Annotated in this window: 110 protein-coding genes, 1 tRNA gene and 1 pseudogene (1 of these 112 running past the window's edge); 49 read left to right on the top strand and 63 right to left on the bottom strand. The window is 48.4% G+C overall.

Going from position 1 to position 115,343, the window contains the following annotated elements; genetic code table 11:
* The 3 genes from ACKPVM_RS12180 to ACKPVM_RS12170 all read right to left on the bottom strand — a co-directional run.
* Positions 1–276 carry the 5' end (the start) of a DUF5682 family protein gene (locus ACKPVM_RS12180; protein WP_409309312.1) on the bottom strand. The gene continues 2,289 nt to the left of window position 1, outside the view, so only the first 276 of its 2,565 coding nucleotides appear in the window; the start codon lies at positions 274–276; its stop codon lies beyond the left edge, outside the window.
* 42 nt (positions 277–318) lie between these two features.
* Complete coding sequence (locus ACKPVM_RS12175) at positions 319–1,428, bottom strand: ATP-binding protein (RefSeq protein ID WP_409309311.1); 1,110 nt, start codon at positions 1,426–1,428, stop codon at positions 319–321.
* A 66-nt stretch (positions 1,429–1,494) separates the two neighbouring features.
* Entirely contained in the window at positions 1,495–5,238 is a 3,744-nt protein-coding gene (locus tag ACKPVM_RS12170; RefSeq protein WP_409309310.1) for a DUF4132 domain-containing protein, read from the bottom strand.
* A gap of 300 nt (positions 5,239–5,538) precedes the next feature.
* On the opposite strand from ACKPVM_RS12170, the gene agp reads away from it, so the two are divergent.
* Positions 5,539–6,807 (top strand): bifunctional glucose-1-phosphatase/inositol phosphatase, encoded by a 1,269-nt coding sequence (gene agp, locus ACKPVM_RS12165; protein WP_409309309.1) that lies wholly within the window; start codon positions 5,539–5,541, stop codon positions 6,805–6,807.
* Between the two features lie 395 nt (positions 6,808–7,202).
* On the opposite strand, the gene ACKPVM_RS12160 is transcribed toward agp, so the two are convergent.
* From ACKPVM_RS12160 to cpxP, 3 genes are all read right to left on the bottom strand, one after another.
* Entirely contained in the window at positions 7,203–7,565 is a 363-nt protein-coding gene (locus ACKPVM_RS12160; protein ID WP_409309308.1) for a type II toxin-antitoxin system HicB family antitoxin, read from the bottom strand.
* Positions 7,562–7,837 carry a type II toxin-antitoxin system HicA family toxin gene (locus ACKPVM_RS12155; RefSeq protein ID WP_409309307.1) on the bottom strand — a complete coding sequence of 92 codons (276 nt, stop codon included), beginning with the start codon at positions 7,835–7,837 and terminating at the stop codon, positions 7,562–7,564. Before ACKPVM_RS12155 ends, ACKPVM_RS12160 begins: the two co-directional genes overlap by 4 nt.
* 285 nt (positions 7,838–8,122) lie before the next feature.
* On the bottom strand, positions 8,123–8,605 hold the full coding sequence (gene cpxP / locus ACKPVM_RS12150; protein ID WP_409309306.1) for a cell-envelope stress modulator CpxP: 483 nt from the start codon (positions 8,603–8,605) through the stop codon (positions 8,123–8,125).
* Between the two features lie 153 nt (positions 8,606–8,758).
* Between cpxP and cpxR the strand changes: the two genes are divergently transcribed.
* The 4 genes from cpxR to ACKPVM_RS12130 are packed head-to-tail and all read left to right on the top strand — an operon-like array spanning position 8,759 to position 13,779.
* Entirely contained in the window at positions 8,759–9,457 is a 699-nt protein-coding gene (gene cpxR / locus ACKPVM_RS12145) for an envelope stress response regulator transcription factor CpxR (protein WP_409309305.1), read from the top strand.
* The gene (cpxA, locus tag ACKPVM_RS12140; RefSeq protein ID WP_409309304.1) at positions 9,454–10,824 is read left to right on the top strand and encodes an envelope stress sensor histidine kinase CpxA; all 1,371 of its coding nucleotides are present in this window, start codon (positions 9,454–9,456) and stop codon (positions 10,822–10,824) included. The genes cpxR and cpxA overlap by 4 nt, the downstream gene beginning before the upstream one ends.
* A 34-nt stretch (positions 10,825–10,858) precedes the next feature.
* Positions 10,859–13,048, top strand: a complete 2,190-nt coding sequence (locus ACKPVM_RS12135; protein ID WP_409309303.1) for a PA5441 family protein — start codon at positions 10,859–10,861, stop codon at positions 13,046–13,048.
* Positions 13,018–13,779: a DUF3142 domain-containing protein gene (locus tag ACKPVM_RS12130; RefSeq protein WP_409309302.1), complete on the top strand. Its 762-nt coding sequence runs from the start codon at positions 13,018–13,020 to the stop codon at positions 13,777–13,779. Before ACKPVM_RS12135 ends, ACKPVM_RS12130 begins: the two co-directional genes overlap by 31 nt.
* 24 nt (positions 13,780–13,803) lie before the next feature.
* Here ACKPVM_RS12130 and ACKPVM_RS12125 read toward each other — a convergent pair whose 3' ends face one another.
* Positions 13,804–14,268: a tRNA (cytidine(34)-2'-O)-methyltransferase gene (locus ACKPVM_RS12125; RefSeq protein WP_409309350.1), complete on the bottom strand. Its 465-nt coding sequence runs from the start codon at positions 14,266–14,268 to the stop codon at positions 13,804–13,806.
* A 390-nt stretch (positions 14,269–14,658) separates the two neighbouring features.
* On the opposite strand from ACKPVM_RS12125, the gene ACKPVM_RS12120 reads away from it, so the two are divergent.
* Positions 14,659–14,958: a hypothetical protein gene (locus ACKPVM_RS12120; protein WP_409309301.1), complete on the top strand. Its 300-nt coding sequence runs from the start codon at positions 14,659–14,661 to the stop codon at positions 14,956–14,958.
* Between the two features lie 13 nt (positions 14,959–14,971).
* Here ACKPVM_RS12120 and ACKPVM_RS12115 read toward each other — a convergent pair whose 3' ends face one another.
* The 6 genes from ACKPVM_RS12115 to ugpB all read right to left on the bottom strand — a co-directional run bounded on the left by ACKPVM_RS12115 (position 14,972) and on the right by ugpB (position 21,049).
* Positions 14,972–15,928: an AEC family transporter gene (locus tag ACKPVM_RS12115; protein WP_409309300.1), complete on the bottom strand. Its 957-nt coding sequence runs from the start codon at positions 15,926–15,928 to the stop codon at positions 14,972–14,974.
* Positions 15,929–16,033: 105 nt separating this feature from the next.
* Complete coding sequence (gene ugpQ, locus ACKPVM_RS12110) at positions 16,034–16,783, bottom strand: glycerophosphodiester phosphodiesterase (RefSeq protein ID WP_409309299.1); 750 nt, start codon at positions 16,781–16,783, stop codon at positions 16,034–16,036.
* Complete coding sequence (locus ACKPVM_RS12105) at positions 16,783–17,856, bottom strand: sn-glycerol-3-phosphate import ATP-binding protein UgpC (protein WP_409309298.1); 1,074 nt, start codon at positions 17,854–17,856, stop codon at positions 16,783–16,785. The genes ugpQ and ACKPVM_RS12105 overlap by 1 nt, the downstream gene beginning before the upstream one ends.
* 25 nt (positions 17,857–17,881) lie before the next feature.
* A complete protein-coding gene (ugpE, locus tag ACKPVM_RS12100) occupies positions 17,882–18,727 on the bottom strand; it encodes a sn-glycerol-3-phosphate ABC transporter permease UgpE (protein WP_409309297.1) in 846 nt (281 codons plus the stop codon).
* Between the two features lie 27 nt (positions 18,728–18,754).
* Positions 18,755–19,642: a sn-glycerol-3-phosphate ABC transporter permease UgpA gene (ugpA, locus tag ACKPVM_RS12095; RefSeq protein WP_039363434.1), complete on the bottom strand. Its 888-nt coding sequence runs from the start codon at positions 19,640–19,642 to the stop codon at positions 18,755–18,757.
* 72 nt (positions 19,643–19,714) lie between these two features.
* Positions 19,715–21,049, bottom strand: a complete 1,335-nt coding sequence (ugpB, locus tag ACKPVM_RS12090) for a sn-glycerol-3-phosphate ABC transporter substrate-binding protein UgpB (RefSeq protein ID WP_409309296.1) — start codon at positions 21,047–21,049, stop codon at positions 19,715–19,717.
* 196 nt (positions 21,050–21,245) lie between these two features.
* Between ugpB and ACKPVM_RS12085 the strand changes: the two genes are divergently transcribed.
* Together ACKPVM_RS12085 and ACKPVM_RS12080 are read left to right on the top strand one after the other, a co-directional pair.
* Positions 21,246–21,488, top strand: a complete 243-nt coding sequence (locus tag ACKPVM_RS12085; RefSeq protein WP_012772867.1) for a type II toxin-antitoxin system ParD family antitoxin — start codon at positions 21,246–21,248, stop codon at positions 21,486–21,488.
* Positions 21,481–21,765 carry a type II toxin-antitoxin system RelE/ParE family toxin gene (locus ACKPVM_RS12080; RefSeq protein ID WP_409309295.1) on the top strand — a complete coding sequence of 95 codons (285 nt, stop codon included), beginning with the start codon at positions 21,481–21,483 and terminating at the stop codon, positions 21,763–21,765. The genes ACKPVM_RS12085 and ACKPVM_RS12080 overlap by 8 nt, the downstream gene beginning before the upstream one ends.
* Positions 21,766–21,846: 81 nt before the next feature.
* Here the strand turns inward: ACKPVM_RS12080 and ACKPVM_RS12075 are convergent, their stop codons facing one another.
* Both ACKPVM_RS12075 and ygbI read right to left on the bottom strand, forming a co-directional pair.
* Positions 21,847–22,125 carry a type II toxin-antitoxin system TacA family antitoxin gene (locus ACKPVM_RS12075; RefSeq protein ID WP_409309294.1) on the bottom strand — a complete coding sequence of 93 codons (279 nt, stop codon included), beginning with the start codon at positions 22,123–22,125 and terminating at the stop codon, positions 21,847–21,849.
* Between the two features lie 162 nt (positions 22,126–22,287).
* Positions 22,288–23,049 carry a DNA-binding transcriptional repressor YgbI gene (ygbI, locus tag ACKPVM_RS12070; RefSeq protein WP_409309293.1) on the bottom strand — a complete coding sequence of 254 codons (762 nt, stop codon included), beginning with the start codon at positions 23,047–23,049 and terminating at the stop codon, positions 22,288–22,290.
* A 354-nt stretch (positions 23,050–23,403) separates the two neighbouring features.
* Between ygbI and ltnD the strand changes: the two genes are divergently transcribed.
* The 5 genes from ltnD (at position 23,404) to ACKPVM_RS12045 (ending at position 28,599) form a co-directional block, all read left to right on the top strand.
* The gene (ltnD, locus tag ACKPVM_RS12065) at positions 23,404–24,318 is read left to right on the top strand and encodes an L-threonate dehydrogenase (protein ID WP_409309292.1); all 915 of its coding nucleotides are present in this window, start codon (positions 23,404–23,406) and stop codon (positions 24,316–24,318) included.
* Entirely contained in the window at positions 24,315–25,580 is a 1,266-nt protein-coding gene (gene otnK, locus ACKPVM_RS12060; RefSeq protein ID WP_409309291.1) for a 3-oxo-tetronate kinase, read from the top strand. Before ltnD ends, otnK begins: the two co-directional genes overlap by 4 nt.
* Positions 25,577–26,233, top strand: coding sequence for a 3-oxo-tetronate 4-phosphate decarboxylase (otnC, locus tag ACKPVM_RS12055; RefSeq protein WP_409309290.1), 657 nt, complete (start codon positions 25,577–25,579; stop codon positions 26,231–26,233). Before otnK ends, otnC begins: the two co-directional genes overlap by 4 nt.
* A 33-nt stretch (positions 26,234–26,266) precedes the next feature.
* A complete protein-coding gene (gene otnI, locus ACKPVM_RS12050; RefSeq protein WP_409309289.1) occupies positions 26,267–27,055 on the top strand; it encodes a 2-oxo-tetronate isomerase in 789 nt (262 codons plus the stop codon).
* A 185-nt stretch (positions 27,056–27,240) separates the two neighbouring features.
* Positions 27,241–28,599, top strand: a complete 1,359-nt coding sequence (locus ACKPVM_RS12045) for a GntP family transporter (protein ID WP_409309288.1) — start codon at positions 27,241–27,243, stop codon at positions 28,597–28,599.
* A 76-nt stretch (positions 28,600–28,675) separates the two neighbouring features.
* Here the strand turns inward: ACKPVM_RS12045 and ACKPVM_RS12040 are convergent, their stop codons facing one another.
* From ACKPVM_RS12040 to ACKPVM_RS12015, 6 genes are all read right to left on the bottom strand, one after another.
* Positions 28,676–29,863, bottom strand: coding sequence for an aminotransferase-like domain-containing protein (locus ACKPVM_RS12040; protein ID WP_409309287.1), 1,188 nt, complete (start codon positions 29,861–29,863; stop codon positions 28,676–28,678).
* Positions 29,864–30,063: 200 nt separating this feature from the next.
* On the bottom strand, positions 30,064–30,765 hold the full coding sequence (gene livF, locus ACKPVM_RS12035) for a high-affinity branched-chain amino acid ABC transporter ATP-binding protein LivF (RefSeq protein WP_409309286.1): 702 nt from the start codon (positions 30,763–30,765) through the stop codon (positions 30,064–30,066).
* Positions 30,766–30,769: 4 nt separating this feature from the next.
* A complete protein-coding gene (gene livG / locus ACKPVM_RS12030) occupies positions 30,770–31,543 on the bottom strand; it encodes a high-affinity branched-chain amino acid ABC transporter ATP-binding protein LivG (protein WP_409309285.1) in 774 nt (257 codons plus the stop codon).
* Positions 31,540–32,811: a high-affinity branched-chain amino acid ABC transporter permease LivM gene (locus ACKPVM_RS12025; protein ID WP_409309284.1), complete on the bottom strand. Its 1,272-nt coding sequence runs from the start codon at positions 32,809–32,811 to the stop codon at positions 31,540–31,542. The genes livG and ACKPVM_RS12025 overlap by 4 nt, the downstream gene beginning before the upstream one ends.
* Positions 32,808–33,734, bottom strand: coding sequence for a high-affinity branched-chain amino acid ABC transporter permease LivH (livH, locus tag ACKPVM_RS12020; protein WP_409309283.1), 927 nt, complete (start codon positions 33,732–33,734; stop codon positions 32,808–32,810). Before livH ends, ACKPVM_RS12025 begins: the two co-directional genes overlap by 4 nt.
* A gap of 133 nt (positions 33,735–33,867) precedes the next feature.
* Positions 33,868–34,980, bottom strand: coding sequence for a branched-chain amino acid ABC transporter substrate-binding protein (locus ACKPVM_RS12015; RefSeq protein ID WP_409309282.1), 1,113 nt, complete (start codon positions 34,978–34,980; stop codon positions 33,868–33,870).
* A gap of 429 nt (positions 34,981–35,409) precedes the next feature.
* Between ACKPVM_RS12015 and panM the strand changes: the two genes are divergently transcribed.
* Positions 35,410–35,817 carry an aspartate 1-decarboxylase autocleavage activator PanM gene (gene panM, locus ACKPVM_RS12010; RefSeq protein WP_409309281.1) on the top strand — a complete coding sequence of 136 codons (408 nt, stop codon included), beginning with the start codon at positions 35,410–35,412 and terminating at the stop codon, positions 35,815–35,817.
* Positions 35,818–35,867: 50 nt separating this feature from the next.
* Here the strand turns inward: panM and rpoH are convergent, their stop codons facing one another.
* From rpoH to ftsY, 4 genes are all read right to left on the bottom strand, one after another.
* Positions 35,868–36,725: an RNA polymerase sigma factor RpoH gene (rpoH, locus tag ACKPVM_RS12005; RefSeq protein ID WP_409309280.1), complete on the bottom strand. Its 858-nt coding sequence runs from the start codon at positions 36,723–36,725 to the stop codon at positions 35,868–35,870.
* Between the two features lie 209 nt (positions 36,726–36,934).
* Positions 36,935–37,903, bottom strand: a complete 969-nt coding sequence (gene ftsX / locus ACKPVM_RS12000) for a permease-like cell division protein FtsX (RefSeq protein WP_409309279.1) — start codon at positions 37,901–37,903, stop codon at positions 36,935–36,937.
* Positions 37,893–38,564 (bottom strand): cell division ATP-binding protein FtsE, encoded by a 672-nt coding sequence (gene ftsE, locus ACKPVM_RS11995; RefSeq protein ID WP_409309278.1) that lies wholly within the window; start codon positions 38,562–38,564, stop codon positions 37,893–37,895. The genes ftsX and ftsE overlap by 11 nt, the downstream gene beginning before the upstream one ends.
* Before the next feature lie 5 nt (positions 38,565–38,569).
* The gene (ftsY, locus tag ACKPVM_RS11990; RefSeq protein ID WP_409309277.1) at positions 38,570–39,937 is read right to left on the bottom strand and encodes a signal recognition particle-docking protein FtsY; all 1,368 of its coding nucleotides are present in this window, start codon (positions 39,935–39,937) and stop codon (positions 38,570–38,572) included.
* A 280-nt stretch (positions 39,938–40,217) separates the two neighbouring features.
* Here ftsY and rsmD point away from each other — a divergent pair, with 280 nt between their 5' ends.
* Together rsmD and ACKPVM_RS11980 are read left to right on the top strand one after the other, a co-directional pair.
* Positions 40,218–40,793 (top strand): 16S rRNA (guanine(966)-N(2))-methyltransferase, encoded by a 576-nt coding sequence (rsmD, locus tag ACKPVM_RS11985; protein WP_409309276.1) that lies wholly within the window; start codon positions 40,218–40,220, stop codon positions 40,791–40,793.
* Between the two features lie 45 nt (positions 40,794–40,838).
* Entirely contained in the window at positions 40,839–41,117 is a 279-nt protein-coding gene (locus tag ACKPVM_RS11980; protein ID WP_409309349.1) for a DUF1145 family protein, read from the top strand.
* A 94-nt stretch (positions 41,118–41,211) separates the two neighbouring features.
* Here ACKPVM_RS11980 and ACKPVM_RS11975 read toward each other — a convergent pair whose 3' ends face one another.
* Positions 41,212–41,532 (bottom strand): DUF1820 family protein, encoded by a 321-nt coding sequence (locus ACKPVM_RS11975; protein WP_409309275.1) that lies wholly within the window; start codon positions 41,530–41,532, stop codon positions 41,212–41,214.
* Positions 41,533–41,715: 183 nt separating this feature from the next.
* Between ACKPVM_RS11975 and ACKPVM_RS11970 the strand changes: the two genes are divergently transcribed.
* Both ACKPVM_RS11970 and ACKPVM_RS11965 read left to right on the top strand, forming a co-directional pair.
* Positions 41,716–42,345, top strand: a complete 630-nt coding sequence (locus ACKPVM_RS11970) for a lysoplasmalogenase (RefSeq protein ID WP_409309274.1) — start codon at positions 41,716–41,718, stop codon at positions 42,343–42,345.
* 90 nt (positions 42,346–42,435) lie between these two features.
* Positions 42,436–44,748 (top strand): zinc/cadmium/mercury/lead-transporting ATPase, encoded by a 2,313-nt coding sequence (locus tag ACKPVM_RS11965; RefSeq protein ID WP_409309273.1) that lies wholly within the window; start codon positions 42,436–42,438, stop codon positions 44,746–44,748.
* A 38-nt stretch (positions 44,749–44,786) separates the two neighbouring features.
* On the opposite strand, the gene tusA is transcribed toward ACKPVM_RS11965, so the two are convergent.
* Positions 44,787–45,032 carry a sulfurtransferase TusA gene (gene tusA, locus ACKPVM_RS11960; RefSeq protein WP_409309272.1) on the bottom strand — a complete coding sequence of 82 codons (246 nt, stop codon included), beginning with the start codon at positions 45,030–45,032 and terminating at the stop codon, positions 44,787–44,789.
* Between the two features lie 217 nt (positions 45,033–45,249).
* Here tusA and ACKPVM_RS11955 point away from each other — a divergent pair, with 217 nt between their 5' ends.
* Entirely contained in the window at positions 45,250–45,927 is a 678-nt protein-coding gene (locus ACKPVM_RS11955; protein ID WP_409309348.1) for a 7-cyano-7-deazaguanine/7-aminomethyl-7-deazaguanine transporter, read from the top strand.
* Between the two features lie 193 nt (positions 45,928–46,120).
* A complete protein-coding gene (locus ACKPVM_RS11950) occupies positions 46,121–46,687 on the top strand; it encodes a DcrB family lipoprotein (protein ID WP_409309271.1) in 567 nt (188 codons plus the stop codon).
* 249 nt (positions 46,688–46,936) lie between these two features.
* Here ACKPVM_RS11950 and ACKPVM_RS11945 read toward each other — a convergent pair whose 3' ends face one another.
* The 5 genes from ACKPVM_RS11945 to ACKPVM_RS11925 all read right to left on the bottom strand — a co-directional run bounded on the left by ACKPVM_RS11945 (position 46,937) and on the right by ACKPVM_RS11925 (position 50,400).
* Positions 46,937–47,191 (bottom strand): tautomerase family protein, encoded by a 255-nt coding sequence (locus ACKPVM_RS11945; protein ID WP_409309270.1) that lies wholly within the window; start codon positions 47,189–47,191, stop codon positions 46,937–46,939.
* A gap of 99 nt (positions 47,192–47,290) precedes the next feature.
* The gene (locus ACKPVM_RS11940) at positions 47,291–48,043 is read right to left on the bottom strand and encodes an amino acid ABC transporter ATP-binding protein (protein ID WP_409309269.1); all 753 of its coding nucleotides are present in this window, start codon (positions 48,041–48,043) and stop codon (positions 47,291–47,293) included.
* Between the two features lie 90 nt (positions 48,044–48,133).
* Positions 48,134–48,850 carry an amino acid ABC transporter permease gene (locus ACKPVM_RS11935; RefSeq protein ID WP_409309268.1) on the bottom strand — a complete coding sequence of 239 codons (717 nt, stop codon included), beginning with the start codon at positions 48,848–48,850 and terminating at the stop codon, positions 48,134–48,136.
* 1 nt (position 48,851) lies between these two features.
* Positions 48,852–49,541, bottom strand: coding sequence for an amino acid ABC transporter permease (locus ACKPVM_RS11930; RefSeq protein ID WP_409309267.1), 690 nt, complete (start codon positions 49,539–49,541; stop codon positions 48,852–48,854).
* A 52-nt stretch (positions 49,542–49,593) separates the two neighbouring features.
* Positions 49,594–50,400, bottom strand: coding sequence for a transporter substrate-binding domain-containing protein (locus ACKPVM_RS11925; protein ID WP_409309266.1), 807 nt, complete (start codon positions 50,398–50,400; stop codon positions 49,594–49,596).
* Between the two features lie 245 nt (positions 50,401–50,645).
* Here ACKPVM_RS11925 and ACKPVM_RS20610 point away from each other — a divergent pair.
* A pseudogene (locus ACKPVM_RS20610) lies at positions 50,646–50,747 on the top strand (DcrB family lipoprotein); the annotation flags it as partial.
* 109 nt (positions 50,748–50,856) lie between these two features.
* Here ACKPVM_RS20610 and ACKPVM_RS11915 read toward each other — a convergent pair.
* The 6 genes from ACKPVM_RS11915 to ACKPVM_RS11890 all read right to left on the bottom strand — a co-directional run bounded on the left by ACKPVM_RS11915 (position 50,857) and on the right by ACKPVM_RS11890 (position 54,813).
* Positions 50,857–52,059, bottom strand: a complete 1,203-nt coding sequence (locus ACKPVM_RS11915) for an MFS transporter (RefSeq protein ID WP_409309264.1) — start codon at positions 52,057–52,059, stop codon at positions 50,857–50,859.
* 387 nt (positions 52,060–52,446) lie between these two features.
* Entirely contained in the window at positions 52,447–52,767 is a 321-nt protein-coding gene (locus ACKPVM_RS11910) for a DUF7716 domain-containing protein (protein ID WP_409309263.1), read from the bottom strand.
* Positions 52,768–52,838: 71 nt separating this feature from the next.
* A complete protein-coding gene (locus ACKPVM_RS11905) occupies positions 52,839–53,288 on the bottom strand; it encodes a DUF4304 domain-containing protein (RefSeq protein WP_409309262.1) in 450 nt (149 codons plus the stop codon).
* 212 nt (positions 53,289–53,500) lie between these two features.
* On the bottom strand, positions 53,501–53,791 hold the full coding sequence (locus ACKPVM_RS11900; protein ID WP_409309261.1) for a hypothetical protein: 291 nt from the start codon (positions 53,789–53,791) through the stop codon (positions 53,501–53,503).
* A gap of 103 nt (positions 53,792–53,894) precedes the next feature.
* A complete protein-coding gene (locus ACKPVM_RS11895; RefSeq protein ID WP_409309260.1) occupies positions 53,895–54,266 on the bottom strand; it encodes a hypothetical protein in 372 nt (123 codons plus the stop codon).
* A 43-nt stretch (positions 54,267–54,309) separates the two neighbouring features.
* Entirely contained in the window at positions 54,310–54,813 is a 504-nt protein-coding gene (locus ACKPVM_RS11890) for an SMI1/KNR4 family protein (protein WP_409309259.1), read from the bottom strand.
* Between the two features lie 360 nt (positions 54,814–55,173).
* On the opposite strand from ACKPVM_RS11890, the gene yhjD reads away from it, so the two are divergent.
* Positions 55,174–56,190, top strand: coding sequence for an inner membrane protein YhjD (gene yhjD, locus ACKPVM_RS11885; protein ID WP_409309258.1), 1,017 nt, complete (start codon positions 55,174–55,176; stop codon positions 56,188–56,190).
* A 232-nt stretch (positions 56,191–56,422) separates the two neighbouring features.
* Complete coding sequence (kdgK, locus tag ACKPVM_RS11880) at positions 56,423–57,355, top strand: 2-dehydro-3-deoxygluconokinase (protein ID WP_409309257.1); 933 nt, start codon at positions 56,423–56,425, stop codon at positions 57,353–57,355.
* Positions 57,356–57,464: 109 nt separating this feature from the next.
* Here the strand turns inward: kdgK and ACKPVM_RS11875 are convergent, their stop codons facing one another.
* The 3 genes from ACKPVM_RS11875 to ACKPVM_RS11865 form a co-directional block, all read right to left on the bottom strand.
* Complete coding sequence (locus ACKPVM_RS11875) at positions 57,465–58,964, bottom strand: M16 family metallopeptidase (RefSeq protein ID WP_409309256.1); 1,500 nt, start codon at positions 58,962–58,964, stop codon at positions 57,465–57,467.
* 395 nt (positions 58,965–59,359) lie between these two features.
* The gene (locus ACKPVM_RS11870; protein ID WP_409309255.1) at positions 59,360–60,652 is read right to left on the bottom strand and encodes a dicarboxylate/amino acid:cation symporter; all 1,293 of its coding nucleotides are present in this window, start codon (positions 60,650–60,652) and stop codon (positions 59,360–59,362) included.
* Positions 60,653–60,978: 326 nt separating this feature from the next.
* Positions 60,979–62,136, bottom strand: coding sequence for an adenylate/guanylate cyclase domain-containing protein (locus ACKPVM_RS11865; RefSeq protein WP_409309254.1), 1,158 nt, complete (start codon positions 62,134–62,136; stop codon positions 60,979–60,981).
* A 518-nt stretch (positions 62,137–62,654) separates the two neighbouring features.
* Here ACKPVM_RS11865 and dsbG point away from each other — a divergent pair.
* Positions 62,655–63,404: a thiol:disulfide interchange protein DsbG gene (gene dsbG / locus ACKPVM_RS11860; protein WP_409309347.1), complete on the top strand. Its 750-nt coding sequence runs from the start codon at positions 62,655–62,657 to the stop codon at positions 63,402–63,404.
* Between the two features lie 42 nt (positions 63,405–63,446).
* Here the strand turns inward: dsbG and ACKPVM_RS11855 are convergent, their stop codons facing one another.
* The 4 genes from ACKPVM_RS11855 to ACKPVM_RS11840 form a co-directional block, all read right to left on the bottom strand.
* Positions 63,447–64,331, bottom strand: a complete 885-nt coding sequence (locus ACKPVM_RS11855) for a siderophore-interacting protein (RefSeq protein WP_409309253.1) — start codon at positions 64,329–64,331, stop codon at positions 63,447–63,449.
* A 336-nt stretch (positions 64,332–64,667) separates the two neighbouring features.
* The gene (gene gorA / locus ACKPVM_RS11850) at positions 64,668–66,020 is read right to left on the bottom strand and encodes a glutathione-disulfide reductase (RefSeq protein WP_409309252.1); all 1,353 of its coding nucleotides are present in this window, start codon (positions 66,018–66,020) and stop codon (positions 64,668–64,670) included.
* 112 nt (positions 66,021–66,132) lie between these two features.
* Positions 66,133–66,975: a 23S rRNA (adenine(2030)-N(6))-methyltransferase RlmJ gene (locus ACKPVM_RS11845; RefSeq protein ID WP_409309251.1), complete on the bottom strand. Its 843-nt coding sequence runs from the start codon at positions 66,973–66,975 to the stop codon at positions 66,133–66,135.
* A 319-nt stretch (positions 66,976–67,294) separates the two neighbouring features.
* Positions 67,295–67,828: a hypothetical protein gene (locus ACKPVM_RS11840; protein ID WP_409309250.1), complete on the bottom strand. Its 534-nt coding sequence runs from the start codon at positions 67,826–67,828 to the stop codon at positions 67,295–67,297.
* A gap of 142 nt (positions 67,829–67,970) precedes the next feature.
* On the opposite strand from ACKPVM_RS11840, the gene ACKPVM_RS11835 reads away from it, so the two are divergent.
* The 8 genes from ACKPVM_RS11835 (at position 67,971) to rsmJ (ending at position 73,285) form a co-directional block, all read left to right on the top strand.
* Positions 67,971–68,270, top strand: a complete 300-nt coding sequence (locus tag ACKPVM_RS11835) for a DUF2623 family protein (protein WP_409309249.1) — start codon at positions 67,971–67,973, stop codon at positions 68,268–68,270.
* Positions 68,271–68,481: 211 nt separating this feature from the next.
* On the top strand, positions 68,482–68,868 hold the full coding sequence (locus tag ACKPVM_RS11830; RefSeq protein ID WP_409309248.1) for a hypothetical protein: 387 nt from the start codon (positions 68,482–68,484) through the stop codon (positions 68,866–68,868).
* Between the two features lie 26 nt (positions 68,869–68,894).
* The gene (locus ACKPVM_RS11825) at positions 68,895–69,260 is read left to right on the top strand and encodes a hypothetical protein (protein ID WP_409309247.1); all 366 of its coding nucleotides are present in this window, start codon (positions 68,895–68,897) and stop codon (positions 69,258–69,260) included.
* Complete coding sequence (locus tag ACKPVM_RS11820; protein ID WP_409309246.1) at positions 69,257–69,580, top strand: hypothetical protein; 324 nt, start codon at positions 69,257–69,259, stop codon at positions 69,578–69,580. Before ACKPVM_RS11825 ends, ACKPVM_RS11820 begins: the two co-directional genes overlap by 4 nt.
* 7 nt (positions 69,581–69,587) lie before the next feature.
* Positions 69,588–69,962 (top strand): hypothetical protein, encoded by a 375-nt coding sequence (locus ACKPVM_RS11815; RefSeq protein WP_409309245.1) that lies wholly within the window; start codon positions 69,588–69,590, stop codon positions 69,960–69,962.
* Positions 69,963–70,014: 52 nt separating this feature from the next.
* The gene (locus tag ACKPVM_RS11810; protein ID WP_409309244.1) at positions 70,015–70,347 is read left to right on the top strand and encodes a barstar family protein; all 333 of its coding nucleotides are present in this window, start codon (positions 70,015–70,017) and stop codon (positions 70,345–70,347) included.
* A gap of 143 nt (positions 70,348–70,490) precedes the next feature.
* On the top strand, positions 70,491–72,533 hold the full coding sequence (prlC, locus tag ACKPVM_RS11805; RefSeq protein WP_409309243.1) for an oligopeptidase A: 2,043 nt from the start codon (positions 70,491–70,493) through the stop codon (positions 72,531–72,533).
* Positions 72,530–73,285 (top strand): 16S rRNA (guanine(1516)-N(2))-methyltransferase RsmJ, encoded by a 756-nt coding sequence (rsmJ, locus tag ACKPVM_RS11800; protein WP_409309242.1) that lies wholly within the window; start codon positions 72,530–72,532, stop codon positions 73,283–73,285. The genes prlC and rsmJ overlap by 4 nt, the downstream gene beginning before the upstream one ends.
* 137 nt (positions 73,286–73,422) lie before the next feature.
* Here rsmJ and gdhA read toward each other — a convergent pair whose 3' ends face one another.
* Together gdhA and uspA are read right to left on the bottom strand one after the other, a co-directional pair.
* Positions 73,423–74,766, bottom strand: a complete 1,344-nt coding sequence (gene gdhA, locus ACKPVM_RS11795) for an NADP-specific glutamate dehydrogenase (protein WP_409309241.1) — start codon at positions 74,764–74,766, stop codon at positions 73,423–73,425.
* Positions 74,767–75,072: 306 nt separating this feature from the next.
* A complete protein-coding gene (uspA, locus tag ACKPVM_RS11790) occupies positions 75,073–75,510 on the bottom strand; it encodes a universal stress protein UspA (RefSeq protein ID WP_409309240.1) in 438 nt (145 codons plus the stop codon).
* A gap of 730 nt (positions 75,511–76,240) precedes the next feature.
* On the opposite strand from uspA, the gene uspB reads away from it, so the two are divergent.
* Complete coding sequence (uspB, locus tag ACKPVM_RS11785) at positions 76,241–76,576, top strand: universal stress protein UspB (RefSeq protein WP_409309239.1); 336 nt, start codon at positions 76,241–76,243, stop codon at positions 76,574–76,576.
* Between the two features lie 126 nt (positions 76,577–76,702).
* On the opposite strand, the gene pitA is transcribed toward uspB, so the two are convergent.
* The gene (gene pitA, locus ACKPVM_RS11780; RefSeq protein ID WP_409309238.1) at positions 76,703–78,208 is read right to left on the bottom strand and encodes an inorganic phosphate transporter PitA; all 1,506 of its coding nucleotides are present in this window, start codon (positions 78,206–78,208) and stop codon (positions 76,703–76,705) included.
* Positions 78,209–78,496: 288 nt separating this feature from the next.
* Between pitA and ACKPVM_RS11775 the strand changes: the two genes are divergently transcribed.
* Both ACKPVM_RS11775 and ACKPVM_RS11770 read left to right on the top strand, forming a co-directional pair.
* Entirely contained in the window at positions 78,497–79,702 is a 1,206-nt protein-coding gene (locus ACKPVM_RS11775; RefSeq protein ID WP_409309237.1) for a BaiN/RdsA family NAD(P)/FAD-dependent oxidoreductase, read from the top strand.
* A gap of 370 nt (positions 79,703–80,072) precedes the next feature.
* On the top strand, positions 80,073–81,668 hold the full coding sequence (locus ACKPVM_RS11770) for an EAL domain-containing protein (protein ID WP_409309236.1): 1,596 nt from the start codon (positions 80,073–80,075) through the stop codon (positions 81,666–81,668).
* A 121-nt stretch (positions 81,669–81,789) separates the two neighbouring features.
* Here ACKPVM_RS11770 and ACKPVM_RS11765 read toward each other — a convergent pair whose 3' ends face one another.
* The 4 genes from ACKPVM_RS11765 to ligB all read right to left on the bottom strand — a co-directional run bounded on the left by ACKPVM_RS11765 (position 81,790) and on the right by ligB (position 86,750).
* Positions 81,790–82,371 (bottom strand): Ail/Lom family outer membrane beta-barrel protein, encoded by a 582-nt coding sequence (locus ACKPVM_RS11765; RefSeq protein WP_409309235.1) that lies wholly within the window; start codon positions 82,369–82,371, stop codon positions 81,790–81,792.
* 505 nt (positions 82,372–82,876) lie between these two features.
* Positions 82,877–82,953: transfer RNA gene (locus tag ACKPVM_RS11760), tRNA-Pro, on the bottom strand.
* Positions 82,954–83,082: 129 nt separating this feature from the next.
* Positions 83,083–84,762, bottom strand: a complete 1,680-nt coding sequence (eptB, locus tag ACKPVM_RS11755) for a kdo(2)-lipid A phosphoethanolamine 7''-transferase (protein WP_409309234.1) — start codon at positions 84,760–84,762, stop codon at positions 83,083–83,085.
* 293 nt (positions 84,763–85,055) lie between these two features.
* Positions 85,056–86,750, bottom strand: coding sequence for an NAD-dependent DNA ligase LigB (gene ligB, locus ACKPVM_RS11750; protein ID WP_409309233.1), 1,695 nt, complete (start codon positions 86,748–86,750; stop codon positions 85,056–85,058).
* A gap of 369 nt (positions 86,751–87,119) precedes the next feature.
* Here ligB and gmk point away from each other — a divergent pair, with 369 nt between their 5' ends.
* The 7 genes from gmk (at position 87,120) to ACKPVM_RS11715 (ending at position 96,382) form a co-directional block, all read left to right on the top strand.
* Positions 87,120–87,743 carry a guanylate kinase gene (gene gmk / locus ACKPVM_RS11745; RefSeq protein ID WP_409309232.1) on the top strand — a complete coding sequence of 208 codons (624 nt, stop codon included), beginning with the start codon at positions 87,120–87,122 and terminating at the stop codon, positions 87,741–87,743.
* A 54-nt stretch (positions 87,744–87,797) separates the two neighbouring features.
* The gene (gene rpoZ / locus ACKPVM_RS11740) at positions 87,798–88,073 is read left to right on the top strand and encodes a DNA-directed RNA polymerase subunit omega (RefSeq protein ID WP_409309231.1); all 276 of its coding nucleotides are present in this window, start codon (positions 87,798–87,800) and stop codon (positions 88,071–88,073) included.
* An 18-nt stretch (positions 88,074–88,091) separates the two neighbouring features.
* Positions 88,092–90,191, top strand: coding sequence for a bifunctional GTP diphosphokinase/guanosine-3',5'-bis pyrophosphate 3'-pyrophosphohydrolase (gene spoT / locus ACKPVM_RS11735; RefSeq protein ID WP_409309230.1), 2,100 nt, complete (start codon positions 88,092–88,094; stop codon positions 90,189–90,191).
* A gap of 21 nt (positions 90,192–90,212) precedes the next feature.
* Positions 90,213–90,905: a tRNA (guanosine(18)-2'-O)-methyltransferase TrmH gene (gene trmH / locus ACKPVM_RS11730; protein WP_409309346.1), complete on the top strand. Its 693-nt coding sequence runs from the start codon at positions 90,213–90,215 to the stop codon at positions 90,903–90,905.
* Positions 90,905–92,986, top strand: coding sequence for an ATP-dependent DNA helicase RecG (gene recG, locus ACKPVM_RS11725; RefSeq protein ID WP_409309229.1), 2,082 nt, complete (start codon positions 90,905–90,907; stop codon positions 92,984–92,986). Before trmH ends, recG begins: the two co-directional genes overlap by 1 nt.
* 158 nt (positions 92,987–93,144) lie before the next feature.
* The gene (locus ACKPVM_RS11720; protein ID WP_409309228.1) at positions 93,145–94,533 is read left to right on the top strand and encodes a nucleobase:cation symporter-2 family protein; all 1,389 of its coding nucleotides are present in this window, start codon (positions 93,145–93,147) and stop codon (positions 94,531–94,533) included.
* 163 nt (positions 94,534–94,696) lie between these two features.
* Positions 94,697–96,382 carry an AsmA family protein gene (locus tag ACKPVM_RS11715; RefSeq protein ID WP_409309227.1) on the top strand — a complete coding sequence of 562 codons (1,686 nt, stop codon included), beginning with the start codon at positions 94,697–94,699 and terminating at the stop codon, positions 96,380–96,382.
* Between the two features lie 56 nt (positions 96,383–96,438).
* Here ACKPVM_RS11715 and fabY read toward each other — a convergent pair whose 3' ends face one another.
* From fabY to typA, 4 genes are all read right to left on the bottom strand, one after another.
* Positions 96,439–97,380 (bottom strand): fatty acid biosynthesis protein FabY, encoded by a 942-nt coding sequence (gene fabY, locus ACKPVM_RS11710; RefSeq protein WP_409309226.1) that lies wholly within the window; start codon positions 97,378–97,380, stop codon positions 96,439–96,441.
* A gap of 69 nt (positions 97,381–97,449) precedes the next feature.
* Complete coding sequence (gene dtd, locus ACKPVM_RS11705) at positions 97,450–97,887, bottom strand: D-aminoacyl-tRNA deacylase (RefSeq protein ID WP_409309225.1); 438 nt, start codon at positions 97,885–97,887, stop codon at positions 97,450–97,452.
* A gap of 78 nt (positions 97,888–97,965) precedes the next feature.
* Entirely contained in the window at positions 97,966–98,577 is a 612-nt protein-coding gene (yihX, locus tag ACKPVM_RS11700) for a glucose-1-phosphatase (RefSeq protein ID WP_409309224.1), read from the bottom strand.
* Positions 98,578–98,812: 235 nt separating this feature from the next.
* Positions 98,813–100,636: a ribosome-dependent GTPase TypA gene (typA, locus tag ACKPVM_RS11695; protein ID WP_409309223.1), complete on the bottom strand. Its 1,824-nt coding sequence runs from the start codon at positions 100,634–100,636 to the stop codon at positions 98,813–98,815.
* A gap of 369 nt (positions 100,637–101,005) precedes the next feature.
* Between typA and glnA the strand changes: the two genes are divergently transcribed.
* The 4 genes from glnA (at position 101,006) to ACKPVM_RS11675 (ending at position 105,374) form a co-directional block, all read left to right on the top strand.
* Positions 101,006–102,415 (top strand): glutamate--ammonia ligase, encoded by a 1,410-nt coding sequence (gene glnA / locus ACKPVM_RS11690; RefSeq protein WP_409309222.1) that lies wholly within the window; start codon positions 101,006–101,008, stop codon positions 102,413–102,415.
* Positions 102,416–102,603: 188 nt separating this feature from the next.
* Positions 102,604–103,653, top strand: coding sequence for a nitrogen regulation protein NR(II) (gene glnL / locus ACKPVM_RS11685; protein ID WP_409309221.1), 1,050 nt, complete (start codon positions 102,604–102,606; stop codon positions 103,651–103,653).
* Positions 103,654–103,661: 8 nt separating this feature from the next.
* Complete coding sequence (gene glnG, locus ACKPVM_RS11680) at positions 103,662–105,074, top strand: nitrogen regulation protein NR(I) (RefSeq protein WP_409309220.1); 1,413 nt, start codon at positions 103,662–103,664, stop codon at positions 105,072–105,074.
* Between the two features lie 177 nt (positions 105,075–105,251).
* Positions 105,252–105,374, top strand: coding sequence for a YshB family small membrane protein (locus ACKPVM_RS11675; RefSeq protein WP_409309219.1), 123 nt, complete (start codon positions 105,252–105,254; stop codon positions 105,372–105,374).
* A gap of 57 nt (positions 105,375–105,431) precedes the next feature.
* Here the strand turns inward: ACKPVM_RS11675 and hemN are convergent, their stop codons facing one another.
* Together hemN and yihI are read right to left on the bottom strand one after the other, a co-directional pair.
* Positions 105,432–106,805 carry an oxygen-independent coproporphyrinogen III oxidase gene (hemN, locus tag ACKPVM_RS11670; protein ID WP_409309218.1) on the bottom strand — a complete coding sequence of 458 codons (1,374 nt, stop codon included), beginning with the start codon at positions 106,803–106,805 and terminating at the stop codon, positions 105,432–105,434.
* 232 nt (positions 106,806–107,037) lie between these two features.
* Positions 107,038–107,571: a Der GTPase-activating protein YihI gene (gene yihI / locus ACKPVM_RS11665; RefSeq protein ID WP_409309217.1), complete on the bottom strand. Its 534-nt coding sequence runs from the start codon at positions 107,569–107,571 to the stop codon at positions 107,038–107,040.
* 265 nt (positions 107,572–107,836) lie between these two features.
* Here yihI and yihA point away from each other — a divergent pair, with 265 nt between their 5' ends.
* On the top strand, positions 107,837–108,472 hold the full coding sequence (yihA, locus tag ACKPVM_RS11660; protein ID WP_409309216.1) for a ribosome biogenesis GTP-binding protein YihA/YsxC: 636 nt from the start codon (positions 107,837–107,839) through the stop codon (positions 108,470–108,472).
* A gap of 206 nt (positions 108,473–108,678) precedes the next feature.
* Here yihA and spfP read toward each other — a convergent pair whose 3' ends face one another.
* The 5 genes from spfP to ACKPVM_RS11640 form a co-directional block, all read right to left on the bottom strand.
* On the bottom strand, positions 108,679–108,726 hold the full coding sequence (spfP, locus tag ACKPVM_RS20605; protein ID WP_071892919.1) for a small protein SpfP: 48 nt from the start codon (positions 108,724–108,726) through the stop codon (positions 108,679–108,681).
* Between the two features lie 163 nt (positions 108,727–108,889).
* Positions 108,890–111,682 carry a DNA polymerase I gene (polA, locus tag ACKPVM_RS11655; RefSeq protein ID WP_409309215.1) on the bottom strand — a complete coding sequence of 931 codons (2,793 nt, stop codon included), beginning with the start codon at positions 111,680–111,682 and terminating at the stop codon, positions 108,890–108,892.
* Positions 111,683–112,059: 377 nt separating this feature from the next.
* Positions 112,060–112,683 (bottom strand): thiol:disulfide interchange protein DsbA, encoded by a 624-nt coding sequence (dsbA, locus tag ACKPVM_RS11650; RefSeq protein WP_409309214.1) that lies wholly within the window; start codon positions 112,681–112,683, stop codon positions 112,060–112,062.
* Positions 112,684–112,707: 24 nt separating this feature from the next.
* Entirely contained in the window at positions 112,708–113,694 is a 987-nt protein-coding gene (locus ACKPVM_RS11645) for a serine/threonine protein kinase (RefSeq protein ID WP_409309213.1), read from the bottom strand.
* 73 nt (positions 113,695–113,767) lie between these two features.
* The gene (locus tag ACKPVM_RS11640; protein WP_409309212.1) at positions 113,768–114,037 is read right to left on the bottom strand and encodes a YihD family protein; all 270 of its coding nucleotides are present in this window, start codon (positions 114,035–114,037) and stop codon (positions 113,768–113,770) included.
* Between the two features lie 123 nt (positions 114,038–114,160).
* Between ACKPVM_RS11640 and mobA the strand changes: the two genes are divergently transcribed.
* Positions 114,161–114,733 carry a molybdenum cofactor guanylyltransferase MobA gene (mobA, locus tag ACKPVM_RS11635; RefSeq protein WP_409309211.1) on the top strand — a complete coding sequence of 191 codons (573 nt, stop codon included), beginning with the start codon at positions 114,161–114,163 and terminating at the stop codon, positions 114,731–114,733.
* Positions 114,726–115,250, top strand: coding sequence for a molybdopterin-guanine dinucleotide biosynthesis protein MobB (gene mobB, locus ACKPVM_RS11630; protein WP_409309210.1), 525 nt, complete (start codon positions 114,726–114,728; stop codon positions 115,248–115,250). Before mobA ends, mobB begins: the two co-directional genes overlap by 8 nt.
* Positions 115,251–115,343 lie beyond the last annotated feature (93 nt).

Below are 115,343 nucleotides of genomic sequence, written 5' to 3'. Positions count from 1 at the left end.
CGACGCGCAACATTGAACATCGGCCTGTCCCATCACGGCAATCGGAGGTCGGGTGTCAGGATGGAGCAAATCAGGCAAGAGATGATTAAAACTGACGGGCGCTTCAATCAGGATATCGTCAGGACGGATATCCTCAATCAACGACAACAGCGCATAAGCACAGGCCGGGCTATGATGGCGAACGGGCGCAAAATAGATCTGCTGCGACTGTAAAAATAGCCGTGTCGCTAGCGCCTGCTCCAGACGAGCAGGCAACGTGATATTTGGGAGACTCATCAATAACCTCCCATATGGAAAGCAGTAAGTTGTGCCACGGCCTCACTTCCAGAATTGGCGTGACGCATCATAAAACGCTTTCCAATCATCGCTGTTTCTCGCACGCTCACGCGCCACATTATCAACGTAGTAACGCATGCGTTTCGCGTCATCAGGATTATCTTTGAGCACGACGCCAATAAGCTGACGCGCAATCGCAGCAGCATTCAGTTTACTGTCGCCCAGATAATGCGCTTCAAGCGCGGAGGCATAGGCAATGTTAACGGCTTCTGCACTCGACATCACCGCATCCGGCGTCTTGATACTGCCGCCATCACGGGTATTACCGGAGCGGAGCTCCTGAAATGTCGTCACAAGGAGTTCAATGACGCTTGGTGGCACCGTGATCAGCGCGGCGAGCTCCCCCAATTCACGCGCAAGCTGCGTCTGAATCAGCTCAATTTCAAACTCAGGATCCTGAATTGGCCTGACAGTCTCAAAATTGAAGCGCCGTTTTAACGCCGCAGACATCTCATGGACGCCGCGATCGCGCAAGTTTGCCGTCCCGATTAAATTAAAGCCGGGTTTCGCATTCACCCGCCCCCGCTCACTCATTTCAGGGATCATCATCTGTTTTTCAGACATCAACGAAACCAGCACATCCTGTATTTCCGGTGGACAACGGGTGATTTCCTCAAAGCGGACGATTTTTCCCTGCATCATTCCCTGATAGAGCGGCGAGCCGACAAGGGCACGCTCCGTGGGGCCTTCGGCAAGCAGCAGCGCATAGTTCCAGGAATATTTGATGTGGTCTTCTGTCGTTCCCGCCGTACCTTGGATCGTGAGGCCTGAATCTCCCGAAATCGCTGCGGCAAACAGTTCTGACAGCATTGATTTCGCCGTTCCTGGCTCACCAACCAACATCAATCCCTGTTTTCCCAATAGCGTCACAATGGCACGATCGACCAGCGCGTTGTCGCCAAAAAACTTCGCTGAAATCGCTAATGCCTCATCGCCTAAAACAAACTGGCGAACGGCACGAGGTGAACGTAACCAGCCTTGGGGTTTAGGATTATTTTCGTCCGCTTTCGTCAGACGCGCTAATTCATCCGCAAATCGAGTTTCCGCCGGCTGACGCAGCACATTGCCTGCCATCGGTTGTTGTTTTTCCATGCTTGGATCTCTTTCGCCACAAAATAATGAGCAAAGCCAGCACTGGCTGCTGGCTTCATAAACGGATTACCAGAGGGTTTTCTTTTCCCAATCAGGATCAAATCCAGAACAGGCCTGAGCGGCTTTTAGATAATCGGCATAGCTTTCTGCCAAAAGAATGGGAGGAATATCGTGTAATACCAGATTGTTATGATCCCAGTAATTTTGCTGATTTTTCTCAAAACTCAAATCAAACAGCACAGCGGGTATATTTTCCTCCGGCACGTAACTGCCGCTGAAACCGATATTAACGAACAAACCCAAACTGCTGAAATGTTTGTAATAATGGAAAAACGTGCCGCCATCTTCCGCTGGCCCGCGCTGGTATCCCATTTTTGTTAACACCCCGCGCAACGTAAACGTATCGGTTAGCCAGCCTTTTTTATCTTCAACCTTAACCAATTTAAGATCGAAATCGGGCAACGTGTGCTCCATCTGTGAGAATAAAAACGCCACTTTATAATCGCTAAAATGCGCTAACCAGGCTTTGCTCGTTGCCGTATCCACGATAGCCGCATGAGCAAGCTGGATCGTCGTGCCATCAGATAATTCAATCTCATCATCATCAAGATTAATGAGGCAGCCATCATCCGTTGGCCGGAACGTGTTGATCACCTGTCCTTCTTTCACCTCTTGCCATACTAAACGCTCGATGAGGGGATGCATGACAGGGTGTGACAGAATATAGGTGCGCCAGTCTTCACTTGGCCATTGCCGCTGGCTGCACATCGCCTCATGCAGACGAGCAGTTTGCAGATCGATCACCTGTTTTAGCTCTTTCTTGCTTGATGAGAATAATTTTTTTGTCTCTTTTATCTGCTCTTCATTATCTGTTTTACGCGCGGCAGGCAGTGCTTTAATCTCTTTGCCTTCCGGGTTCAGGAGCACCAGTCGCTGCTTGCTATCCATACGTGCGGTAAAGGTTCGCTCACCGTATTCCAGCACTAACGTCCCTGTCTCATCCAACCCCGCCGTAGGGATGGTTCGGTCGGCCAATTCGTCAGCACTCCAACCATTACGCTCGGCAATCCCTTCAACTAATTCACGCGCCTTTTCCTGAATAGCAGCAGTGCGATAACGACGTGAAAGTGAAAGTAACAATTGGATAATGAGTGGATCATCGCTAATTGCCATTGCACTGATCATCGCTTCAACCTGTGAACGGCGCTGGTAATGATCACGCGTATAATTACGCAATGCAGAGACAGCCACATGGCCTTCGATATGGCCGATCAGCGCTAGCATGCCCTTCTCGCTGATTGCGGAGCCTACATAGCGCTGCAATACCTCATTCTTTATTTCCTCAATCACCATCTCCAGCGTATAGCTGCCGTACTTCTGGTAATACTCACCATATTTCTCAAAACAATACTGATAGTTTTTTAAACGCGCTGGAGCCTCTTTATTCGCCTCCAACATCGCCTCTTCCAACGGTGGATGTTTTACATCCTGAGCGATAAAGGTGTGTAAAATAAATGAACCAAGTTTATGCTGGCTCTCTTTAGCTAACAGCCCTACATAACGGTGTAATAACGTGTTACCCGCTGGCATTTTTAATTTCACTGCCAGAATAATCCACCATTTAATAATTTCAGCATCAACGATCTTTCCATTTTCCCATTTCAATGGTGGGATCGTATCGTAATCAAACCAACTCATGCTGGCGGGAGGGTTTGCTTTCAACCCTTTCAATGCTTCATCACGCAACACTTTTTCTGACAGATAAGGAGAAATATCCTCACCAAATTGCTCCAAAACCGCTAATAATGCCGCACGCACGGTTTCCCGCTTTTCTTTTTTCAACAAGGCATAAAGCGGTACAATACTGTCTTTATTCCTTATGCGGGCAAGCCATTCAACGGTTGTAATGCGAATTTCTTGTTTCGTAGAATGCAGACTTTCCTGTACGCTGATATGAATATTGGGTAATTTTTCGAGTAGCTGTTGCGCACCCTGACGATAAGTTTTATTTTCACCCAATGCAAATTCCATAACACGCGGAATAAACTGTGCAGGAACAGTAGGGAATTTATCAAGCAACTCAAAAGCATTACCTATTTCAAATATACGATACTTATTCTCACTTTTATTTGGCAACAATCCCAATGCTTCACCGATATAATCAGGATATTGTGAGAAAAATGGCCAAAGTTGTTCCGTTTTAGGAAAGATCCGCAGACCATGATTGTATGACTCTAAACACAATGCGGCTACTATTCTCGCCGGTTCGCGGAGCGCTAATTTCTGTAAAACATCTTCCAGTTGCCGTAGCTCCAACGTCGCCAAAATCTCTACTGGCACCTCATTTTCTATCTGATATGAGTTCAAACCTAAGTTTCTGTCTTCGTCAGAGAATATCACGCGAGCAGCATGATAAAGTGTAAATTCAGGCAAACTGCGAATACGTTTTTTGTATTGAATAATACTGATATCTTCTCTGGATAGACGCCCTTCCACGCCATTCAGTTTATTTAACAGAGAACGGCAGTGTTCAATACTGATTTTCCGTAATTCTTTATAATGCCGTTGCTGCCAGGAATACTGATGCTGACTCGTTTTATTCTGCTCGATTTCTTGTTCAGCACCCACTCTTGCTTTTTCCAGCATCTCATTGAAATTTTCAACCAGAATATCCTTTACGCTTTCCGGTAACGGTGTATCTACCAGTGCCGTTAGCGCAGGTAATTCAGGCAATGCAATATCCTGTGCCGTATCGATAACATCGAAACGCATAATGGCGCTCTCGATACTTTTCATCACAGACTTACTTTTTTCTACCGTTAACGCTTGTTCTAGAATCGCCTTATTTTCACCCTGACGTGCGAATAGATCGGCAGCCTGCGCGCGTTGCTTCGGTGTTCCGTTAAACAACATATCACTCATATGTTGTTTAACATCGTTAGCAGGAAGCGTATTCAGTAAAGGCTCGGCTTCATGACGAACCGTTTTTCGCGGGTCCATCGCCAGAGCGACAATCACATCAGAAAATAAGATACTCAGCGTTTCCTGACCGGAAAAATATTTTAGCAAATGAATTAAACCAGTGACAGAAAGTTTCTCAACCAACGTGGTGCGAACAAACTGCGCATGACATTTGATATATTCTGACAAATCCGGAAGTTCAAAAAATATATTCAAATGTGCATGATAGAATCCATCTAATTCTTTTCTATCAAAAATGGCAAATAAAATATTTTCGCCTTCCTTATATCCTTGTTCATCAGCAACTAAATTAGCAAGCAGTTGAACATTCCAGCCATCACGATACGTCAATTTCGCATCTTCACTCGATGTACTGCGTAACGTGGAGAACAAACCATCACACAATAAATAAATCATCCAGTTCGGCACTTCATTCGTAATCAGTTTTATATTCTTATCCTGACACGCGGCAGCTAATGCCTTTGCAAAACGGGCTATCTGTTCATCCGTTAACCCTTTTCCTACCATAGAATAGAGTTTATAACGCGCATTTATTGCTTGCGTTATGATTCTTTTATACTCAGTGGAATTAAAATGATGGTTCTGAACACGCCACCAATCAACCGTTCCGGGCTTATCGAATAGAACAATCACCTGATCGGCATCGAGTTGACTTAATTTGTAAATAATCTCAGGTGTGGTGCCCTTCATGACATAATCAAATACCGTATTCGGCAACGCTTTATCAAATTCTGCCAGCGGTAATAAAGATTCTTGTAACAGCTTTTCCGTCGCCGTCGCGGCTTTGTCACCAAAAATAGGTAAAAGACTGAATAGCTTCTTTAACATATCTGTCCCTAATGATATATCGATAATAAATCGTGCTTTTTTAACATGGTTTGTATCCCTTCACAATTTTTAAAACCGTGTTTTTTCTGCAAACTTTAAAATCCCGGCCGATCTGATCTCCAGAAACAGACATTGCGTGGTTTGAATCACAGTTTAATGATTCAGTCCTGTTTCAAACTGTCATGAATCCCCTCTTAGGCACAAAATAAATAGATGCTATTAACCAAAATATTCTGGGTTTTATAGCATTTTCTTTTTTTACATTAAGAAATAACTGGTCATCAACGAGGAGAGTGCCCAATGTCTCTAAAAACGAAAGCACTGTTTTGCCTGCCGCTACTGTTACCGTTTTCAACCGAAACGTTTGCCAACAACAACAGTCATGACGAGCTAGCACTGGAGCAGGTCGTTGTATTTAGTCGTCATGGATTGAGAGCACCACTTGCCAGCCCGAGCAGTGCGCTAGGTAAATTGACGCCAGAAGCCTGGCCACAGTGGGATACCCCCAGTAGCTGGCTGACGACCCGCGGCGGCGTGTTGGAAGCCTACTTCGGCCACTATTTTAATGAATGGCTGGTCGATAACCATCTGCTGACTGCCGATACTTGCCCGACGGATAAAGATGTTTATTTCTACGCGAACAGCCTGCAACGCACGATAGCCACCGCACAGTATTTCGCAGTAGGCGCTTTCCCAGGCTGTATCGTGCCTGTCACCCATAAAGAAAAATTGGGTACGATGGATGCCACCTTTAACCCCATCATCCGCGATGGTAGCCCGGAATTTAAGCAACGCGCGATTGAATCCATTAACAAGACCGCTGGCGAGAAAGGTCTTGAAGGATTGAATGAGCGTCTGAAACCCACTTATCAGCAAATGGCGCAAATCATTCGCTACAGCGAGTCCGCCAACTGTAAAGAAGATAAACAGTGCGATCTCACGGCAATCCCCACATCAATCAAGATTGTGGCTAACCAGGAACCCGGCGTTTCAGGCCCATTGAGAACGGGCACCTCCATTTCAGATGCATTTATTCTTCAATATTATGAAGGTGCACCGATTGAAAACGTGGCTTGGGGACGTATCAAAGACGATAAGCAGTTCGAATCGTTAGTCTCAATTAAAGAGTATTACAACAGCGTGGTATTTAGCTCACCGGTCGTCGCTAAAGAGGTCTCCGCTAATCTGGTTAAAGCGCTAAAGGATGCTTTCGGACAAGACAAACCCAAATTCACCTTCCTCGTCGGACATGATTCAAACGTGGCATCGCTGTTTTCGGCTTTGGGTGTGAAGCCCTATACATTACCGAACCAGTTTGAAACCACACCGATTGGCGGAAAAATCGTTTTCGAGCGCTGGAAAAATAAAACCAACGGCAAAACATGGCTGAAGATGGAATATGTTTATCAATCTACCGATCAAATCAAAACACTGGCCCAGCTTAACCGTAACAACCCACCGCAGCGCGTCACGCTGGCATTGAAAGATTGCCCGATTAATGCCGATGGATTCTGTCCATTTGATGCATTTGAGAAAGTGACCTCTGATTTGGTTTCAGGGACGCACTGATAAATGGGGACAACGTGAATACCTGATATACCCGTCATACTTCAAGTTGCATGTGCGTTGGCTGCGTTCAGTCACCCGAATCACTTACTCAAGTAAGCTCATCGGGATGAAATGAGAGACATCCTGTCTCTCACCTGAGGCCAGCCAAAGGCTGGTCAAATTCGTTCCTGACGAATTTGTCCTTCGCTTGCCGCGTTATTCGGCCTTATGGCCTCACCCCTTCGGGGCCAGCGCAAGCGCTGTTCAAAAACGCTTTGCTGTTTTTGTCCTGAAACTTGAATTATTTTGGGTATAGATTGCCAGGAAAACGAGATCGCGCCTACAAAAGTGAAGGGAACGTGAAGACGTTTATTGTCGAGATGAACCAAAAGAAAACCCGCCGTGGCGGGAGATCGTTAAGCAAGTTTCATTCGTTCGCTAAGTGTTTCGACGATAAATGCATTCACTGAAACCTGACGTTCAGCGGCAGCAATGCTCAACCGCTCTCCGAACGATTCAGGGTAGCGGAGAGTGAACGTTTTTACTTTCTCTTCACGTTCATAGGGATCGATTCCGATTTCTTGGCAATCTTCAAGATATTCACGTAGTGAGATTTCTCCCTCACGCTTTAGCCCATCAATGCTATCGGCCACAAAGTCACAATAGCCAGATAAGCCAATAAACTTACCGCGAAACATGCCAATTTCAGGGACATAACTAATAATGGCTGGTTGCCCAGCAACAACCATCGTATTTGGTGTATTGAGTGCTTTCGTCATGGTTTTACCCCTATGCTTTCCAGCCATTCACGCAGGCTGACCAACGCGCCTTTATCTGTATCCGGTGAAGGATGAGGACGATGGAATCGAGCAATACTCCCATTCAGTAAAAACCGCACTCTCGATCCGCTTCCTTCCTTAATTTCACCACCTAACGCTGTAATCAATGACTCAATATTTGACCATTTAACACCAGAAAGTACCGGCATCTTAAAAATCTGATTCAGCGTTTCCCGCTGTTTTTTTCTCAGACTGGCTATTTTTTCCTGCATTGCCGGCCTCATGACGTCACTTTTTAAAGCCATTCTAGAGACTTTCAATATGAAGTCAAATTATGAAGTCAAACGATAACAGATATCGGAAGAAATTTTGCGATTCACCAAACCGTGACACCGGACTACCTTCATAAAAAACCCATAAAAAAAGCCCTCCGTCATGGAGGGCGAATAGACAGGGATGGTGTCTATGGCAAGGAAAAACAGGGTATATCTACTACACGTGACTACTACTCTCACTACACACTACACTCACTACTCGGGATTAACTCTGGGACCAAATCATGGCGCTGGGATCTGATTTAACATTGAGATCTGCCGCTCCATTTGTTGCATTCGTTGCTGATGTTTCTGCTCCAGAACATTTTTCTGCTCTGGTGTCAGCAGGTTGTACATTTGGTTGCGCACTCGCGTCATCTGTACCTGGCGCTCAACCTGTATTTCCATCATTTTAGTGATCTGCTTACGCACTGCATCTTCATCAAACGCGCCAGCCGTCACCAGGTTATGCATCGTTTCAACATCTTCTGCATTAAACGCCGGTACATCCTGGCGCCCCTGATGCATGAGATCGCGCATTTGCTGCCGTTGTTGCTCGGTTAACTTCACACCATCAAACATCGCCTGCTGATCGTGCATGCGTTTCATGGCAGAGTCATCCTGATGCCAGCCATTCACAGACGCACGCCCGACATCTGCCGCAAACGCCGTGAAAGCACTCAGCATTAGCAGTGAAGCAAGAGATAGCGTCGTGGCTTGTTGCATCGGTAACGCTCCATTTTGGTATGCTGTTCTGTGAATCAGTGAACATCAGTCTAATTGTCTTGCTGCAAACATGCGTCAGAGGATGTAAAACTACGTAAAGTCATGGAATACCGCCAATCTATGACGTATTTTGCCCCTGGAGGTAGATAAAACATGAACAAGATCCTGCTGGTTGATGACGATAAAGAGCTGACATCGTTACTGAAAGAACTGCTCGAAATGGAAGGATTTAATGTCGTGGTCGCCTATGATGGCGAGCAAGCGTTAAACGCATTGGATAATACAATCGACCTGCTTTTGCTGGATGTGATGATGCCGAAGAAAAATGGTATCGACACATTAAAAGAGCTACGCCAGCAACACCAGACACCGGTTATTATGTTGACCGCTCGCGGCAGCGAACTGGATCGCGTACTCGGTCTGGAACTGGGCGCGGATGATTATCTGCCAAAACCGTTTAACGATCGTGAATTGGTCGCACGTATTCGAGCGATTCTGCGCCGTTCAAACTGGACAGATCAGCAACAGGCCAGCGAAAACAGTGCACCAACGCTGGAAGTCGATGGTTTGCGGCTTAGCCCCGGGCGTCAGGAAGCCAGTTTTGACGACATCGTGCTGGATTTGACAGGCACAGAATTTACCTTGCTTTATCTGCTGGCTCAACGGCTGGGGCAGGTGGTTTCACGCGAACATCTGAGCCAGGAAGTCTTAGGTAAGCGTCTGACGCCATTTGACCGCGCCATTGATATGCACATTTCTAATCTGCGCCGCAAGTTACCCGAACGTAAGGATGGGCTCCCCTGGTTTAAAACCTTACGCGGACGCGGTTATCTGATGGTGTCTGCTGCATGATTAACAGCCTGACCGCACGAATTTTTGCCATTTTCTGGCTCACGCTGGCACTGGTTCTCATGCTGGTGCTGATGGTGCCCAAACTGGATTCCCGCCAGTTAACGGCATTGCTGGAAAATGAGCAGCGGCAAGGGCTGATGTTGGAACAGCATATTGAAGCCGATCTGGCTAACACCCCGGCCAATGATTTGCGCTGGTGGCTAAGGTTATTCTGGGTTATTGAGAAATGGGCCCCGCCGGGGCAACGCCTCTTACTGGTCACCAGTGAAGGACGAGTCTTGGGCGCACAGAAAAATGAAACACAAATTGTACGTAACTTTATCGGGCTCTCCGATAATGCCGATCATCCACAAAAGAAAAAATATGGCCGAGTTGAATTGCTGGGGCCGTTCTCCATTCGGGATGGTGAAGATAACTACCAGCTTTATCTGATTCGCCCGGCCAGTAGCCTCCAATCGGACTTTATTAGCCTGCTGTTCGATCGGCCATTGCTGCTGCTGATGTTCACAATGCTAATTAGTTCTCCCCTGTTGTTATGGCTTGCCTGGAGCCTCGCCAAACCCGCACGAAAACTGAAAAATGCGGCGGATGAAGTGGCCAGAGGGAGCCTGCGTCAGCACCCTGAACTGGAATCCGGGCCACAGGAATTTCAGGCAACGGGCGTCAGCTTTAACCAAATGGTTAGCGCACTGGAACGCATGGTGACCGCCCAGCAACGCCTGCTGTCCGACATTTCGCATGAGCTGCGCACGCCACTCACTCGCTTACAACTGGCTACCGCGCTTTTACGCAGACGACAGGGAGAGGGGAATGAGCTTAATCGTATTGAAATGGAAACCCAGCGACTCGACAGCATGATTAACGATCTACTGGTGCTGTCGCGCAACCAGCATAACAATGAATTGACGCGTGAATTTCTGCGCGCCAACGAGCTCTGGGGCAATGTGCTGGATGATGCCGCATTTGAAGCAGAGCAAATGGGGAAAACGCTGGAGGTTACGTATCCGCCAGGGCCATGGACACTTTTCGGTAACCCGAATGCCCTAGAAAGTGCGCTGGAGAACATTGTGCGTAACGCGCTACGTTATTCCCACCATCATATTGCTGTTGCGTTTTCCGTCGATAATCAGGGTATCACGATCAAAGTTGACGATGATGGCCCCGGTGTGAGTCCAGAAGATCGCGAACAGATTTTCCGGCCATTTTATCGGACAGATGAAGCCCGCGACCGTGAATCCGGCGGTACCGGTCTGGGACTGGCGATTGTCGAAACCGCGATTACGCAGCATAAAGGTTGGGTGAAGGCCGATGACAGCCCGCTAGGTGGCCTGCGGTTAATCATCTGGTTACCGTTCGATCAGCGATAAGCAATCTAAGCTTAGGTAAACACAAGGAACAAACATGAAAGGAATAACGCTACTGGCAGGTTCGCTCCCCTTATTATTTAGCGGCTATGCACTCAGTTCCAGCGACTATATTTGTGGCTTTTCAGACGCCGAATGCGGCGTGTTTGCCTTTCCTTACCTCGTTCCAGAGAACGACACGCGCACCAACTTAATATTATTGCAGAGTCGCCGTAACCATCTTGCGTTACCGCTGCCGCAACCGTTGCCTGAACAGGCACACACTCGAGTCGATCCTTTTACCGCTTACCGTGTAATGGGCGTCGCGGCGACGGAAGCGCCCGTCCAACCGACCGAACCCGTGGTAACAACCGAGACAACTCCGCCCGTAGCCAATAACATCAGCGCCCTGCAACAGAAAGGCCAGCAGCTTCATCTCCCACCAGCGATACAGGAAAAGCTGAGCTCGCTAACTACCGGTGAGGGAGAAGGCCGCCAAATTTCAAATGACATCACGACGGGTGAAGCGTTTTTTGATGTGTTGCAAACCGACCAGCAACTCACCGATGCCCATCGTACTTTGCTGGCACAGGCTCGCGCCAATATGCTGACGGCCGATTACACAGCATCGACCTTATCGGGTGAACTTGCCAATGTTCCGGAGGAAGGCCATGCCGGAGCACTCAAACACTACCTGATTGGCGCACAGCATTTCTATGACGGTCAATTTGAACAGGCGGAAAACCTTTTTCAGTCGTTAATACAAACGTCTCAGCCGTGGGTGGCTGAAACATCGCGCTACATGCTGATTCGAGTAAAAATCAATCAGGCCATGCAAAACGCATTAGACGAATACGATATGTTTGATGCCAGCAAAGCCGATAAAAATGCCGCATTTGCCACGATACAGAATATTGATGCCTATTTGGCAACGTATCCGCAAGGTCGCTATGCCGATTCAGCTAAAGGACTTTACCGCCGCGCTTACTGGATTATTGGCGACGTAGATAATTTATCAAAAACTTACCAACAGGTGATGGCAAACACCGATAGCCTCACTACCCTGCTGGAACTCAGCGATGAAATTGATAATAAACTGCTGGAAAACCAAAACTTTCTGATAGCACCAGAAAGCCCGATGCTAACATTTGTACAGGATCTCAAGCGCCTACGCCCTCATCGCAGTTGGTCAAGATTACCCGAGCTCTCCGCCGAGGACATCGTTGCCCAGCAACCGCTGTTTGAGCAAGCAGGCATGAACAATGAGTTCCTCTATTTGCAGGCTGCCTGGCAGTTCTATCATCAAAAAGACTATGGCACCGTGGTGAATATCATCCCCGCGGCCGTCGATGCCGATCTGACGGATACCACCCGCTTTAGCCTACAGGTATTACGTGGACAGGCATTACAACACTTATCCCGCTGGGATAATGCTGAAGCCCACTGGCGTCACCTGCTGACTCTGAAAACGGATTATACCCAACAGCAATTCCTACAGTTGGCGCTGAGCGAAACGTTAGTGCAATCCTCTCATCCAGAGCGGATTTTTGCTCCAGACAGTCCGGTTAAAAACCTTCGTTTTCGTTCTGCCGTTCTCAAAACCGTTGCCGATGCCGAGCTACTGCGCCAGCAAACCCGCTCCCAACTGTCACATGAAGAACAGGCTATCGCACTGCATACCCTGCTGACCAAATCACTCACGCATGCTGACTACGCCAGCTATCTGAAAGACAGCGTACTTCTCAAGGAAATCGCGCCGTTAAAGAATAATGAAAACATCAGTTGGAATGAGGAAAATCTGGCTGTTTTCTCCTGGGATGGTAGCGATACCGAAGAAGGATACCAATGCCCGGCGTTAGAGAAGGTGGTGAATACCCTGAATCAACGCCCGAACGATGCCCGAGCCATTAACTGCCTTGGCGAGTTCTTCCTGCGAACAGGCAACGATGTTGGATATGACTGGGGCGAGGACACGATGTTAATGACATTAACCGACGCACCGACACAGTTTAAAGGGACAAAATATAATCGACTCGACGGCTATATTCGGGTGATTGCCGATCCCAAAGCGCCGCCGGAAGATAAGAGCTATGCGCTCTATCGTGCGATGTATTGCTATGCACACAGCGGTAATAACGGCTGTGGTCAACAGGACATCAGCAAGGCAACGCGTAAAGCCTGGTTTACCCAACTGAAAACCGAATTTAAAGGCAGCGTGTGGGCAAAACAGCTCAAATATTACTGGTAGCACAGAGGGTTATATTGGCCTGGGCGCTATCATCCAGCGCTCAGGCTGACACCATTACTGTTAATGCTGCCCACTATCAGGATTTCTGGTTATGGGCCGCCGTTCGGCCACAGCCAGTGTTACATCAGGCACAGACGCTGTATCTGCATCAAGGCGAAATTGCCCGTCGGCGAGGAAAAACCATTTTTTTACGTCAGGGGATCCCTCCAAGCAAACTGCGTATTCCCCAGATCTGGCTTTCTTACCGTATGACTACCCTGACGCTTTCGGATGACCATCTCAATCGAATCCTGAAGCGACAAGAAAGCTGGCGTCGTCAGGGTAATCAGGTAAAAGGAATCCAAATCGATTTCGATGCAAAAAGCTACCAACTCGCAGGATATGTCGATTTTTTGCAGCAATTACGCAAAAGATTACCAGCAGACGATCAAATCAGTATTACTGGCTTACTCGACTGGTCAAAAACGGGCGACGTCGCAGAGCTCAACCGTTTGCAAGGAAGCGTGGATGAATTGGTGGTTCAAACCTATCAAGGCTATGGGACAATAACGAATTATTCAGCCTACCTCCCGGCCCTCATGAAGCTGACCATCCCTTTCCGTATCGGGCTGGTGCAACACGGAGAATGGGACAAACAATGGCAGCAACGCTTGGCGGCCTCGCCCTATTATCGTGGTGAGGTCGTTTTTCTGGTGAATCCACCGCTGAAAAAATCGGTTATCAATCAATAAACAACACGAAAAATCTGTGGATTATCAGATGCAGCCGCCAAAACCATTCTGCCGCCAGGCTTCATAGCTGATGATCGCTACCGCATTCGACAGATTCAGACTACGGTTATTAGACTGCATGGGAATGCGGATACGGAAATCCGGCTCGAAACCATTACGGAGCTCGTCCGGCAAACCTGCGGTTTCCGACCCAAATAACAGCACATCACCTGGTTGATACGTTGGCTGGTCATACGGGCGACTGCCTTTGGTAGTACAGGCAAAAATGCGTTTACCCGGAACCGAAGCCAGAAAATCCTGATAGTTCTTATGACGGCTGACGTTCGCCAGATCGTGGTAATCCAGCCCTGCACGGCGTAGTTTTTTCTCTTCAAAATCAAACCCCAGCGGTTCAATCAAATGAAGCGTACAGCCGTTGTTGGCCGCCAGTCGGATAATATTGCCGGTGTTTGGTGCAATTTGAGGCTCATAGAGCGCGATATGGAACATGAGATAACGTCGACCACGAAGGAAAATTCCGCCGCAGTATAGCGCATTCCCACAGGGCAACCCAAAACCTGTACGCTCCAGATTGCGGATTACTCTGTACGACGTTTTCACCCACAGCGATTACACTTAAGGAAATACGTCAGGATAATGTACTGATGAAAATACAATTCGGGCATGTATACCCTAAATAATTCGAGTTGCGTGACAAAACGTTAGCGTTTTGAACAACGCTCTGCGTTGACCCTTTAGGGCAAGGCCCATTTATGGCCTTGTAACGCGGCAACCGAGCGAATCCCCAGGAGCTTACTCAGGTAAGTGACTGGGGTGAGTAAGGGCGGCCAACGCACAAGCAGCTTGAAGTATGACGGGTATAGCCTGTGTGGAGGTTTAATGCAACACGATAAGGCATTATTATTGGCCACCGTTGCCCTGCTCGGCCTACCGCTTCTGGCGAGCGCCAACACGCCGCAAGCGCCCACGCCTCAGCAGCAGTTTGAGAGCGGTATCAGCAGCCAGAAACAGTTGCAGCAGAATATGCAGCAGAGCCAGAAATTACAGCAACAGCAGTTGAATAATCAGCTCCAGCAGCGCAACCAGCAGTTGCAGCAACAACGCCAGCAGCAGCTACAGCAGGATTTACAGCGGTCACAGAGAACTACGCCACCACCGCCGATCAATCAGAACCCTTGATGCAATAGTGGCCTTATAATCGCACACCCATCAGCGTCAAAATCAACGGCGTGGTTAATGCTGCCATTGCCGTTGATAGCAGCAGGCTCGATGCCACCGGGCCACCTAGCACATCGAACTGGCGCGACATCAGATAGACATTCACGCCTATCGCCATTGAACCTAGTAAGACCACGACACGCGTTTCCATTTCCGGCAAACCGAGTGCAATAGCAAGCCCCCAGATCACCAGCGGCTGAACTAGCAGCTTGATCGTACAAATCATCGTACTGATCTGCCAACCGTCGCGCACACGGTATTCGGCTAACCCCATCCCCAGCGCAATAAGTGAGAGCGGAGCCGCAATCTGCCCTAACATCGCAAGCGGTTGTTCAACAAAAGACGGCAATGGCAGGCCAGTCAGGCTAAACGCCGTACCGGACAAAATACCGATAATCAGAGGATTTTTTAACACCCCTACCGCAGTTTTCCCAAATCCACGCAGCGATAGCGCCCCGTTACGCGCCCATTCCACCGATACCGTCACCAGCGTCCACAAAATAAGCCCGTTAAACACCACCACCAACGCAACCGAAGGAATAGCATCTTCGCCTAGCATCAATGTGGCAATAGGCAATCCCAGCATGACGTTATTGGAAAAAATACCGCTTAACGCAAAAAGTGAGCCGGATACCCCATCAAGATGAAAGATTTTCTTTGCGACAATTCGCCCTAGCACAAAAACGATCAGACAACTGCCGAAAAAGGCGATCAATAAACGCGCATCTACTGCCGGACGCTTAGAAAAATCCGACATCAGACGAAACAGCATCGCGGGCATTGCCACGGAAAAGACAAAACGCGTCATGCCATCTGTAATGGCGGTCGGCCATTTACCATAGCGAATCAAGCTATAGCCGAGCGCAATCAAAACAAACAGGGGGAGCGACAGAAAAATCTGGTGCCAAAGCGAAACAATAAATGCGGGCATGACGCCACTTCCTTATTACCGGCACCGAGTCAAAACAGGGAATCACCGTACGCACGCTATGATAGGTGTATCACGCACCGCTCGCACGAAGACAAAAGGCCAGCGTCAGCCGGTTGCGAAGCTTGCCCCAATTAAATCTATCCGGTCAGTGCAGATACAGTCAACGCCCCAATCCAGCAAAGTTTGCGCGCGGGCGGGTTGATTAACGGTATAAACCAGGATGTGTAATCCCGCCGCCTTCAGCGCCGCGGTGCGTTCTGCCGTCAGCAGCTTGTGATTCAGATGGATGGACACACACCCCAGACGCTGCGTTAACGCCAGCCAGTCCTCTTCCCACTCATCCAAAAGCAGCCCACGCGGCAGTTCCGGTACGGCCTGCTGCGCCGCTTCCAGGGCTTCGATAGAGAACGATGACAGCAGCGGTGCAACCGGATGATCGGCCCATAGCTGGCGTGCCGCTAGCGCAATCACTCGCCCCGTTTCGGTTTCATATCCGGTAGTGGGTTTAATCTCGATATTGGCCGCCATGCCGTACTGTGCACAGCGTTTTGCTACTTCCGATAGTAGCGGCAGGCGTTCACCGACAAATTTACGACCGTACCAGCCGCCGACATCCAGCCCAACCAGCTTGTCCCACGGCAGTTCGCCTGCAATACCCCAGCCGTTGCTGGTGCGCTCCAGCGTATCGTCGTGTAGAAGGAAAATCTGACCGTCCTGCGACAGCTTAGCGTCAAATTCGATCATCTTGTGACCAAAACTGGCACCAACATCAATCGCCGCCAATGTGTTTTCCGGTGCCAGTGAACCACCGCCGCGATGGGCGACAATGCTCGGGTAAGGCCAGATTGTTTCCATTATTCCATCCGTAATCCGCTTTGCGAATCAAACAGGTGCCATGAAGACGTCGGCAAATATAGCCAGAGCGTCGAGCCGATGGCGGGACAGTGCTCATAAGAGAGTCGCGCGATCACATTTTGCCCGCCCCATTTGCCGTGCGCTAAATTGTCCGCGCCCAGCAGTTCAAGGGTGTCGATCTGCAACGGAATACCGTCGGTTTCGCGCGTCGTCAGCTGAATATGCTCTGGTCGCACCCCCAGCGTCAATGCTTTACCACGCCACTGCGGCTTCGGTGCCGGTAGCGCCAGCGCAATGTCTTCACCTATTTGAAAGCGGCAACCATCCTCGCTAATACGGCCTGACCAGAGATTCATCGCTGGTGAGCCAATAAAGCTCGCCACAAACAGCGACGCTGGACGCCGATAGATCTCAGCAGGTGCGCCGATTTGCTCGGCAATGCCTTTGTTCATCACGATGACACGCTGCGCCAACGTCATGGCCTCAACCTGATCGTGCGTGACGTACAGACTGGTCGTTTTCAGGCGCTGATGCAGTTGCTGTAATTCGAGCCGCATTTGTACGCGCAGTTTGGCATCCAAGTTTGACAGCGGTTCGTCAAACAGGAACACCGCCGGCTCACGGACAATCGCTCGTCCCATCGCCACGCGCTGACGCTGGCCGCCCGAGAGTTCACGCGGTTTGCGTTGCAGCAGCGACATCAATTCCAGAATGCGCGCCGCATCTTCTACCCGCTCACGAATCTGCGCCTTACCGAAACCACGAATTTTCAGGCCGTAGGCCATATTGTCGAACACGTTCATATGGGGATAAAGCGCATAGTTCTGGAATACCATCGCAATTCCGCGATCTTTTGGTTCCAGATCGGTGACACGTTCGTTATCGATATAGATATCCCCGCTGGTGGTGCGTTCAAGGCCCGCCACCATACGCAGCAACGTGGATTTACCGCAGCCTGACGGCCCGACCATCACCACGAATTCACCGTCCGCAACGTCCAGATCGATGGGTTGGATGATCTGTGTTTTGCCATCGTAAGACTTGGTGACGGCCTGAAGTTTTAAACATGCCATAAGCGTTTCCGAAATTCGTCTTGGTTTATTTTTCGCTGTCGACCAGGCCGCGAACGAACCAGCGCTGCATCAGTAGAACCACCAGCAGCGGCGGCAGCATGGTCAGCAGCATCGCAGCCATCACCTGATTCCACTGGGTCGCGCCATCGCCGGAGGCAATCATGCTTTTAATCCCGGCGACCGCAGTCCCCAAATTGGCATCGCTGACAATCAGCAGCGGCCACAGGTACTGGTTCCAGCCGTAGATGAACGTGATCACAAACAGCGCCGCCAGATTGGTCTTCGACAGCGGTAACACCATGTCGAAGAAGAAACGCATCGGGCTGGCACCGTCGATACGTGCCGCCTCCATCAGCTCATCCGGCAGCGTCATAAAGAACTGGCGAAACAGGAAGGTCGCTGTCGCCGACGCCATCAGCGGCAGCGTTAAACCGGTGTAGCTGTCCATCATGTCCAGCCGCGCGATCACTTCCACCGTGGGGAAAATACGCACTTCCACCGGCAGCATCAGCGTCAGGAAAATCATCCAGAAGAACAGGTTGCGCAGCGGAAAACGAAAATAGACGATGGCGTAAGCGGACAGGATCGAGACGGTAATTTTGCCCACCGTGATCGCCAGCGCCATGACGAAACTGTTGAGCAACATCAGCCCGAACGGCGTGGTGTTGTTGCCTGCACCATGCAGCCAGATATCACGCAGGTTCTCCCACAGGTGAGAACCGGGGATGAGCGTCATGGGAGCCAGAAAGACGTCCTGGTTATCCAACGTGGCGGCCACAAACCCCACGTACAGCGGAAACAGTACGGCGAGAATGCCGACGATCAGCATGACATGGCTGAAAATAGTTAACCCGCGACGATTCTCAATCATTGGCCGTTGACCTTAGTAGATTCACCTTCATTGATAGTTCACCTTCCGTTCAACAAAACGGAACTGAATAACGGTCAGCCCGATAACCAGTAGCATCAGAATCACTGATTGCGCCGCCGAGCTGGACAGATCCAGCCCTGCAAAGCCCTCGCGGTAAATTTTGTAGATCAGCGTGGTCGTCGACTGCACTGGCCCGCCCGCCGTTGCCGCATCGATAATCGGGAAGGTATCGAAAAAGGCGTAGACCAGATTGACCACCAGCAGGAAGAAGCTCACCGGCGAAATCATCGGCAGCACCAGATTAAAGAAGCGCCGCACGGGCCCTGCGCCATCGATCGCGCCCGCTTCCATCAGTGAGCGGGGAATGGATTGCAGCGCCGCCAGAAAGAACAGGAAGTTATAGCTAATCTGCTTCCAGACCGACGCCAGTACCACCAAAAACATCGCCTGACCGCTGTGCTGCGCGTGGTTCCACGTATAGCCCAACAGCCCGAGAAAGTGGGTAATCAGCCCCAGTCCGGGGTTAAACAGGAACATCCACAAGACCGCAGCAACGGCGGGGGCCACGGCATAGGGCAGGATGATTAACGTCTGATACAAGCGGCTGGCACGGATCACATAGTCCACCAGAGCCGCCAGAAAAAGTGAGATCAACATGCCAAACCCAGCGACCAGAAAGCTGAATATCAGCGTGGTGTAAAACGAATCGAGGTAGTAAGGGTTATTGAACAGCTGTCTGAAGTTTTCCATGCCGACAAATTCACTGGATAAGCCAAACGGATCCAAGTTCTGCACCGAATACCATAGCGCCTGACCGGCTGGCCAGATAAAGAAAATCACAGTAATCAGCAGTTGAGGCAACACCAACACATAGGGCAACCAGCTGCTGCGAAAAACGGGGCGGGATGATGTCATGCGGTAGCTCATTACAAACAGAAAAGAAACAGGCCGATTCCCTTCGGCCCGGTATTGCTCAACAGCAGCGTATTACTTTGTCGACTGTTCGAAGCGACGCAGAAGCGCATTGCCGCGTTCTACTGCGCTATCCAGCGCCTGTTGTGGCGTCTTCTTACCTGTCCATACGCTTTCTAATTCTTCATCCGCCACGGTACGAATCTGCGGCATGTTGCCCAAACGCAGACCTTTGGTGAACGACAACGGGGGCTTGTTCAGCATCTGGCGCGTAGCGATATCCGCACCGGGGTTTTTCTCGTAGAAGCCCTGCTTCTGCGTCAGTTCATATGCCGCAGTCGTGATTGGCAGGTAACCGGTTTTCTGGTGCCATTCGGCGGCATTCTCCGGCTCGGCCAGGAACTTCATAAACTCCGCGACGCCTTTGTAGGTCGCAGCATCTTTACCGCCCATCACCCACAGGCTGGCTCCGCCGATAATGGCGTTCTGCGGTGCGCCTTTCGCATCGGCGTCATACGGCATCATGCCGACACCATAGTTGAACTTGGCGTGTTCGCGGATGTTCGCCAGCGAACCGGAAGAGGCCGTGGTGATAGCGCAGTCACCGTTATAGAATTTCTCGGTCGGCTCATCCTTGCGCCCGAAATAGGTGAAATCGCCCTTCTTGTTCATGTCCTGCAACAGCTGAATGTGCTTAACCTGCGTCGGCTTATTGAATTCCAGCACGGCATCGGTGCCGTCAAAGCCGTTGTTCTTGGTCGCAACCGGCAGACCGTGCCAGGCGCTAAAGTTTTCAATCTGAATCCAGCCCTGCCAGCCGCTGGCATAGCCGCACTTCATCCCGGCCGCACGCAGTTTGGCGGTGTATTCCGCCATTTGCTGCCAGGTCTTCGGCGGCTGTTCGGGATCTAAACCCGCCTTCTTGAAAGCATCTTTGTTGTAGTACAGCACCGGCGTGGAGCTATTAAACGGCTGCGATAGCAGGTGGCCACTCTTCGCATCGGTGTAATAGCCGGAGACGGTCGGCACAAACACCGATTCATCGAAAGTAATGCCTGACTCTTTGAAGACTTCATAGACAGGTTTGATGGCTTTACTTGCCATCATGGTCGCCGTACCGACTTCATAGACCTGCAAAATGGCGGGCGCATTCCCGGCGCGGTAAGCCGCAATCCCGGCAGCCAGATTCTGTTCGTAGTTGCCTTTGTAGACCGGCACAATTTTTACATCGCTGTGCGCTTGGTTAAAACGGTCAGCCAGAGCATTCACTTCTTTCCCGAGTTCGCCTTCCATGGAGTGCCAGAAAGGAATGTCTGTCGCGGCCTGCGCACTGGCGCTCATCAGCGCGAATGCCACACACGCCACTGCGGTGCGAATAGCATGTGTTTTACGAATTGTGTTGTTGAACATGCCTGTCTCCTGCAATCAATTAATGCGCCAGCATCACGGTGTTTTTTTGGGCGAAAACAAACATGACATGGGCGTATGACAGAAAAATAACCGGAAGATGACGGGAAAGTGACAGAGGGAGGAGGTCTTCTTATTGGCTACTAAGTAGGCTGTTCTGTGCTACCATCTGTGTTAATAGATAACACAGGAGGTTTTTATGCCTAGAACGACAAGTATTACGATCGGCGAACAACTGGATGATTTTGTCTCCAAATTAATAGATAGCGGTCGCTATAGTTCTACCAGTGAAGTCATCAGGTCAGCACTTCGTCTTCTTGAACAACAAGAATCCAAAACAGAGGCTCTGAAAAAAGCGATTTATGCAGGGGAGCAAAGTGGAGAAAGTTCGTTGACGCTGCGTGAAATTGCAGCAAAAAAGAAGCGCGAACGGAATGTATAAACTCTCTAATCTTGCAGCAGAAGATTTCGCAGGCATCTTTAAGTACACCTACGGCATCAGTCAGGCTGACAATTATACAGAGTCGCTAGAGAATACGCTGATTCTGCTAGCAGAATCCCCTTATATAGGCCAAGAGTACCCTGAAATTAGCCAGGGTGTGCGCCGATTCGATCATAGGCAACACGCTATTTTCTACCGCATACGAGAAGAAGATCTTCTTATCATCCGAATCCTGCATCAGCAAATGGAACCTATGTGCCACTTTTTTGATATTTGAAAAGTGGCTAAATAAGGATGTATTCAATCAATAGCATGCCACCAAGAACAATTATCAGTAATGGCTCTGGCTCTGGTGCTGTTATTCCCATGGCGATTTGCGGCTCATCAGCTCGTTAATGCGAGCCTGGCGCTCTGCGGTGATAGGTGCATCCAACTCGGCCAAAAATTCATCAAACTGTTCGTTGTCCAGAATAAACAAACGTTGATCCAACAAAATGTCCTGCGCCTCGCGACAGGCGGCTTCAAGTATAAAATCGGTACGTGATTTTGACACAAGGTTTGCAGCCATATCGATCAAGTCCCGCTGGGAGGCTTTGGCCCGAATAGTGATTCGCGCCTCTTTAGTTTCCGGTTTCATCATCATGCCTGTGTAGTGAATCTCTCTACAACCCTACATGAAGTGTACAAAAATGCTACACACCGGAACATCACCATACATTCAAACGCGCTTGCTGATTCATTCAGGGCTATTTTCGAATAACATCAACGATAACGGTTTTAGGATCGTTGATAACTGCCCTCACCCCGCCACCAGCACCTCAACACCCATTTTGCTTAGCGCTTCTTTGGCGGCGGCAGGAAGGCCGTCGTCGGTGATGATGCTGTCGAATACATTGAGCGGCGTGGCGAGATGGGTGGCGATACGGCCGTATTTTGAGGTGTCGCACAGCAGGACACGTTTTCTGCTGGCTTCCACCGCCGCGCGTTTCACCACGACTTTATCTTCATTCGGCGTGGACAGACCACGCAGGCTCCATGAGGAGGCGGAGATAAACGCAATGTCGATAAACAGGTTACGCAGTGACTGAGCCACCGCTTCCCCGATGCAGGAGCGATTTTCCCGACACAACGTGCCTCCAGTGTGGATCATACGACACTGACTGGATTCAATGAGGAAATCGGCAATCGCAAAATCGTTGGTAACAATCAGGAGATCGTCGCGTTCAGCCAGTTCGCGAGCCAGCGATAGCGTGGTGGTGCCAGCATCCAGATAAATGCAACTATTCAGTGGGATATGCTGTGCCGCCAGTTTCCCCATCGCCGCTTTCTGCTGGCTGAACATCACCGATTTATCCTGATGTGATGGCTCAATCGCCAACCGTTCAGGCGAGCGCACACCGCCGGAAACACTCAACAGCAGTCCGTCTTGCTCCAGTTTTTGCACATCGCGCCGTACCGTCATATGCGACACACCCAGCCGCTCGGTGAGTTCATTAATACTTACCGCGCCGCGCTCGGCGATCAGCGCCAGAATCTGTTGATGACGTTCTACTGGAATCACGCTGTCCGTTCCCTGTTTGATAATGCTGGTTTGATAAACATTGAGTTTGCTAAAAACTGAGTCTGATAAATATTGTGAGAAACAGCCCATTTAATGACGATAATTATCATAAATTCACGCAACAAACCACGCCAGACATAACAACCTTCCTCATCGCTTGACGCCAAAATGAAAATAACATACTGATATTTAATAGAAACAAAGGGAATCACATTCCCAGTGGGGTTCAGCCACACTAAACCATCACGATCTCAATGTTAATTTATGTGATAAAAATCACCATAACTTGTTCTGATAGTCCTTATATTTAACACCAGAGAACAAAAAATCACTAATTTTAACAAGGCAACCACGATGAAAAAGACTTCTGATTATGCTGTCGCCGTTATCGGTCTGGGTTCCATGGGTTTTGGCGCAGCGGCGTCCTGTATCAACGCCGGCCTGACGACATACGGTGTCGATATCAATCCACAAGCACTGGAACGGCTACGTCAGGCGGGGGCGGCGCAGGCCGATACGCGTATTGATGCCTTCGCTGACAAGCTGGACGCCGTCGTGCTGTTAGTCGTGAATGCCGCACAGGTCAACGGAATTCTGTTTGGTGAACCGCAGGTCGCGGCGAAGCTCAAGCCCAGCACCGTGGTCATGGTGTCCTCCACAATCTCCGCGCAGGATGCCAAAAATATTGAGCAGCGTCTGGCAGAGCATCAGCTCATCATGCTGGATGCGCCGGTCTCCGGCGGTGCGGCCAAAGCCGCCGCAGGTGACATGACGGTGATGGCATCCGGTTCCGATCTGGCCTTCGAAAAACTGAAACCAGTGCTCGATGCCGTCGCAGGCAAGGTCTATCGCATCGGCGAAGAAATCGGGCTGGGTGCGACCGTTAAAATTATCCACCAGCTGTTGGCAGGCGTGCACATCGCCGCCGGTGCAGAAGCGATGGCGCTGGCCGCTCGCGCTGACATCCCTCTGGATATCATGTACGACGTAGTGACGAATGCCGCGGGGAACTCTTGGATGTTCGAAAATCGGATGCGTCACGTGGTAGACGGCGACTACACACCAAAATCCGCTGTGGATATTTTCGTGAAAGATTTGGGATTGGTCACCGACACCGCCAAATCGCTCCATTTCCCGCTGCCGCTAGCCTCCACCGCGTTCAATATGTTCACCTCAGCCAGTAATGCAGGATTCGGTAAAGAGGACGACAGCGCGGTTATCAAGATTTTTAACGGCATTACACTACCGGAAAAGAAGGAGGCACCATGATCAAGCTAGGTGTGATTGCCGACGACTTTACCGGTGCCACGGATATCGCCAGCTTTCTGGTGAATAACGGGTTGCCGACCGTACAGCTCAACGGCGTGCCTCCGGCTGACTTCAAGGTGGAGACGCAGGCTGTGGTCATTAGCCTGAAATCGCGCTCCTGCCCGGCGGAACAAGCCGTGGCGGATTCGCTCAAGGCGCTGGCGTGGCTGCAACAGCAGGGTTGCCAGCAGTTCTATTTTAAATATTGCTCCACCTTCGACAGCACCGCAAAAGGCAACATCGGTCCGGTGACCGATGCGCTGTTGGAACAGCTTGGCGAAACGCAAACCATTATCTCTCCAGCGCTGCCGGTGAATGGTAGAACCGTCTATCAGGGGCACCTGTTTGTGATGGATCAACTGCTGTCTGAATCTGGGATGCGCCACCATCCGGTCACGCCGATGACGGACAGCAACCTGATGCGCGTCATGGAATTGCAGGCTGCCGGGCGCTGCGGACTGGTGCCGTATGCCGTGATGGATCAAGGGGCGGACGCCGTCAAACAGCGGTTGGCGCAGTTGAAAGAACAAGGCATCCGCTATGTGGTGCTGGATACGCTGAACGAACAGCATCTACTCACGCAGGGCGAAGCGCTACGCGATATGAAGCTGGTTACCGGCGGTTCCGGCCTGGCGATTGGTCTGGCACGCCAGTGGGCAGAACCCGCGACACAAATCGGTTCCGCCACCGAAGCCGGCAAGCCGCAATCCGGCGCAGGCGTTGTGCTGTCCGGCTCTTGTTCGGTGATGACCAACAAGCAGGTCGCCCACTACCTGAAACAGGCGGCGGGTCGCGCGGTCGATGTCGCTCGCTGTCTGCAAGACGATGAATCCTACGTGCAGGAACTGGTTGACTGGGTGAAAGCGCATCGTAACGACGCACTCGCTCCGCTACTGTACGCCACATCCTCACCCGATGAACTGGCGAAGATTCAGCAGCGCTGGGGGGCAGAAGCCAGCAGTCAGGCGGTAGAGAAACTGTTTGCCGCCGTTGCCCGTCAGCTTCAGCAAGATGGCTTCCAGCGCTTCATCATCGCGGGCGGTGAAACCTCCAGCATCGTGGTACAGACGCTGGGCATTCACGCGTTCCATATCGGGCCGTCTATTTCCCCCGGAGTGCCGTGGGTGCGCTCCACCAATCATCCGCTCTCGCTGGCGTTGAAATCCGGCAATTTCGGCGATGAAGACTTCTTTGCCCGTGCCCAAAAGGAGTTTGCCGCATGAGTGAAAAACACCACAGAGCTGAAGCAGACCTGAATCGCGAGCAACACGCACGTGAGGAAATGGTCAAGCTGGGCGCGTCCTTTTTCCAGCGCGGCTACGCTACCGGTTCGGCAGGTAACCTCTCACTGTTATTGGATGACGGCACGCTGCTGGCAACACCGACCGGCTCCTGCCTCGGCGAACTGGATGCCGAGCGGCTGTCCAAAGTCAGCATGAGCGGCGAGTGGATCTCTGGGGATAAACCGTCGAAAGAAGTCAGCTTTCACCTGTCGATTTACCGTAACGATCCTGACTGTAAGGCGATCGTTCACCTGCACAGCACCTATCTGACTGCACTTTCGTGCTTGGAAGGGTTGGATACGCAGGATGCTATCAAACCGTTCACGCCGTATGTGGTGATGCGTGTCGGCAAAGTGCCCGTCGTGCCTTATTACCGTCCCGGCGATGCGCGGCTAGGCGAGGATCTGGCGAAGCTGGCCTCACGCTACAAAGCATTCTTATTGGCTAACCACGGCCCCGTCGTCACAGGTAAGGGTCTGCGTGCGGCGGCAGACAACATGGAAGAGCTGGAAGAAACCGCCAAGCTGATTTTTATTCTCGGTGATCGAAAAATTCGCTACCTCACCGCTGACGAAATTACCGAGCTCTCTTGATGAGTGACTTTTTACTGAGCTATGGAGTTAACCATGCCTAAATTTGCTGCCAATCTTTCTATGCTGTTTACTGACGTGCCGTTTCTCGATCGTTTTAAAGCCGCTGCCGATGCGGGTTTCACCTCTGTCGAGTACCTGTTTCCTTATGAATATCCGGCACCACTGCTGGCGGAAAAGCTGCGGGAAAATGGCCTGAAGCAGGTGCTGTTCAATACCGCGCCCGGCAATATTGCGGCGGGGGAATGGGGTGTCTCTGCCCTGCCCGACCGTATTGAAGATGCCCGCCGGGATATCGATAACGCTCTGGAATATGCGCTGGCGCTGAATTGCCCTTCGGTGCTGGTGATGGGCGGCGTCGTCCCACCCGGTGAAGACCGTGCTGCCTATCAGCAAACCTTCATCGATAACCTGCGCTACGCCGCCGACAAATTTGCGCCACACGGCATCAATATCATGATTGAGGCACTGAGCGCGAAGGTGAAACCGAATTACCTGTTCGCCAGCCAGTATCAGGCGTTGGAATTAGCCAATCTGATCGACAGGCCGAACGTTTATATCCAGCTCGATTTCTTCCACGCGCAAATTGTCGATGGCAACCTGACGCAAATTATTCACGATTTGGATAGTCGCATCGGACATATTCAAATTGCCTCAGTGCCCGCACGTCATGAACCCGATGAGGGGGAAATTAATTATCCGTTCATTTTTGCCGAATTAGATCGCGTGAATTATTCCGGCTGGGTTGGCTGTGAATATAACCCACGAGGTAAAACGGAAGACGGATTAGGATGGGCTAAAACTTGGCTGGAGAAAAAACACTAACTAACTTATTACAGGAAATAATATTAACACCAGAGAAATAGTCGTTAGACGCAAATAAATAAAAAAGAATAGGTCAGACTCCTGTATGTATTACAGGAGTCGAGGCATCCCTTTATTCAAATAAAACAATAACCCAATACCTTTTCAGCCTCTGAATTGAAAAATGGGTCAATGAGGATAAGAACATGGCCACCTCGCTCTTACTCTGCATCGCTATCGCCGGGGTATTACTCCTGCTGCTGATGGTCATTAAATTAAAAATTCAGCCTTTTGTCGCCTTATTAGTGGTTAGCCTATTGGTTGCACTGGCAACAGGTATACCCACAGAAGAAATAATGAAAGTAATGACCAGTGGGATGGGTGGGGTACTCGGTTCGATCACCATGATCATTGGGCTGGGAGCTATGCTGGGGAGGATGATCGAAATTTCCGGCGGCGCTGAATCGCTGGCAAGAAAATTCACGCAAACACTGGGAGAAAAGCGCGTTATTGCTGCACTGACGATGGCGGCATTTATTCTCGGTATTCCAGTATTCTTTGACGTTGGATTTATTATTCTGGCTCCCATTATTTATGGCTTCGCCAAAGTCGCCAAGGTCTCCCCGCTTAAATTCGGTCTGCCTGTTGCTGGCGTAATGCTGACTGTCCACGTCGCTCTACCTCCTCATCCCGGCCCGGTTGCCGCAGCCAGCCTATTAAAAGCGGATGTGGGTTGGTTGACCATATTAGGTCTGGCGATCTCTATTCCTGTCGGTATTATTGGCTTCTGGGTTGCCAAGTATCTCAACCGTCGCCAATACGCCTTATCTGTTGATGTATTAGAGCAATTACAATTAGCGAAGACGGAAGACAAAAGTGAGATAACACCGCATAACAATGCGCCTTCCGCCAGTCTGGTAACCGCGCTGATCGTCATCCCTATCGCGATTATTATGCTCGGCACCGTTGCTGCGACGTTATTCCCAGCGGGCCACCCGCTACGTAATATCACCACATTAATCGGCTCCCCTGCCGTAGCGCTGCTCATCGCACTTGCACTGGCATTCTACTTTATCGCCATGCGCAGGGGTTGGTCGCTTGAAAAGACTGGAAACGTCATGGGTGATGCGATGCCTGCTGCTGCCGTCGTCATTATGGTGACCGGTGCGGGTGGCGTATTTGGCAAAGTGCTGGTGGAATCGGGTGTGGGTAAAGCGCTGGCGGATACGCTGACCAGCATTCACCTGCCGCTGGTACCGGCTGCGTTTATTTTGTCGCTGGCGCTGCGTGCTTCGCAAGGTTCAGCTACCGTCGCCATTCTCACCACCTGCGGCCTGCTGAGCGAAGCCGTCAGCGGCCTGAATCAGATGCAACTGGTGCTGGTGACGCTTTCTGCCTGCTTTGGTGGGTTGGGATTGTCACACGTGAATGACTCCGGTTTCTGGATCGTCACCAAGTATCTGGGGCTGTCCGTTGCTGACGGTCTGCGCACCTGGACAGTGCTGACAACGATCCTCGGGCTGGCTGGATTCCTCTTCACCTGGGCCTTGTGGTTGGTGATGTAACGGTTTGTTGGGGCAAACATGGAAAAACCGCTGAGAATTCAGCGGTTTTTTACATTAACAGCTCAGTGAGCAACCATTACAGTGCCCGACGCAGGCGAGCAACCGCTTCATGCATCTGCTCATCCGTTGCAGTCGCAAAAGAGAGACGCAACGTCGAATAATCAGGGCTGTCGGGGAAGAAAAATTCACCGGGAACAAATACCACGCCCTGATTAAGCGTCTGCTTCAGCCACGCCGTAGTATTGAAATCCTCGCGGAATTTCGCCCACAGGAACATCCCGCCTTTCGGCTGATTAAAGGCGATCACATCACCTAATTCCTGTTCAATCAGTTGCGCCAGCAGTTCACCCTTGTGCTTATAAGCAAAGCGGATCTTCTCGATTTGCGTGCCCAGGCGCCCTAGCCCCAAATAACATTCTGCGACCGCCTGTGACAAAGCGCTGGCATGAAGATCTGCCGCCTGTTTAATGATCGCCACTTTGTGCAACAGCCACTGTGGCAGGATCGCCCAACCTAAGCGTAATCCCGGTGCCAGCACCTTTGAAAACGTAGAGGTATAGAGCACATAATCCGTGCTACCCAGCGTTTCCAGGGCCAACTGGAACAGCGTCGGATGACGTTCTTCCGTGAAACGCAATTCGCCGTACGGATCGTCCTCAATAATGACAAAACCATAACGCTCAGCCAGCGCAACCAGCTTCTCACGGCGCTCGTAACTGAGTGTCACCCCGCTGGGATTGCCAAAATTCGGGACAATATATACCCCTTTAATGCGCTGCTTTTTCAGCAACGTTTCCAGTTCATCCACCACCATGCCGTGTTCATCCGATGATACGGACATGACCTGCGCTTGTGCCAACTGTAACGTTTGCAAGGCCGCAAGATAAGTTGGACGTTCAACCACAAAGACATCGCCTGGATCGACCATCGCACGCATGATAAGGTCCAGCGCCTGCTGCGACCCCGCTGTCACCACGATATCTTCTGCCTGCGTCTTCACACCACGCACCGCACACAGTTCAGCAATACGTTCACGCAGTACACCGCTACCTTCCGTTAAACCATACTGAAATGCCGTTTTCGGCTGTTCAGTAATAGCTAACTGTGTCGCCTGGTTTAACCCTTCGAAATCAAACAGTGCATCGGAGGGAATCCCGCCAGCGAGCGAGATAATGTTGTCCATCTTGCTGTGTTTAAGCAATTCACGAATCGCGGAGCTTTTTAACTGAGCGATGCGGTGCGCCAGTAACCCTTCATTGGACATTTTTCTTCAACCCCTATAACAAAACAGGCCGGAGAACCGGCCCGATACCTATTCTATACACTAAATAATTCGAGTTGCATGAAGGCGGCAAGCGAAGGAACCCCGATGAGCTTACTCAGGTAAGTGATTCGGGTGAGTGAGCGCAGCCAACGCACAAGCAACTTGAAGTATGACGGGTATATACACTTAAACGCTAAATCTTATCCACCCAGATAAGCTGAGCGAACCGCTTCATTCGCCAACAGTGCTGCACCCGTATCCTCAAGTACAACATTGCCATTTTCAAGCACATAGCCACGATCAGCCAGACGCAGAGCCTGATTTGCATTTTGCTCTACCAGGAAGATAGTCATGCCTTCTTCACGCAGTTGCGCAATAGTATCAAAAATCTGCAAAATGATGATGGGAGCCAATCCTAGAGAAGGTTCATCCAGCAACAAGAGACGCGGCTGACTCATCAGTGCTCGTCCAATCGCCAGCATTTGCTGCTCACCACCAGACATGGTGCCCGCACGCTGAACTCGTCGTTCATACAGACGCGGGAATAAATCATAGACCCGTTCAATACGTTGCTGATATTGATGACGCTCGGCAAAAAAACCGCCCATCGCCAAATTTTCTTCAACGGTCATCCGGGAAAAAACACGACGACCTTCAGGCACGATAGCGATGGCTTCTCGCATAATCTGCGCCGTTTGCCAGTGGGTAATCTCTTTGCCGTCGAACATGATGGTGCCTTCCGACGCACGAGGATCGCCACAGAGCGTTCCCAGCAACGTGGTTTTACCCGCACCGTTGGCACCAATTAGCGTTACAATTTCGCCTTGTTCAATGTGCAGGCTAACCTGATGCAACGCCTGAATTTTGCCGTAGTGGGCAGAAACCTGATTAAATGACAGCATAACGTTATCCTTCACCCAGATAAGCACGGATTACATCCGGGTTATTACGAATTTCAGCAGGCGTGCCATGCGCCAGCGGTGTTCCCTGATTGACGACATAGATGCGATCGGAAATCCCCATCACCAGTTTCATATCGTGCTCAATCAATAACACGGTCACATTATGGCTGCCCCGCAATTCCGCAATAAGCTGGTCCAGCTCTTCGGTTTCTTTCGGGTTGAGGCCAGCCGCTGGCTCATCCAGCATCAATAGTTCAGGACGCGTGACCATGCAACGGGCGATTTCCAACCGACGCTGTTGACCATAAGCCAGGTTGCCTGCCTGGCGGTTAGCCAGTTCCAGCAGGCCGATACGCTCTAGCCAAACGGCGGCGCGATCCTGAGCATCCGCTTCAGCACGACGAAACCCGGGCGTCTTCAGCAATCCGGCAAACACGCCGCTTTTCAGATGCTGATGCTGCGCAACCAGCAGGTTTTCTACCACGGTCATTTCACGAAACAGGCGTACATGCTGGAATGTCCGCACAACCCCCATACGCGCAATCGCCTGCCCTGGTAACCCTTCCAGATGACGATCGCGCAACATGATCGTGCCGCCACTCGGGCGATAAAAACCGGTTAGACAGTTGAATACCGTCGTCTTCCCTGCACCATTCGGGCCGATTAACGAAACGATTTCACCCGCATGAATATCCAGTTCCACGTTGTTGACGGCCAGCAGACCGCCAAAACGCATCATCAGACCTCTCACTGATAATAATGGCTGCGTCGTACTCATGCCTGCTCTTCCTTATTCGCGACTTTCAGCTTCATTTGCGGACGCTTCATCGGCAATAAGCCTTGCGGACGCCAAATCATCATCAGTACCATTAACGCACCCAGCAACAACATGCTGTACTCATTTAAGTCGCGCATCAATTCACGGGAAACCACCAGTAGAATCGCGGCAAGAATCACGGCGAACTGTGAACCCATCCCGCCTAATACAACGATCGCGAGCACAAACGCCGACTCGGCAAACGTGAAAGACTCTGGGCTGACAAACCCCTGACGCGCCGCAAACAACGTACCGGCAAACCCGGCAAACGCGGCACTGATCGTAAAGGCGGTTAGTTTGATGCGGGTTGGGCTAAGGCCTAGCGAACGGCAGGCGATTTCGTCATCGCGCAACGCTTCCCACGCACGACCAAGAGGCATACGTAACAGGCGATTAATCACAAACAATGTGAATATCACCAACAGCAACGCCACCAGATAGAGGAATATGATGCGGTCACTGGGATCGTACTTCAGACCAAAGAAATGATGGAACGTATCCCAACCGTCGCGAGCACTACGACTGAACTCCAAACCAAAGAAGGTCGGTTTCGGGATCTGACTGATACCATTCGGCCCACCGGTAATTTCGGTATTGTTCAAGAGTAAAATACGAACAATTTCACCGAACCCTAACGTGACAATCGCCAGATAATCACCGCGCAGACGTAATACCGGAAAACCAAGCAGGAAGCCGGACAGCGCAGCGGTTATACCCGCCAGCGGCAAACTTTCCCAGAACCCTAAGCCATAATAATGATTGAGCAGCGCGTAGGTGTACGCGCCAATGGCGTAAAAACCGCCGTAGCCCAGCACCAGCAAACCCGACAGGCCGACAACTACGTTCAGCCCCAACCCCAGCATGACGTAAATTAGCGTGAGGGTCGCAATATCGACCGTACCGCGAGAAACCAGAAACGGCCAGGCAACCGCCGCAATGATTAACAATGCAGCCAACAGCTTCTGACGCGGCGTACTACCATCAAAACTTGGCAAAACCAACGAGGGACCAGAAAACTTCTTCATACCCGCCAGAAAGAACGGGCGAATAAGCTGGAAGAAGAACACCACGATGCAGCCCGCGCCAATCCAATACCAGCGAACTTCATCCGCCCCCCGAACAACCAACTTGGTGCCGTCCAGACTCAGCTTCATGCCCATTAAGAACGCGGCAAGAACCAATAACATAAATGCGGAGAGAATCGCATTGAACAGGTTGAGTTTCTTCATACTTTTTCAACCTCAGGACGACCAAGAATTCCCGTAGGCATCACCAGCAGAACCACAATCAGTAACGCAAATGACACCGCATCCTTGTACTCCGTACTCAGGTAGGCAGACGTCAGCGCTTCTGCGACGCCCAAAATCAGCCCGCCGATCATCGCGCCAGGAATACTGCCAATGCCACCTAATACCGCAGCAGTAAACGCTTTCATACCGGCCATAAAGCCAATATACGGGTTAATCACGCCGTAGAACTGACCCAGCAGCACACCGGCGACCGCCGCCATTAACGCACCAATCACAAAAGTTAACGAAATGACACGGTCGGTACTGATCCCCAGAAGGCTGGCCATCTTCAGATCTTCCGCACAGGCCCGACACGCCCTCCCCATCCGTGAATAGCGAATGAACAGCGTCAGAGCCAACATAGCGAGGAAAGTCACAATCCAAATGGTTAACTGCATGGTACTGATCGTCGCGGCAAAACCATTAGCTTCACCCAAGACCCACTGTCCTGTAATCATGCTAGGGAGTGCGACGTCGCGAGAACCCTGATTCAAACTGACGTAGTTTTGCAGGAAAATAGACATCCCGATGGCAGAAATCAGTGCGATCAGGCGCTTAGACGTTCTTACCGGTCGATAGGCGACCCGTTCAATACTCCAGCCGTAGGCGCTGGAAATCACCACCGCAGCGACGAAAGCGACGCTGATCAAAATCCAGCTCGCATCAATGCCCATCATCATCAGGGCGGCAATCACAATAAAAGAAACATAGCTACCGATCATGTAAACCTCGCCGTGTGCGAAGTTAATCATGCCGATAATGCCGTAAACCATCGTGTAGCCAATGGCAATCAGCGCATAAGTACTGCCCAACGTCAGACCGTTGAACATCTGCTGAAAAAAGTAAAGGAACTGCTCGGACATACCTTAACCTTAGATTCTGCCCCCGCGCCATACGGCAACAGGGGCATCGGTATTGAGGGATTAATACAGGATCAATTGATAACGATGCTGGCCTCTATGTTAAACACGCTGCCAAAACCGCCTCTCTCGATCGTTACTTCGCTGCGCTGGAGGTACCGTCCGCATGCCACTCGAATACACCAAACTCAAACCCTTTCAGGTCGCCTTTCTCATCCCAGCTCAGTTGCCCCATCACAGTATCGACAGGTTTGGCCTTCAAATCGCTGACTAATGCTTCCGGCTCCATGCTGCCACTACGCTGCATCGCCGTTGTCAGGGATTGTAGTGCGGCGTAGGTGGTCCAGACAAACGGACCAGTTGGGTCCAGTTTTTTCGCTTTCAGCGCATCAACGATCGGTTGGTTGGCGGGTACCTGGTCGTAGCGTTTCGGCAACGTCACCAACATACCTTCAGACGCTTCACCCGCGATATTAGATAAAGAAGAGTTACCTACGCCTTCAGGTCCCATAAATTTCGTCGTCATGTTAGCCTGACGCGCCTGACGCATGAGTTGCCCCATTTCCGGGTAGTAACCACCGAAATAAACGAAATCGACGTTTTCTTTCTTCAAACGAGCAACCAGTGAAGAGAAATCCTTATCACCTGCGGTCACCCCTTCAAACAATACGACATTCGCGTTGGCCTTCTTCAGGTTATCCTGAACAGAGCGTGCCAACCCTTCACCGTACTGCTGTTTGTCATGTATAACGGCAATGCGTTGGGGTTCCACCGTTTCAATAATATACTTCGCGGCTGTTGGCCCCTGATCGGAGTCCAGCCCCGTGGTACGCAACACCATTTTGTAGCCGCGGGTGGTCAAATCAGCGTTAGTCGCGGCGGGCGTAATCATGATCACCCCCTCTTCTTCATACGTGTCAGAGGCTGGTTGAGTGGAAGATGAGCATAAATGGCCGATCACATAACGAATACCATCGCTAATGACTTTGTTGGCGACCGCAACAGCTTGTTTTGGATCGCAAGCGTCATCGTATTCCACACCAACCAATTTATTACCGTTAATACCGCCTTTCGCGTTGATATCAATAATGGCTTGGCGTGCGCCAATAAATTCCATATCACCATATTGCGCAACAGGACCCGACATGGCTCCCACAACGGCAACCTTGATATCCTCCGCACTCGCAGCATGGCTCAACGCCACGGCCATACATCCCATCAGCAATACTTTGCCTTTACTGAATTTCATTAGATCACCCCATCTTCATTATGGTTATTGCTGAGAAAACGACCGCCCCCGTCATAACCTAACTTTTTTCTTATAAGTAAGAACAGGTTATGGTTATTATTGGCAATATTTTCTAATAAGGCTTTATTTTTCATATTATTAAACAGGAATATTATGCTACAAATCAACTCACACTCGCAGAAACAAGCGAGGCAAACAGCATAAAACACTCACCTTAAACGCCAGCTTTTAATCTATATATAGTCAGTTATGCTACTTTGTGCATTAATTTTTGATGTATTACTCGAAAAATAACCGTCAGAAAAAACATTTTTCCCTGCTTGTGACGGCCTATAAAGAATGGACAGTTCGTCACCATAAAAAATCGCATGACGGTGACGTAATAAAACGGCTACATTATTCTTCACTCATTTTATGGAGTGCCAGTCAATGAAACTAACCGTTGAATGTCTCACCCAATTTAGTGATCAGGATAAAATCGATCTGTCTAAAATCTGGCCTCATCAGAATCTCGAACGCCTGGAAGAAAGCCTTAATGTGAACCGTCGATTATTTGTCGCACGCTTCAACGATCGCTTGTTAGCTGCGGTGATGATTGAGGTTGAAGGTGAATATGCTGAATTGAGCGATTTACTGGTGCGTGACGCAACCCGACGGCGCGGTGTCGGGCTCTATCTGATAGAGGAAGTTCGTAAACAACTACCGGACGTCAAGGAGTGGTGGCTGGCGACGGCAGATCATGCGGCGGTCAAAGAAGATGTGCTGGCAAAGTTCATGATTAACTGCGGCTTTTCACCGGTATCCGGTGGCTGGCGCTACATCCGCAATCAGTATTAAAAAAAATGGTCAGGCTTTTTACCTGACCATTTTTTCATTCTGACTATCGTTTAGGCTTCAATCGCCGCACGTAGCTTTTTCATCGCATTCTTTTCTAGCTGCCGTACCCGCTCTGCGGATACGCCGTAAGTGTCTGCCAATTCCTGCAAGGTGGATTTATTATCATCATCCAGCCAGCGAGCGCGGATAATATGCTGGCTACGTTCATCAAGGCTCTGTAACGCATCCGTCAGCTTATCTGCCGCATGGTTCTCCCAGTTGTCCTCTTCAATGCCATCAGCAAAGTCAGAAGATTTATCCTGCAAGTACAACATGGGCGAAACGGCTTTACCATCATGGGTTTCTTCGTCCGGCGTCGGATCAAAGGCCATGTCCTGCGCGGCCATACGTGATTCCATTTCACGAACATCTTTACTGGTCACGCCAAGCTCGCGAGCAACCAACTCAACCTCATCCTGGTTGAACCAGCCAAGACGTGTTTTAGACTTACGCAGGTTAAAGAACAGCTTGCGCTGTGCTTTCGTGGTCGCGACTTTGACAATACGCCAGTTACGCAGCACGTACTCATGAATTTCTGCTTTAATCCAGTGCACGGCGAAAGAAACCAAACGCACGCCCACTTCTGGGTTAAATCGACGCACCGCCTTCATCAGGCCGATGTTACCTTCCTGGATCAAGTCCGCCTGCGGCAAACCATAGCCTGAATAATTACGGGCAACGTGAATAACAAAACGCAGGTGCGACAAAATGAGCTGCTTAGCGGCATCCAGATCGCCCTGATAATGCAGCCGTTCAGCCAGCGCCCGCTCTTCCTCCGCCGTCAGCATTGGATAGGCATTGGCGGCGCGAATATAACCTTCCAGACTGCCCTGGGGAACTAAGGTGAAAGTTTGCATATCTTTAGTCATTCAACCCCTCTCATTACTACCGTTACGTGACACTTTTTCAGTCAATCTGTCAACACGACAGATATAGACAAGGCGCTATTCTAACACCACGCTAGCATCGCGTTTTATGTTAATGCGCTAAAAACGCGCTCTGGATTCAGACTGTGATTTTCTTCACAAGTTCCAAACCTATTGCGCCATTACTTTACACCGTAATATATCAAAAAAAGCTATTGCGGTGTAAAGCGACGTAAATGTTGAACCGTCGCCAACCAGGCCGCCAGCCAACCGATCATTCCGGCAACCAGCAATAGCAACAGAGACTCATCCCAGCTCAGACCTTTCACGGTAAAGGTCGTACCGAATACGGATGCGACCTGCGCGACGACAGAACTGAGTTTCCATACCAGCGCCTGAGACAGGATCAACGATAGTACAGCGCCACCGAACCCCATGACTGCGCCACCATTCAAGAACGGACGCAGGATAAAACCATCGGTTGCACCGATCAGCTTCATCACGTTAATAGTTTCCCGACGACTAAAGATGCTCAGACGCACGCTGTTACCAATCACTAAAAATACGGCGATCACCATCAATATACCAATCGTTGCCGCAATTTGGCCGACGAGGCTAGTCAAAGCGATCAATCTGGCAAACCAGCTATCGTCCATCCGTACTTCATCCACACCTTCCGTCGTCGCTACCCGATCGCGCAATGTCGTTAAGGTGTCAGCGCCCTGAAAACTCATGTTGGGGGTAATAATCGCTACAGCAGGCAGCGGGTTTTCCTCCAGCATATCCAACGCCCCACCAAAACCAGACCAGTTGCGAAACTCGCCCATCGCCTCATCGCGCGACAGGTAATTCACTTTTTCGACACCGTCTTCAGACTGAAGCCGAGCGATCACCGCTTGTGCCGCATTATCATCCAATGATTTATCCAGATACACGGTCAGCTGTGGTGAGGGATACCACTGGGTAGCCGCTTCACTAACGTTCTTCCACACCAGGTAGCAAATACTGGGCAACGCCAGAGAAATGGCGATAACCATCACCGTCAGCAATGTTGCCAATGGTTGGCGCAACATATCATGCAGCGTATTTGCCCAGGCGTAACGCCATTGTTCCTGCCATCCACCACGTAATGCCTTAGCCTTCATACCCGGTTTCTTCGCGTTACGGATGTTATTCGCCATGATGATTTCCCCCAATCATGCGACCATCGGATAGCGTCAGAACCCGATAATGACGACGAGCAATCAACCCGGTATCGTGGGTTGCCATCAACACCGTCACGCCAACCCGGTTAAACTCTTCAAACAAACGCAAAATCCCCTCGGACAGCGCATCATCCAGATTACCCGTTGGTTCGTCCGCCAATAATACCGCGGGCTTATTCACCACCGCACGCGCAATGCCGACCCGTTGCTGCTCTCCGCCTGAAAGCTGGATTGGATAATTTCGGGCTTTATCCAGTAGCCCAACCTTATCCAACGCCGCCGAAACCCGACGACGAATGTCCTCGCTGCTGGCCCCTGAAATGATCAGCGGCATCGCTACGTTGTCATAAACGGTCCTTTCCATCAGTAAATGGTGATCCTGAAAGATCATTCCGATCTGGCGACGTAGAAAGGGAACCTCGCTTTTCCTCAACCGGCTGATATTGTGCCCACCAAAAAGAATTTGGCCTGCGCTAGGTCGTTCAATACCACAAATCAGTTTTAACAGCGTACTTTTCCCGGCACCGGAATGGCCGGTCAGAAACGCCATTTCTGCCGGACGCAAATGGAAATCGACCCCTTGTAGCGCTTGGCGTCCACCGAGATACGCTTTACTGACTTGTTCAAAACGAATCATCCGTTTTAATCCTCTCGGGCAAAAAGTGCCTCAATAAAATCATCAGCCTTAAATGGCCGTAAATCTTCGATGCCTTCCCCAACGCCGATATAACGGATTGGAATACCGAACTGATCGGCAATGGCAAAAATGACTCCGCCTTTGGCGGTGCCATCCAATTTGGTCAACACAATCCCCGTCAGGCCGACAGCTTCATTGAATAGCTTGGTCTGGCTCACGGCGTTCTGTCCAGTACTGGCATCCAATGTCAGCATCACTTCATGCGGTGCATCTTCATCCAGCTTTTTCATCACACGCACAATCTTTTTCAACTCTTCCATCAGATGTGCTTTGTTTTGCAATCGACCAGCGGTATCCGCAATCAACACATCAACACCACGCGCTTTAGCAGCCTGAATGGTATCAAAAATGACAGAGGCGGAGTCTGCGCCCGTATGCTGCGCCACCACCGCAACGTTGTTGCGCTGACCCCAAACCTGAAGCTGTTCCACTGCGGCAGCACGGAACGTATCCCCCGCTGCCAACATGACCGATTTCCCCTGAGCCTGAAACTGACGCGCCATTTTCCCGATCGTGGTAGTTTTACCAACGCCGTTCACCCCTACCATCAGGATGACATAAGGCGTCTTGCCTTCAATATTCAGCGGCTCATCAACCTTAGCAAGAATGGTCGACATTTCTTCTTTTAGCTTAACAAAAAGCGTATCAGCATCTTTCAGCTGTCGACGATTAGCGTGTTCCGTCAGACTGGTAATGATCTTGCGAGTGGTCTCTACCCCAACATCGGCAACCAACAGTTGCTCTTCCAGTTCATCAAACAAATCATCGTCAATTTTCTTACCGCGAAACAATCCGATAAATCCTGAACCCAGATTTTGACGCGTTTTTATCAGACCACGTTTCAGACGGGCAAAAAATCCTTCTTTCGTCGGGCGTTCCTGCTCCTGCAATACCGGCGCTGACGCAACAGGGGCGTCATCCTCTTCAGGCACATCCTCAGGCCGCTCATCTTCATGCGACGAGCTAATCTGTTCAGACTCGGCAATTTGCGCGGGTTCAACCTGTTGTTGTTGCGGCTCAGACGGTTCAGCCTCCACAGCCATCTCGTCTTCTGCCTGTTCGGCATCAGGTATCAATTCCACAGCGTCAGTATGCGGCGTCTCCGAGGAGGTCAGCGCAACCGGAGTCTCACTGTTTGGTTCAGCGATATCATCATGATGACTGCGATCAGGCGATTCATTCGTCGTTGTTTCTGGCAATACGGCAGAGGCATCCTGAACGTCCGTTGGTTCTTGCGGTTGCTCTTTTTGTTCTTCCTCTTGTCGACCTAATCCCAGCCAGGAGAAAAACCCGCGCTTCTTTTCTTTTGTCATGTTGCAATCGCGCTCCACGCCGCTTCGCGCAGCGAATCAATGAAAATCATCGTTAAACCACAAGTTTAACACTTTCCTGCCAACAGCAACACGCAGGCAACAGGGCCAAAAGAAGACAATCTCCGTAACGAAGTATGTCGGCGACCCTACACTTTTGGCTTATGTTACTTAAACAAACCGATCTTAACATTCCCTCTACACCTAACCGTCGTTAGAATAGCGCCAGAATTTTCCTGACTACGCCGATCGGTAACACGGCACACCAACCAATCTACGAGCTATGGCTAAAAAAAACGCATCATCAGCCGCCGGACAAATCCGAATTATCGGAGGTCAATGGCGCGGCAGAAAACTTCCGGTTCCCGAAAGCCCAGGTTTACGACCGACAACCGATCGGGTGCGTGAGACGTTGTTTAACTGGTTAGCCCCAGTGATTCAGGAGGCCCGTTGTCTGGATTGTTTTGCTGGTAGTGGTGCATTGGGACTAGAGGCTCTCTCTCGTTATGCGGCCCATGCCACATTATTGGAAACCGAACGAGCGATAGCGCAACAATTAACGCAGAATCTGGCGCTGCTACGAGCGGAAAATGCGCGAGTCATCAATACCGATACGCTACGCTGGCTGGCTCAGGCGGGTGAGCCTTTCGATGTTGTGTTTCTCGATCCACCATTTCGCAAAGACTTATTGAACAACACGCTTTCATTGTTGGAACAGCAAGGCTGGTTGGCAGCAGAAGCCTGGATCTACGTGGAAACCGAGGCAGAGAACACGCAGTTGGCTATACCGGATAACTGGCAATTACACCGCGAAAAAATCGCCGGTCAAGTTGCCTATCGTTTATACATTCGCCAATGATTTTTTCAGCGACCCATTGTTAAAAAGAGTAAGGGGCACATGATGATATGGATTAATCTGGGGCGACTGTTGATGCTGGGCGTATGGGGATTTCTGATTTTAAATCTGATTCAGCCGTTCCCCAAGCCACTCAATATTTTCATGATAGTGGCGATGTTATTTACGATCCTGATGCATGGCTTCCAATTGCTGTTACTGAAATCCAGTCAGCCGAAGGGGAACACGCCACTTAGCCGAGCCTTACAGGCCCGCATTTTTTTATTTGGCGTATTTGAACTGCTGGCATGGCAAAAGAAACAGCCTAAACATCCCCCGAAACCGTGACTTTCACGATGCTCGGGGAGCAAAACTGACGACCAGCCAACAGCACAATCAAGACAAATGCGCCGAGTAACAGAAACGGGAATTCGTCCATCCGTCAGGGCTTTTTACCCGGCAGATAAGGGAAGTTCGTCACGTTATCGCCCAAATCTGAAATCTGGGCGCTGCCTTTTTCCGTCACGGCATCAATACGAATAATCGCCTGTAAAGGAATAAAACTGCGGCTAACGCCAGAAAACTCCGTTTTGAGCTTTTCTGTAGAAGGATCAACCAATACCGTTGACTGGCTATCGAAAACAAAATCAGCAATTTCAATAAAGCCGAACAAACTGCTCGACACTAACTCGCGCACATAAAGCTGGTAATTTTTACCGTTATTAATAAATTGAATACGATACAGTGCGGATTCATTACTCATTCAACACCACTCTCCTTCAACAGACGTGACGACGCTCATCTGTAGTAAAAACAGGCCGATAAAATAACATGAAGCGTAGGTATTCGCATCCGTCTCACCGGATGTTGTTTATACTGATATTCATCCCCTGCATTGAACCAAGAAAGGGCTAAACCTGACATTATCCTCCAATAAGGACAATCTATGCTTTGGTCATTTATTGCCGTACTGCTCTCTGGTTGGTTATACGTAGATGCCAGCTACCGTGGCCCGGAATGGCAACGCTGGCTATTCAAACCGGTCACATTATTGCTTTTACTCGCATTAGCCTGGCAAAACCCGTTTCTGAACATCGCAGGCTATTTTATCGTCGCCGGGTTGCTGGCGACGCTGGTTGCAGACGCGCTGCTGCTGCTTCCAACGCAACGTTTGTTCTATGCGTTTTCCGCCTACTTTGTGTCCCATCTTCTCTACACCATCAGTTTCTTCGTCAGCCAAATGACGCTGACATTCTTCTGGCCGCTGGTGCTGATACTTGCCGTATTAGCCGCAACGTTGATCGCGACCCTCTGGGGCTCACTTGAACGCCAGCGCTGGCCAGCATGTGCTTTTATTCTGATGACAACACTGATGGTTTGGGTCGCAGGAGAACATTATTTTGCTTTGGGAACCGATGATAACTTCTCTTTACTGGCTGGTTGTTCGCTGCTATTCATCGCGCATGCAGCCTGGCTTATTCACCATTATCGATTCAGTTTTCGCGCCCATCAGGTCATTGTGGCGATCGGTTATTTTGGCGGACATTTCCTTATTGTTCGCTCGCTCTATTTTTAACGGCCACAGCACATGCAAATGCTGGAGTAGCCGCATGCAACGGTGTAAAATCTTTGATGAGAATCACTATCATCAACATAGGAGGAAGGTATGCATTCTCATCAGCACCACGCTCACAGCGGTGAAAAATCAGCCTGCTGTCATGCTCATGCAACATCCGTATCACACGCAGAAAAAAGCTGCTGTGCCGTAAAGCAAGCCCCCAGCTCCGTGGCCAATACCGGTAGGACCACTGATAACGGTGCGTCCGAAAGTGGCGATAATGCCGATTCTGATGATCCTGACGGCGGAGACAGTGACCGATCCCGTTCCCACCAACGTTTCAGTTGGAAAATCAGCGGCATGGATTGTCCAAGCTGCGCACGAAAAGTAGAAAATGCAGTAAAAAACCTTCAGGGTATTGAACACGTCGACGTGTTATTCGCCACTGAAAAACTAATTGTTTCAGCCCAGCAAGATGTCCGCTCCCAAGTCCAACATGCCGTTCAACAAGTCGGTTTCACGTTACAAGATCTCACGCCAGCCAAAACACAGCCTTCTCCTGATTCTCGCCATTTTATTATGGAATATGGCTTCCTGACGCTTTTCGTGTTGCTGGCAGCGGCAAGCTGGGGAGTCTCATTACTGAATAGTGCGTTCGGTGAAATAGCATTTATCGCCACCACGCTTATCGGCCTTGTTCCTATCTTGAAAAAGGCGATGCAGCTGACCCGCTCCGGTACGCCTTTCGCGATCGAGACGCTAATGAGTGTGGCCTCCATCGGTGCGCTCCTGATTGGTGCCACCACCGAAGCGACGATCATTCTGCTGCTCTTTATGTTGGGGGAGCAACTGGAAGCCTATGCGGCTAACCGTGCGCGACAAGGTGTTACCTCACTGATGGCGCTGATCCCCGAAGATGCCATCGTAATTAAAAATGAACGACGCGTTAAGGTGCCCGTTGCCAGCCTCTTACCCGGTGATGTCATTGAAGTTGCGCCTGGGGGACGCCTGCCCGCCGATGCAGAGCTACTTATTACCGAAGCGAGCTTTGATGAAAGTGCGTTAACGGGTGAATCGGTACCCGTTGAACGCCGCGCGGGTGACAAGATCGCTGCTGGCAGTTTGTGCGTCGATAAAATGGTGCAGTTACGCGTCATTTCGCAACCAGGCAATAGCGCGATCGATCGTATTCTACAGTTAATCGAGGAAGCCGAAACGCGACGCGCACCGATAGAACGTTTCCTCGACCGCTTTAGCCGTTACTACACCCCCGCCATCATGCTTCTATCGCTGCTGGTTATTCTGCTACCGCCGCTATTGCTCGGGTTGCCTTGGCAGGACTGGATTTACCGTGGGTTAACGCTGTTATTGATTGGCTGCCCTTGTGCGCTGGTTATCTCTACGCCCGCTGCAATTACATCCGGTTTGGCAGCAGCGACCCGTCAGGGCGCCCTCATCAAAGGCGGTGCCGCGCTGGAAGCACTCGGCAGCATCCGCACGATCGCTTTTGATAAAACGGGGACGCTGACGGAGGGCAAACCGCAGGTTACCGATATCTTACCAACGGCTGGCGTGAGTGAAACCGCGTTATTGACGCGCGCGGCGGCCATCGAATCCGGTTCCCACCACCCACTCGCCCAAGCCATTGTGCAACATGCGCACACCGCCAGCGCCTTCCTGCCAGTTGCAGAAAATCGCCGTGCGCTCGCCGGTGTTGGTGTGGAAGGGACGATCGCCGGTAAGCTCATTCAGGTTAGCGCACCAGCCAGATTAGAGCCGAATATGCTGGATCACCTCTGGCAGCAACAGGTTGAAACATTAGAAAGCGAAGGCAAAACCGTCGTGGTGGTGCAAGAAGATCGTCGCGTACTGGGCTTACTGGCGCTACGAGACACATTGCGTACCGATGCGCGCAATGCATTGGCTGACCTGCAAAGCATGGACATCCGCTGCATTATGCTCACTGGCGACAATCCTCGTGCCGCCGCCGCTATCGCTACTGATTTAGGCATCAATTATCGCGCAAGCCTGCTACCTGCCGACAAGGTCGCAGCGATAAGTGAGCTGAATCAGCAGCACCCGGTCGCGATGGTCGGAGACGGCATCAATGATGCGCCGGCCATGAAGGCCTCAACCATTGGGATTGCGATGGGAAGTGGCACTGACGTTGCGTTAGAAACCGCTGACGCTGCGCTAACACACAGCCGCCTCGGTGGCTTAGCCAGCATGATTCGGCTCTCTCGGGCAACAAACGCGAATATTCGGCAGAATATTAGTATTGCACTGGGGTTAAAAGCGGTGTTTCTGGTCACCAGCATCTTGGGTATCACAGGGCTTTGGCTTGCTGTGCTGGCAGACTCCGGCGCAACAGCATTAGTCACCGCCAATGCGTTACGATTGCTGAAAAAGAAAGGTGAGTAAAAACTGTGTAACGCCCTGAAATTCAGGGCGTTCAATGTTTAGCACCCTTTACGCAGTAAATAGCGATAGGGAAGTTGCTCGGTCACCTGCGCCAGTAACTCATGTTCCATATAGCGGCAGAAACCCGGAATATCTCGGGTTGTTGCCGGATCGTCCGCTATCACCAACAATGTTTGTCCTGACGCCATCTGGCGCACAGTCTTACGCACCATCATTACCGGTTCAGGGCAGCGTAACCCTTGAGCATCAAGGGTTTTATCGGGGTTAGCGAAAGGATCGGTCATCAACGTTCTCTGTATTGGGTTATTAACAGCGGCCTTAGTTTACGCCGGAGATTTTATGACGCAAGCCACAGCAGACCCAGCGTAAAAAACGACCTATTCATTGGCAAAACACATTGCATTACCAACCCAATTGCGTATGATGCCGCCGCATTGCTGAAAAAACAGCATGCCATTATTTCTTGGGTTCCCTAACCCCAATAACCAAAAAGGCCACATTATGTATCGTTTTACTCCCCAGCAGCGGCTTACGGCGCTGATCTGGTTAGCCTTGTTTCATATCCTGATCATTACCTCTAGTAACTATCTGGTACAGTTGCCAATATCCATCTTCGGGTTCCATACCACCTGGGGAGCATTTAGTTTCCCCTTTATCTTTTTAGCTACCGATCTCACCGTACGGATTTTTGGCGCACCGTTGGCACGTCGCATCATATTAACGGTGATGGTGCCTGCGTTGGTGATTTCCTATTTTATTTCTGCACTGTTTTACCAGGGGACATGGCAAGGTTTCGCTTCACTGAACCAAGTTAACATTGTCGTTGCCCGCATAGCGTGTGCCAGTTTTATGGCATATGTACTGGGCCAGATCCTTGACGTACATGTTTTTAACCGATTGCGGCAGCGTAATGCCTGGTGGGTTGCTCCGGCTGTCTCAACGGTATTCGGTAATTTCAGTGACACGGTGGCCTTCTTCTTTATCGCGTTCTATCGCAGCACCGATCCTTTCATGGCTGCCAACTGGGTTGAAATCGCACTCGTTGACTACACATTCAAGCTACTGATTAGTTTGCTTTTCTTCCTGCCAATGTATGGTGTCATGCTGAACATGGTGCTCAAACATCTCAGCGAACAGCAAGGTTCAGGAAAGTTTCAATCCGTTGAAAATCAACGTTAACCATTCCATTCTGCCGCTGGAAACGACGATGCCAGCGGCAAATCATGGCATCATCGTTTATGATTAATCCTCTGAGTTTTGTAAAAATACACCCCGTCGCACCAACGGTTTGCAACAACAAAATGCTTGTTTTTGCAGCCTGAATAAGGTGCCATATCGTCCTTCTGTTGCAGAAATGAGAAAAAGGGAACCCATGTCGAATTTAGTGAAATATCTTGGCGTCAGCCTATTGGTGACCGTGCTTGCGGCTTGTGATAGCAAACCTGATGACGCGGCAACGTCTCCCGCGCAGGATAAACCGGCAGCAGAAGCCACAGCGAACAAGACGATTGAGTTACTGTCTGGCAAGGTGGTTTTCACGCTACCAGCAGACATGCAGGATCAAAGCGGCAAATTAGGCACGCAATCAAACAATATGCACGTGTACGCGAACGAAAGCGGGCAAAAGGCCGTCATCGTCATTTTGGGGGATAACACCACAGAGGAACTCTCGGTATTGACGCAGCGTCTGGAAGATCAGCAGCGCACACGCGATGCCAACCTTCAGGTGGTCACCAACAAAACGATTGACGTCGATGGGCAGAAATTGCAGCAGTTGGATAGCATTATCACCAGCAGTGGGCAGCAGGCATACTCTTCCGTCGTATTAGGCAAAGTGGATAACCAATTACTGACATTGCAGATTACCCTTCCCGCCGACAACCAGCAGCAAGCTCAGACAGAAGCAGAAAATATTATTCACACGCTGAAGCTGAAATAGGTAAGAGTTTGCCGGCGGCGGCGGTCATGGAGTGGCGATAGTGGGAAGATCGTAAAGACGCCGCAAGTTCATCCATGTAGGCACGGACGCTTTACGCTTCTTTCCCATGATCACCGTTCTGGACCCGTTAAAGGGGTAGCCAGCAGCCTGAGATGAGGAACGACCTTCAAAACGTATCGACAACAACACTGACAGTAATAATCGAGGAAATCATATCTCTGGGCCTCCACCCTATTTATCCTTCAGTGTTCATTTTTTATTTGAATTTTTCTCTTTTTCACGCGCATGGTATTCCTCTACCGTTAATCCCGCTTCCGCCAACTCATCAATTTTAAGTTTGCCAGCGCGGCCATAATGGTCAAAGGATATTTCAGACAGCACGACGGTTACGTTTTGCGCCTGACAGCCAAGATGTTTTATTGAACACTCGGTTAAAGCTTCGACATAAGCCCGTTTGGCTTCCAAAGTGCGACCTTCGAGAATATCTACATGAATTACCGGCATTTCTATATCCTTCTTAATACAGTTAAAAAATAACGAAACATTTATACCCTAAATAAGCTATCAGGATTAATGAGAGTATTATTAAATAATAAAATTTATCTAGATATCATAAGTGATCGGCTCAAGGACTCGTTTAAGAAATCGTTGGGTTCGTTCTTCCTTCGGCGATGCAAATATCTCGGCCGGAGGACCAGACTCAATGATATTTCCACCATCCATAACAACAACACGGCTAGCTACCTGCTGTGCAAACTGCATCTCATGCGTAACAACAATCATTGTCATACCTTGTCGAGCCAGCTTTATTATTACAGACAGTACTTCACCAACGAGTTCCGGATCAAGCGCACTTGTTGGTTCATCAAACAGAATAACTTCGGGCTTCATTGCAAGCGCACGGGCAATACCTACGCGTTGCTGTTGCCCACCAGAAAGCTGGGAGGGGTACGAATCGAACTTTTCACCTAGACCAACATCACTCAGAATCTTTCTGGCTTCAATCTCACACTCTTTTTTATTTCTTTTCTGTACGATGACTGGGCCTTCAATAACATTTTCCAATACTGTTTTGTGACTAAATAAATTGTATGACTGAAAAACCATTGCACTTTTTCGCCGTAAATGGAGAATATCTTTCTTATGCGATGTGCCGAAATCGACGTTAACATCTCCAATACGTAACTTGCCAGAATTAGCCTGCTCTAAAAAATTAAGGCAGCGTAAAAAAGTTGTTTTCCCGGACCCGCTTGGGCCAATAATTACCACGACCTCTCCTTTATTTACGGTTAAACTTACACCATGAAGGATCGGGTTACCATCAAATTTTTTTGTAATGTTTATCGCTTGCAACATATGCAAATCACCTTCGATTATAATACATTACCATTAAAGTAGTAGATACCTGGTAAATATGATTTTTTACCAACCAAGATATCAAAAAGTTCAACGTTGGACTAATCCTCTACCGAGAGATCTTCCCACTCGGACCTCCAGACAAGCAATAACTCTTTCCATAACAAAAGCCAGAATCCAGTAAATCGCCGCCACAGCAATAAACGCCTCCATAAATTGGTAGGTATTAGCAGCCACAAGATTTGCTTTCGCGGTGATCTCCAAAACAGAAATCCAGAAGGCCAGAGAGGAACCCTGTAGTATCGCAATACATCTTGAGCCGATATTTGGCACATTAATAGCTAATGCCTGAGGGATAATGACACGACGCATAATCTGCCATGGCGTCATACCCAAATCATAGGCAGCTTCAATCTCTCCCTTATTCACCGACGAAAAACCCGAACGAAGAATTTCCGCAAAAAAAGCGGAGGCGCTAAAAGAGAGGGCAAATATAGCCAACACATCGAGGGGAATTGCTGAAGCTCTGAACTGCCACCCTAGGGATGTAGCGAGTGGATCAATAAATTGAGGCAATCCATAATAAACAAGAAAAAAATGCATCATAATTGGTGTGCCCCGAAAAAATGACACATAAAAATTTGCTATATTTTTTAATATTATTAGGTTGTAAAAACGCACGTATGCCAAAAATATCGCGATAATCATTCCCGACACAATAGTCAGAAAAGAAATCATAAGGGTATTTGGCACTGCCGGCAATATCTGAATAAAAGCGCTACCCATAAAGGCGAAATTAAATTCCATATCAGCCTCTTCCTGGTTTCGTTAAACGCTTTTCCACATATTTAAAACCCGCTTCAAGCAATAATGTCATCACATAGTAAATAAAAGATAGTGCCAGGAAAACTTCAAAACTGCGCATCGTATATGCACTCAACGCTTGCCCTCTTCCGACCATGTCCATGACGCCGACAGAAAAAGCCAGTGAAGTACTCTTCAGTGCTATAAGGAGAAGCGTACCGAAGTCCGGCAGTGCGACAAGCAAAGCTTGAGGCGTGATAACCCGGGTAAGGATTTGTATATTACTCATCCCCAAAGAAAAGGCCGCATCAATTTGCCCTCGTTGGATACTATTGATGGCGCCACGCAATATTTCAGAACAATTAGCTGCCATATAAAAAGCATAAGCTGAAACTACAAACCCAATGGGTGGAAAATCCATACTAAAAAAATTAAAACTAGAAAGAACGGTTGGCAAAATATAATAGGCTAACATAAGCTGTACAAAAATCGGCACACCTCGTGTATAGGAAACCATAAATACAGCCAACCCACTCAATAATGGTACTCTATAAATACGAACTAATACTAATACTACGCCGCCAAGGCTGCCCAACAAAGATGCACTAAAGAAGATTTGAAGCGTGACGGGCAAATATTCCAGTAAAATAGGAATAGATTCCAACATAACGTTTACACTAAACCATGTATCCACAGCGACAACCCTTTATCTTACTTCGTCTGGGAAAATCGAATTTATTAAATCTTTACCCTTCTACATCGAAAGGCACAGTGAAATCACGCCCAAACCATTCCAGACTAAGTTTACTTAATGTGCCATCTTTATGCATCTCAGCTAAAACCACGTCTAATCGATCTCGTAATTTAACATCATCTTTATTTAATAAAAGATGAGCACCGACTTGAGAAGGAGAAAGCCCAATCGGGATAATTCCCTTACCAACGGATTTAACATCTCGATTACGATATTTATTAAAAACAATCCCATGAAATTCAGGTGCCAGCAACCCATCAGCTCTTCCCGAGACAAGGAGGTCGATCAGCTCATTAGTGGATTTCGCGCGAATAACGTTCACGTTGAATTTATTCTTTTCGATATACTGATCCAATGCCGGAGACTGTAACCCAGTACCCAAAACGCCTATTTTTTTACCATTGATATCAGATAGGGATTTGAGATTATTTTCCGTACCCTTCACGATGAGAGTATATGGCGTGGCATAATATTTCTCTTTGGTATAGAGGAATTTATCTTCCCGCTCTTTGCTCCATTGAATATTACCGATAATCACATTTAACTTTCTTGAACCGAGCCCCATAAACAAACTGGCGAAATCCATGGTTTTATATTCAAATCGATATTCCGGCAACCTACGATCGACTTCTCGCAATACTTCAACCTCATACCCCGTCAGATAGCCATCCTTGTCTAAATAGCTCGTCCCAGCATTATCGGGTAAAGCACCGACAAAAACGACTTCTTCTTGTGCGGAAAAAACCATATTACTAAAAAGTGAAGACATAATAATAAACATCAATGCAAATTTTTTCATTTTTCCCCTGAAAAATTCTTTACGTCGGTTAAAACAATATGTATGAATAAAAATTGTATAATTAAAAATGTTGGTAATACTTATGTATATTCAGCGTTTATGTTTTATATGAAAATATATTCTTTTGGAATGATTAAATTTAGATAAAAACATTCATTTTTCGCAAAAAGAAAAAAATATGTCACGACAATCCACCGATATCATTCCAATTAGACATCGATTTTTCATGGCGGTGGTGATGCACACGCGACGCCAATCTTCAGGTGGTGACCAACAAAACCATCAATATTGACGGACAGCAATTGCAACAGGTGGATAGCATTATCACCAGCACCGGACTCAAATCCGTCATTCTTCGCCAACAACTACCGTCAGACGGTTAACGCCGCATTTTTCCGCAATACGACCAAAGACAATACAGTCCGCTATGCCGTAGGATGGCGGACAAGATGCTCTTTACTCGGGTGTGACTGTTCGTCGCCCCAAACGAAGGGTAAGCAATAGACCGACAATCCCAAGCATCGCGGCAGCTAAATAGATAGACGCGATCCCCGCATAGCCCATCAGCAGTCCGGCAACTGGCCCGACGACGCCCAACGACAAATCGAGAAAAATCGTATACGTCGCCAGCGCACTCCCCTGATTTTGCGGCGAGACGCCATTAACGGCCACTACACCAAGCGCCGGGAAGACTAATGAGAAACCCGCGCCGGAGAAAAATGTGCCCAGTTCAGCCATAAGCGGCTGTGTCGCCCCCCAAATCAACAGCAACCCCGTTATTTCGACCACAAAGCAGGCCATCGCTACACGTAACCCTCCGAACCGATTGATACTATTCGGAAACAGTAAGCGAGTACCAACAAAAGCACAGCTAAAAATGGTTAACGTTAGCGCAGCGCCATCCCAGCTTTTATCTGCGTAGAACAGCGTAATGAATGTTCCGATTACACCAAATCCAGACGAGGCAAGGGCGAGAATAATGCCGTACATCCAGACCTTACCCAACACTTCACGAAAGGGAATTTTTTTGCCTGGAGAAACTTTTACCTCAGAACGGGGCAACGCGCAGGCAATAGCGACTGCCGCAACCAGAATAATAAACCCAGACAACAACGTCAGCCCGCCAATATGATTCAGCCAAACGCCCAGTGGGGCACCAATGGCCATCGCGCCATAAGTCGCTACGCCGTTCCACGAAATAACCCGTCCGATGTGTCGCGATCCAACCATGCCAACGCCCCACAGCGTTGCCCCCGTCCCAGCAAAGCTTTGCCCAATGCCTAATACCAGTCGCCCAAGAAACAACAGCAGTAACGCCATCAGCGGAGACGCCTCTCCCCAGGCAGCCAGTAGATAAAACAAGCCGCTCAGCAGTGTCCCCGTCAGCCCCCACACCACTACTTTTTTAGGGCCCTTTTCATCAGCACAGCGCCCGGCATGAGGACGGCTCAACAACGTAGAAAAATATTGCAGACTGATCACCAATCCCGTCCAGAACGTGTTATAGCCCAACGTATCGTGCACGTAACCGGGTAAGACCGCTAATGGCAGCCCAACATTGAGATAATTGGCGAAATTAAACACAACGGCAGAAGCAATACGCAGATTAAGACGCACCGCACCAACGGCAGGTTCTTCTGATGGGGAAGGAACAGACATGGAGGATTTGACTCACTTAACAGTATCACCTTAGGCAGAGCAAAAATGATAGCCGGGTAATCCGGTTGTTGATATCTAAGCCATTAAGTATAAACAAGCACCAGCCAGGTTTCACCGTTAATTATCACGTGCGTCACTAATTCATCCTTGCAAGAAAACCACTCACCATAAAAACATAACGTTCTCATACTGTTGGTCATAACGAGATTGATCTCCCATCACCCAAGCCTGAGCGTAGGACAGGCGTCATGTGTAAACTGGCATAATCGGTCATAAACCGAATCGATCATCTGGTACAGCGCATTCCGGCCACATCATTGATGATGCGTGGCACCCCAGATTATTTAAGTTACAAAGCAAAATTATCGTTTTTAAAACGTGAAATATTTATAATTTGATAAACGCGTCATGTTCAAAATAAAACATAAATGCGTTAAACAAATCCTCCTCTAAAGTCGTCTCTCTTTGCTGCTTTACGTTGTTCACCACACTTTGTACTGATTGGATACTCATAACGTATCTATACCCGGCATTCTTGACTATTTCAGGATCTTCATCTGGATCATCTGAATCAATATCATCAGGGTCTTCTATCATCACTAACGAGTCCAAATCCCAGACTGATATATCTTTAGGAAGATACAACGCTAACTGCCAATCAATATTGGCAACATCTCTCAATGTTTCTCTCAAGTTCTTTTTAACCATGGTATCCTTTTCCTTTCATAGTACAATTATCCTTTTCATCTGATATGTTCGGTTTATTTATGATATGATTATTAATCAGATAAAATTAACGTGGAGACATTGTCTATCATTTTATCCTTAAAGAAGCCGTCATCATACAATGTTTTAAGGTACGAATAATCAAAAAAACGTTCTATAATATTCATTCCATCTCTGCTCAAGAACGTAATCATATAAGAAAAGGGAATTTTATTATCAGAATCTAAATTAAGAGCACCATCTATATCAATCTCACCAAATTCTGGAATTTTATTTAATCTAAATGAAACCCCGCACGTGTAATATTTCAGCGTAGCTATATCTCTTGATGGATCAACACAAATTCCCATTTCAAAGGTAAAACGATTACTATGCTTTGATTTCTGTAAGGCGATGACTATCGTATTATCCTTATCATGTTTCCGCCAGACGAGTCCTTTTTTACTAAATTTATTATCCTTAAAAACTGAAGCAATATTTGAAATCACATATTTTTCATCCATTAGTCACACCATTAAAACATATAAACCAACGATATTTAACGCAATGATTCATTTCAACAAAATATCATCAACGCACTCTAATATTTATTCTTTTGAATTTTTATTGTCATGCTGTTTTCCCCACACCTCTAATTCATTGCAGCTTAAATTAATTTCGACACGTTTGGCGTATAAGAAAATATCACTCATAGTATAGCCGAACGCCACCAAGTTCATGACTTACTCACCTCCAACATTCTTTTCTTATATTTATTAAGAGCTCGATTAAATTTTGAAATTAAAGTAAACCATTCTTGATAAGTAACATCTTTAATATAATAATCCCCTAGCCATTTAGGATGGCAGCGTGATAATAAATTATCTATCGCTTCATTTCTTTCTTCTATATCATTATTTTCATCAATGATTATTTTTATCAGGCTCGCTATTTCCATGGCCTCTTTATCAATAGACGCAGAAAGAAGATGGTCACATATCCTCTTTCCTGCATTATTTATATTCATGGCAGTAACCTCAGCTACAGTAATTTTTCCAACGCCAACAGGAATATCCCATCCCTCGACATTCCATTATCCGTGTTCAATTGGAACCACGTCTTATCATCATTTACGCTAATTTCTCTCGTTTAATTAATTCACCCTTGTCGATAGAAAGCGTATCTTTATTTTTCCCATAAGAAACTTCCACATAGTCATGCACAACAACGGCAACAACAATGCCACAAAGATAGCTCCATGAAGTCCGATTTTTATTATCAAAAAATATCACACCCCATTCACATGGAATGATATATCTTTCAAAGGAAATCGGAATAATATCGTGCATAATACCCCCAAATCGAGATATCTCATCGCGAACACTCTCGGTAAAAAGAATAAATCCGTCATCTTTTTTTCCTTGTGATGCGCCACAATCAGAACACCGAACATCCTCGGGCGCATACCTAGAGTAACAATTCTGACAAATCATATCTTTCATTTATACATATGCCTCCATAAAAACTGTTGCAATCATTTTCCATCTATATTTTCTTTGATCTAAACTCAACTAACTTAATAATCCATTCATTAAATGAGATAAAATCACACTCTTCTATCCACCACTCTGGTGGAGTTTCCGGATAAAACAGGCCATAATTCATGTTAATATCACTACTTAATAAAAAACCGCCGAAATACCCTAATTTTGATATAGATGTAGTTAAAAACAACTCAGGAAATAAATCATCACCATAATTATCAAAAACAGACTTTGAAAACTCACCTACATCATAGGGCGATAATATCTCAATACCAGAACTAACCTCGCCAATAAAAATATCAACAGAACCAACTGAAATTAAGAAGTCCTTATAGTCACGAGGTAGCAATATCTCATTCTCTTTTTCAAAACGAGATAATTCGCTTTCATGTAAAAAAGCATTTCTAGAAAAAGAAAACTGTTCACTTAAGCCGACATCGATAGGTAATCCATTACTCTGTAAGATCCACGTATTTAATTTATCATAAGCCTCTTGGATATCCATCGTTTTCATCTTCCTGACAGCTATTAATATAGCCTATTGAAACCAACCCAAATCCCGTTATTTCCACTTTGATGCCATGTTTTCCCGCGAACATGCTACCGCCATGCTGTGACAACCCTGTCTGCCTGAGCCACATCATAACAGCGGAATCAGACACTGGCTCAACGACTCTGATGGTATGTCGATATTTCCCCTGAAAATCGCCAGTATGACGCTGCTATCAATCATTGATTGGATCCTCCTATTTCACTGTTAATGAGTACGGCAAAACAACAGACCACAAAAACATAACATTCTCATATTGTTGGTTATAATCAGATTGGTTTCCTATCATCCAAATCTGACCGTAGGAGAAGCGTCATGTTTGAACCGGCAGAATCGGATCGCCATTCGTCACCGGGTGACCACCAGGAAGACTCGACCACAAAAAAACAGCGCTCGGTACTGACCCGAACCAAACGCTTGGCACAGCGCATTCAGGCAATTCCCAGCGTGGCGCACATGATCCGTGCAGGCGAACGTTTTAATGACCGCATGGGCAATCAGTTTGGCGCAGCGATTACCTATTTTTCATTTTTATCGTTGATCCCAATTCTCATGGTCTCTTTTGCCGCCGTCGGTTTCGTACTGGCCTCCAATCCAGACCTGCTGACGGAACTGATTAACAAAATCGTCAGCAGTATCAGCGATCCTAACCTTGCCAACACGCTAAAAAATACGGTCAACACGGCTATTCAGCAGCGAACAACCGTCGGATTAACAGGATTATTGATTGCCTTATATTCCGGCGTTAGCTGGATGGGGAACCTACGAGAGGCGATCCGCGCACAATCGCGCGATGTTTGGGAACGTAATCCTCAGGATGAAGAGAGGATTTATTTCCAGTACACCCGTGATTTTTTATCCCTCACCGGCCTGATGGTCGCACTCATTATCACGCTGTTTCTGACCTCCGTGGCAGGCACGGCGCAGAATATGATCGTGCATGCATTGGGGCTGGAAAATATTGAATGGCTGCGTCCTGCCTTAACGCTCATTGCCTTGTCGATTTCAATTTTCGCCAACTATTTACTCTTTCTATGGATCTTCTTCGTACTGCCACGCCATAAGCCCAAACGTAAAGCCCTATTCCGGGGAACACTGCTCGCCGCTATCGGTTTCGAAGCCATTAAGTTTGCCATGACCGTCGCGCTTCCCAAGCTTGCCAGCTCGCCTTCCGGAGCGGCATTTGGCTCCGTAATCGGTTTGATGGCTTTCTTCTATTTTTTTGCCCGGCTAACACTCTTTTGTGCCGCCTGGATTGCCACCGCAAATTATAAAGGTGATACCTCTTCGGATCGGAATGCACAGAAAGAGACGACACAAAAAGACATCTAACGCATGGACGTTCACCTCGAATGGTGAAACTTCACGAAAAGAAGTCACATGTACACAAACGAAGCCCCTGATTTTCCGATCTGTGTCATGAAAAAATAAAACATCGTTTCAAGACTATTGACTCAGTCTCTCGTTATGTTGAGACTGACGCTAATTTTAAACGTAGCCAACACCGCTGTAACTTGCGAGATGAAGGGCATAACGACTTCTTTTTTCAAACAGGTCAACTGTGATGACAACTAATAACATTGCCGTAATTGGCGAATGCATGATCGAACTGTCGCAAAAAGGCACGGACCTTAACCGTGGATTTGGCGGCGATACACTAAATACCGCAGTCTATATTGCACGTCAGGTCAATCCTGACGCGCTTGGCGTTCACTACGTTACCGCGCTCGGAACCGATAGCTTCAGCGCAGAAATGATCCGCGCATGGCAGGAAGAAGGGGTAAAAACCGACCTGATCCAGCGTCTGGATAACAAGCTGCCCGGCTTATATTTTATCGAAACCGATGATACCGGCGAACGTACGTTCTACTACTGGCGTAATGACGCAGCCGCCCGTTATTGGCTGGATAGCCCTGAAGCGGAAAACGTCTGTCAGAATCTGGCCCATTTCGACTACATTTATCTCAGTGGGATTAGTCTGGCCATTCTTAATCCAGACAGCCGCCAACGCCTGTTATCCTTATTGCGCACCTGCCAGGCCAACGGCGGTAAAGTTATCTTTGATAACAACTACCGACCGCGTCTATGGCAAAGCAAAGAGGAAACCCAGCAGGCCTATTCTGACATCCTATCCTGTACGGATATCGCGTTCCTGACATTGGACGATGAAGATATGCTATGGGGCGAACAACCGGTTGAAAGCGTTTTAGCACGCACCCACGGCTTTGGCGTATCAGAAATCGTGATCAAACGCGGCGCAGACTCTTGCCTGATCTCCGAACGTGGACAAGCACTGATTGATGTGCCAGCCGTGAAATTGCCGAAAGAAAAAGTGGTTGATACTACGGCAGCTGGTGATTCTTTCAGCGCAGGCTATTTGGCTGTTCGATTGAACGGTGGAAGCACACAGCAAGCGGCGCAACGCGGTCACCTGACTGCCAGTACGGTTATCCAGTATCGCGGGGCGATCATCCCACAGGATGCGATGCCAGATTAATACAGCTACAGGTAAAAAGAGATTTGTCCATTCCCGCGTAAGCGGGAATCTTTTCTTTAGGTAGTGCGTTGTTGTCATCAAGGCCGCATACGCGGCCTTTTGTTTTGGCTTACTGTGCGGCTGGTTCAGATGTATCACTTTTCAACGGTGGCGTTTCGCTGACCGGCTGTGAAGCCGTATCTGCCTTCGGCATCATGATACGATCGTAGACAGCCTGAAGGTCTTTCATATTTGCTTCCGGCTCTCCCTGTTGTTGCACCAACATCAACGTTGCTTCCTGCGAGAGTTGCTGATGAAGCTCTTGATTCAACATATCAAGCGTCAGCGCCGACAAATATGCCTGCCGTAATGTCTGATACTGTTCGGGGGAAATATCCACGACACCATTTTGCTGCGAGCGGAGACGCTGGGACATGAGGATATCCGTGCCAGTACGAGCATAAGTGGCAAAGAGTTTACTCAGCTCATCCGTCTTACGAGCCACAAGCTCATCGAACGCCTGCTGCGTCAACCCATTGTCTCTCAGTGCTGCCAACTCCTGAGCCAGAGAGATCAGGTTTGGTGCCACACTATCACTATTTGGCACTTCCAGATGGATAGCACACTGTGCACGGCTGTAAAACACATTGCAGTCAAAACGCAGATTGTTATCGCTCTGCGCACGCTTCGCCAACGCCTGTTTTAAATGCCAGAACAGCGCTTCCCGTGCTAAATCACTCTGCCAATAACGTGCTAATGCCTGTGATTCACGAATGGGATGCCAAGGCGTGTCCCACACCAGAGACAGCGTATCCTGCTGCACGTCTTTATTCATTAGGCTAATCGCCTGTGGAGGAAACGGGCTCAACGTCGGCATGGGAGCAGGAACGTCTCGTTTACCTTGCAGGGTAGAAAACGCCTTATTGATCTGGTCAACGATGCCACGGTTATCGACATGACCAACGATATAAAGCGTCATCGCGTCAGGCGTGTACCAGGCTTTATAGAATTGCTGCAACGGTTCGCTGCTTAACGGCAGCTTAACGTCCTGAGCAGGATCGTGCGCTAATAATGCCGACCCTTTAAGACGATAGCGCCATCCCGGATCCTGCGGATTTAGCGGGAATGTCGTCACCGGGTCAGGAATACTCAGCGCGGTTTGGATACTTTTATCATTGATGGTTATCTGGCCTGCGGTTTCCGCCAGCCAACCCAGCGCCTCTTTCAGTAATTCCGGTCGGTTGTTCGGCAAACTCAGATTATAAGAAGTGAAATCATAGGAAGTAACCACTGGCGGCAAAGGACGCGTACCATTATTGTCTTGTATCCACATGGATGGTGACTGCGCCGCCGACAGTGTTTCGCCGGGAGCAAGTGCCAGACGAGGAAGAAAATGTGCAAACCCGATCTGCTGAGCATTTTCGACCAATGATCCGGTATTCACCACGAGGCGAAGTTCCACTCTATCGCCGGGACGCTGTGGCGTAGCCAGTAGTTGCCAGGTAAAACCATTGTCTAATTTACCCTGCTGCCAGGCAGGATCAGGTTGTAGTGCTTCAGCCTGCACGTTGCTGCCGACAACTGCCAACAACATTCCACCAACTAAAAGGCTAATTTTGGTGCCCTGCATGTGAACCCCTACTTAAATAACTATCCAACATAATGTGGTTAATTGTTGATAATAATAGTGGCCTTGCGTTTGCCACCAAGCACTCTCGTGTCCGTATCACGGAAAATCAGAAGGCGAGAAGTGTACCATTCCCTTAGACCGCGCGCTTTTATCTATGTCACCCAAAGAGATGAAATAAACGTTGAAAAAAGGGAAAACATTTAGATTTAACAATCTGTTTACGCAAATTCAGGCAGGGAAACAAAGGTAATTGAGCATCAACGCAAAACGCGGGGGAGCATTTTGCAACGTTGATTGCAGCAGCTCGTAGGGTGACGGGCTGAACAGCGCCATAAAAAAATCCCTGCGGCGCAAACCCGCCACAGGGATCTCGTCAGAACATTACACCATCACGATCAGGACAATGCAGTCGGTGCCGTCGTGTTGTTGTTCTTATTATTACCAGAAAGCTCAGCATCCAGCTGTTTCTCATCCAGCTCACGACAGTATTTTGCAACAACGATCGTCGCCACACCGTTACCAATCAGGTTCGTTAACGCACGGGCTTCTGACATGAAACGGTCAATACCCAAGATTAACGCCAGACCCGCTACCGGCAGATGACCAACCGCTGACAAGGTTGCGGCCAGTACAATAAACCCGCTTCCTGTCACGCCAGCCGCCCCTTTGGAAGAAAGCAGTAGTACCACCAGCAGTGTGATTTGATGCCAAATATCCATATGACTATTGGTGGCCTGTGCGATAAATACGGCCGCCATGGTCAGGTAGATCGAGGTTCCATCAAGGTTAAACGAATAACCGGTGGGAATAACCAGCCCGACGACAGACTTTTTACACCCAACCTTCTCCATTTTTTCCAGCATACGTGGCAATACCGACTCGGAAGACGAGGTCCCCAGCACAATCAACAGTTCTTCTCTGATATAACGAATGAACTTGAAAATACTGAACCCGGTTGCTTTCGCGATACTGCCCAGCACCAGAAAAACAAACAGCAGACAGGTAATGTAGAAACAAATGATCAATTGGCCCAATTGTACCAACGTACCGACGCCATACTTACCGATGGTGAACGCCATGGCACCGAATGCCCCCAGCGGAGCCAGCTTCATGATCATATTGATGATACCGAATATCACTTTGGAGAAGCTTTCGATCACATCAAAAATCATTTTTCCTTTACTGCCCAGGCGATGCAACGCAAAGCCAAACATCACAGCAAATAACAACACTTGCAGAATATTGCCACTGGCAAAAGCGCCGATCACACTTGACGGGATCACATCCATCAGGAACGGAATCAGCCCTTGCTGGGAAGCCTGCTGGGTATAAACCGCAACGGCGGAAGCATCCAGCGAACTGGGGTCAATATTCATGCCCGCACCGGGCTTCACGACGTTAACCACGATCAAGCCGATGATTAAGGCAATCGTACTCACAATCTCAAAGTACAGCAGCGCAACTGCACCAGTGCGCCCAACTGACTTCATGCTTTCCATGCCGGCAATACCGGTTACCACCGTACAGAAGATAACCGGAGCGATAATCATTTTAATTAATTTAACAAACCCATCGCCGAGCGGTTTCATCTGGGCGCCAAGTTCTGGATAGAAATGGCCCAGTAGTATCCCGACCGTAATGGCAACAAGCACCTGAAAATAAAGACTTTTAACAATAGATAATTTCATATATGCGTCCTATGGAGGGGAAACACAAGAAGCATAGGGTACGGTAATGCCACTTGTGATTGCGCCGGAAAGTAACATCGCAATAACAAGCTGGAAATGTTTTATAACTTTAGTTTGTGAACGTTAGGTTAAAAATAAGAAGTGAATCGCTTCAGCCAATGTTAATTAGAAACAGACATGCAATTCATTTGTAACAATAGGCGCAGTTGTATCGAATACCACCTCACCAAAAAAAACGATGAAGCCAGCAATAACAAGGCTTACAGCGCGGAACAAGGTTAATCCCATAATAAAAACAAGGTTATCAGTGAATTAGCACATTCAATTTACATCTCGAAGATATGAACGCCATTTTTCCCTTCATGACGGGCAACTTGCATGGCGTAGCGAGCCTGAACCAGAAAAAGGTCGACCTCTTTTTTAGCGTCCTGCAACGGTGTGATAAGGGGAACAATGCCAATACAAGCCGTTAATGGTGTTCGATCCGTTTGGGAGAATGGCGTATTAAATTGCAGTGCAAGACTATTCGCCCAGCGTTGCAGCGGTTCCACTGGCAGCGATTTCCCCAGGATCGCAAACTCATTGTGATCCAAACATGCTAACCAAGCAGATTCGCCTGACGTTTCAACCGCTGTTTTCAATTGATTGACTAAGGTATGTAACGACGCCACATCCGACTCCCCCTGAACATCCAATGGCGGAGTCAGACCAATCACCATCAGGCCGCATGGGACACCTTCAGACAGGCATTGTTGCAGTTTGAGTAACAGCGTGGTCTCTCCCGGTAAATCGTACTGTACTGCTGCCGGAATAAGAGACTGTTCCAGAAGTTGCTGATTACGATTATAACTGCGAACTAATACGCCAAGTTCATCGTCCTGATGCCACTCGGGTAGTGTGAGTTGATGATGAGGGATCGCATCCGTTGGCAAGCCTTGTAGCTCAGCAATAATGGATCGCAGAGGATGCACCATCAGCCGGTTAATACACCAGGTGATGGCGATCGACAAGATTAGTGCCAATAGCAGGTATGTCGCCAACATGGTTGAAAACGTACTGACAATAAACTGAAACATCCGGTAAGAATCGGCTTGTAACACCAAATGTGCCAACGGCGTCGTATTCTGCGTTTGCGGTGGCGAATAGAGCGGAACAGAGATACGGATAGGGAGCTTGAATACACGAGCAACCCAGCTCGGTACCGGTCTCTCCGTTGGGAAATTGGCGTGCAACGTCTGAAATTCCCCAGGTAACAGCACTTCGGCCCGGCTGAGAAAACCAACGGGTAACAAATTATTGAGAATATCCTCGGTGCGCTGAACTTCCCCTTGTAGAACGGCCTCGGTCAGGGGCTGACGAACAGAGTAAGCAATGCTCTCCAGTTGCCTGGCATAATCTTCACGACGCTGATGTACGAAGTGAAAAAGCTGTATCACGATAAAAAGACTGATAGTAACCAGTGCCACGGCGGACACGGCAGTCATCTGCTTAATCGTTAATGAACGTCTGAGCCGCAAGCGCCTTCTCCGTCAATCCTGTGCTACTGCATTTTGTTTAAAAAACGCAAATTGCTGCGATGTTACTCAACCAGGTGCTGAAAATATCCGATCTCCTCGTATTCAAGGCCCGCATGAGCAGGCATCAAGAGGAGTTTCGCTAGTATAAGACAGCTTATCGATGCCTCAATGCTGTTTTATGTCAGCACGGGCTGGATTTCATCTTAATCTTAAGCGGGTTTACGAGCATGGTTGTAACCTACCCGAAAATCGGCATCAGGATAGGGTATATCCGCATCACAAGCCAGAAAACGGCACCGGATTATGCGGCCTTCATGCTAGGACAGATAGTATTGACCAGAAGAGTGCCCTGGGAAAAATATTGACGTACGGCTTTATTTCGAGGCTGGCTTTTGGCAAGCAAATTAGGCCACCGTTATACTTGGTGATTTGAGCGGATATATCCGACATTGACTCCCCAGAGACCTGACGTCATGACAAAGAAAATGCTCTTTACACTCCTGCTCTTTACCTTATCAGGCGCATCGTTAGCAGAAGACAACCTCCCCGATGCTGTCAAAAATATCGAAAAGCAGGGTATTAAAATCATTAAACCGTTTACCGCACCCGGAGGAATAAAAGGCTGGTTAGGAAGCTATCAAGGTATGGGCGTCACCATTTATTTAATGCCTGATGGCAAGCATGCGATTTCGGGATATATGTATGATGAAAAGGGAAATAATTTAAGCGAAGCCCGTATTCAACAGGACATTTATATACCGGCAGGTAGAGAAATGTGGGAGAAATTACAACAATCTCCCTATATTACCGAAGGTGCACAAGACGCTGCGCGAAAAATTATCGTCTTTGCCGATCCTTTTTGCCCTTATTGCAGACAATTTTGGAACCAGGCACAACCTTGGGTAAAATCCGGCAAAGTGCAATTACAAACCCTGCTGGTTGGCGTGATAAAACCGGAAAGTAGCCGCTATGCGGCGGCGATCCTTGCGGCTAAAAATCCAGCACAAGCATGGTATGACTTTGAATCATCAAATGGCAAAACCGTCCCCCCGTTCTCTGAATCATCATCACGCGACATCTGGCAGAAAATCCAGAATAATCAGGCGCTCATGGATGAACTCGGTGCAAACGTCACGCCTGCTATCTATTATATGAATGATAACAATGAATTACAGCAGGTTGTAGGATTGCCCGATGAAGCTCAGTTTGCAGAAATGATGGGGAACAAGGGGTGAATGATTAAACATCAGGGGGATTTCCCCCTGATATTCAGACTATTAACGATGCGACCAGTAGGCCATGAAATTAATGGTCTCTTTCGCCAGTTGGCGTTCATCAAGCAAATAGCGGCGCAGACGTTTCACCGCTGAAGACTCTCCCGCCACCCAAGCGTAAAAAGGGCTATGTCCCGTTGCTCGCTCCCACAACAATTCACCGTCTGGCGTATCCTTAATCTCTTCACCATCCTTTACACAAGCACTGGCGGGAATATTGACGTCCTGTTTTACGGCGGCCAACAGGCGCTCTCCCCAAACCTGACTACCGGTTTCCTCGCGCGGTAACCAGTGAATTTGCGCAAAAGGAAAAGGACTTTCACTGATACAGTCCCCGACCTTCGGTACTTCAAAAAACGCCTGTACCGACGGCGGTGAAGGTTGCGCCATCAGATTTTCAAGGATCCCCATCGCGGCGGGCAGCGCGGTTTCATCAGCGATCAGCAAAACGTGCTCGACCCCATCATGCGGTGCCCATTCATAGCCACCGTTATCACCTTCAGCATCAATATTCGGTGCCACGATTTGCAATGTATCGCCAGGTTTGGCATGACTAGCCCAGCGGGAAGCCGGACCAGTATCACCGTGCAGTACAAAATCAATGGTTGCCTGCTGCAATTCGCGCGAAACGGCACGCAGGGTATAAGTACGCAATGTCGGACGATGCTCACGTGGCAACGCCAGATAGTCCTGATACCAGGTATCGCTCACCGCCATCGGCGTTAATTCACCCGTTTCGCTGGCAAACAGCAGCTTGACACGCTGATCCGGCGCTTCCTGTTTCATCATGCGCACATCCGGTCCAGTGAATACGCAACGAATCAGTGAAGGCGAGAGCAGCGTTTTACTCTCTAGTTGTAAGTTAAACAACCGATAAACTGAGGGCATTGCGGATCACTCCTGAACATAAAAAAAGAAACGGTTTACGCCTGACAGATGCTCGATATCTGGCCGTTGGCACAACCAACTGGATTGAATGGCATTGAACTGTGAAAGGTATACCGGCATATTTTGTAAGGGGAAAATTTAAAAGTGGGATAAAAATTCATTCATCAATAGGGAATATTGCAAAAAAGGTCAGAATTGTAAATACAATAACTCTCATAACGATAATCATTATCAGTTATTGACATAATGAAAGATCGTCTTCTCTTCAGCACGGTCTAAAAAACAAAAAAGTCAGAATGCCGGAGCACCTGACTTTTTTCTTTAACCACAAACCCTTTATCGCATCGTCACAAACTCTTCCGATGCAGTTGGATGAATCGCCACTGTATTATCAAAGTCTTTTTTGGTCGCGCCCATTTTCACGGCGACCGCAAAACCTTGCAGCATTTCATCCATACCAAACCCGATACCGTGGATACCCACAATTTTTTCATCTTTGCCGACGCAAACCAGCTTCATACGACACGGCTGGCGATGTTGCGTAACCGCCGTGTACATGGCGGTGAAAGAAGATTTATACACTTTTACCCGATCGTCACCATACTGTTCACGCGCCTGCGGTTCAGTCAAACCCACGGTGCCAATCGGTGGGTGACTAAACACCACGGTCGGAATGTTATTGTAATCCAGATGTTCGTCCGGCTTGTTGTTAAACAAACGCTCAGACAGACGACGTCCCGCTGCGACGGCAACCGGCGTTAACTCAACGGCCCCCGTGTTATCACCCACGGCATAAATGCCAGGCACACTGGTGTTCTGGAATTTATCGACGTTGATAAATCCTTTGCCGTTCAACTCCACGCCAGTGACGCTCAGGTTCAGGTTATCCGTCGCCGGTTCACGACCAATCGCCCAAATCAGGCAATCGACGGTTTGTGACTGACCGTTTTCCAGTTCCAACGTCAGGCTACCATCTGCGTTTTTCACAACCGCTTTCGGGATCGATTCGGTATGCAGCGTTGGCCCTTCGGTGTTCATCACCTCCACCAGCGTATCGACAATCAGCGGATCAAAACTGCGCAGCGGCGCGTGTTTACGCACAAACAGGTGAGTTTCAGAACCCAGCCCGTTCAGTACACCCGCAATCTCCACGGCAATATAGCCCGCACCGACAATAGCGGTACGCTTCGGCAATGCATCCAGTTCAAAGAAGCCGTCGGAATCAATACCGTATTCCGCTCCCGGGATAGCGGGGTGCACCGGACGCCCACCCGTCGCAATCAGGATATGGTCAGCCGTAATTTTCTCACCATTCACTTCAACCGTGTGCGCATCAACAAAGCGGGCAAAACCGTGAATGACATCAACCTTATTCTTACCCAATACATTGTCGTAAGACTGGTGAATGCGATCGATGTAGGCACTACGATTCTTCACCAGCGTGCCCCAGTTAAACTGGTTCACCGTGGTATCAAACCCGTAATCTGGTCCATACTGATGGATCGCTTCGGCAATCTGCGCCGCATGCCACATCACTTTCTTCGGCACACAGCCGACGTTAACGCAAGTGCCGCCCAGTTGTTTTGCTTCGATCAACGCACATTTTTGCCCATACATCGCCGCACGGTTAATTGAAGCGATGCCGCCGCTGCCACCGCCAATAGCAAGATAGTCATAGTGTTTGGTCATCAGAGAGTCCACGCTTAAGTGAATAAGATTTGCCTAGAGTGTAACGCCAGTGCCCTATAACCCACAAAGTTAATGCCTATGGTTGTAATAGGAAAAATCAAATCACGCCAGGTCACTCAGGTACGATTTGTTCCACTAACGTATGCCCGGTTCCGGCTGGCACCAACACCTGATGTAACCACGGCAACACATTGTTCATTTGTGCAGCCAGCTTCCACGGCGGGTTAATCACGATCATGCCAGACGCCGTCATACCATGCCGATCGCTATCTGGCAGCACAGCCAACTCAATCTGCAAAATATTGCGGATCCCGGTCGCTTCCAGATCTTTCAGTAACCGCTTGATTTGTTGGCGTAACACGACCGGATACCACAGCGAAAATACGCCAGTGGCAAAGCGTTTATGCCCTTCCTGAATGCCTTTTACTACAGCCTGATAGTCCGTCTTTAGCTCGTAAGGCGGATCAATCAGTATAAAACCCCGACGTGAGAGCGGCGGTAACTGCGATTTCAACTGCTGATAACCATCGTCACGCACGACTTTAGCACGGGCATCCTTCTGGAATTCGTTACGTAACAGTGGGAAATCGCTCGGGTGCAGTTCCGTCAGGTGAATCTTGTCCTGTTCACGCAGAAGTTGACGGGCGATAAGCGGAGAGCCAGGGTAATAACGCAGTTGCCCGTTGTGATTATAGGTACGGACCGCCTGCATATAAGCGTCGAGCTCGGTTGGAATATCATCACGCAACCAGACTTTTGCAATGCCATCAAGATATTCGCCCGTCCGTTCCGCATGCTCACCGCTGAGCTGATAACGCCCCGCCCCGGCATGGGTATCCAAATACAGGAATGGCTTTTCTTTCTCTTTCAGACTGGAGATGATCAGACTCTGAACGGTATGTTTCAACACGTCAGCATGATTGCCCGCGTGGAAACTGTGACGGTAACTTAGCACTATGGTTATACCTTATTGATTTTAATGATTTTATTTTTTGGTGAGTAATCAAAATCAATATCTATTACCCCACCGCTCCCCCCACCGATCACCATATACCCAAAATAATTCAAGTTTCAGGAAGGCGGCAAGCGAAGGAATCCCGATGAGCTTACTTGAGTAAGTGATTCGGGTGACTGAACGCAGCCAACGCACATGCAACTTGAAGTATGACGGGTATAACAGTAAAAACATGAGGACAAACCACAGTAGTATAAAGCGAAATGCGCCACGCTTCTCCTTTGTGTATGAAGTATGGCGGATATAGCACGGTCAAAAATTAGTCATTAGGTATCGGATACTTCAAAACTATCGTTGGCGCACACAGATGTCGGCCTGATTTTTCCATCAGGTAGGCTGCAATTTCTTCATTCGACAGTTCAACATCGAGCATGTCTTCGTTGTTAAACCATTCGTTTGGCCAATAGATAAGATTCGAAGGATTCGCGTTAAAATTGAGGGTTAGCAAGTCAAGAGCATAATCACACTCCGATTGCTCGCCTTCCTCTTTGCAAACAAAATCAATGATGGCTAATAATTCCTCGTACCGAAGATCGTCAACATATCTTTCCTGATTAAAGGCGGTATTCACAAATTCACTCGCACTGATATACGAATGGTAATCCCGGAATTCATCATAGTGGCATGGTCTGATGACCTGATGATTCCAGTCAGCAATCAGACGCTGTAAATCAGGATCCCCCTCTCGCTTACCCTTATCAATTTGAGTGGTAATTTCCGCCAAAAGTGCCAACAGGGCTTCTTTTTTGCCGCCATCTGGTCTGACAGGCTTTAATCTTTCTGGTAAAGGCATTTTTTGATTTCCTGAGTATGCATACGCCGGATCCGCGAGGACATTGTACTTTTCCCTATCAATAATTTCTCATCCCCTATGGAGAGTGAAAAACAATCGTTATATTATATTTTATATAACGATTGTTTTTGGAGCATTAATTATGGGGAACCACTTTGGAAAAGGTGTGATGGCTGGACTAAAAGCCAGAAACCCGAAATCCACCAGCGAAATAAGAACATATTGCTACGACTATCGGCGAGGGTATATCTGTGGCTATGCCCACAGCCTGGCCGAAACACAGGGCGATCGCCCGAAAGCGGCTTTTGAGGCGGGCTTGCTGTCACGTCAATATGGGCTGGAAAGAGAAAGGGTAGCGGAATTTTTCACCGAATATGGCAATCCGAACATTATTCGGTTTTTCTACGCGGGTTATGATGCCGACGCCAATGTAGGACGATAACGCGTTTTATACGATACAATACTTCTGCGAAGGCGCATTAGCTGGCATCATAAGCTCGTTTCAATCTGTTCACACCACTGTTTGTTAGAAACATTGTTTGTTGGAAACATTGTTTGTTGGAAACATCCCTGGAACTGACTGAAGCCAGCGTCTGGGGAAAGGTTGAGCGAGCCTGTGTCTTACCACCGCAACCCGCAGGATAACTACCAATATGCTCGTTAATCTTTTATCTCTTTTTCTGATACTCCTCCCCAGCGTCACATTCACTCATGAGACAACCATTCGAGCAGCCACCGTAAAAGAGGAACAAAACGTCTTTAACGCGTTTAAAGAAAGGCTGATAGAGCCAGATCTGGCATCAATATCGAATCTCAGAGTTTCTGCTAATGGGAATGCGATCTGCGGTTTTTTTAGTATAAAAAACAAAGCAGGCCAATATATACAACGGGACGACGTGTTCTATGTCATGGTTCTCACAAGGGACATCGGAGAACCTATCTATGCAGTTACCGATATTGATTATGGCAATAACACTGAAGCAGCGACGCGATGTGAGGAAGAAGGGATCGCGCCAATCAAATCTGCATCCCAACGTTGAGGGTGAGCAAATATCAGGAAAAACAGATGATGAACGATGAAAAATACACCCACAATCTTGAAAGCATTATCACTTATGGTCTTGAAACGGTTGATCCGGATGAAAGCGTTGAAGTGAATTTGAAAGACTTGCTGTATGTATATGGCATGTTGCAGGAATACATGCGTTTTTTTCATCAACCAGATCATTATCAAACACTGGATGATGTCGTTGCATTTTTAGGCTCAAATAGAGATAACGCAGGCTTTCATATACTCAACACGGCCGTATATAAAAAAATGCGCGGTATGTTTCCTGAACATATTGAGGATAAATTTGATAACGGCGATTTTGATGCCCCGCTGTTACCCTTTTACTATGACGAAAAGCGACATCATCCTGCCAAATCATGAAAAATGAACAGCACCTACGCGATGAACAAGAATATCTGGAACAACTGAAACACGAGCGTTATATGTTCTGTTGGTGCTTGATGACGTATGCCGATATGCCCGTTGATGTCGCCACCGCGAAAGCGGCTGCTTTTTATGCTTATCAGCCCCCAGATAACCCCAACCGTGACATAATCTTTCATGACGAAGCCTGGCACTGGGCCATGCTGCATATCATTGGCGAACAATATTGGCTGAGTAAACCTGAGTACCTGACGCCCTCACAACAATATATCGATTTAAGTAACAATATTGATTTAAGTAACAAGGAAGGGAAATAATCCTTTTATGATCCGTAAGGAATGGAATGTCCCTCTGCAAGTCGTAGAGGAAAAGCCGGAATATTTACAATATCGCAGTAAATGGGCTTGTTTTCACTGCCGTACTGCGTTTGTTCGTTTTCGTAGCCAACAACAAACCGTCTGCTGTCCAACATGCCAGGCGATAGCGTCAGATATGGGATATCTGTTTAAGCCTCCCGCCAAGCGAGACAAAAAAGCATGGGCGATCGCCCAGTTATTAGCCGAGCATCATATTTCCTATTACCGAGTGGGTGCAGTCACGTTTATCAATACCTTTATCACTGAGTACGGAACATTACCGTTAAAAGAGGTGCAAAAGAATATTGAACGTTACCTTGCCGCCAAAAAACATAGCCGCTAATTCAATCAAGCGACAAAACCTTATCGCTTTGCACAAATAGACAGGAACAGATATGCCGATGATCACCGCCATCAGTATTGATGGTAGCCAGATAACTGACTGGCCATCCTTTTATCAGGTATTCGCCGACGCATTTGGTTTTCCGCCATTTTTTGGCCGTAATATGGATGCCTGGATTGACTGCATGACGAATCTTGATGAAGAGTTCAGCCAAATTCAGGTTGAGCCTGGCGAATTAGTCTGTATCACGGTTGAACAGGCCGCCGCATTTAAAGCAACCTGCCCACGGCAATATCAGGCATTGCTCGAATGTGTGGCATTCGTTAACTGGCGGCGATTAGACATCGGTGAACCGCCAATACTGATTTTGGCGTTTAATGTGTAGGCAGTTAGCCGTAGACATGAAGCACGGTAATGCGTGCTCACCCATTGATTTTCACCCTGCATGACCGCATCTTAGTATCGATTGGCACCTTATCTTGTCGGTCTGCGCCCAACAAGACCATACACTACTATCAGGACCGCGCTATGACGAATCCATTACTGACATCATTCACTCTGCCCCCATTTTCCAGTATTAAAATTGAAGATATCGTTCCGGCGGTTAAAGCTGCGCTCGCGGAATGCCGTCAAACCGTAGAACGCGTGGTGGCACAGTCAGATGATTTCACGTGGGAGAATCTTTGCCAGCCACTGGCTGATAGTGACGATCGCCTCAGCCGTATTTTTTCGCCGATCAGTCATCTGAATTCTGTCAAAAACAGCCCGGAATTACGTGCTGCCTATGAACAATGTCTGCCTTTGCTGTCCGAACACAGCACCTGGGTTGGTCAACATGCCGGTCTATACCAGGCGTATCGCAGCCTGAGAGACAGTAACCATTACGCCGCACTGAGCGTGGCGCAGAAAAAATCCATCGATAACGCACTCCGTGACTTTGAATTGTCCGGCATCGGCCTGCCCCCCGAAAAACAGAAGCGTTATGGCGAAATCGCCGCCCGATTGTCCGAGCTAGGCTCGCAATACAGTAATAACGTGCTGGACGCCACGATGGGCTGGAATAAGCTGGTGACAGACATTGCCGACCTCGACGGTATGCCGGAAAGCGCGTTAGCCGCAGCCAAAGCATTAGCAACGGCAAAAGAACAGGAAGGTTGGCTACTGACGCTGGATATCCCCAGCTATCTGCCCGTCATGACGTATTGTTCTAATCAGGCACTACGTGAAGAGATGTATCGCGCCTACGGCACCCGCGCCTCCGATCAGGGGCCAAACGCCGGTAAGTGGGACAACAGTGAGGTCATGGCTGAAGAACTGGCTCTGCGCCACGAACTGGCCCAATTACTCGGTTTTGACAGCTACGCTCATAAATCACTCGCCACGAAAATGGCAGAAAATCCACAGCAGGTCATCGACTTTCTCAACGATCTGGCAAAACGTGCCCGTCCACAAGCAGAAGAGGAACTGGCTCAACTGCGTGCCTTTGCAAAAGCAAATTATGGCGTGGATGAACTACAACCGTGGGATATCACCTATTACAGCGAACAGCAAAAACAGCATCAATACGCCATCAGCGATGAGCAACTACGCCCTTACTTCCCGGAACAACGGGCGGTGGCAGGTCTGTTTGAAGTCGTAAAACGCATCTATGGTATTACGGCCAAAGAGCGTAAAGATGTGGATGTCTGGCATGAGGATGTTCGCTTCTTCGACTTGTTTGATGAAAGTGGCGAACTGCGTGGCAGCTTCTATCTCGATCTCTATGCCCGTGAACATAAGCGTGGCGGAGCCTGGATGGATGACTGCGTTGGTAAGTTGCGTAAAGGCAACGGCGAGCAGCAAAAACCTGTCGCCTATCTCACCTGTAACTTTAATGGCCCGGTCAATGGCAAGCCAGCATTGTTCACGCACGATGAAGTCATCACGCTGTTCCATGAGTTCGGCCATGGCTTGCATCACATGCTGACACAGATTGATACCGCAGGCGTCGCGGGTATCAACGGCGTACCGTGGGATGCCGTTGAGCTGCCAAGCCAATTCATGGAGAACTGGTGTTGGGAACCTGAAGCACTGGCCTTTATTTCCGGTCATTACGAAACCGGCGAACCCCTGCCACAAGCGCTGCTTGATAAAATGCTGGCAGCAAAGAACTATCAGGCAGCGCTGTTTATCCTGCGTCAGCTAGAGTTCGGTCTGTTCGATTTCCGTTTACATGCCGAATTTGATCCTGCCAAAGGGGCACAAATTCTGCCGACGCTCGCTGAAATCAAAGCACAGGTCGCCGTGGTGCCAAGCCCAAGCTGGGGTCGATTCCCTCATGCGTTCAGCCACATTTTCGCTGGCGGTTACGCCGCAGGCTACTATAGCTACCTATGGGCGGACGTGCTGGCGGCCGATGCCTATTCCCGTTTCGAAGAAGAAGGCATTTTTAATCGCGAAACCGGTCAATCCTTCCTGGACAACATTCTTACCCGTGGTGGTTCCGAAGAGCCGATGGCGCTGTTTAAACGCTTCCGTGGCCGTGAACCTAAACTGGATGCGATGCTGGCACATTACGGCATTAAACAATGAGTATCTGCCTCATCGCAGAACAAGGCACCGATAACGGTGCCTTATCTTTGTTAGCCGCACGCTGGGGGCTGGTTTCTGATCCAGCCGCTATCATGGCGCTGGTGTTGACGCCAGAACGGTTGGAATTGCGCAAACGGGATGAACCCAAACTTGGCGCTATCTACGTCGACTTTGTGACGGGACCAATGGCACACCGACGTCGTTTCGGCGGTGGTCGCGGTGAAGCCGTCGCTAAAGCGGTAGGGATCAAAAAGGATTATTTGCCAGATGTGGTTGATGCTACAGCGGGATTAGGCCGTGATGCCTTTGTTTTGGCGGCGTTAGGCTGCCGCGTTCGCATGTTAGAACGCAACCCGGTTGTTGCAGCGCTGCTGGATGACGGACTGAAACGGGGTTATCAGGATGAAGATATCGGCCCCTGGTTACAAGACCGGCTCACGCTACTTCACGCATCAAGCCTGACGGCGCTGGGGAGTATCACTCCGGCACCTGATGTGGTGTACCTCGACCCAATGTTTCCCCACCGGCAAAAAAGTGCATTAGTCAAAAAAGAAATGCGGGTATTTCAATCATTGGTCGGCCCGGATGAAGATGCCGATGCCTTATTGGAGCCGGCACGAACGCTGGCAAAGAAACGCGTCGTCGTGAAACGACCAGACTACGCCCCGCCACTGGCCGGCATTCCTGCGCAATCAACGCTTGAAACCAAAAGCCATCGTTTCGATTTTTATTTGCCGCTGTCATCATGCTGATGCCAATGATCATATATGCCCTAACTCATTCAAGTTTCAGGAAGCTTGAATGAGTTAGGGCATATCAGCATTAACGTCTTTTGATCAGATAACCTGATCAAAAGACAAGCACTCACAGAGCGTTAAACGTCGTCCTGTTACACCACGCCTTGCGCCAACATAGCATCCGCCACTTTCACAAACCCGGCGATATTGGCACCGCGAACATAGTTCGTCTGGCTGTCTTCACCACCGTACTGCACACACGCACTGTGAATATCCAGCATAATGCGATGCAGACGAGCATCCACCTCTTCGGCTTTCCACCCCATACGTGCCGCATTCTGGGCCATTTCCAGACCTGACGTTGCCACACCGCCCGCATTGGCGGCTTTGCCCGGTGCAAATAGTACACCTGCATCCAGAAACGCGTCCGTTGCCGGGATCGTCGTCGGCATATTTGCCCCTTCCGCTACGGCCTTGACGCCATTTTTAATCAGCGTTTGAGCGGCAGGTAAATCCAGCTCATTTTGCGTCGCACAAGGTAGTGCGATATCAACAGGAACATCCCACGGCGTTTTCCCCGCCAGATAGGTCAGGTTCGCCTCACGCGCGTAGTCTTCTACACGACCATAGCGCTGGTTCTTAATGTCCTCCAACAGCGCTAACTTCTCTGCCGTAAAGCCATTTTCATCCACTACCGTGCCATTAGAATCCGATGCCGTAACAACGCGAGCGCCCAATGCCATGGCTTTTTCAATTGCATACTGTGCCACGTTGCCCGACCCCGACACCGCAACGCGCATCCCTTCAAAACCGAGCCCATGACGTTTGAGCATAGCTTCGGTGAAATAGATCAGGCCGTAACCCGTGGCTTCAGGGCGAATCAGACTGCCGCCGAAAGAAAGCCCTTTACCGGTAAAAATACAAGAGGTGTTATTGGTCAGTTTTTTCATCATACCGGTCATGAATCCAACTTCACGACCACCTACGCCAATATCGCCCGCTGGCACATCGGTATCTGCGCCTAAATGACGATACAGTTCCGTCATCAATGCCTGACAGAAGCGCATCACTTCACCCTGGCTCTTCCCTTTAGGGTTGAAATCAGAACCCCCTTTCCCACCGCCCATCGGCAAGGTTGTCAGCGCATTTTTAAAGGTTTGCTCAAAACCCAGGAATTTCAGAATTGACAAGTTAACCGACGGGTGAAAACGCATCCCACCCTTGTACGGCCCGATAGCCGAACTGAACTGTACACGCCAGGCCCGGTTTACCTGCACCTGACCTTTATCATCCGTCCAGGCAACGCGGAACTGAATCGCCCGTTCAGGCTCAACCAGACGCTCTAACAGACTGTAATCCGCATAGTGGGGGTTTTGCTCCAGAAAAGGCCATAGCGTGGAAAGAACTTCGTTTACTGCTTGCAAGAATTCGGGCTGGTGCGGATCGCGTTGTTGAACAGAGTCGAGAAAACTTGCCAGAGATACAATTTGTGCCATTAACAGCTCCTGATAGAACGAATGTGTCCCCCCTTACACTTCTTATTTTTAGACACACTGAAGCTTGCGGGGTTGACGTAAATGATGTTGTGCCTTTCGGACTATAACACTGGCGATGGATATTTAAGCAAGCGTTTTCTTTTGAGATAAGCGTTATAATCCAATGGGATAGAGGATGGTTTTTCGGCTTGAAGGATGAAAAAAGAAGAAGAAAATCAACATAAGTTTTTGTTATATAACAAAAGGCATAGCCCATGAGCCATGCCTTTTGGTCTGCGAAAAAAGACGATCAAATAATGCTAATTTTTATTCGTCTTCATCCTCGCGTAACGGAACAATCAGCATATCGATATGGACAGTATTAATAAGCTGACGCGCCGACGACATCAGTTTGCTCCAGAAATCCTGATGGTGGCCGCACAGCACCAAATCCACATCGTATTTCCTGATTGCATCAACCAGTACCTGCCCCAGATCGCCGCTACCGCTCAGGGTCTCACTAATCGGATACCCGGCATTCTGAGAAAGTTCGGTTAACGCATTTTGCGTTTCTTCGGAGATGCGTTGCTGCATATCACCCAGATTGACATCAATCAGCCCGGTGTAGAGATCGGAATAATTCACATCGACGTGAATTAAAGAGACCTTCGCGTTATACGGCCTTGCCATTGAGACCGCCTTTTCCACTAACACTTTACTCTCCGGAGAAAGGTCAACAGCAATAAGGATATGTTTGTAAGCCATAATAAGACTCCTTCCGTAAAGACTAATTAATGGTCAGCAGATATTTCTCCTGCCAATCTGATACTTAACAGCTGTTTATATGATAGCACCCGGCAGTCTTACCGATATGTTCAGCAGATCACAACGCCGTATTTTAGCAAAAATCGAATCATTCATGGCGAAGTACAGCACCTTAATCCTTTCGATATTCTTTACAAGTGTAGTAGAAATCGCTCCTTTTCATAATTAAATTGCACCACTTCTCCTCTTAAAAAGGGGATTACGCTAGAGAAAATAGCTTACTGGCACGATTGTGCCTCTCCACATGGCAAAAAAAGGCGTTCATCTTCTACAATTAAAAAGGGATGGTCATTCAATGCGCCATCTTTATCAGGTAAAAACAGGTGAATAGTGATAAAAGCGTTAGCCAGCAAAACCGTACGGCTAACCGGGTACACAATAAAATCGCGTGAAAACGTGTGGCATATACCCAAAATAATTCGAGTTGCATGAAGGCGGCAAGTGAGAGCATCCCGATGAGCTTACTCAGGTAAGTGATTCGGGTGACAAATCTGCCAGGAGCAGATTTGAACGCTGCTTGCAGCGGCCCCAACGGGGCGAGGCTCATGGATGAGCCGAGTAACGAGCACAGCCAACGCACAAGCAACTTGAAGTATGACGGGTATAAATATTCGCGGGTGAATGCCGGACATAATATCTCCTGACGAATAATACCTACCGGGAGGGAAGCATGATCAGTACATTTGCGCTTTTCTGGGCTTTGTGTGTTGTCTGTATCATCAATATGGCGCGATATTATTCTTCATTACGCGTATTACTGCTGGTTTTGCGGGATTGCGATCCACTGCTTTATCAATACGTCGATGGAGGAGGATTTTTTACATCACACGGTCAGCCGAGCAAGCAAATCAGGCTGGTACGCTATATCTACGCACAGCGTTATCTCGAACATCACGACCCTGAATTTATGCGTCGCTGTGAAAGGGTGCGAGGGCAGTTTCTGCTGACTACGGCGTTGTGTGGATTAGTGGTTATCAGTTTACTTGCCATGCTGATCTGGTACTAAAACATGATTAATTTGGTAATAGCATCATGAGTGACAACGACATAACAAAAAGGCGATCCCTGACAGAATCGCCTTTTTTATTACGCTAACGAAAGAGATCCAAACGGTATCTTTCGAATCTCAATATCAGATTAGCTTTAGCGCAATCCAATACAGCGTACCGGATAACACCAGCGACACAGGCAACGTCAACACCCAGGCCAACAGAATACTTCTTACCGTTTTGCCCTGCACGCCACCACCGTCAACAATCATCGTCCCAGCCACCGCAGAGGACAAGACGTGCGTCGTGGAAACCGGCATACCGGTATAGCTGGCCACGCCAATCGACAACGCCGCCGTCACCTGCGCCGAAACGCCTTGCGCGTAGGTCATGCCTTTCTTACCAATCTTCTCGCCGATGGTCACCGCAACGCGTCTCCAACCCACCATCGTGCCCAGAGACAACGCCAACGCCACTGCGACGATAATCCAAATCGGCGCATATTCGACCGTCTGTAGCATGTCTTTACGCAGGTTACTCAGGTAACGTTTATCGTCCGTTGGCGTTTCTGGCAGCTTAATCACCCTATCCATCGTATCAGCGATACACATCAGCAAACGACGCACACGGCTACGATCGTCGGCATTCAGCTGCTCATAGCTTTTCAGATTATTCAGCAGACCCTGCGTACGTTCAATGGCAATCAACACACGAGAACTGTCGCAGTGAAACTCTTTCTGCCCATTTCCAGGAAGGGTATTTTCTGACGATGGAACCACGGGCGGAGAAAGATCGATGACATGCGCCAGCGCTTCACCATGCTGATGATAATATTCCTGTAAATTGACAACGGCATCGCGGGTACGACTGATGTCATAGCCAGACGCGTTGATGTTGACAATAAAACCGGCAGGCGCGACACCGATCAGCACCAACATAATCAAACCGATACCTTTCTGACCGTCGTTGGCACCGTGAGAGAAACTCACCCCAATTGCCGACAGAATCAGCGCGGTACGCGTCCAGAATGGCGGTTTACGTTTACCATCCTGCTTCTCGCGATCGACAGGCGTCAGGTGCACACGCTTACGTTTTTTACTGTTATTCCAGAATCGACGCAACACCCACACCATCAGACCGGCCACGACCATCCCCACAATCGGCGAGAGCAGCAACGACAGGAAAATACTGATCATTTTCGGCACGTTCAACGCATCAACAACGGAGGTATCCGTCAGTAATGCATTCGTTAAGCCGATCCCAATAATGGAACCAATCAACGTGTGGGAACTGGAAGCAGGAAGACCAAAATACCATGTCCCCAAATTCCAAATGATGGCGGCCAGCAACATGGAAAACACCATCGCCAGACCATGCGCCGAACTGACATTCAGCAATAAATCCGTGGGAAGAAGGTGAACAATGGCGTAGGCAACACTCAGGCCACCCAGCAAGACACCGAAGAAATTAAAGATACCCGCCATCACAACGGCAAATTCTGCACGCATAGCGCGGGTGTAAATAACAGTGGCAACGGCGTTCGCAGTGTCGTGAAAACCGTTAATGGCTTCATACATCAGTACAAACAACAAAGCCAATATCAACATCAGGCCGGTGTAGTAATCAAGTCCGGCAAATAAATGTAGCATAAACGTTAGGCCATTTAGTGGTCATGAACGCGGCGCATTATCGGCGACAAGCAGGGGTGGGGAAAAGGGAAATATGACTTTTTTTTGACTTAGTATGTGATGAGGTATGATGCAAAAAGCATTTAATCAATAAAAATCAAATCATTATAGATTTTTACTAAAAGACGCAAATTGTTACGCTAGCACTCGCGTTATCCGGGCACTACAATCTACCGCCCTGTGGTTAATCATCAGCAGGAAAAACCAAGCCCTAAGCCATCAGGGCACGCCTTCATCGGAGAAAATATTGTGGAACAGTTCGACGTTGTCATTATTGGTGCCGGAGCGGCGGGGTTATTCTGCGCGGCGCAGGCAGGGCAGCGTGGACTGCGTGTGTTACTGCTCGATAATGGTAAAAAAGTCGGACGCAAAATTTTGATGTCCGGTGGGGGGCGCTGCAATTTTACCAATATGTATACCGAGCCTGCGGCTTATTTGTCGCAAAACCCCCATTTCTGCAAATCTGCACTGGCTCGATATACCCAGTGGGATTTCATCAGTCTGGTAAGCCGCTACCAAATCGCCTATCACGAAAAAACGCTGGGTCAGCTATTTTGTGATGATTCAGCCCAACAGATCGTCGATATGCTGGTGAAAGAATGCGAAGACGCCCATGTGACAATACGTTTGCGTAGCGAAATCACACAGGTAGAGAAAGTCGCTGAGGCTTTCACGTTGCAATTAGCCAATGGTGATACCGTGCAAGGTACATCGCTGGTGATTGCCAGCGGAGGACTGTCTATGCCAGGGTTGGGGGCGACGCCATTTGGCTACCAGCTCGCCCAAAGATTTGGGCTCAATGTTTTACCCACACGAGCCGCGCTGGTGCCATTTACATTACATAAGCCCCTACTTGAGCACTTACAAACGTTATCGGGCGTCTCGGTTCCTGCTTTGGTGACCGCTGAGAATAGCGTGACCTTCCGCGAGAATATTCTGTTTACGCATCGTGGCCTTTCTGGCCCAGCAATACTGCAACTCTCCAGTTATTGGCAGCCCGGTGAATTTGTCTCCATCAATTTGCTTCCCGATCGGAATTTGAGCACGCTACTGGATGACGAACGCATAGCCCACCCCAATCAGAGCCTGAAAAACACGCTGGCACAGTGGCTTCCCAAAAGGTTGGTTGAATGTCTACAAACATTGGGGCAACTGCCAGATGTCACACTGAAGCAATTGAACCTCGCTTCACAGCAGCAGATTACAAGCAACATCCAACAATGGCGGGTGCAACCTAACGGTACAGAAGGCTATCGGACTGCGGAAGTTACGCTGGGCGGTGTAGACACACACGAGTTGTCCTCCAAAACCATGCAAGCCAATAAGGTTCCAGGGCTTTACTTTATCGGTGAAGTCGTCGACGTGACCGGCTGGCTCGGCGGCTACAATTTCCAATGGGCATGGAGTTCCGCCTGGGCCTGTGCGCAAGCGCTGCCCTGTGGCACAAACCCATAACTTTGTCAGACTTAGTTTCTCTTATCACTTCAGTTGGGACATCTGCCACATCGTGTGGCATCCCGTGCCTAAGACCTCACCACCGCCTCCTCGCACGTTATACTTAATTTATACAACGTCACCAATGCGATGACGGGCTCAAACTCAGACGTCCATGATGTCAACACAATGGGTAAACCATTTTTGACACATCACCGGATGAGTGATGCGAAAAAATTCTTTCAGAACAACGATTGAGACAAGAATGTTGAATTTAAACCAGCGGCGTATTAAGAATACGTAACATTTTTTTTCGCATCGACAAGCTTGTTACCGCGACCGACTCACGTATCCTCGCAAAGGACATGGAGCCGCCCAAAAGGAGATGCGGATGAAATTAAGAGAGGGCGAACGTCGGCATAAAGGATTGCCGTTATTAATCGCCGGGGTTTTACCGCTACTACTCGGCGTACTGTTCACATTTGTGGAATCTCGAATAATGGTCAAACGTGACCTAGAGTCCACCGCCTTGATCGCTTTGCACTACGCCGAAAATATTGCTTCCCGCTCCTGGCAGATGATCGATTATCTACAACGTTTCAAGGGCCAAGATTGCAACCAGATAAGCCCAGAGCTACAGCGGATGAGTGCCGTGTTCTCTTATTTTCGCTCCCTCGGTATTACGCATCATGCCAATATTTACTGTTCATCAATTTTGGGCTATCAAAACACGCCCATGGCGGCGTTGTTACAACACGCATTACCAACGCCGCGAGCGGAAAAATGGGGTATTTCTGTCGCACACTCGGTAAACGTTAAAGATCGGCCGATGATGTTATTTGCTCAGATGCCAACCGCTGGCGGCTATGGCACCTACGTGACGATTGATGCTCAATATCCGATTGATTTAATGAATGCGGTTGGCAAGGCGCGAGGCTATCAATTTACGCTAACGCTGGGAAACGGCGATCCCATTCAGGTTGGCCCGGAAATTAAAGCGGTATCAGGCTTATTTTCCACATCCAAAATTGACGTTCTCTCAGAAAAACTCCCGATGTCCATCCGCGCTATCGCCCCCGCAGATGAGTCTATTCGCGCCTGGAAACAGGTTTTTTTCACTTTCCTGCCGATGTCGATCATTTTGTCATTATTCTTTACCGCCACTATCTGGTATCGGCAAAAACGAAAGCTGCTATTTCGTGATGAAATAAAAAAAGGGATCGAAAGAGGCGAATTCTCTGTTTACTACCAGCCGCTTTACGATACAACGACACAGACCTGCAACGGCGTGGAAGCACTTATGCGCTGGCGGCAGAGTAATGGACAATGGATAAAACCCGATATTTTTATTGCTGCCGCAGAAAAGGAAGGAATGATTATTCCCATCACCCAGCATTTATTCAAACTCGTAGCAGAGGATATTACTGGCTGGCAAGTAAAACCTGGATTCCATTTAAGCTTAAATGTCGCGGCAGAACATTTACAGCATCCTTGTTTTATTTCAGACGTATGCGCGTTTAAAGACGAAGTTTCGGCCCATCAGTTCAACATCACGCTAGAGTTGACAGAACGCAGCCTGATAAGTAATGGACCCGAGGTCATTCAGCGTCTGCACCAACTGCGTGAGAATGGATTCATGATAGCCATTGATGATTTTGGTACTGGCCATTGCTCGCTCTCCTATCTACAAAATTTTCCATTGGATTATCTGAAAATCGATCGCGGCTTTGTTAGCGCAATTTCGTCGCTGGATGAAGAGGCGCCAATACTTGATGCCATCATTAATTTGAGCCATCGTATGAATCTGACGATGGTTGCAGAAGGAGTTGAAACCCTACAACAGCTTACTTATTTAAAGCAAAGCGGTGTCATATGGATACAAGGCTTTCTCTATGCTAAACCCATGGATAATCATTCATTAATTGTCTGGCTGTATTATAACGGTCAAAAATCACTTGAAGTAATTAATAACCAGCAGCATCAATGAAGCGCAACAACATCACAGCGAGCCTTATATCACTACTCCCCTATTTAGAGTTGTCCCAGTGAGTCCGGAACAATAAAGCCCGTAAACGTGCCGATTATCGGCACGTTGTAAAAGCAACACGTCAGAAACGATAACCTACGCCAACATTGAAGCCGTCAACGCGCGTATCGTAAATTTTTGTGCCTTCATAACCGATATCAATTGCCCAGTTTTCAATTGGAGTGATCTGAATACCTGCGCCATAGGCAAAGCTGGATTTTTTCTTACTACCAGACTCGCGATATTCATCGCCCTCTTCCCAACTGGATTTACCATATCCGATACCAGCCATCCCATAAATACTGACAATGTCATTGAAACGATAAGAAGGACCAGCCATTAAAGAGTAATATTTAAACCGATAAGTATCACTACTTTCGTTCTGATAATATTCCGTCTTTTTATCACTAACATAAGTCAGTGACCCAATAACGCCAAGCGCTGAGTCACCTTGATAATGATATTTGGCGGTTATGCCTTTCAGATCCTTAAAATAATCTTCTTTCGCCTGAGCGTAGCCCAATGATATGGTTTGCGTTGCTTGAGCGGCAGACATTCCCATAATACAAGCGATCAGCGTGGAGAATAACAGCGTTGTCTTTTTCATAGTCAAAATATCTTCCATGTCTGAGTAGTAGAAAGGTTTGAACAATATTACCTTCATATACCGTTCATATTTTTCGCGCACAAAGTTACATTTAACAACACCACAGTAAAGTAAATTATATTTACCAGACAAAATTAAAAAATTTGTTTTTTACATTTAAAACAGACAGATAAAATAAATCACGTATAAAATTCAGACAATAAAACACGCTTATTTAAGAGGATTCCGAAGTTATATCAAAAGTGAAATATACGGAGACAAGATGAACTCAATATCCCTTTATTCATTAAGTTTATTTAAATAGAAGTAGCAAAAATAGCGAGTCTATAGACAATAAATAATCGTCAATCCGACAGATTATGAACTTCTCACTCACTATTCGTATTAATCTGAAAAAACGCTATTTCGGTAATTTACCTATACCAAAAATCATCCGAGTTGCGTGAAGACGGCAAGAGAAGGTATACCGATAGATAACAGGCAATAAAAAACCCGCCAATCCAAGCAGGATGCGGGTTTCTTATCTTTTCCGGTGGTATCCGATACCTACCGAAAGTGAATTTGGTCGGTGAGAGAGGATTCGAACCTCCGACCCCTTCGTCCCGAACGAAGTGCGCTACCAGGCTGCGCCACTCACCGAGTGCGGCGCATATTACTGCTAGCCTATTGAAGCGTCAATCCCTTTTTAGAAAAAGGATTACGCGTATTTATCACGCTTTCTCTCTGCGATTCTCAGCCTTTAATCGACCTCCCTGTCGACGATCTCGGTTAACTGGATGGCCTATTGCACCAGTTATTCTTCGGGTTGATGCCACCATCAGGCGATGTATATCCCAGACACCCCAAAATCGTGTCAAACAACTCTTCATGGCGATGAACTTTGCCTATCCTCTGCTGGGCTTTTAGCTGATCAAACGCATTGGAATTACTCGGTTCTGCCAGAAATTTATCTGATGCCCAAACCATCATAGGAGAACGGAACTGCTCCGGCGGGGCCATATGACGCGGAGTACCATGCAGGTGATAATTATCATCAATAGATTCACCATGATCGGAAGCGTAAAACACCAGTGCTTTTTTATCTTTCACCTGATCGATAACCTGTTTAATAAAGTTATCGGTATACAGCACGCTATTATCGAATGCATTAATCAATTGTTCACGGGAACATGATGCATCGACCCCCATACATTCCGGTTGGTAACGGGCATAGCTGCGAGGATAGCGCATGGAATAAAGATAATGTGAGCCTTTAGTATGTAGCACAATCAGGTGTTTACCTTTAGGATAGCGCGCTAACGATGCTTTAACTTCATTCACCAACAGCATGTCATCCACTGACTTACCATCATTTTGCTTTTCTGACGCAATCATTTCACGGAATGAATAGTTATCCGCTTCAATACTATTGTAAAACCACACTTCGCTTTGCATCGCAAAAAGCTCAGAGGTAAACCCAAGTTCTTTCATTACTGCGAAAATATTTTGCTCTTTCAACGTTCGCTGGGGGTTATCTTCAGTCCCACCCTCACGCACGAACATGCAGCGCATGGACAGTTTGGTTGAGGTGTCACAAGACTTGCCGCGGAAAGCAACAAGGTTACGCTCTTTAGATAAAGACGGCGTCGTATCGCGTTCATATCCCAGTAATCCCATATGATCCCAGCGGGTTGTTTCACCAATAATGAAAACCATATAGGTATCTTCAATCCCTTTTGGTGGAACGTACGTAAAATGTTTACCTGGATCGAAGAGATTTGAAGAGTCCTGACTTTCGTCATATTTGGTATAAGCAAATAACCCTAGTGCCGATATCCAGTTAGAGGGAAGGTAGGAATGAGCCACCACACCGCCATAGCTGGGGAGATCAACATTAGAAAGCTTTTCCGACATCGACTGGACCTTGTCCATATAACGGATAGGTAACCAGACAAGTGCGACTACCGCCACCAGAACGGCCAGCGGCATCAGACGATTCCCGGGGGAAATCAGTTGTTCAATCAGTGTATGGCGCTGCGTATTTTTCCAAATCAGGAACATCGGCAAAACACTCACCAACATCATCCATAGAACAAAGTGTAAGCCAACAACCTCTTTGGAAAGATCAATGTCCGTTGTCATGACCGCAGCAATAATACCGTAGCCAATAACAACGTTAAAAAACGTCATGTAATAGCTGGCAGCGACGGAAATCAGCACTAATAGTGACGCGACAACGCGGTAAAAATGACGCCCACCAAGCGAAATTATCCGCATCAGGAAAAAGGTGAACAGAACGCAGGCCATCAGTTCTATCAACGCAGGAATAAACATCGGTATCGTTCTACCAATAGGAAGCGATATCGCATCAAATCGTCGATAAAATACAGAAATATTGAGGAAAAAGCCGATATAGATTGCCAGGACAAAAGATAATTTCTGGTGTGATAAAGAATGAACAAACTTCATTGCAACAGGTGCTCCAGCAAAACTTATTTTATTATCTGAAGCTATACGACAACGGCGCTATGCCGTAGTTCAAACGGCAAACACGATGTATTTTCCTTTTAAGTAAAATAATCCACCGAAAAAGACGATAAATAAGACAATAAACAAAACAAAAAAACATTTGAAAGAATAAAAGTCCATCACGCAAGGCTATCAAAATCTCCCCCCATAAGAGGGTTGCAATCCCGAGGTATGGTCCCGAGCATAAGAAAACGACACCTCGTACGACATAAAAAACAATATTTATCAAATAATTATATTTTTATACCTTCACGGCTCAATCTGGCGACAAACTCGACAATGATGGGATGTTGTAAAAAGGCCATAATTTCTTCAGCACGTTTAGCACCAATACCCGAAAATTGCTGCCATTGTGATACGGTTCGCTGTTGTAACTGCAACCAATCAACATTCTCCAGCGATTTTCTTGCCGACTGGGGTACGGGTATCCCCAGAGCCAATAGCCAGCGCGATAACGGTTGGTGACGAGCCGTTTGCAGCCGCGTGTAAATCCTATCCGCTCGCTTTTCGCCTATCCCTTCTACGGTTCTTAGCTGCTCAACCGTCAGAGTTAGCCAAGATAAAACATCACTTAACATACCTTTCTGTACCAACCGCAGCCATATTCCTTCACTTACGCCGCGTAAATTCAGCCCATGCTCACCACTTAACCAAGATAATCGGGCAACCAATTGCTGTTGACACATCAAACCATATTGAAAACAACTGAAAGTATGAAAATTGCGCGGAGAAGGCGGGAGGATCGATGAACGCTCTGTCACGCGCCACACCACCTCATCCAACCGGGGAATACCATGGCCGGCCAAACTGACGTTAACCTGATCGCCCGGTAACACATCCCACTGTTTCCAACGAGACAACGAACCGACGTTTACCCGACGAACAGACTTATCGTCCAGTTGTAGCGGGTTAATATTAAGCACCGCCGTGATTTTCCCCGTCCTCCCAATAGAAAATTCAACGCCATTCACTTCAGCTATCTGTTGTACCAGCGGATATTTCCAGGCAATGGCCCACTCGGCTGGCGTGTTATGCCAATAGCGCCCCGGCAATTCGTTATTCTGCCGCATCACCACACCATCGGTCACAAAAGGCAAAGGTTTCCGATACCAGCTATCTCGCCAGGCTTTTGCATCTTCGAATGAAGAAATTCGATGGGTATAATCCGCGACAAGGCCAAACCCCATGTTGCGTAATGCATTAAGGCGTTCAGGCATAGAGGCGGGGCCATCTGGCCATGCCCAAATAAAAATGCCGATGCGCTGGAATAGGGGTGAAACTTGGCGGCGCCGCATTTCCCCGGCAACGATAGCTCGGGCATTAATCCCACCTTGTATTTGCTGTCGATGATCGGTCACGTTAAGGAAAAGCTCACCTTGCAACACCATCATTTCCGGAGCGTGCTCTATCATTTGTGGAATGCTCGAGATCGCGCGGATTTTCTCCGTCCAGTCTTCGCCTTTTAAACCATTTCCCCGGCTGATGGCCGATACCATTTTCCCATGCCGATAAACCAGCGTAACCGCTACGCCATCTATTTTTGGTTGAATCCAGAGGTCGCGGTGTTGCGCTATCCACTGAGACAACCATCGACGATCGGATACTTTCCTTAAACCAGTATGCGCCACGGGATGCGTTTGCTTGCCGTCATCTGGCAACCTGATGTGATGAGGGACAGAATCTGGTTGAAAACAGCGCTGCCAGCGGCCCAACTGCTGCCGGAGTTGGTCATAGACGCCATCATCAATCTGACTTTGCCCTAAGCGATAATATGCGTCATCCCAGTGTTCTAGTTGCTTACGTAACGTATCAATTTCTTTCTCCGCACGAGGCGCTGACCAATCAGGGCAGCCAGGTGCCGCGAACGAGACACCACAAAACAACCCGAACAAGAATAGTGTGAGTAATCGCCTGAATCCGCCATCCATACCGACTCCCTTCCCTTAAAAAGAATCGTAATAAAGCGCAGTTGCTGGCGTAAAACGAGTATGGAGGTGAGAGAATGAAACGCACTGCGCAAAATGATTTACGATTTGCAGTGTGGTTAAAAAAGATAGGAATCAGCTACGCAAATTAAATGAAACAAATTGTCAGAGTGGCAGGCTAGTGGCATAAGGAATGGACAGCCAACAAGGCTATTTATCGTCGCGCGACTGATGGCATATCAATGTGTATAATAGGGGAATGTGGCTCCGTCGCATTTGTATCGACACGCTTTCAACACTCAAAGCATTATTGAGTGGCTGACTGAAAAGCGGTGGGTATATTTCAATCATCGCAATGAATAAAATTTCACTATGGCTCAAGGCACGTTATATATCGTTTCCGCTCCCAGTGGGGCCGGGAAATCAAGTTTAATTCAAGCGCTATTAAAAACGCAGCCGCTTTATGACACGCAGGTATCAATCTCACATACCACGCGTTCCCAAAGGCCGGGAGAGCGTCACGGCGAGCATTATTTTTTTGTCTCGATCGATGAATTTAAACGTATGATTCAGGAAAAGGCATTTCTGGAATACGCCGAGGTCTTTGGCAATTATTACGGAACATCGCGCCCCGCGATTGAACAGGTATTAGCGACAGGTGTTGATGTCTTTCTGGATATCGACTGGCAGGGCGCTCAGCAAATTCGTACCCAAATGCCACAGGCCCGCAGTATTTTCATTCTACCGCCGTCAAAAGAAGAGTTGGCGCGCCGTCTGCGAGGACGTGGACAAGACAGCGATGAAGTGATTGCCCGCCGTATGTCGCAAGCTGTAGCTGAAATGACGCACTACGGCGAGTATGATTACCTGATTGTGAATGATGATTTCGATCTGGCATTACTCGATCTGAAAACCATTATTCGCGCCGAACGTCTGCGTTTAAGCAGGCAACAGGTTCGGCATGATGCATTAATCACCAAACTATTGGCAGACTGACGCCTCTTTCAGTATGATGCCCAGTCATTTTATTTCCTGTGGAGTAGCACATTTATGGCACGCGTAACTGTTCAAGACGCTGTAGAGAAAATTGGTAACCGTTTTGATCTGGTGTTGGTCGCTGCTCGTCGCGCCCGTCAAATCCAGACTGGCGGTAAAGAGCCGTTGGTTCCGGAAGAGAACGACAAGTACACCGTGATCGCACTGCGTGAAATCGAAGAAGGTCTGATCAACAACCAGATTCTGGATGTTCGTGACCGTCAGGAACAGCAAGAGCAGGAAGCCGCAGAGATTCAGGCTGTCACCGCGATTGCTGAAGGCCGTCGTTAATCACACCACGAGTCGCCCTTGTACATTTTTGAAAGCCTTAATCTGCTGATTCAGCGTTATCTGCCTGAAGATCAGATCAAACGTTTACAGCAGGCTTACTTAGTTGCACGTGATGCTCACGAGGGGCAGACTCGCTCCAGCGGTGAACCCTACATCACACACCCTGTTGCCGTCGCCTGTATTCTGGCAGAGATGCGTCTTGATTACGAAACGCTGATGGCAGCACTGTTGCATGATGTTATAGAGGACACCCCCGCCACCTATCAGGACATGGAACAGCTTTTCGGTAAAAGCGTTGCTGAACTGGTAGAAGGCGTTTCCAAGCTGGACAAACTGAAGTTCCGCGATAAGAAAGAAGCACAGGCTGAAAACTTTCGCAAAATGATCATGGCGATGGTGCAAGATATTCGCGTCATCCTGATCAAGCTCGCAGACCGTACCCATAACATGCGTACGCTGGGTTCGTTGCGTCCGGATAAACGCCGCCGCATTGCCAGAGAAACGCTGGAAATCTATAGCCCGCTGGCACATCGACTGGGTATCCATCATCTGAAAACCGAGCTGGAAGAGCTGGGTTTTGAGGCGTTGTATCCGAACCGTTATCGCGTGATTAAAGAGGTCGTCAAGGCCGCGCGCGGTAACCGCAAGGAAATGATCCAGAAAATCCTGTCGGAAATCGAAGGTCGATTGACCGAAGCCGGCATTGCCTGCCGCGTCAGCGGTCGCGAAAAACACCTGTATTCCATCTACTGCAAGATGCACCTGAAAGAACAGCGTTTTCACTCCATCATGGATATTTACGCGTTTCGGGTGATCGTAAAAGAGTTGGACACTTGTTATCGCGTACTCGGTCAGGTTCATAGCCTGTACAAACCGCGCCCTGGTCGGGTAAAAGACTATATCGCCATCCCTAAAGCCAACGGCTATCAGTCGTTGCATACGTCTTTGATTGGCCCGCACGGCGTGCCAGTTGAAGTGCAAATTCGCACCGACGACATGGATCAAATGGCGGAAATGGGTGTCGCCGCACACTGGGCTTATAAAGAAGGCGAGAGCAGTACCACCGCTCAGGTACGTGCTCAACGCTGGATGCAAAGCCTGCTGGAGCTCCAGCAAAGTGCCGGTAGCTCATTCGAGTTTATCGAGAGCGTGAAGTCCGATCTCTTCCCTGATGAAATGTACGTCTTTACGCCGGAAGGTCGCATTGTCGAACTTCCCGCTGGTGCGACGCCCGTCGATTTCGCCTACGCGGTACACACCGATATCGGCCATGCGTGCGTCGGTGCCCGAGTGGACCGGCAACCTTACCCGTTATCTCAATCACTGAGCAGCGGACAAACCGTGGAAATCATTACCGCCCCCGGAGCCAGACCAAATGCCGCCTGGCTGAATTTCGTTGTCAGCTCTCGTGCCCGCGCCAAAATCAGGCAGATGCTGAAAAATTTGAAGCGCGATGATTCCGTGAGTCTGGGGCGACGCTTGCTAAATCATGCCCTTGGCGGCGGTCGTAAATTGTCAGACATTCCGGAAAAAAGCATTCAGCTTGAATTGGAAAGAATGAAGCTTGCGACGTTAGACGATCTAATGGCTGAAGTCGGTATGGGCAACGCCATGAGTGTGGTCGTAGCCAAAAATTTACTCAACGAGCAATCCCAGTTAGGTCATTCCGGGCTACGCAAGCTGCCGATTAAAGGGGCAGATGGCGTCATGCTTTCCTTTGCGAAATGTTGCCGCCCTATCCCTGGCGATCCCATTATTGCCCATGTCAGCCCTGGTAAAGGGTTGGTGATCCATCATGAATCCTGCCGAAACATTCGTGGCTATCAGAAAGAACCTGAAAAGTTTATGGCGGTTGAATGGGATAAAGTGACCGAGCAAGAATTCATTGCCGAGATCAAAGTGGATATGTTTAATCATCAGGGTGCATTGGCTAACCTGACCGCCGCGATCAATGCCACAAATTCCAATATCCAAAGTATCAATACGGAAGAGAGGGATGGTCGTGTGTACACGGCATTTATCCGCCTCACCACGCTTGACCGCGTTCACTTGGCGAATATTATGCGTAAGATCCGCATTATGCCGGATGTGATAAAAGTTAACCGTAACCGAAACTAACCACAGCTGAAAATAAATGTGATGACCCCTCAACGTTATGCACGCATAAGAGAAATGCTGACTTGCCGTCAGCCGGATCTGACGGTTTGCATGGAGCAAGTGCATAAGCCGCATAATGTTTCCGCTGTCATTCGTACCGCTGATGCCGTTGGCGTTCACCAAATTCACGCGGTATGGCCCTCCAGCCGCATGAAAACGTTGGTATCTTCTGCCGCGGGGAGTAATAGCTGGGTTGACGTCAAAACACATCACACCATTCATGACGCCGTCAACCATCTAAAATCAAGCGGTATGCAGGTTCTGGCGACACATCTGTCGGCGCAGTCTGTCGATTTTCGCGAAATAGATTACACTCTCCCAACCTGCATTTTGCTGGGGCAAGAAAAAACCGGTATTACCGCTGAAGCATTGGCGCTGGCTGACCGGGATATCATTATTCCGATGGCCGGGATGGTGCAATCACTCAACGTTTCTGTCGCCTCAGCCTTGATTTTATATGAAGCTCAGCGACAACGTCAGATAGCAGGCATGTACCAACGAGACGATAGTCCGTTGTCGGAAGAAGACCAACAGCGTCTGTTATTTGAAGGGGGATATCCAGTGCTGGCTCGCGTCGCGAAACGCAAAGGGCTCCCCCGTCCTTATATCGATCACCAAGGCCAAGTCGTTGCCGATGCCCCTTGGTGGGCGGCCATGCAAGCGCTGGAGTTTTGATGCAAGATCGCCTGCTGCATACCCAACCGCTGAGCACCCTTGCTGGCGTGGGAGCCAGTCAGGCCGCCAAGCTTGCCCGACTCGGACTGGAAACCGTTCAGGATTTATTATTCCATCTGCCATTGCGCTATGAGGATCGCACCCACCTTTACGCCATTGGCGATCTTCTCCCTGGCATGTATGCCACTGTGGAAGGCGAAGTTTTGCGTAACGACATCACCTTTGGCAGTCGTCGTATGCTGACCTGCCAAATCAGCGATGGCAGCGGTGTCCTGACCATGCGTTTCTTCAATTTTAATGCCGCAATGAAAAACAGTCTGACGCCGGGTCAGCGGGTTAGTGCTTATGGTGAGATCAAACGCGGCAAAATTGGGGCTGAAATTATTCACCCAGAATACCGAATACAAGGTGATAGTACCCAGGTTGAATTACAAGAATCCCTCACGCCGGTTTATCCCACAACGGAAGGTGTTCGTCAGGCAACGCTGCGCAAGCTGACCGATCAGGCACTGGCGTTGCTGGATGCGCATCCCATTGATGAATTGTTGCCGGAAGCATTGAGTCGCACGCTTATCAGCCTGCCTGAAGCTTTACATACGTTGCATCGCCCACCACCTGACATGCAACTCAGTGAACTTGAGCAGGGTAAACACCCAGCACAACAGCGTCTCATTGTGGAAGAACTCCTGGCGCATAATTTGAGCATGCTTGAGGTTCGCGCGGGTGCACAACGTTATCAGGCACTACCGCTCCTCGCCAACGACCATCTTAAACAACGTCTGCTTACCAACCTACCTTTCTCTCCGACACAGGCGCAAACGCGCGTCACCAGCGAGATAGAAGCAGACATGGCAAACGGCTTTCCTATGATGAGGCTGGTACAGGGCGATGTAGGGTCGGGTAAAACACTGGTTGCGGCTCTGGCCGCGCTACGTGCTATCTCAAACGGTAAGCAAGTCGCGCTAATGGCCCCGACAGAACTGTTAGCAGAGCAACATGCGAATAATTTCCGCCAGTGGTTTGAACCACTTGGCATCGAAGTAGGCTGGCTGGCTGGCAAACAAAAAGGGAAAGCCCGGCAAACACAGCAAGATGCGATTGCCAATGGCCAGGTTGCGATGGTGGTCGGCACACACGCCATTTTTCAGCAACAGGTGAAATTCAACGGGTTGGCATTAGTCATCATCGATGAACAGCATCGCTTTGGCGTTCATCAACGTTTGGCACTATGGGAAAAAGGTGAAGAACAAGGGTTTCATCCCCATCAATTAATTATGACCGCCACGCCGATTCCCCGTACGCTGGCGATGACGGCATACGCTGATTTAGATACCTCGGTAATTGATGAACTACCACCGGGAAGAACCCCTGTAAGTACCGTCGCCATCCCAGACTCTCGCCGCAGTGATATTATCCAGCGCGTTAACCATGCTTGTCAGCAGGAAAACCGACAAGCCTATTGGGTGTGTACGTTAATAGAAGAGTCCGAATTATTAGAAGCACAGGCTGCCGAAGCCACTTGCGAAGAACTCAAAACCGCACTACCGGATCTCAACGTTGGTTTGGTTCATGGCAGGATGAAAGCTCAGGAAAAGCAGGCGGTCATGCAGGCCTTCAAACAGGGTGAACTACAACTGCTGGTCGCGACAACGGTTATTGAAGTCGGCGTCGATGTACCGAATGCCAGCCTAATGATTATTGAAAACCCTGAGCGATTAGGGCTGGCACAACTTCACCAGCTACGCGGTCGAGTGGGCAGAGGTGCTGTTGCCTCACACTGTGTGCTACTTTACAAAACCCCGCTCAGCAAAACGGCACAGAAGCGCTTGCAAGTGTTGCGCGATAGCAACGATGGCTTTGTGATTGCGCAACGCGATTTGGAAATTCGCGGCCCAGGCGAATTATTGGGTACACGCCAAACCGGTAATGCCGAATTCAAAGTGGCTGACCTGTTGCGCGATCAAGCATTAATTCCGCAGGTTCAGCGCACTGCCCGCCACATTCATCAACATTATCCAGATCATGCCAGAGCATTGATTGAACGTTGGTTACCAGAAAGAGCCCGTTATACCAACGCCTGAACCTTGTTTCGATATACCCCCACGCCAATAACCCTTAAATTAACAAGGTATTATTCCCCAGATAAATTTCATATGAAAAACCGCATTTAGCAAACGTTTGCTTTTACCCAAGAGATCATTAAAATGCCTTCTTTGCCACTTCAGATACGTCAACAATTATGACCGTCACCACGGATATCCCTCAGCCAGATCTGGCACCTGCGCCTAAACGCAGTGAATTAATCTATCGGTTGGAGGATCGACCGCCTCTGCCACAAACATTGTTTGCCGCCTGCCAGCATTTGCTGGCGATGTTTGTCGCAGTGATTACACCAGCCATGCTGATTTGTCAGGCATTAGGGCTACCCGCTCAAGACACGCAACACATCATCAGTATGTCGTTGTTTGCCTCCGGTCTTGCCTCTATTTTGCAGATTAAAACCTGGGGTCCAATCGGCTCAGGTTTGCTCTCAATTCAGGGCACCAGTTTTAATTTTGTTACTCCATTAATCATGGGGGGACTCGCGCTCAAAAACGGCGGAGCAGATGTTCCCACCATGATGGCGGCCTTGTTCGGTACGCTGATGGTGGCCTCCTGCACAGAAATTGTGCTTTCCCGGTTTTTACACCTCGCGCGCCGCATTATCACCCCGCTGGTATCGGGGATTGTGGTCATGATTATCGGTCTATCGCTCATTCAGGTTGGATTAACATCTATCGGCGGCGGCTATGCGGCCATGAACGACAATACCTTTGGCGCACCGAAAAATCTGTTATTGGCGGGGATCGTGCTGGCCGTCATTATTATATTAAACCGCCAGCGTAACCCTTACCTGCGCGTGGCCTCGCTGGTGATCGCCATGGCTGTCGGTTATCTGGGTGCCTGGATCATGGGGATGTTGCCAGACAACACGCCAGCGGCAGAAAGCTCACTCATTATGGTGCCGACACCGCTGTATTATGGATTGGGGTTTGACTGGAACCTGTTGATTCCGTTGATGCTGGTCTTTATGGTGACGTCACTGGAAACGATTGGCGATATTACCGCGACTTCCGACGTATCAGAACAGCCCGTCAGCGGACCACTGTACATGAAACGTTTAAAAGGCGGTGTATTGGCAAACGGCATGAACTCCTTCCTGTCTGCGATCTTTAATACGTTTCCAAATTCCTGTTTTGGTCAAAACAACGGCGTGATTCAATTAACTGGTGTCGCCAGTCGCTATGTGGGTTTTGTCGTTGCATTAATGCTGATTGTTCTGGGTCTGTTCCCGGCAGTCAGCGGCTTTGTACAACACATCCCTGAACCCGTGCTGGGCGGTGCGACTATTGTTATGTTTGGCACCATCGCCGCATCCGGCGTTCGTATCGTCTCTCGCGAGCCGCTGAATCGCCGTGCGATTATGATTATCGCATTATCTCTGGCGGTAGGACTCGGCGTGTCACAGCAGCCATTAATTCTGCAATTTGCACCAGACTGGATGAAAACGCTGCTTTCTTCTGGTATCGCAGCAGGTGGCATCACCGCTATCGTACTAAACCTGATTTTTCCTCAGGAAGAAAAATAACGTCAGACAGCGCCAATCCGTGCTGTTCAACACAAATAAAAGCGACGCGTGATGCAACACGGGTCGCTTTTTACTGTCTGTACCTGCATTATCTATTGAGCCTTATAGGCAATTGCGGCATAAATTCACTATCCTTGACGATTGGCATGGACGGACAGAGACGATGAAATTTCTCGGGAAATTGTTGCTGACGCTACTCCTGCTGGCATTACTGGCATTGGTGATAGTGTATGTATTACTGCAAACTGCATGGGCAGCCAGTTGGGTCTGCAATTGGGTGAACCAGAATACAAACTATCAGCTTTCATTAGGTAAAATCAGTCACGACTGGTCCTCACCCGCTCATATTCAGTTGAAAGACGTCACGTTTGGTCATAAGGATCAGCCACCGACGCTTTCTGTTCCCACGATTTCTGCAGGACTCAGCGTGCGTCAGATCACCGAGCCACGTCACTTTTCCAGTCTGGAGCTAGAAGGCGGCACGCTGAATTTATCCTCTACGCCAGTCACACTCCCTATCGAAGCTGATGTTTTACAATTACGGTCGATGGCATTACAAGCACAAGATGGTGATTGGAACCTGAACGGTCAGGCTATCAACGGCGGCATCATGCCATGGCAGCCAGAAGCCGGTTATTTACTGGGTAAACAGGGCCGTTTCCAACTCAGCGCCCGCTCAATGCGGCTTAATGATATTCCCGCGAGTCAGGTATTGATGCAGGGGGAAATTAACGATCGCCAGCTTACGCTGAGTAATTTTGGCGCCGATGTTGCGCAGGGCCAGCTCACGGGTAACGCCAGTCGTCATGATGATGGCAGTTGGCAAATTGGTCATTTACGACTCAGCAACGTTCGCCTTCAGACACCACGATCTATCGCTGATTTCTGGGAGCCAGTAACGGCAATTCCGTCCGTGGCGGTCAACCGTTTTGATTTGATTGATGCTCGAATTGAAGGCCCTGGTTGGGCGTTTATCGACCTTGACGTCACACTCCAAAACGTCACGTTTAAAAAAGGCGATTGGGAAAGTGAAGACGGAGAGCTGTCTTTTAATGCTACCGATATTGTCAACGGCAGCATGCATTTTATCGATCCCATCGTGAATCTCACCCTGTCCCCAAACGGGGTGGATATCAAACAGTTCACCACCCGCTGGGAAGGCGGTCTGCTGCGTACCAACGGCAACTGGCAACGTAGCAATCACCGTCTGTTATTGCGTGAATTTGTTGTCGCAGGAATGGAATACACATTACCGGGCGATTGGCGTCAACGTTGGCAAACGTCGCTACCAGACTGGTTGTCTGAGGTAAAGCTGCAAAAGTTCACCGCGAATCGTAATTTGCTCATTGATATCAACCCAGATTTCCCTTTCCAGCTCACCGCATTGGACGGCTACGGCAGTAATTTGCTGCTGGCGCGTAACCATGAATGGGGCGTGTGGGAGGGCAGTCTGAATCTGAACGCCAGCGATGCAACGTTCAATAAAGTGGATATCCGACGCCCCTCGCTGGCGTTAACGGCTAACGATAGCCAAATTGCTATCACCGATCTCAGCACATTCACGCAAACCGGCCTACTAGAAGCGAAGGCGACCATCAGCCAACAACCTGATCGCCGGTTTTCATTTACGATGAATGGACGAGCGGTTCAAATGGATATACTGACACGCTGGGGATGGCCGGCCGCATCAACCCCTTCCGGCAACGTCAACCTACAGCTACAACTTAATGGACAGCTCACCGCCAGTACACCATTAAAGCCAACACTCAGCGGTTCATTGCAAGGTGTTGACAACAATGGGCAACCCATCGATCAGCAAATACATCAGGGCGCATTGACGACACCATAGCGTTCATCATGGTGAAGGGATTACGATGACGACATTACGGTGATAGCGTTGTGCTATCACCGTATTTCTGACCCACCTTGTTCCAGCGGATCTTCTGGCTGCGCGGGCAGTACAATATAAACGCCCTCGAATAACGCGCCTTTTTCATCATCTCCGAATAATTCCACATTGAGCTGCACTCTGGCCTTTTTCCCACGGGCCAGGCGATCCAAATCACCACTGAGCGATCCCAGATCGGCAACCGCACTTGGCCTACCCGTTACCGGTGTGCTGTAACGAATATGTGCATCAACCAAAATAATCGTGCCGCCTAAATGCCTTTCACGCAGCAACAGCCAAATCAATCCCCATCCAGTTAACGTCGCAAGTGAAAAGAGGCTACCAGCAAATAACGTATGATGAGGGTTCTGATTACCCGTTTCCGGCATCGTCGTGATAAATTTCTGCCCGGTATACTGACTAATTCGCACACCCATTTTTTCACTTAGCGGAATATGTTCATACCAGGCTTGCTGCAACTGACCACACCAATCTGGGCGATGTAAAATATCATCCAATGTGACCACTGGTTTAATCATCAGAAAATGTCTTACCGGTGTTGTCTGCGGCGCGGTAATCTCCCCCTGATTGGTAAAACCCAGCTTAGCAAAAAAATCGATGGCATCTTCACGAGCACTACACACGACCCGCTTTACGCCTTCCTGTCGCGCAACAGATTCCAGCGTCATAGCCAACAAGGTTCCCAATCCTTTTCCACGCACATCAGGGTGTACCGCTAAAAAACGAATTGCCGCCTCATTATCAGCATTGATGGAAAGGCGTCCAATCGCGACCAGTCTCCCCTGCACATCAACGACCGTTTGATGATGAGCCAACGCATCATAAGCATCACGCTCAGAGCCCAGCGGCTGATGCAGAGGTTTACGCAGCATCTCCCAGCGGAATTGATAGTACGCATCAAGTTCTTCAGCGCTTTCAGGTACTCTTAGGTGATACATAGATTTTCCCCCGTGAAAACGATCTTCATTAAAACCGTTCTCATAAAAATTTGAACGCATCAAAAGGCGTCATACCTGTAACCAAAACGTCACCGGACCATCGTTAACCAATGCCACTTTCATGTCTGCGGCAAATCGTCCCGTTTCCGTCGTCATTTCGCGTTTACGGCACTGTTCGACGAAATACTGATAAAGACGGTCAGCCTCAGCAGGTTCCGCACCGCGAGAAAAACTGGGGCGCATTCCTTTTTGGGTATCCGCCACCAGTGTGAACTGCGATACCACCAGCACACTGCCACCAACCTGGCTGACATTAAGGTTCATTTTGTCATTATCATCACTAAATAGCCGGTAACCCAAAACACGCTCACAAAGGCGCTCTGCCTTTCTTTCATCGTCGCCTTGTTCAACGCCCAGCAATACCAACAACCCCTTCCCGATTTCACCAACCACCTCATGGCCTACCGTAACACTGGCGCTGGAAACTCGCTGAATTAACGCGATCATTGACTCTCTTCACTCCTGTTTTTCAAAAAATTGGCAGGGTTTACCTTAGCAATAAAGGGTAAACCCGATAAAAAAGGCTTATGGACAGGCGATCGCAGGCTGTGTAGAAAAAAAGTCAGGAACAACGTGGCGGTCAGTCACTAAAATACTGTGAATCCCCAGTGACTGAGCGGCAGCGACATTAGCTGCGTTATCATCAAAGAAAATCGTTTGTTCTGGTGCCACGCCTTCCTGCATCAGCACATGCTGATAGATCGCGACTTCAGGTTTACGTAACCCGATATCCTGTGAGAGGTAAAGGCGATCGGCCGCCTCCTCTACTTCAGGATACAAAACGGGCCAGTGACCACAGTGTAAACGGTTAGTATTAGAAAGAATGACGACGCGATGCCCATCGTTGCGCAATTGGTTCATGATCGCGATAACCTCTGGGCGCAGTGCGACAAAAATAGCTTGCCATCCCGCAGAAAATTGCTCAAAACTCAACGAGATCCCCATTTCATGACACAACGCTGTCGCAAACGCTTCATCACTGATTTCACCGCGCTCATGCTGTTCAAAGGGTTCCCCCATGGCAAAACGCTCTTTCAACGTCGCCAGCGGTGTACTACTGAGTTTGCTCCAGACGCCTAACACCCGGTTGAAATCAATATCGATGACGACGTCGCCTAAATCAAAGATATAAAGCATGGTCCTTCCTCCTGATGTAACCGTTGGTTTTTCACTGTAGCGGGAAATTGCAATGCTGAACAGGGAGGACCGACAGGAAAAAGTGAAAGTAGGAATACCACGCAAAACGGTAGAGAAAAACAAAAAAGTTGGGCACGTTTTTGCGACGCTACTCGCAAACTGATGAGTACGAATACAAAAAAATAAAAAAGGCACCCGAAGATGCCTTTTTACATAAAGCGGGGCTTGATAAAAATTAGCCTTCTTTAGGTCCGCGATTCGCACGCTTACGATCGTTTTCCGTCAGATGACGTTTACGAATACGAATAGACGTTGGTGTCACTTCAACCAGTTCATCATCATCAATGAACTCCAGCGCTTGTTCCAGAGACATTTTGATCGCCGGAACTAGCGTGGTGGCTTCATCCGTACCAGACGCACGCATGTTGGTCAGTTTCTTACCGGTCAGGCAGTTTACTGTCAGATCGTTAGAGCGAGAATGAATACCGATAATCTGGCCTTCATATACTTCCGCACCGTGACCGAGGAACAATTTACCGCGATCTTGCAGACTGAACAGCGCAAACGCGACCGCTTTCCCCTGACCGTTAGAGATCAACACACCGTTTTGGCGCTGGCCGATTTCGCCTGGACGCACATCATCGTAGTGGCTGAAAGTGGAATACAGCAGACCCGTACCGGACGTCATCGTCATAAACTCGGTACGGAAACCGATCAAACCACGAGCGGGGATCAGGTAATCCAAACGGATACGCCCTTTTCCATCAGGGATCATGTCCTTAACATCACCCTTGCGCTCACCCATGGCCTGCATGACTGCGCCCTGATGTTGTTCTTCAATATCCAGGGTCACGTTTTCGAATGGCTCTTGCATACGGCCATCGATTTTACGGTTGATAACTTTAGGACGGGAAACCGCCAGTTCGAAACCTTCACGACGCATATTTTCAATCAGCACGGACAGGTGAAGTTCACCACGGCCTGACACGCGAAATGCATCCGCATCTTCGGTTTCTTCAACACGCAACGCAACGTTATGTACCAACTCTTTATTCAGACGTTCCAGAATCTGACGAGAGGTCACATATTTACCTTCTTTACCACAGAACGGAGAGGTGTTGACGTTGAAGTACATCGTGACCGTTGGTTCATCAACAGACAATGCAGGCAAAGCTTCAACCGCGGTCACATCACAAACGGTATCGGAGATATTGAGCTCTCCCAGACCCGTGATCGCGATGATATCGCCAGCTTCAGCAACGGGTGCTTCAATGCGCTCCAGCCCCATATGGGTCAGAACTTTACCCACTCGACCATTGCGGGTTTTACCTTCGCTATCGATGATAGTGATCGGCTGATTCGGTTTCACACGACCACGTTTGATACGGCCCACCCCAATAACACCAACATAGTTGTTATAGTCTAACTGGGAGATTTGCATCTGGAATGGCGCTTCAAGTTCTACTTTCGGAGCCGAAACATGATCGACGATAGCCTGATACAACGGAGTCATATCTTCCGCCATATCATTGTGATCGTTACCGGCAATCCCCATCAATGCGGAGGCATAAATGATCGGGAAATCCAGTTGTTCATCCGTCGCATCCAGATTAACAAACAGATCGAATACCTGATCAACAACCCAGTCAGGGCGAGCGCCGGGGCGGTCAACCTTGTTGATCACCACAATTGGCTTCAGACCATTGGCAAACGCTTTTTTAGTCACGAAACGGGTCTGCGGCATCGGACCATCCATTGCGTCAACGACTAACAGCACCGAGTCAACCATCGACATAACACGTTCAACCTCGCCGCCAAAATCGGCGTGTCCCGGGGTATCCACGATGTTAATGCGATAGTCTTTCCAATTAATGGCAGTATTTTTGGCGAGGATGGTAATTCCACGCTCTCTCTCCAAATCGTTGGAGTCCATTACACGTTCGGTTGCTTCAGTACGTTCTCCGAAAGTTCCGGATTGTTGCAACAACTTATCAACCAGGGTCGTTTTCCCATGGTCAACGTGCGCAATAATGGCGATGTTACGCAAATTTTCGATCACAGCTTTGCCTCAGGCATTTTAGAAATAGCGCGCTATTGTACACGTATTAATCGAGGGACTAAACAAGATCACAAGCATCTATGATAAACAACCCATTGCTGCCTGCTTTGTGATCCCTTTCACGGTGCAAAAACGCGACAAGTGTGAAGCAATGCACCAAATAAGTGCATAACTTCACCCAATAAGCACCATTTTGGTGCTATAAACTATAATGGTGCAGTCGTATTCAGGCAGAAAGCCCCGACGTGCAGCACATTACACATATTTAAAAAGTTGGCACACTTTTAGCTTTAGTCTACGCACGGTAACAACATCAATCCACAATGATATTCGTTCCACGACGAAAAACGACAATCGGGAGAACCAAGTATGTCCGCAGAACATGTTTTGACGATGCTGAATGAACATGAAGTGAAGTTTGTTGATTTGCGCTTCACCGATACCAAAGGCAAAGAACAACACATCACGATTCCGGCTCATCAAGTTAATGCTGACTTTTTTGAAGAAGGTAAAATGTTTGATGGTTCCTCGATTGGCGGCTGGAAAGGCATTAACGAATCCGACATGGTTCTGATGCCGGATACCAGCACGGCAGTTATCGACCCATTCTTTGAAGAGTCAACGCTAATCATTCGTTGCGATATTTTAGAACCAGGCACGATGCAAGGTTATGATCGCGATCCACGTTCTATTTCTAAACGTGCTGAAGATTTCCTGCGCGCCTCCGGCATTGCCGATACCGTCCTGTTCGGGCCAGAGCCAGAATTCTTCCTGTTCGATGATATCCGTTTCGGCAGCAGCATCTCTGGTTCTCACGTTGCCATTGATGATATCGAAGGTGCTTGGAACTCCAGCACGAAATACGAAGGCGGTAACAAGGGCCACCGCCCTGGCGTGAAAGGCGGCTACTTCCCTGTACCTCCGGTCGATTCCTCTCAGGACATGCGTTCAACGATGTGTCTGACCATGGAAGAAATGGGTTTAGTGGTCGAAGCGCATCACCATGAAGTTGCTACCGCAGGTCAGAACGAAGTGGCAACCCGCTTCAATACCATGACCAAAAAAGCGGACGAAATTCAGATTTACAAATATGTCGTGCACAACGTTGCTCATGCATTTGGCAAAACGGCGACCTTCATGCCAAAACCTATGTTTGGTGACAACGGCTCTGGCATGCACTGCCATATGTCTTTAGCTAAAAATGGAACCAACCTGTTCGCTGGTGACAAATACGGCGGCCTGTCTGAAACAGCGTTGTATTACATCGGCGGGGTGATTAAACATGCTAAAGCCATCAACGCCCTCGCTAACCCAACCACCAACTCTTACAAGCGTCTGGTTCCAGGGTATGAAGCACCGGTTATGTTGGCTTACTCGGCTCGCAACCGTTCTGCATCTATCCGTATTCCGGTTGTTGCCAGTGCGAAAGCGCGTCGTATCGAGGTTCGCTTCCCGGATCCGGCAGCTAACCCTTACCTGTGTTTCGCTGCATTGTTAATGGCTGGTCTGGATGGCGTGATCAACAAAATTCATCCTGGCGATGCAATGGATAAGAACCTGTACGATCTGCCGCCGGAAGAAGCCAAAGAAATTCCACAGGTGGCTGGTTCGCTGGAAGAAGCGCTGAATGCATTGGATGCGGATCGTGAATTCCTGACCCGTGGCGGTGTATTCACTGATGATACCATTGATGCTTACATCGAACTGCGTAAATCAGAGAATGACCGTGTTCGCATGACGCCACACCCGGTTGAGTTCGAACTGTACTACAGTGTGTAATGATATCTGCTTCGATAAGGTTAGGTGTGCTGATACCCAACCTTGATCGATGATTAACAGAATGCTAAGACGTTTTTGGTTTTGTTTTTGTTGCCGTGGAAACTTTTCAGCCCATCTTATGATGGGCTTTTTTCTCCACGGGTGTTGAAGTTACTACTGTGCGCTCATAGAGTGCGGGAGTCTGCGTTATGGCAACAGGCACGCTGCCCGATGCTGGGCAGATCCTCAATTCTTTAATAAACAGCATATTATTGCTGGATAACCATCTGGCGATTCATTACTCCAATCCAGCAGCACAACAATTATTGGCACAAAGCTCACGTAAATTATCAGGTACGCCTTTACCTGACCTGCTGGGATATTTTTCTCTGAATATAGACTTAATGCGCGAAAGTCTGGATTCAGGGCAAGGTTTTACAGACAACGAAGTGACCATCGTCGTCGATGGTAAAGCGCATATTATGTCTCTCACGGCACAACGCGTGCAGGATGACTTTATTCTGCTGGAAATGGCGCCAATGGATAACCAACGCCGCCTCAGCCAGGAACAGCTTCAACAAGCTCAACAACAGGCAGCCCGGGATTTAGTCAGGGGATTAGCACACGAGATAAAAAACCCACTGGGTGGATTACGAGGGGCAGCACAACTGCTTTCCAAAGCACTCCCCGACCCGGCACTAACCGAATATACCAAAGTGATCATTGAGCAGGCGGACCGCTTGCGTAATTTGGTCGATCGTCTACTCGGCCCGCAGCAGCCCGGTCTACACGTTACACAGAGCATTCATCAGGTTGCCGAACGTGTTTGTCAGCTCGTGTCGCTGGAAAAACCAGATAATGTGACGCTGGTGAAAGATTATGATCCCAGCCTGCCAGAGTTGATCCACGACCCCGATCAGGTTGAGCAAGTGCTACTAAATATTACCCGTAATGCGCTACAGGCTCTGGGTCAGGAAGGCGGCACGATTACGATACGTACCCGCACTGCGTTCCAACTCACATTGCACGGCGTGCGTTATCGTCTTGCTGCACGTATTGATATTGAGGATGACGGCCCAGGCGTACCGGCCCAACTACAGGATACGTTGTTTTATCCGATGGTCAGTGGTCGGGAAGGGGGAACTGGATTAGGGTTGTCTATCGCGCGCAGTCTGATTGATCAACATTCCGGTAAAATTGAATTTAACAGTTGGCCAGGACATACCGAATTTTCGGTTTACCTGCCCATTCGCCAGTGAGGTTCACAATGCAACGAGGGATAGTCTGGATTGTCGACGACGATAGCTCCATCCGTTGGGTGCTCGAACGTGCGCTCACTGGTGCGGGCCTAACCTGTGCTACATTTGATAACGGAAACCAGGCGCTGCATGCATTGGCGACACAAACGCCCGATGTATTGCTGTCCGACATTCGCATGCCCGGTATGGATGGGCTGGCATTGCTACAGCAAATAAAGCAGCGCCATCCGATGCTACCCGTCATCATCATGACCGCGCATTCCGATTTAGATGCCGCCGTCAGCGCTTATCAACAAGGCGCTTTTGATTATCTACCTAAACCGTTTGATATTGATGAAGCGGTCGCGCTGGTAGAGAGAGCGATCAGCCATTATCTCGAGCAACAACAGCCGGTTCGTAATCAGCCGATCAGCGGCCCAACAACGGATATCATCGGTGAAGCGCCTGCCATGCAGGACGTATTTCGCATCATTGGGCGCTTATCGCGTTCATCGATCAGCGTACTGATTAATGGTGAATCCGGCACCGGTAAAGAGTTGGTTGCCCATGCGCTGCATCGGCATAGCCCACGCGCTAAAGCACCCTTTATTGCGTTGAATATGGCGGCCATTCCAAAAGATTTAATTGAATCAGAATTATTTGGTCATGAAAAAGGCGCATTCACTGGCGCAAATCAAATTCGGCAAGGCCGCTTTGAACAGGCTGATGGCGGTACGCTGTTTCTGGACGAAATTGGCGATATGCCGCTGGATGTGCAAACACGTTTATTGCGCGTATTAGCCGATGGTCAATTTTACCGTGTTGGTGGCTATGCAGCGGTGAAAGTGGATGTACGAATCATTGCCGCAACACACCAGAATCTCGAGTTACGGGTTCAGGAGGGTCGGTTCCGAGAAGATCTCTTCCACCGTTTGAATGTTATCCGCGTTCATCTGCCACCACTGCGTGAGCGCCGCGAAGATATTCCCCGTCTGGCTCAGTATTTCTTACAAGCGACGGCGAAAGAGTTGGGTGTCGAACCCAAAAACCTGCATCCGGAAACAGAAACGGCGCTGACTCGTCTACCCTGGCCAGGCAACGTGCGCCAATTGGAGAATACCTGTCGCTGGTTGACGGTCATGGCGGCGGGTCAGGAAGTCCTGATTCAGGATTTACCACCAGAGCTGTTTGAAACCACCGCACCGGATTCCACCGTGCATATACTACCTGACAGTTGGGCAACATTGCTGGCACAGTGGGCCGATCGTGCTCTGCGTTCCGGTCATCAAAATTTGCTGTCAGAAGCACAACCTGAAATGGAAAGAACATTGCTAACGACGGCATTACGACATACTCAAGGGCATAAACAGGAAGCCGCTCGCTTATTAGGATGGGGAAGAAATACCCTGACACGTAAACTAAAAGAGCTGGGAATGGAGTAACATACATTGCGCATTTATTGCGCAATTGTTAGTTTAATATTTACACACTGACATCATCTATTCATCGACGAAAAGTGGTGTTAAAAAATACAATCTGGCGCACGAAATTGTCATAAATTTGTCCTTTACTTGACCCGAGTCAGCAGTATGATCGTGTCGCTGATCCGGGAGGCTAACATGTTTGACTCATTAATTTCTGTAGTGACGCACAGCGCTGAAATAGGTTCCGCTGCGAGCCACTCACCGCAAACAGCGATTGCCGCTGTTTTGTGTGCCGCACTGATTAACTTCTTTAGTTGATCATAAAAAACACGAGGACAGCCAGCCGACATCAACATCAGCTGGCTGTTTTTTTGGCTAAATCACGCGGGAAAACTGCTGGGTCCTGATTTTGTTACGCAGATAGACGTCAAAACACATGCAGATATTGCGAATCAGCAAACGTCCTTTAGGTGTCACCACCAGTCCATCTTCCAAGCTATCAACCAACCCATCGGCCACCAGCGGAGCCAGCAATGCTAAATCTTGCTCAAAGTAGGTTTTAAAATCGATCGCATATTCCGCTTCAATGGACGCATAGCTAAGCTGGAAATTACAAATTAGTGTCTTAATCACATCGCGACGAAGGCAATCATCACGAGTCAGTTGTAGCCCGCGCCACAGCGCATTCCCGGAGTCTTTGACCTGCGCATAATAGTGCTTCAGCTCTTTTTGATTCTGAGCATAACTATCACCGATCATACTAATCGCCGAAACGCCCATTCCAAGCAGATCGCTGTTTCCCTGAGTGGTATATCCCTGAAAATTACGATGCAACTTCCCTTCCCGCTGCGCAATAGCCAGTTCATCATCCGGTCGTGCGAAATGGTCCATACCGATAAACTGGTAACCAGATTGAGTCAGAGACCCGATCGTTTGCTGTAAAATCTCCAGTTTCTGTTCTGCATCCGGTAAATCAGCTTCTTTGATTTTTCGCTGCGCCGCAAACAGGCTGGGTAAATGCGCATAGTTAAAAACGCTCAGACGATGCGGGCTTAGCTCAGCGACTCGTTGCAATGTAAAGGCGAAACTCTCCGGCGTTTGCTTTGGCAAACCATAAATCAGATCAATATTCGTGGATGTAAAACCCAATGCTTTTGCGCGTTCGATCAGCGCGAAAATAAAATCTTCATCCTGCTCGCGGTTTACCAGCTTCTGCACTTCTTTATTGAAATCCTGCACCCCCATGCTCAGACGATTAAATCCTTCGGCACGCAGATGATCGAGCACGTCCAATTCAATCTCACGCGGATCAACTTCAAGTGACAACTCAGCATCATCAGAGAATGAAAATACGTCACGCAGCAACGTCATCAGGCGGGTAATCTGCACCTTATTCAAATAGGTTGGTGTTCCTCCCCCCCAATGCAGTTGGGTTACGGTGCGCTCAGAAAACAGCGGTGCTCGCTGACGAATTTCCTTCTCCAATACGTCAAGGTACTCATCCGCTTTATGCTGTTGACGCGTAACCAGCTTATTGCAGCCGCAGAAATAGCATAGCCGGTGGCAAAACGGGATGTGGATATACAATGAAAGTGGACGTTGTGGATAACGGGCGATTGCCTGCAAAAAAGCGGGCTCATCAAACTGTTCACTAAATTCTAATGCGGTGGGATATGACGTATAACGCGGCCCAGAATAATTATATTTTTGAATCAGGGCTAAATCCCAATCCACGGTCTGTACGGACATTTTGCTCACTCCTTCCAGTTTTTTATTAACGGGACACTCCTTTTCCCTTCCTCACAGGCCATCGCCGGCGGCGCTTTTTATTGAAACGACACGCTTCTGAAGGTGATGGCCTCTTCATTACTGTGCGATGTAATCGGTCTTTTCGTTTTGATAAAAGCCACAATTTACCTAACAGGCAAAATAGATAAGACATGACCAATAATGCCAGTAACAGAACTAGCAATTTCATTAGTTAGAAAGCATCTTTCGAGCTATTACGTTTCAGAAGCTGCAACATATCTTCCTGTTGCTCCTCTTCATCATCGTCGTCACCTAATTCAATACCAAGCTGTTCCATCAATACGTCGATACGATCCAACGTTTCATCAACCCATGATTGTTCTTTAGCACTCAATGTTTCACCATTGTCCAGACGATCCAACAAGGCATCCAGACGAGTATCGTTTTCCAACATTGCCAACTCTTCTTCCGGCGACATTGAAGACGTTGGAACGTCGTTGGCCGTAACCAAAGCCGTTGGCTTGTCCTTCTTTTTTGCAGACGCCAGCTCGCCTAATGGAACCAGTTTTTTACTACCAATACGCGGATCGGCTACTTTGCGCTGCCCATTAGCGGTATTCGATAACTCTTTTTCCTGAGCCCGGCTTCCTGCAACACGACCACGGTGTTTTTTCTGACGTTTCCTGTCACGAGCTTCACGATCCAGTTCTTCGCGAGTTTTTCTTTTGATTTTGGATTTGACTGACCCTTTAACGGATTGGCTCATAATGTTGCTCTCAGGTACACAGGTGAAGGTAATTGCGGCGGAATCTAGCAGAAAGCCCGGCAATAAAAAAGGACTCCCATCAACCGATGATGGTTTTCGTTATTTCAGACACGGGTACAGGCTATACCTATTGTGTTTCCAGGTGCAAGAGAGGTGTTTCCCTCACGTATTTTTCGTCTATGCACCAAAACAGATAAAACCGCCTTTATTGTCAGTTATAGGTATAATCGCCAACCAGACAGCGATCCAAATAGAGATAATCATTGTGACCCAGCAATATAACTACCACATGACGCATTTTGTCATCAGTGCCCCAGATATTCGCCACCTGGCGACAGACAGCGGTATCGAAGTGGCCTTTGCCGGGCGCTCTAACGCCGGAAAATCCAGCGCGCTCAATACGCTGACTAATCAAAAAAACCTGGCCCGTACGAGTAAAACACCAGGTAGAACACAGTTGATCAACATGTTTGAAGTAGCAGACGGTGTTCGTCTGGTAGATTTACCCGGTTATGGTTATGCCGAAGTGCCAGAGCAAATGAAGATCAAATGGCAACGTGCGCTCGGTGAATACCTGCAAAAGCGTAACAGCCTGAAGGGACTGGTGGTGCTAATGGATATTCGCCATCCGCTGAAAGATCTCGATCAGCAAATGATTCAGTGGGCAGTCGATGTCAAGCTTCCAGTCTTAGTGCTGCTGACCAAAGCCGATAAGCTGGCCTCTGGCGCACGTAAAGCACAGTTGAATATGGTTCGCGAGGCAGTCTTGCCATTTATGGGTGATATTCAGGTCGAAGCGTTTTCATCACTGAAAAAACTCGGCGTCGATAAACTACGGCAGAAATTGGATAGCTGGTTCAGCACGCTGGAACACGCTGAAGAAGAGCAGGAAGCGGAATAATCCTTTCGCGTGGTGCAGAGTGCTATTACTCGCATCACGTCCCTACATTCCCGCAATGCACACCCACCAGAAGCGTTCTTTTCACGTTCGAAATCGTGCTGACATCTTGCAACCAGTCGCGTAGTTGCTGCCGCTTTAAGCGGTAAAAACTTAGATAAGCACAATAAAAAACGCCCCAGTCAATAAATGACCGGGGCGGCTAATATTCAGCCAAATCCGATTACGTGAAGTAAAAGGTCTGAAAGATAGAACATCTTACCTCTGTACCCTACGTCTTTAACTCTACCTCATTTTTTCATCAGAACAAAGGATTTTTTGTTGTTTACTTTCATAAAAATTGGCGACCAATTACACAAAGCCAAACCAGGTCACATTATCTTGTTCTTTTATTACAAAAAAAGACGATCCATGTCAGACTCAATGCGCCTCATCCCAGTTCATACCTTTTCCAATATCTACCCGTAAAGGCACACTAAGTTGCATACAGCCTTCCATTAACTCTCTGATTTTATTCCTTGATTCCTCTAGCACTGAATCATGAATCTCAAAAACCAATTCATCGTGTACCTGCATGATCATATTAACAAGTGGCTTCTCTTGCTGTAACCAGTCATCAATTGCGATCATCGCCTTCTTGATGATATCAGCCGCCGTCCCCTGCATCGGAGCATTGATGGCAGCACGTTCCGCCGCTTTACGGGCTATCGCATTACGTGAATGAATATCTGGCAAATAAAGCCGACGGCCATCTAATGTCGAAACGTATCCCTGCTCGGCGGCCTGTTGACGGGTACGATCCATATATTCCTGTACGCCAGGATAACGCTCAAAATACAGGTTCATGTATTTCTGCGATTCGCTACGGGGAATATTCAACTGACGCGACAGACCAAACGCACTCATACCATATATCAGGCCAAAGTTGATGGCTTTCGCACTGCGACGCTGTTCTGAGGTCACTTTATCCACCGCAATGTCAAACACTTCTGACGCCGTTGCCCGGTGGATATCCAGCCCGTTTGCAAATGCGTTCAACAGCCCTTTATCACCCGATAGGTGCGCCATAATACGCAGTTCGATTTGGGAATAGTCCGCCGCCACAATGCTGTAGCCCTTAGGCGCGATAAATGCCTGACGAATACGGCGCCCTTCGTCATTACGAACCGGGATGTTTTGCAGATTCGGATCGCTGGAAGACAAGCGCCCGGTCGCAGTAACAGCCTGATGATAGGACGTATGCACTCGCTTCGTCGCCGGATTGATCATCAGTGGTAGCTTATCGGTGTAAGTCGATTTCAGTTTGGCCAACCCACGATACTCCAGGATCAGCTTCGGCAGAGGGTAATCCAGCGCCAGTTCAGCCAGCACTTCCTCATTGGTTGACGGCGCGCCTTTTGGCGTTTTCTTCAGAATTGGCAGCTTCTGCTTTTCATACAGAATGCCCTGTAGCTGTTTGGTTGATGAGAGATTGAACACTTCGCCCGCCAGTTCATGAGCTTGTGTTTCCAGCTCCACCAGACGGGTTGTGAGCTCTTTTGAATGTTCCGCCAAAATCGCAGGATCGATCAAAACGCCAGTACGTTCGATGCGAGATAAAACGGGTATCAATGGCATATCGATAGTCTGGAAAACCTGACACAGATCGGCATGCGGCTGAAGTTTCCCCCACAGTTTCTGGTGCAGATGCAGCGTGACATCGGCATCCTCGGCCGCATAAGGCCCTGCCTGTTCCAGTGCAATCTGATTAAACGTTAGCTGATTTTTCCCCTTACCTGCGATCTCTTCAAAGGTAATGGTTTTGTGGTTCAAATAGCGTTCGGCCAGGCTATCCATATCATGGCGACCGGCTACGCTGTCGAGCACGTAGGATTCCAACATGGTATCAAACGCGATGCCGCGTAAATCGATGCTGTACCGCTGCATCACGCCTTTATCAAATTTGAGATTCTGACCAGCCTTAAGCAGTTTCTCATCTTCCAGCAGCGGTTTGAACAAGGCCAATACCTTGTCGCGATCCAACTGTTCCGGCGCATCCAGATAGTCATGTGCCAGCGGCAAATAAGCCGCTTCACCGGGTTTAATCGCAAATGACAGGCCAATCAGGTTCGCGGTAAGCGTATCCAGCCCGTCAGTTTCCGTATCAAAAGCGAAAACCTCAGCCTGTTTTAAACGCTCAACCCAATTAAGCAGCGTTTCCTCATCAAGAATCGTGACATAACCTTCGGCAGACAGCTCAACGGCGTTGTCCTCTTCAGCAACTAGCTCAACCACCGCCTTACTCATCGCCTGAACAGGCTTGCTACTCTTTTTATTACCCTGCATCCAAGTGCCTGATTCAACATCTGACAGCCAGCGTTTAAATTCATAACGGGAAAAGAGACGATGCAACTCATCCACGTCCGGTTCATTAACGGTGAGCTGATCGCAACTCAGTTCCAGTTCAACATCCGTTTTAATGGTGGCAAGCTGGTAGGATAGGTAGGCTACTTCTTTATGCTGTTCCAGCTTTGGCGCCATGGTTTTCGCACCACGGAAAGAAAGTCCGGCAATTTTATCAAGATTGGCATACAGCGCATCCAGTCCACCAAGACCTTGCAATAGCGCCTGCGCCGTTTTTTCACCCACGCCGGGTACGCCAGGAATGTTATCCGATGCATCTCCCATCAGCGCGAGGAAATCGATAATCAATTCAGGGGGAATACCATATTTATCACACACTTCCTGTGGACCAAGAATGGTGTTATTCATGGTATTAATGAGCGTCACACTCGGCGTCACCAATTGCGCCATATCTTTATCACCGGTACTAATCAGCACCGACTTACCCGCTTTTTCCGCCTGAACAGCGAGTGTACCGATCACATCGTCCGCCTCTACGCCGGAAACGGCTAAAAGCGGTAGCCCCATCGCTTTCACCATATTATGCAAAGGTTCTATCTGTTCACGTAGATCCTCCGGCATAGGTGGTCGGTGAGCCTTATAGTTTTCGAACAGTTCATCGCGAAACGTTTTTCCTTTCGCATCGAAAACAACGGCAACATGGCTGGGCTGATATTGCAACAGCAAACTGCGTAACATATTCAGTACGCCATACATCGCCCCTGTTGGTTCCCCTGCGCTATTGGTTAACGGAGGAAATGCGTGATAAGCACGATACAAATAGGATGAACCGTCTACGAGAATGAAGGGATTTTCTGCAATCTGAACCATAGCCTGCTGTAATCTTTGTCGTCTGCCATGATGCTAAGCATGCCATAGCTGAAGGAAAGAGACGATCCTTAACACAAGGTATTCACCATTTTTGCATAGCATATCGCAAGAAAAATCTGTGGATAAGTTTGTGAGTAAAAGTAATAGCTCACTTATCAATAAGTATTGCGATAATAAGTGTCATATTTATATTCATAACATTCATACAGTTAAAGTAATTAAAATTATTATTCGTTTGCAGTAAAAAATAGTGCTTTTGTGGATATGAGTTAACCGATGACATATTGATGAAGGTAAAATATTTACCAAAGAGATAAAACACAGAGAATTAAAAGAATAGAACCACGCCAATGAAACTGGCGTGGTTTATTGACGAATTATTTCTTATCGATAAGAAACTTCACCACATCAGCATACTGTTTTACAAACGCCTCTACTGAACTGGTATCTAAGCCATCATTCTTGATCATATATTTGCCATTAACGAACATGGCTGGAACACCGCGTAATTGTAAATCAGCCGCTGCTTTTTCCTGTTGGGCAACTAATGATTTAACAACAAAGCTATTTAGCGCACCATCAAATTCTTCAGCACTCACGCCAGCATTGATAAATACCTGACGAATATCGTTGGGGTTTTGCACAGTTTGCGTTTTCTGTACTGCATCAAACATCAAAGGACTTACTTTACTTTCAACTCCCAGGGCTATAGCAACAGCCCAAGCTTGGGTCAAGTTTTTACCCAAAGGACCTAAAAAATCAACATGATAACGAGTCATTTTTGTCCCTTCCGGCAGTGCTTTTTTTACTGCTTGAGGGATATGATAAACCTGTTCAAATTGATAACAATGCGGACAATAAAATGAGAAAAATTCAAGAACCTGAGGCTCTTGCGTTGCCGGTTTATCTAATTCAACAAACTGCTTACCATTAGAAAATTCAGCCGCCGAGGCACTAAAAGATAAAACAGCACCAATCAGCGCAAGCCATAAACTTTTCATAAAATATACTCTCTCCATTTAATTTCAGTACATTGGCATGAGCTGCAAAGGGGGTTCCTGTAACAGCTTAACCTGCTCGGTAAATATTGATGTCTGTTTAAGCCAAAAATCTGCCTCTGTCATCCAAGGAAAGTTTAGAGGAAAAGCGGGATCTTCCCAACGGCGAGCAACCCAAGCCAGATAATAAACTTGCCTCATCGCACGTAGAGGTTCAATTAATGCTAGTTGCTCATCCTGAAACTCAGAAAACTCACTGTAAGCTTCTAACAAGATATCCAGCTGTATACGTTGCTCATGACGCTCTCCATGCAATAGCATCCACAGGTCCTGTATTGCTGGTCCATTCCGAGCATCATCCAAATCCACAAATAACGGGCCATCTCGCCATAAAATATTGCCTGGATGACAATCGCCATGTAAACGCAGCGAACACCAGTCTGTACGCCAATGCTCTTTAACGATATCAATGAGCCTACTGGTTGCCTGTAAAAAAACATCCCGATGTGTTTTTGGTATCAACGAACAACATTCCAATTGTTGATAAGGCTCATACAAGTACTCATTCAACCCAATGGTTGGTCGTTGTAAAAAAGAGGATTTACTGGCCGTCTGGTGGATTCTCCCCAGGAAACGACCGACCCACTCTAGCTGCTCTTCATTATCCATTTCATATTGCCGCCCACCAACACTAGGAAAAACGGCAAAATGGAAGCCATTATAAAAATGCAGACTACGTCCATTTAATATTAGCGGAGCGATAACCGGAACTTCATCTTCAGCAAGTTCATGAGCAAATTCATGTTCTTCAAGAATCTGCGCTTCTGTCCAACGCTCTGGGCGATAAAACTTCACCACGAACCGCTTCCGCTCTTCGTCAGTGAACTGATATACCCGGTTTTCATAGCTGTTTAAAGCGGTTAGACCTGAATCAACACGTAATCCGGAATCCAGCAATGCGTCCATGATTAATTCAGGGAACAACGTCTGAAAATTAAAAACTGAGCTGTTCATAGCAACCACTATCAATATATAAGGTAAAAATATGCGCTGGTCAGCATCAGGAACCTGTTACTTTTCAACGTTATCACTCTTTAATCACGCCACGCGCACGGAGTAATGCGGTCTTAAAATCTTCCTCATAGTCTTTTTTCAAACCAGGAATTACCTGATCTTTAGCTGAATCACGCATTTTCAGGTGATAAATAAGGATATCATCTGTCAGTTCATTTAACTGCCCCCCAAACCCCGCCTCATGTGCAAGTTTTTGTAAAAATTGGACAAGATTTAAATCAGGTTCTTTTTGCCAGGCAGGATGTAGCAGTTCAACCAGTTCATTAACGCGATGACATTTCATTTTTTATCCTCAGAATGTAAGTACGATACTCAAAATAACAGCCTTAGCCGTATGTGAAAAGAACTTGGTCTTCAGTAAAAATTTTTAGAAAATAACGTATGGCTTTGCTAACAAGGGAAAAAGATGATCACTGGCATCATTCTAGCGGGTGGACAATCAACACGGATGGGTGGAAACGATAAAGGATTGGTGGAACTTCAGGGGAAGCCCCTTTATCAGCACGTCCTTGAGCGTCTAAAAAATCAGGTTGATGACATTATCATTAGCGCTAATCGAAATATCTCTATCTATCAGCAAAGTGGATACAAAGTCATCCGTGATGTTGAGGAAGGCTTTGCTGGCCCATTAGCTGGCATCCTTACCGGAATGAAAGCAGCAAACTCAGAATGGGTTATCTTTGCTCCCTGTGATGTTCCAGGACTTCCATTGGATCTTGTTACACGGCTATGGAATGAGAAAGGTGATAATAATGCGGTCTATGTAACAGATGGATCCAGGGACCATCCAACGCTCTTGCTAATAAACCGAATTTTAATCGAACCGCTAACAACGTATCTTCAGAATGGCGATCGTAAATTAATGCTTTTCATTACACAAATTGGCGCTAAAGCAATTTCATTTATTGATCAACCTGATGCATTTCTTAACCTGAATTCACCGGAAGATTTATCTAACTGGCAAAAACGTTATGAATGACCTAAAACCACTCCCTTTACTTGCTATTACAGCCTATAGCGGCACGGGGAAAACAACGCTGCTAAAAGCAGTCATTCCCCTGTTAGCAAGAAATGGCATACGAGTTGGGCTAATCAAACATACCCATCATGAAATGGATGTTGATACGCCGGGTAAGGATAGTTATGAGTTGCGTAAAGCGGGCGCAAACCAAACAATCGTGGCGAGTAGTAAACGTTGGGCCCTGATGGAAGAAACGCCTGAGCAGGAAGAACCGGACCTCCTGATGCTTGCAGAAAAGATGGATGCATCAAAGCTCGATCTTATACTGGTTGAAGGTTTCAAACATGAAAAGATCGCTAAAATTGTCTTATTTCGTCAGATGGTAGGCAAAGAGCTTACTGATTTAATTGATGAACATGTCATTGCTATTGCTTCAGATAGTAAAATCGCGTCGACCAAGCTTCCACTATTAGATCTGAACCGACCTCAGGAAATCGCACAATTCATCTCTCGGTGGCTATCACAAAAAGTGTAAAAATTCCCCATGCAGCTTCTACACTAACCGGACTAAAACCCCAAACGCAAAAAAGCCCCATGCTTTCACATGAGGCTTCTTCACTTATTTAAT

The sequence above is a fragment of the Pectobacterium hainanensis genome (assembly GCF_046237015.1).
Classification (GTDB): domain Bacteria; phylum Pseudomonadota; class Gammaproteobacteria; order Enterobacterales; family Enterobacteriaceae; genus JBJYIN01.
This window is presented reverse-complemented; position numbering and strand designations above follow the sequence as displayed.

Coding starts and splice junctions, on each gene's coding strand:
- ACKPVM_RS11715 (WP_409309227.1), top strand. CDS start 94,697: ATGAAATTTCTCGGGAAATTGTTGCTGACGCTACTCCTGCTGGCATTA.
- ACKPVM_RS11940 (WP_409309269.1), bottom strand. CDS start 48,043: ATGTTGCAAGCGATAAACATTACAAAAAAATTTGATGGTAACCCGATC.
- ACKPVM_RS11865 (WP_409309254.1), bottom strand. CDS start 62,136: ATGACTGCCGTGTCCGCCGTGGCACTGGTTACTATCAGTCTTTTTATC.
- tusA (WP_409309272.1), bottom strand. CDS start 45,032: ATGACCGATCCTTTCGCTAACCCCGATAAAACCCTTGATGCTCAAGGG.
- ACKPVM_RS11910 (WP_409309263.1), bottom strand. CDS start 52,767: ATGGTTAAAAAGAACTTGAGAGAAACATTGAGAGATGTTGCCAATATT.
- ACKPVM_RS12085 (WP_012772867.1), top strand. CDS start 21,246: ATGCCTAGAACGACAAGTATTACGATCGGCGAACAACTGGATGATTTT.
- polA (WP_409309215.1), bottom strand. CDS start 111,682: ATGGTTCAGATTGCAGAAAATCCCTTCATTCTCGTAGACGGTTCATCC.
- ACKPVM_RS11915 (WP_409309264.1), bottom strand. CDS start 52,059: ATGTCTGTTCCTTCCCCATCAGAAGAACCTGCCGTTGGTGCGGTGCGT.
- ACKPVM_RS11955 (WP_409309348.1), top strand. CDS start 45,250: ATGTATCGTTTTACTCCCCAGCAGCGGCTTACGGCGCTGATCTGGTTA.
- panM (WP_409309281.1), top strand. CDS start 35,410: ATGAAACTAACCGTTGAATGTCTCACCCAATTTAGTGATCAGGATAAA.
- gdhA (WP_409309241.1), bottom strand. CDS start 74,766: ATGGCACAAATTGTATCTCTGGCAAGTTTTCTCGACTCTGTTCAACAA.
- ltnD (WP_409309292.1), top strand. CDS start 23,404: ATGAAAAAGACTTCTGATTATGCTGTCGCCGTTATCGGTCTGGGTTCC.
- ACKPVM_RS12125 (WP_409309350.1), bottom strand. CDS start 14,268: ATGTTCCATATCGCGCTCTATGAGCCTCAAATTGCACCAAACACCGGC.
- mobA (WP_409309211.1), top strand. CDS start 114,161: ATGATCACTGGCATCATTCTAGCGGGTGGACAATCAACACGGATGGGT.
- cpxA (WP_409309304.1), top strand. CDS start 9,454: ATGATTAACAGCCTGACCGCACGAATTTTTGCCATTTTCTGGCTCACG.
- hemN (WP_409309218.1), bottom strand. CDS start 106,805: ATGTCCGTACAGACCGTGGATTGGGATTTAGCCCTGATTCAAAAATAT.
- mobB (WP_409309210.1), top strand. CDS start 114,726: ATGAATGACCTAAAACCACTCCCTTTACTTGCTATTACAGCCTATAGC.
- yhjD (WP_409309258.1), top strand. CDS start 55,174: ATGTTTGAACCGGCAGAATCGGATCGCCATTCGTCACCGGGTGACCAC.
- livF (WP_409309286.1), bottom strand. CDS start 30,765: ATGCTGTCATTTAATCAGGTTTCTGCCCACTACGGCAAAATTCAGGCG.
- ACKPVM_RS11835 (WP_409309249.1), top strand. CDS start 67,971: ATGGGGAACCACTTTGGAAAAGGTGTGATGGCTGGACTAAAAGCCAGA.
- ugpQ (WP_409309299.1), bottom strand. CDS start 16,783: ATGGAAACAATCTGGCCTTACCCGAGCATTGTCGCCCATCGCGGCGGT.
- ACKPVM_RS11965 (WP_409309273.1), top strand. CDS start 42,436: ATGCATTCTCATCAGCACCACGCTCACAGCGGTGAAAAATCAGCCTGC.
- ACKPVM_RS11870 (WP_409309255.1), bottom strand. CDS start 60,652: ATGAAATTATCTATTGTTAAAAGTCTTTATTTTCAGGTGCTTGTTGCC.
- ACKPVM_RS11765 (WP_409309235.1), bottom strand. CDS start 82,371: ATGAAGGTAATATTGTTCAAACCTTTCTACTACTCAGACATGGAAGAT.
- yihI (WP_409309217.1), bottom strand. CDS start 107,571: ATGAGCCAATCCGTTAAAGGGTCAGTCAAATCCAAAATCAAAAGAAAA.
- ACKPVM_RS12135 (WP_409309303.1), top strand. CDS start 10,859: ATGAAAGGAATAACGCTACTGGCAGGTTCGCTCCCCTTATTATTTAGC.
- gmk (WP_409309232.1), top strand. CDS start 87,120: ATGGCTCAAGGCACGTTATATATCGTTTCCGCTCCCAGTGGGGCCGGG.
- ACKPVM_RS12175 (WP_409309311.1), bottom strand. CDS start 1,428: ATGGAAAAACAACAACCGATGGCAGGCAATGTGCTGCGTCAGCCGGCG.
- fabY (WP_409309226.1), bottom strand. CDS start 97,380: ATGTATCACCTAAGAGTACCTGAAAGCGCTGAAGAACTTGATGCGTAC.
- uspB (WP_409309239.1), top strand. CDS start 76,241: ATGATCAGTACATTTGCGCTTTTCTGGGCTTTGTGTGTTGTCTGTATC.
- ACKPVM_RS12040 (WP_409309287.1), bottom strand. CDS start 29,863: ATGTCCAATGAAGGGTTACTGGCGCACCGCATCGCTCAGTTAAAAAGC.
- ACKPVM_RS12115 (WP_409309300.1), bottom strand. CDS start 15,928: ATGCCCGCATTTATTGTTTCGCTTTGGCACCAGATTTTTCTGTCGCTC.
- ACKPVM_RS11820 (WP_409309246.1), top strand. CDS start 69,257: ATGAAAAATGAACAGCACCTACGCGATGAACAAGAATATCTGGAACAA.
- ACKPVM_RS11810 (WP_409309244.1), top strand. CDS start 70,015: ATGCCGATGATCACCGCCATCAGTATTGATGGTAGCCAGATAACTGAC.
- cpxR (WP_409309305.1), top strand. CDS start 8,759: ATGAACAAGATCCTGCTGGTTGATGACGATAAAGAGCTGACATCGTTA.
- ACKPVM_RS11645 (WP_409309213.1), bottom strand. CDS start 113,694: ATGAACAGCTCAGTTTTTAATTTTCAGACGTTGTTCCCTGAATTAATC.
- ACKPVM_RS11855 (WP_409309253.1), bottom strand. CDS start 64,331: ATGCCCTCAGTTTATCGGTTGTTTAACTTACAACTAGAGAGTAAAACG.
- glnA (WP_409309222.1), top strand. CDS start 101,006: ATGTCCGCAGAACATGTTTTGACGATGCTGAATGAACATGAAGTGAAG.
- ftsX (WP_409309279.1), bottom strand. CDS start 37,903: ATGGCGAATAACATCCGTAACGCGAAGAAACCGGGTATGAAGGCTAAG.
- ftsY (WP_409309277.1), bottom strand. CDS start 39,937: ATGACAAAAGAAAAGAAGCGCGGGTTTTTCTCCTGGCTGGGATTAGGT.
- cpxP (WP_409309306.1), bottom strand. CDS start 8,605: ATGCAACAAGCCACGACGCTATCTCTTGCTTCACTGCTAATGCTGAGT.
- ACKPVM_RS12045 (WP_409309288.1), top strand. CDS start 27,241: ATGGCCACCTCGCTCTTACTCTGCATCGCTATCGCCGGGGTATTACTC.
- ACKPVM_RS11950 (WP_409309271.1), top strand. CDS start 46,121: ATGTCGAATTTAGTGAAATATCTTGGCGTCAGCCTATTGGTGACCGTG.
- ACKPVM_RS11830 (WP_409309248.1), top strand. CDS start 68,482: ATGCTCGTTAATCTTTTATCTCTTTTTCTGATACTCCTCCCCAGCGTC.
- livH (WP_409309283.1), bottom strand. CDS start 33,734: ATGTCCGAGCAGTTCCTTTACTTTTTTCAGCAGATGTTCAACGGTCTG.
- ACKPVM_RS11825 (WP_409309247.1), top strand. CDS start 68,895: ATGATGAACGATGAAAAATACACCCACAATCTTGAAAGCATTATCACT.
- ACKPVM_RS11895 (WP_409309260.1), bottom strand. CDS start 54,266: ATGAAAGATATGATTTGTCAGAATTGTTACTCTAGGTATGCGCCCGAG.
- ACKPVM_RS12170 (WP_409309310.1), bottom strand. CDS start 5,238: ATGTTAAAGAAGCTATTCAGTCTTTTACCTATTTTTGGTGACAAAGCC.
- recG (WP_409309229.1), top strand. CDS start 90,905: ATGCAAGATCGCCTGCTGCATACCCAACCGCTGAGCACCCTTGCTGGC.
- ACKPVM_RS12160 (WP_409309308.1), bottom strand. CDS start 7,565: ATGACGAAAGCACTCAATACACCAAATACGATGGTTGTTGCTGGGCAA.
- otnI (WP_409309289.1), top strand. CDS start 26,267: ATGCCTAAATTTGCTGCCAATCTTTCTATGCTGTTTACTGACGTGCCG.
- ACKPVM_RS11840 (WP_409309250.1), bottom strand. CDS start 67,828: ATGCCTTTACCAGAAAGATTAAAGCCTGTCAGACCAGATGGCGGCAAA.
- dtd (WP_409309225.1), bottom strand. CDS start 97,887: ATGATCGCGTTAATTCAGCGAGTTTCCAGCGCCAGTGTTACGGTAGGC.
- ACKPVM_RS11875 (WP_409309256.1), bottom strand. CDS start 58,964: ATGCAGGGCACCAAAATTAGCCTTTTAGTTGGTGGAATGTTGTTGGCA.
- rsmJ (WP_409309242.1), top strand. CDS start 72,530: ATGAGTATCTGCCTCATCGCAGAACAAGGCACCGATAACGGTGCCTTA.
- ACKPVM_RS11945 (WP_409309270.1), bottom strand. CDS start 47,191: ATGCCGGTAATTCATGTAGATATTCTCGAAGGTCGCACTTTGGAAGCC.
- dsbA (WP_409309214.1), bottom strand. CDS start 112,683: ATGAAAAGTTTATGGCTTGCGCTGATTGGTGCTGTTTTATCTTTTAGT.
- ACKPVM_RS11890 (WP_409309259.1), bottom strand. CDS start 54,813: ATGGATATCCAAGAGGCTTATGATAAATTAAATACGTGGATCTTACAG.
- kdgK (WP_409309257.1), top strand. CDS start 56,423: ATGACAACTAATAACATTGCCGTAATTGGCGAATGCATGATCGAACTG.
- glnG (WP_409309220.1), top strand. CDS start 103,662: ATGCAACGAGGGATAGTCTGGATTGTCGACGACGATAGCTCCATCCGT.
- pitA (WP_409309238.1), bottom strand. CDS start 78,208: ATGCTACATTTATTTGCCGGACTTGATTACTACACCGGCCTGATGTTG.
- trmH (WP_409309346.1), top strand. CDS start 90,213: ATGACCCCTCAACGTTATGCACGCATAAGAGAAATGCTGACTTGCCGT.
- ACKPVM_RS12075 (WP_409309294.1), bottom strand. CDS start 22,125: ATGAAACCGGAAACTAAAGAGGCGCGAATCACTATTCGGGCCAAAGCC.
- ligB (WP_409309233.1), bottom strand. CDS start 86,750: ATGGATGGCGGATTCAGGCGATTACTCACACTATTCTTGTTCGGGTTG.
- prlC (WP_409309243.1), top strand. CDS start 70,491: ATGACGAATCCATTACTGACATCATTCACTCTGCCCCCATTTTCCAGT.
- ACKPVM_RS12105 (WP_409309298.1), bottom strand. CDS start 17,856: ATGGCATGTTTAAAACTTCAGGCCGTCACCAAGTCTTACGATGGCAAA.
- ACKPVM_RS11770 (WP_409309236.1), top strand. CDS start 80,073: ATGAAATTAAGAGAGGGCGAACGTCGGCATAAAGGATTGCCGTTATTA.
- ACKPVM_RS11815 (WP_409309245.1), top strand. CDS start 69,588: ATGATCCGTAAGGAATGGAATGTCCCTCTGCAAGTCGTAGAGGAAAAG.
- ACKPVM_RS11935 (WP_409309268.1), bottom strand. CDS start 48,850: ATGGAATTTAATTTCGCCTTTATGGGTAGCGCTTTTATTCAGATATTG.
- ACKPVM_RS11925 (WP_409309266.1), bottom strand. CDS start 50,400: ATGAAAAAATTTGCATTGATGTTTATTATTATGTCTTCACTTTTTAGT.
- ACKPVM_RS11640 (WP_409309212.1), bottom strand. CDS start 114,037: ATGAAATGTCATCGCGTTAATGAACTGGTTGAACTGCTACATCCTGCC.
- glnL (WP_409309221.1), top strand. CDS start 102,604: ATGGCAACAGGCACGCTGCCCGATGCTGGGCAGATCCTCAATTCTTTA.
- ACKPVM_RS12120 (WP_409309301.1), top strand. CDS start 14,659: ATGCAACACGATAAGGCATTATTATTGGCCACCGTTGCCCTGCTCGGC.
- ACKPVM_RS11970 (WP_409309274.1), top strand. CDS start 41,716: ATGCTTTGGTCATTTATTGCCGTACTGCTCTCTGGTTGGTTATACGTA.
- ACKPVM_RS11720 (WP_409309228.1), top strand. CDS start 93,145: ATGACCGTCACCACGGATATCCCTCAGCCAGATCTGGCACCTGCGCCT.
- ugpE (WP_409309297.1), bottom strand. CDS start 18,727: ATGATTGAGAATCGTCGCGGGTTAACTATTTTCAGCCATGTCATGCTG.
- dsbG (WP_409309347.1), top strand. CDS start 62,655: ATGCTCTTTACACTCCTGCTCTTTACCTTATCAGGCGCATCGTTAGCA.
- ACKPVM_RS12025 (WP_409309284.1), bottom strand. CDS start 32,811: ATGAAGAAACTCAACCTGTTCAATGCGATTCTCTCCGCATTTATGTTA.
- ACKPVM_RS11675 (WP_409309219.1), top strand. CDS start 105,252: ATGTTTGACTCATTAATTTCTGTAGTGACGCACAGCGCTGAAATAGGT.
- livG (WP_409309285.1), bottom strand. CDS start 31,543: ATGAGTACGACGCAGCCATTATTATCAGTGAGAGGTCTGATGATGCGT.
- ACKPVM_RS12015 (WP_409309282.1), bottom strand. CDS start 34,980: ATGAAATTCAGTAAAGGCAAAGTATTGCTGATGGGATGTATGGCCGTG.
- rsmD (WP_409309276.1), top strand. CDS start 40,218: ATGGCTAAAAAAAACGCATCATCAGCCGCCGGACAAATCCGAATTATC.
- rpoZ (WP_409309231.1), top strand. CDS start 87,798: ATGGCACGCGTAACTGTTCAAGACGCTGTAGAGAAAATTGGTAACCGT.
- ugpA (WP_039363434.1), bottom strand. CDS start 19,642: ATGACATCATCCCGCCCCGTTTTTCGCAGCAGCTGGTTGCCCTATGTG.
- ACKPVM_RS12080 (WP_409309295.1), top strand. CDS start 21,481: ATGTATAAACTCTCTAATCTTGCAGCAGAAGATTTCGCAGGCATCTTT.
- eptB (WP_409309234.1), bottom strand. CDS start 84,762: ATGAAGTTTGTTCATTCTTTATCACACCAGAAATTATCTTTTGTCCTG.
- rpoH (WP_409309280.1), bottom strand. CDS start 36,725: ATGACTAAAGATATGCAAACTTTCACCTTAGTTCCCCAGGGCAGTCTG.
- ugpB (WP_409309296.1), bottom strand. CDS start 21,049: ATGTTCAACAACACAATTCGTAAAACACATGCTATTCGCACCGCAGTG.
- ACKPVM_RS11900 (WP_409309261.1), bottom strand. CDS start 53,791: ATGAATATAAATAATGCAGGAAAGAGGATATGTGACCATCTTCTTTCT.
- ACKPVM_RS11905 (WP_409309262.1), bottom strand. CDS start 53,288: ATGGATGAAAAATATGTGATTTCAAATATTGCTTCAGTTTTTAAGGAT.
- ACKPVM_RS12155 (WP_409309307.1), bottom strand. CDS start 7,837: ATGCAGGAAAAAATAGCCAGTCTGAGAAAAAAACAGCGGGAAACGCTG.
- agp (WP_409309309.1), top strand. CDS start 5,539: ATGTCTCTAAAAACGAAAGCACTGTTTTGCCTGCCGCTACTGTTACCG.
- otnK (WP_409309291.1), top strand. CDS start 24,315: ATGATCAAGCTAGGTGTGATTGCCGACGACTTTACCGGTGCCACGGAT.
- otnC (WP_409309290.1), top strand. CDS start 25,577: ATGAGTGAAAAACACCACAGAGCTGAAGCAGACCTGAATCGCGAGCAA.
- yihX (WP_409309224.1), bottom strand. CDS start 98,577: ATGCTTTATATCTTTGATTTAGGCGACGTCGTCATCGATATTGATTTC.
- ACKPVM_RS11975 (WP_409309275.1), bottom strand. CDS start 41,532: ATGAGTAATGAATCCGCACTGTATCGTATTCAATTTATTAATAACGGT.
- gorA (WP_409309252.1), bottom strand. CDS start 66,020: ATGACCAAACACTATGACTATCTTGCTATTGGCGGTGGCAGCGGCGGC.
- uspA (WP_409309240.1), bottom strand. CDS start 75,510: ATGGCTTACAAACATATCCTTATTGCTGTTGACCTTTCTCCGGAGAGT.
- ftsE (WP_409309278.1), bottom strand. CDS start 38,564: ATGATTCGTTTTGAACAAGTCAGTAAAGCGTATCTCGGTGGACGCCAA.